Here is a 107,715-nt window from a genome sequence, read left to right as displayed (position 1 = left end):
CGGAAAATTTATATACGGTTAGAAATTTTCCGCTAACCGTATATAAATTTTTCGCCCTCCGCAAACAGTTTTCCACCCGTCCGTATTCCGCCCTCTTTTTCGCTTCTCCGTCATTCCGTTATACTTCGTAACAATCTCATTATCAGGACTGAATCGGTCTCTTTCAGAAGAATCACGGATGAAAGTCAAGCTGCAAGAAGTCCGCCTTCCGCCCGAGCCTCATCCGGCAGAATATACCGGCCCGGAGGCTCATCCAGACGGAGGGATTCTATGTCTCTCACGGCAAAACGGCTGAAAACACTATCGCGAAACGGGCACTTTCATGTGGTGAAAGTGCCCGTTTCGATATGTCGGGAAGCCCGTTTCGCAAAGGGAAGGAAACGCTGCCGGAAATCCCTTGGGGAATGACGACGGAAATTGCCTACGGTATGGAAAGTCCGCAAGAGACTTTGCCGCAAACGGCATTTCGGCCGCCCCGTCCTAAAAGTCTATGTTCTTTGCCCTGTTCGCAATAATCACGCCTCCGAGAATCAGCGCACAGCCGATGAAGGAGGTAAGGGTCATGTGGTCGTTGAGCACGATGATGCTGGCTATTACGGTGGCAATAGGACTCACATAGATATAGTTGGCCGTCTTCAGAGCACCCAGCTTGGCAACCACCCAGCTCCAAAGGGCGAAGCACAGGAAAGAGGCAATGACGCGAGGAAGACGAGATTCCCCCAGACTTCCGGCTTCAGGAAGTTCTCCACAGGGAACGACCACGGCTCGAAGAAATAGATGGGCAGGATGCTCAGCACGCCATAGAAGAACACCTTGCGCGTGATGAACAGCGAGCTGTACCTGTCGGCAGCTTTCTTGATGAGCAGGGAGTAGAAAGCCCAGCTCGTAGCCGAAGCCAAGGCAAGGAGGTCGCCAAGCGACTGCAGGTTCAGCTGGAAATGGTCCTTGAAGATGACAAAGCCCAACCCTACCAGTGCCATCACCGAACCGACTACAAGCATCCAGCTGCACTTTACGGTCTTATAAAGCATAAGGGCGATGATGACCGTGAGCAGCGGAGAGATGTTGGCTATAAAGCTCACGTCGTTCACGCTTGTGAACTTCACGGCATAGTTTTCCGTAACGAAATAGAGGGAACCGCCCAAGATGCCCAACAGGCACATCAGGATTTCGTCCTTGACGTTCTTACTGAAAATCTGCCTCGGGGAAATCGTCCAGATACAGATGTACGCCATCGCGAAACGAAGCAGGAACACATCCTGCGGATTAAGTCCGGCAGTAATAAGCACCCGCGTGTTGACAAAAGTAACGCCCCAGATAACGACTACCAGCAGGGCCATGGAATGGTAAAATAGATTACGCATAGAACTCTTTTGATTATTATATTTGTTTTGGCCCGCAAGTTACAAACTTTTTGCATTATAAACGAATTTTTATTCAAGAAAGTTCCGAAAAGCCTGCTATTTTGTTGCTAAAGGCTGAAATTGGTACTGCTATCCGCCTCTATTTCCCATCGGGCACGCCTGCCCGAAACAGGACGGGCTTTCGTCATATTTCCCCAAAATAAATGAAATTACGCATTTATTGTTTCATTCTCTTGCCCTTTCTGATTATAATTGAGTATCTTTGCACAACTTTGATTTATAAAACTAATTTGTAGTATGGTTAAAATCACTTTCCCAGACGGTTCTGTCCGCGAATACGAACAGGGCGTAACTGGTTTTCAAATCGCCGAGAGCATTTCACCAGCTCTCGCCCGCGACGTTGTATCTTGCGGTGTAAATGGTGAGACAATGGAGCTGAACCGCCCTATCAACGAGGACGCTACCATCGCTCTATACAAGTTTGAGGACGAGGAAGGCAAGCATACCTTCTGGCACACCTCCGCCCACCTCCTTGCCGAGGCTTTGCAGGAACTCTATCCCGGCATCCAGTTCGGATTCGGTCCGGCCGTGGAGAACGGCTTCTTCTACGACGTCATGCCTGCCGAGGGGCAGACCATCTCCGAGAACGATTTCCCGAAGATTGAGGAAAAGATGAAGGAACTGGCCAAGAAGAACGAAGCCGTGGTGCGCCGCGACGTCGCCAAGGCAGATGCCGTCAGGGAATTTACGGCAGACGGACAGGAATACAAGGTGGAGCACATAGTTCAAGACCTTGAAGACGGAACAATCTCTACATACACTCAGGGCGGCTTCACCGACCTCTGCCGCGGCCCCCACCTCGTCTCGACGGGTGCCATCAAGGCCGTAAAGATAACGAGCGTTGCCGGAGCTTTCTGGCGCGGCGACGCCAAGCGCGAGCAGATGACCCGCATCTACGGCATCACCTTCCCGAAAAAGAAGATGCTCGACGAGTATCTCGTCATGCTTGAGGAAGCTAAAAAGCGCGACCACCGCAAGATAGGAAAGGAGATGGAACTCTTCATGTTCTCCGACCGCGTCGGCAAGGGTCTGCCCATCTGGCTGCCAAAGGGAACGCAGCTCCGCCTGCGCCTGCAGGACCTGCTGCGCAAGCTGCTCCGTCCGTACAACTATCAGGAGGTCATCACACCGGGAATCGGCGGCAAGAACCTCTACGTTACCTCGGGCCACTACGCCCACTACGGCAAGGACGCCTTCCAGCCCATCCAGACCCCGGAAGAGGGCGAGGAGTATATGCTCAAGCCGATGAACTGTCCGCACCACTGCGAGATATTCGCCCACAAGCCGCGTTCTTACAAAGACCTGCCGCTGCGCATTGCAGAGTTTGGTACGGTGTTCCGCTACGAGAAGAGCGGCGAGCTGCACGGACTGACCCGCGTACGCACCTTCACGCAGGACGACGCCCATATCTTTGTCCGTCCCGAACAGGTAAAGGCAGAGTTTGAGGCCAATATCGACATCATCCTGAAGGTGTTCAAGACCTTCGGATTCGACAATTACGAGGCACAGATTTCGCTCCGCGACCCTGCCGACAAGGAGAAGTACATCGGTTCTGACGAAGTGTGGAACGAAAGCGAAACGGCCATCAAGGAGGCTTGCGAGGAAAAGGGACTCAAGGCCCGCATCGAACTGGGCGAGGCTGCTTTCTACGGTCCCAAGCTCGACTTCATGGTCAAGGATGCCATCGGCCGCCGCTGGCAGCTGGGTACGATTCAGGTAGACTACAACCTGCCCAACCGCTTCAAGCTCGAATATACTGCCGAGGACAACTCCAAGCAGACGCCGGTGATGGTTCACCGTGCACCATTCGGCTCACTGGAGCGTTTCACCGCCGTGCTCATTGAGCATACCGCAGGGCATTTCCCGTTGTGGCTGACTCCCGATCAGGTGGCCATCCTGCCTATCTCGGAGAAGTACAACGACTATGCCCGCAAGGTGAAGGCCTACCTCGACGCCCACGACGTCCGTTCGCTGATGGACGACCGCAACGAGAAGATTGGCCGCAAGATTCGCGACAACGAACTGAAGCGCATCCCCTACATGGTCATTGTAGGAGAGAAGGAGGCTGCCGAAGGCCTCGTCTCCATGCGCCAGCAGGGCGGCGGCGAGCAGGCAACCATGACTATGGAAGAGTTTGCACGGCGCATCAACGCCGAAGTGGCCGGACAGCTGAAGACGCTGGAGTAACATTCCACCCCTATTGTCCGAAAGGAAGAATAAACGGGGAGGCGACGGTCTCCGGCAATGAATATATCAATGAGCAAGCAGTAAGTTCCCTGACGGGGCCACGGCTTGCTCTTTTTAGTAACGACCGGAAGATGTTGTTTTTTCATATTGGATTCCTAACAAAGAAGCAGACAGAAATAAAATGGCAAACAGACTGAAAGGACTGGATAGCCTTAGGGTTATCCTGATGGTAATGATATTCTTGCATCATTTCCGTTTCTATGACAATGAAATCGCTACGCCCTTTGAGCCGTTAGGGTCATTTGCCGTCACGACGTTCTTCATGCTGAGCGGATTTTGCCTGTGCTTGGCGTATTCCGACAAGCTGCAGCAAGGCAGATTATCTTTCCGGGGGGTCTTTGCCCGTCAGACAAGAAAGATACTTCCCTATCATCTGACAACATTTGCGATTTGCCTGCTCTATACTTCGGCCTATACCTTTGAGAACGGCAAGGAAATATCCTCACAGGATGTGCTGACAAGTCTGCAAAACCTGTTCTTGCTACAGTCATGGAATCCCCATAAGGAAGTATATTACTCATTGAACAGCGTGTCATGGTTTCTTTCAGACATATTGTTTCTGTATCTGTGCTTCCCCGTTCTTTTGTATATTCTCCGAAAGAAAGCGGCAGGCCGGGCGGTGCTCATGGCCACAGTTGCAGCCTACTTGGCGGTTGCCTTCTCCACATCAGGGGCATGGCAGGAATATCTGCTTTATATCTGCCCGCCCTTCCGTCTGATTGATTTTTCCTTGGGAATCATGCTGTATATGGCGGTCAAGACGGCTCCTAAGGAGCGGCAGAAAGACTTCCTAAGGAACGGCAAGAGCGATTCCTTAGGAAGGACTGAAGCGATTCCTAAGGAACGACAGGAGGACTTCCTAAGGAACGGCAAGAGAGATTCCTTAGGAACGACCAAGACGCCTCCCGGAGAACGGCAAGAGCAACTCCTCGGGAATGGCCGAAGCGGCTCCCGAGACCTCTCCCGTCAGGGAAATAACCGTGCAGAAACATGGAAAAGAACCGCAGCTGTAGTGATAACGCTCGCTGCCGTTGCAGTTTCCTTATGGTTTTACTCCCTCCTCCCCATACCGCTGTCTTACGATGCCTTGTTTTGGATACCCTCTGCCATGACCATATATGTTCTTTCCTTAGTCAATGCAGGTGGAGGCGTGAGTCTGACGGGTAAGGTAACAGACGTGTTCTCAAAGTATCTTGCACCCCTGTCCATGTCCTTTTATATGATTCACCCGATGGCCTTGACCTTTATGGATTTGGCTTGTCAGCGGACAGGCATGTCTTTGGATTATGTCTTCAGAATCCCGTTGTACCTTTTCTGTACGCTGATTATGGCATGGGGACTATATCTGTGTATTACCCGTTTTGGCAAAATGAGCACTATCATAAAAAGGCTTGTAATTCATTCTTGACGGCCCTACCACCTTGCCTTTCACCATTTCAGCAGCCCTTATCAGCCGGGGCCATACACCCCACGAATAGAGTACAAACGTACCTCACTCGTGGGTATAAATGCACCCGACAAGCAGGGCTGTTTTCCCCCTGCGTTTCACTGAAAAAACAAGGTAATCAGTTAACTTTTCCAACAAGTCCGGCTGCTCCGTACACCCTCGCCGCTACCTTGGGAAAGACAAGCCGCATGCTGTCAGCCTGTCAGCAATTTTAACTTTTCACAGGCTCATTATCAGGCGATTGCGAAAAGCTGACAGCATGACAGAAAAAACAAAAAAAGCAAGAATGTCTTTACTACATGAAGACGAACAGAAAGGAATAATAGAGCTGTACGGACAATATATATAGCGGAAACAAGGAGGCGGAACGCTTCACGCCCACGGTCAGCAGCTCATAGGTATCTGCTATTCCCCTTACCCTGCCGCAGGACAATCCGTAAGAAAGCGAGCAGACTATCGCCGCAAAGGAGACTATGGGCACAATGCTCATGGAGAAGCTGCTCGGAAACAGGCCGCCGGTGATGCTGAGCAACATGGCATGGGGGACAAAGGCAAGCAGTCCTATCACGCAAGCCATGAGCAGCATCTCTGCCAATACAATGCGAAGTCCCATACGCTGACGATAATGAAGCGACCTGAAAGACTCCTTCCCCGTTATCAGCACGGAAAGCATCCTCAGCAGGCCACTTCCCACGAAAGCCCCGTATGCCGTTGACAACAGGACGACCCATACCAGAAGAGGCGTCTGAAGATTGTCCGTAAAGTACCCGAAGAACCACCTGATGCCCTCGTTGCCAAGCAACGACCTGACATTGGCATCGGGCATGGCGGCTCCTACAATCCACGAGGAAAGAATCAGCAAGACCTCAAGTCCGACAAGCAACAGGGCTATGACGCCTTTCTCAATCTTCATCGGCATACAGGTTGTCTATATCTATGATACGCAATTCAAGTGCACGGACAACAAGCCGGGTAGCATTGACTCCTGCTCCGCCCCGACCTTCGTGGAAGAGCTTCTGAACAAGCTCGTTCTGCCGCTTCTCCAGACTTTTCACTCCGAAGGGCATACCGCGCAGATTCGTTACCTGCTCCTTGGTATAGCCCAAGGCAAGATGGCGCAGGAAACGCTCGTCGTACTCGTCTATCTCATAGTTTATCATGGCCTCTTGGTGCATAAGCTGCGTATTCACACTCTTCTTGAAACGTTCGACTATCTTCTCCAAGATAGGCTGATTGAACACCAGACGCTTGCCGCTCATGACACTTGCCACATCGCCTCTCGTCAGAAGCTCGCCGCTCTTCAGGCATATACCGTCGGCTCCGGCATCGAGCACGTCTACCCACAGCTTCTCATTGAGAATTTCGCCCGTAAATATCAGAACTTTCACTTTGGGATAAAGCTCCTTGGTCTGCCTGCAAATCTCGACACCGACCGTCGTTGACCCTCCAAGGCCAAGGTCAAGCAGGACAAGGTCCGGCAACTGCTTCTTTATAAGCCGCCAATAGGCAACTTCGCTTTCAGCCGTCCCGATTATCTCGGCCTCGGTAATGTCGTTCTTGAAGATTCCTTCTGTCCCCTTCAGTTCAAGGGGAACATCCTCTACTATAATTACTTTGAAATTATCCATAATCTTTTCTGATTTATCCTTTTTTTGCCAATACTACATCTATATACATCTCTTGCCCCACGCAGACAGCCTCCATGCCGCAAGCCCTGCGGTTGGTAGACTCTCCGTTCTCCCGCGCAATCTGCCTGCACACCATATACGGGATGTTCGCAATACTGGGTGTGAAGAGGTCGGCTCCCCGGTCGCTTCCAAGCGTCGGCATGGAAACTCTGAACACCATATAATATTGCCCCTTCGGCCGGGCCGAGACATTCAGCCGGGACTGTCCGCTCTGCTTATACAATATTTCAAACAAGTAGCGAATCAAGGCTATGTCGCCCAACAGGCTTGCTTCCGGGACGCTGCAGTCTATACGGACAGAATTGGAAGCAAGCTCCGAGACAGCAAAGGCCTTACACTCCAACTTTATGGTATCCACCTGACGGGTGGCCTGCGCAGACAGGATGGCATAAAGGTCCTTATAATAGGAAGCCAGTTCATCTATATAGTCAAGCTGCCTGTCGCTCTCTTCTACCAACTGCCTGATTTTCGACGGATAATACATCGTCTCATGCTTCAGGGTAGACAAGCAGTTGTCCAATATATTATTGCTCACGTGAAGCTGCTCCATCTCAAACTTAGTTCGTTTCAGCTCGTCCTCGGCAAGTTCAAGATGGAGTCTTGTCTCCTGATTGTGCTCTATGGCAGCCTGCAACGTCATCTGAATCTGGTCGAGTATGCTTCGCAGCTTGTCGGGGAAACGGTCGCTCGCTATGAGCTGTATGCTGCGCTGTTTTTGCTCGGCAGGCATCGGGCTTAGGAGAATGTCATTGATACGCTGGATTCGCTCTAGACAGAAACGGAAGAAAACACGGTGCCTGTAAAAGACAAGATAGTATATGGGAAGGATTGAGAGCAGCAATAGGACAAGCAGAATAACAGCTACATTCTTGTTCGATTCCGACCGCTGCATCATACGGCAATATTCCCCCAAGGTATTGTCTGCCGAACTTTCCTTGAAAAGATGGGTATATACCTTGTTGTTATAGCGATATAGTTGCCACTGGTGGAGTGCGAGGGCAGCAACCGCCGACTCATTCCTCATGTCCAGAATGATGTTGTACTTAGTAGGAATACTGTCGTGAAGCCATACTATTTCTGCAGGCTGCGACGAATTATCGCTTATCCGCTGCATCAGATACTTGCCCTGAGGCCGTATCTTCTGATAATAGGCATTGAGGTAGTAACGGCAGGTATCGGCAAAGAGCAATGTCTTGGCATACGTCCCGTTAATATTGCTGAAGTATGCAGAGTCGGCATAGATGCTTGCCAAATCCAGCAAAGGGTCGGCAACATGAGACACGGGCAGCCTGCGCTGAGTAGAATGACGAGAACCAAATGAGACTGCATCGGAACTGAGAACTCCCATAACAGACAGAATAAGGGCCAACAGCATCTTCACCGACGACTTGGGAAGCCGGAAGAAGAAAGTACTGCCTTGCTTTTCTATACTTCTCACCCCGATAGAGCAGACTGAGAAAAGAGAACTCAGCTTCTTGTATTTGTTGATAATACCCTGACAATTCATCAGCCAAATCCATGCGACTTCCTCTCCGGGTCGTCCTGTATCGTCTTATGGTCGAATATATGGGCAGCCTCGTCGGCAGACATTCCACGTCCGGTATCTGTTACGGAAACTTCCACATATTCAGCCGCGGTATTAGCCTCTATTGTAACTGTTCCCCCATCACTGGTAAACTTGCGCGCATTGTCAGCCAATGTATTGAGCATGAACAGCGTGAGCACACGGTCGGCCTTCACACGGGCATCACTCGGAACAACATTCAATTGGATACCTTTCAGCAGGAAACCGGTCTTACTCTTGGCCACCATATCGAAAAGCGGCTGGAGAGGGAAACTTTCAATCCGAAGTACGAGTTCCCCCTGCTGCAGCTTAATCCAATGAGTTAGAACATCATTATAATCTGTTATCTTGTCTGATAATTCCGATATGTACTCATAGCGTTCTTGACGCACTTCCTGACTTTCTCCTCCTGCCCTCAGTCGTGCTATCTCGTGGAGCATACGGTCTATCAGCGGCGTGATGATGTTAACAAGAAATATCTTGGCACGGCGTTCCAAATTACGTTTCTTATTGACCTGTATCTCAAGCAGGCTGATATGATAAGCCTCCTGTATCTCCTCATAACGCTCGTCAAGGGACTGCTGATAAGAGTCGTTTTGTCTCTGCCACTCTACGAGTGGTTCAAGAAGTGGCTGAAGAGAGCTGTTATGGTCGTTCTTCCTACGCTTATAATGCAAATAAACAAGCAATGAAATCAAAAGGACTATCAGGGTAACCACTGCCGCAATCATGATATTCAGCTGCCCGGCAGACAAATTCAGTTGTTCTGCGCGCGATTCCAGATAACGGTCCTGACGCGTCTGCTCCTGCAAATCCAAATAGATGTTACGGTTAAAGTCGCTGCTGGGCTTATCGTTTATAGCCGCATAAACCACGCTTAACTGCTCACGGATTGAGGCTACAAGATCGGGAGCTTGTCCGATGGCCTTGTCTCTGTTGAGCGCATTCTGCAAACAGACGATGGCAGACGGATAATCCTTTATCTGCCAATAGCAGGAAGCAAGGGTTCGATAAGAACTTGCAGTCTGATAAACATCCCCAAACTCTGAGACCAAATCAAGCGAACGCTGTGCCAAATTGCCTGCGAGAAGACTATCGGGCATATCATCAACATTCAAGAACTTAATAGCCTGCACATTGTCCTTCACAAGTTTTTTCCGAAAGTTGGGATTTTGGAGATGCTCACTAAGTGCCTGCAAAGAGTTGGCTTCCCAAAAAGTGAAACTTCCCTGCTTTGCCATAAAATAGCAACGTACAAGATAATCGAACTCCTGCTGATTGACTTCAGACTGCTGCTTGCCTGTAATAACCCCACCTGCCCCAACATTGTAAAGCAGATTCAGATATTGTGCCGTGTCCTGATCAAGGTCTACATCTGTCTCTATCGTCTCCAGCGACTTCACAAACTGATGCTCAAGACCGACATAGTAATAATAAGCAGAAGTAACGATATGAAACTCAGATACAGCATAAGTCATCCGCCTGCGCTGATGTTCGGACAAGAGTCGCTCCTCCTCCCTGATACGCTTCATCCGACGGGCAGCACGTTCATGATAATCATAAAATTCCTTATTCTTCGACTTCCTTTGGCAGACTCTCATCCGCTGTATATCAGCAATGAGCAATTCCACCTGATTATCCGTCATGGCATCTATTGAATCCAACCGGGAAAACGCCCTCGCATACTGCATCTTGACAATATTGACAAAAGCCAAGTTGTTTACAGCTTCAGCCCTGCCAGCATCGTAATCCTTAGATACCTGAAAAGCCCTCTTGGCCCACGCCTCCGCCAAATTAAGATTACGGTAATGATAAGCATAGGCACGCTCATTCAGCATGTCTACACGCCGGCCGTCTGTCTGTGAGCACGATGTAAGAAACAGGCCCACAAGCAAAGAGACAAAAAGACTGGTCAGGCAAAGTATTTTCCTAGTTTCTATCACAACCACACATTACGTTGTTGGTGTCGCAAAAGTACGAAAAAAAAATTAAAGGGAAAGTAAAATCAAGACTTTTTGAAGAAAAAGGAATAAAAAGCAAGAGGCTTAGAAACAGTTCTCAACTATTATTAGTACTTTTGCAGGTAAAAAGGAAGAATTACTAAAACGTATGGCTGACAAGATTAGGATTAAGGATATAGCAGAACGTGCAGGTGTGAGTGTCGGAACAGTAGACCGTGTCCTCCACAAGCGTCCGAACGTTTCAAAAGACGCCCTCGAAAAGGTAGAAAGAGTACTCAGGGAAATGAACTACCAACCCAACGTATATGCCAGTGCTCTGGCATATAACCGAAGTTACACCTTCTTCTGCCTCATCCCCAAACATGCCAGTGAGGCTTACTGGGAAGAGATAGAATTGGGAGTAATGAAAGCCGTTGAGCAGCGGCGCGACTTCCATGTCAATGCAGAAATCATGTACTACAGCAGGCTACATTCCGAATCTTTCGTCGACACATATACCGAGTGTCTCAGCAAGAATCCCGACGGCGTGATACTCGTCCCTTCAACCTTAGAGCTTACACGCGACTTTACTGACAAGCTGCATGCTCGCAGAATTCCATTTATCCTGCTTGATTCCTACATGCCCGAACTCAACCCGCTATCCTTTTATGGTCAAGACTCTTTTCAGAGTGGCCGCTTTTCCGCAAGGATGCTGATGCTCATAGCCCGCGACGAGAAGGCCATCATGCTGATGAAGCAGACCAAGGACGGGAAGGTACCAAGCAAACAGCAGGAGAACCGTGAGGTGGGATTCCGGCATTACATGAAAGATAATTTCCCCAATGTGGAGATTCTGGAAGTCAATCTTCCGCTTGACGAAGAACGAAAAAGATATGACGGCATATTGGAACGGTTCTTTTCTTCGCACCCGGAAATACATCATTGTGTGGCGTTAAACTCCAAGGCGCATATTGTCGGCTCTTTCCTGTTAAAGACCAACCGGAGAAACATACAGATAATGGGCTACGACGTAGTACACAAAAACGCAGACTGTCTCCGGGAGGGAAGCATATCCTTCCTGATAGCACAGCATGCCTACCAACAGGGATACTACAGCGTAGACACACTCTTCAGGGCTATAGTCCTTAAAAAGGAAGTACGCCCCGTCAATTACATGCCCATAGAGCTGTTGACACGCGAAAATATAGACTTCTATCATCGCTCCATGATATAGCAGAAGAAGACAACGGCCACCTGCCTGCCCAAACAAAACGACACTATAACGGGAACCATGCAAGTGAAGTCCCACTGGCCGGCACACCAATCCGCTTCAATTCATTTACAAATTCAAACCCATGGATATTGTTCAACGCAACTTTTTCAATCTTCTCCGCACTGGTGCCTTCGACGAAAAGTCGGTCGTAGAACCCATGTCATCCTTCAAATGGAACAGGCTCTACCAAATGGTAGAAGCCCAAGGAGTTGCAGATATATTCGCAAGAGGTGTCCGTCTACACGAAGGAGAATCTGGAATGAATCTTCCGAATGACTTAAAAGAAATCATAAAAAGGCGATACGAGACACAAGACCTGCAGCCATCAACTTCCGAAAGCAGCGACTTCAGTCTCAGCAACCATTTGATGAATCGCCGGCTACAGAAAATCGTCTATGCAGAACGGCACAGCATTGACACGTCCGTAGAGACCATAAGACTTCTGAGGATTATCGTTGAGAATATAGGCATCATGCTCAATAAGGGAATGAGCCTTGGAGGAATTATTAACTTAGGGCAATACCTCCGCACAAAGGGCGACAAGGTAGACTTCGTGAAGTTTGAGCAATGGCTGAAAACACTACAGCTGAGAAGAATGGCACAGCTGCAGGGCAGCATACTCATTGCCGTCTTCGGATTTGAACAGGAAGAGCTGCCTTTCGTAGAAGTCCAAGAGCCACATGCCCATAAGCTGACGCTCAACTGCGTGTCCGACCTTGCAAAGGATACGGCAGAGGAATGGCACTTCAGACAGACCTCTACAGGATTTGTGCGCAACAACGGGGCAGTTCTCCGGCGAAACCTCCGCCGGAGCATACGCTACATTGCATACTCCCCAATAGAAACTACCAGCAACTTTGCCAACAACTTTATCAGAAGTCTCTCCGAAATTGAGGAATAGGATACATACAGAAGGCATGTCTAATTCCTAAGCCTCAAGCCCTTATCAGGCTTCATCCTACCACAACACGCATGTAAAACAAGGATGGCATACCGGCATACCTGAAAAACACAACCGCCATCCCATTATATGACAAGGAAAAAGCAGGACAATTTTGAATGAATGTAAATTTATCCCAACCACTAATTAAGAGCCGTTAAGCCAAAGAAAGGAACTGTTAAATTCGGATAAAGAAAAATGGCTAAATGGCAGATTAACAATTTTTGCGCATACATTTGCATCGGTTTTTCACAAAAGCCCAACCATACGGCACGTCCATCAGGGGAAATGTGATAAGCTCCGAAGTTATGACTAAAAATAAACAGAATAAAAAAGAAACGTTATGAAAAAACTATCAAAGTATCTGCTCGGTGCATCGTGCGTTCTGGCACTCGCCTTCTCTACAGGAGCATTTATCAAGGTATATGCCGCAAACGTACCGGCAGTAGTACCGGGTCAGCCCGTTGACCTGACTTACGCGGCAGAGAAAGCTCTGCCCGCGGTAGTACACATCAAATACGTACAGAACTCCAAGACGCGTACCGTAGAGGTACAGAGCGACCCGTTTGAAGATTTCTTCGGTCCATTCGGATTCTTCGGTAATCCCAATGGCGGCTCGCGTCAGCAGAAAATACAGACCCCGAAGAGGGAAGCAACGGGAAGCGGTGTCATCATCTCGCCCGACGGATACATCGTTACCAACAACCACGTCATAGACGGTGCCGACGAGCTGACGGTTACGCTCAACGATAACCGCGAGTTTTCCGCACGCATCGTAGGTTCTGACAAGAACACCGACTTGGCACTTATCAAGGTAGACGGCAAGAATCTCCCTACCCTGCCCATCGGAGACTCCGACAAGCTGAAAGTAGGAGAATGGGTGATTGCCGTAGGAAACCCCTACAACCTCAGTTCGACGGTTACGGCAGGTATTGTCAGTGCCAAATCGCGCGGAATCGGTGCCAACGGCATAGAGAGTTTCATACAGACCGATGCAGCCATCAATCCCGGTAATTCTGGCGGTGCACTTGTCAATGCACAGGGCGAATTGATAGCGTCAACGCCATGCTTTATTCCCAAACCGGCTCCTATAGCGGCTACGGCTTCGCCATACCGACAGCCATCATGAACAAGGTAGTCGACGATATCAAGAAGTATGGCAGCGTACAACGTGTCATGCTGGGTGTAACCGGAGGCGATGTGCTCACCTACATCGACAATCAGAAAGAACAGGGCAAGGAACCAGACCTCGGTACCAACGAGGGTGTCTACATCTCAAAGGTAGCCGAAGACGGCAACGGTGCAGAGCTGGGGCTCGAAGCCAACGACGTTATCACCAAGGTTGACGGCAAGCCCATCAAGAAGATGTCCGAACTTCAGCAGGCTCTCAACGGCAAGCGACCGGGCGACCGAGTATCCATCACTTTCCTGCGCAAGAAAAAGGAGTACACGAAGAGTATCATACTCAAGAATGAGCAGGGAACGACCAAGCCGATAGAGCAGGCAGACATTGATGTGCTTGGAGGGCAGTTCCGCCCGGTAACGGAGGCAATGAAGAAGCAGCTGAACATCACCTATGGTCTGGAAGTGCTGAAAGTGAACAATGGAGCTTTCAAGGAAGCAGGCATTAACCGTGGCTTCATCATTCAGAGAGTGAACGATCACAACATCAACTCCATAGACGACCTGCAGAAAATAGTCAAGGCTGCCTCCACCAGCAAGGCTCCTGTCCTCTATATACAGGGCATTTATCCTACAGGGAAGAAAGCCTACTTTGCCGTTCCGCTGTCAGAGTAAGACGAAACAACATAAAACAGAACTTGCAAAAGGGAAGACACAACAACGGTGTCTTCCCTTTTTCATTGTATTTTCGTGCAAGCAATCATACCGGAGAAACCGATAGGCAAACACAGCAGAAAGGGACAAAAGGTCAACTCCAAGAAACCATCAGCGAAAGTGCCCCTTTCGCATGGTGAAAGTGCCGTTTTCATCCTGTCAAAACGGCACTTTCGTTAAATCATTCAGGCAGCCTGCCATTACCTGTCATTCCGTGCCATCAACCGGGCACGGCATGCAAGCCTCATCACGTCCGGCTTATTGCCAAAACAAACATACGTCGCCACTATGGCACAGAATTTGTATTAGTCTCTTCAAAGAATCAATCATATTTTATATCAACGAATATGCAAAAAGGTAATATTGGGGTTACGACCGAGAACATCTTCCCCGTCATCAAAAAGTTCTTGTATTCCGACCATGAGATTTTCCTCCGCGAAATGATTTCAAATGCCGTCGATGCTACACAGAAACTGAAGACTCTGGCCATCACGGGCGACTTCAAGGGCGAGCAGGGCGACCTGACCGTACACGTAAGTCTTGACGAAAAGGCAGGTACACTGACCATCAGCGACAGGGGAATCGGCATGACGGCCGAAGAAATAGACAAATACATCAATCAGATTGCCTTCTCCGGCGTTACAGACTTCATGGAGAAGTACAAAGACAAAGCCGAGGCCATCATCGGACACTTCGGACTTGGCTTCTACTCTGCCTTTATGGTAGCCAAGAAGGTAGACATCATCACCAAAAGCTACAAGGAGGGTGCACAGGCAGTCAAGTGGTCGTGCGACGGCAGTCCCGAGTTCACGCTCGAAGAAGTGGAGAAGGCCGACCGCGGAAGCGACATTGTTCTCCATATCGACGATGACTGCAAGGAGTTCCTCGACAAATCGAAGATTCAGGGACTGCTCAACAAGTATTGCAAGTTTATGGCCGTCCCGGTAGCTTTCGGCAAGAAGACCGAATGGAAGGACGGTAAAAATGTGGAGACTGACGAGGACAACATCATCAACAGCGTTGAGCCTTTGTGGGCAAAAGCTCCCTCAAGTCTCAAGGACGAAGACTACAAGTCGTTCTACCGCACCCTCTTCCCCATGAACGACGAACCACTCTTCTGGATTCACCTCAACGTGGACTATCCGTTCAATCTGACGGGTATCCTCTACTTCCCACGCGTGAAGAACAATATAGAACTGCAGCGTAACAAGATTCAGCTCTACTGCAATCAGGTCTTTGTTACCGATCAGGTAGAAGGCATCGTGCCCGAGTTCCTCACCCTGCTCCATGGTGTCATCGACTCGCCCGACATTCCGCTGAACGTCAGCCGAAGCTATCTCCAGAGCGATGCCAACGTAAAGAAGATTTCTTCCTACATCACCAAGAAGGTAGCCGACAGACTACAAAGCATCTTCAAGGAGAACCGAAAGGACTATGAGGAGAAATGGGACAACCTGAAGCTCTTCGTCAACTACGGCATGTTGTCGGAAAACGACTTCTACGACCGCGCCAAAGACTTCTCCCTCTTCAAGGACGTAGACGGAAAGCACTTCACCTTCGAGGAGTACAAGACCCTCATCAAGGACAACCAGACCGACAAGGATGGTTCGCTCATCTATCTCTACGCCACTGAAAAGGAGGAGCAGTTCACCTATATAGAATCTGCCAAGGCCAAGGCTACAGCGTCATTCTCGCAGACGGACAACTCGACCTGCCGGCTATCTCCATGCTGGAGCAGAAATTCGAGAAGAGCCGATTCGTGCGCGTCGATTCAGACGTCATAGACCGCATCATCGCCAAGGAGGATGCCCCGAAGACGGAATTGGGGACCGACCAAAAAGATATTCTGACGGAGACTTTCCATTCGCAGATGCCTAAGATAGAGAAAGCCGAATTCATGGTAGACGTCCAGCCGCTAGGAGAAATGAACCAGCCTGTCGTCATTACCCAGAACGAGTATATGCGCCGCATGAAGGAGATGAGCAAGTTCCAGCAGGGCATGGGCTTCTATGCCCAGATGCCCGACTCGTTCAGTCTGGTGCTCAACAGCGACCATCCGCTTATCAAGCACATACTCGAAGACGGAACAGCCAAGACCGAAGAGGCACTGAAACCTATTCTCAGCGAACTGAAAGGGCAGCAGGCCCGCCTTGCAGCCCTCCAGCAGAGCCAGTCGAAGAAAAAGGCAGAAGAGATTACGCAGGAAGAGAAAGACGACCTCCGACAAGCCGAAGAGGCCATCGGCAAGCAACGCGAGAGCAAGAACGAGGTCATTGCCAACTACGCGAAGGACAACAGCACCATCCATCAGCTGATAGACTTGGCTCTCCTCCAGAACGGCATGCTGAAAGGAGCATCGCTCGACCAATTTATCAAGCGTTCGGTCAGTCTGATAAAGTAAGGGACTGAAAGAGATTTTGATGAAAATATTGTCTGTAGGGACTTGCACAACCATGCGTCCCTACAGATTTTCTTTTATGGAAAGGGGGAAATATCAGAAGGAAAGGACGAAGACCTTCAATGGGAAAGACAGAAAAATGGAATGAGCAGGACGGAAACACGGAACGTCCGCTGCACCCATGCCTTGCCGGAATTTATTTCAATTCAAATATCTCGCTGGGAGTCTTGCGCTTCAGGACTTCCAGTCCGAAGTCTTTTCCTGCGACGATGCCGCTGTCGCGCAAAATGGATTCTATCGTCTTACGGGCCAGTTCGGGATGATTGTTCTCGTCGCTCAGGTGGCAGAGCCATACATGCCGAAGGCCGGGGGTGGCGTTCTCAGCCAATGCCCTGGCGCACTCCTCGTTGCTGAGATGCCCCATCGGGCCACTGATGCGCTGTTTCAGATATTTCGGATAAGGGCCGGACTTCAGTTTCTCCGGCTCATGATTTGCCTCAATGACAAGATAGTTGGCCTTGGATATATAGCTCCGGATGCCGTCCGTGATATGTCCGCAGTCGGTTACCAGCACAAAACTTACATCATTATGCCCTATCAGATAGCCGACACAGTCGGAACTATCGTGCGGAACCTCAAAGGGCGTAACGGCAAACTCGCCGACCTGCACCGTAACATCCTTTTCGACGAAACGTACCAGCGGCTGCTCTATCTTCCGGCGGACACACCAATTGTGCCCTATACCCTGATGTACCTTCTGCGTGGCATAAACCGGCACCTGACGGGCACCGCTAAGAGAGCCGACGGACTTCACGTGGTCGGCATGGTCGTGCGTGATGAGCACGTTATGTATCATAGACAATTGCAGTCCGTAGTTATGGAAATGCTTATTTAATAACCGTACCCCGACACCGCAGTCTATCAGGAGGCTGTCGGTCTCGGTATAGAGAAGATAGCAATTTCCACTGCTACCGCTGCCAAAAGACAGGAATCTAAGCATGGAAAAACAAAATTTCACGCAAAAGTAGCAAAACAATTTCAAATAGCAAAAGGTTTGCCCCACTTTTCCGAATATTTTAGCCGGAAAGAACTACATTTCCATTCCGCATGCCTGCAAGGAGGGTGCTGCTGTCCGCACCCATCCGCTTCCATAAAACGGGAAGAGGCGTCAGAACGGCATGCCCACGGCAAAGTGGAACGTAAAGTCGCGCTTCAGGTCAGGATGCAGGACGGCATAGTGTTCCCTTGCGCTCTCGTAGGAAGGATTGACAGCCTTCATTCCGGCGTCGAAACGAAGTATGAAATAGTCGAAGTTCAGGCGTAGTCCCAGACCGTATGCAACTGCCAGCTGCCTCAGGAAGCTGCGGAAGGCAAACTGTCCCCCGGGCTGCTCGCTGTAGCTGCGCAGCGTCCAGATGTTGCCCGCATCGAGGAAGACCGCCCCGTCGAACTTCCAGAAGAGATGGGTGCGGTACTCTGCATTGAGATCGAGCTTCACGTCGCCCGTCTGATTGATGAAGTCTATGCGCCCATCCTTTCCCCTGAACTTCCCCGGACCAAGCTCGCGCACGCTCCATCCTCTCACGGAGTTGGCTCCCCCGGAGATATATCTCTTCTCGAACGGAAGCACGTTGCTGTTGCCATACGGCCACGCTATTCCCCAGTCGGTATGCAGCACGAGGGTGTTCCGTGCATCGAAGCGTATGAGACGTATAGTCGAAATCGAACTTCGCATACTGAGCATAGGCTATATTGAAAAGGACGTTGCGCCCCTGCGCGTTCTTGTTGAACTTGAATATGCCGTTCATTACGCCCAACAGGTTTCCGGCCGTCTCTATATGGGCACGCACGGCATGGTCGCCATTAGAGTAGGAGACGCCCAGCCCCATCCTCATGATGAACAAGTCCTCGTAGTTGTAGCGCAGGATGGCGTTGCGTGTCGATACATTGTCGAGATAGTCGTGCTTGAATGTCGCGCTGATCCAAGGCATGTAGACATAGCTCAGGTCCAAGACGTCGAGCGTATAGTTCGTATGCCGGGCAGGATTCGACCAATGATACTTCCACGCAGCCGAGAAGACGCGGCGGTGGAACTCCGGCCTGTTCTGCAAGTCCCAGCTGACGGACGCCTCCGAGACGGCACTGCTCCGGCGGCGGAAGGCATGGGAGACGAACGGATACACGAACCGCGGAAACTGCAGACGCGCCCTGACGCCGTACTCCTCGAAGTCGTGGTTCTCGTATCCCTCAAGCCCCGTAATGGCCTCGAAAGCCGCCCGAAGCTCCACGCTGAACAGCTCGCTGCCACGGAAGAGGTTGCGGTTCTGATACGACAGCACCGCGGCCGCACCGAGGTCGCCTGCCGTATTGGTGCCCTCGGGCTGAAAGGAGAAGGTGTTGGGCTTGTTGTGCGAGAGCTGTATCTCGGCGTCCAAGTAGCGGTTGGCAGAGCGGCGGTAGCCTATGGTCTTGCCGACGACGATGCTGTCGATGGTCTCCAGCTCCCTGAAGTTGATGTTCGTATAGCGCACCGCCCCCAGACGGGCAAAGTTGTTGTAGGTCTTTTGCAGGTCGGTGGCCGAGAACCACGTGCCCTCCCTCAGGGCGACATTGTCGCCGATGATGCTGCGGCGGAGGTGAAGCCCCGTGGAATCACCGGGACTTACCCTGACACTGTGGACGATGTAGCGCGGATGGGGCATCGGGGAGTCGCCGGCACCGGAGCGGTACTCCGACAGATGGAGCGTAACGCCGATATGGCTCGAGCCGCGCACCGAGTCGGCCGTATAGTAGATGAAGTCCTTGTTGAAGCGGTAGAATCCCGAATCGGCAAGTATCCGCGTTATCCGCCTCCGCTCCTGCTCGAGTGCCGAAACCGTGAACTGCAGCGGGCGCAGGGCCGCGCTGTCGCCGAAGTGCAGATGCCCCTTCAGGACGCGGGCCACGACGGAGTCCCGGATGTCGTACCCGAGGCTGTCTATAATAAAAGGTGTGCCGGGATGGAGACGGTAGACCACCCTGACCTTCCTGCCCCGCGCCTTGGCGTCGAAGTCCACCCGCGCCTTCATGTAGCCCATGTTCTGCATGGCAAGGCGCAGGTCCTCGCACGACTGCCGGGCCTGAAGCGTATCGTAGAGCACAGGTTCCTCGCCTATCTTCTTCAGCGTGCGGTTAATCCACTTCGTGCTGTCCCTGCCTGCCAGCGCATAGGTGCCGAGCGGAATCTTGAAGAACGAGAACCACCGCGAGTTGCCTTTCTGGCGGACATACTGCGAGAGCAGCGAGGCGTCCAGACCCTCGTCGTCGGAACGCACGTCGACCCTGTCGAGCAGGTAGCGGTGTTCGGGAATGAACTTATCGGGAGAGCAGGCCGCCAATACCGCCGACAGGACGGCAACGGCGAATATATGGCGGACGTAGAATAATCTTGCGCGAATCATCTGACAGACAAATATTTTGGACAAAGTTACTAAAAAGTTGGAAGTAAAGGGAGGAGTGTTAAGAGTTTTTTGTAAATTTGCGATATGATTTCCAAGAACAAAATTAAACTCATCCGCTCGCTCGAGACAAGGAAAGGCCGCGAGAAGACGGGGCTGTTCGTGGCAGAAGGCCCGAAGACCGTCCGCGACCTCAGAGAAGCCGGATTCCGGATGGAAGAGGCCTTCGACGACCCCGACGACGTGAGCCGCCTGTCCTTCCTGAAGCATCCGCAGGGACTGCTGGCAACCTTCCGCATACCACAGCGCGGACAAGACCCGGCAGCCGCCTTCCCGACAGCCGGGCTGTCCATTGCCTTGGACGGAGTGCAGGACCCCGGCAACCTCGGAACCATCATCAGGACAGCCGACTGGTTCGGCATCCGCCACATCTACTGCTCGCGGGAGACCGCCGACTGCTGGAGCCCCAAGGTAGTGCAGGCGACGATGGGAAGCATAGCCCGCGTCAGCATCGTCTACACCGACCTGCAAGACCTCGCCGCATCCCTGCCCGACAGATACCCCGTCTACGCGACACTGCTCGACGGCAGCAGCATCTACACTGAGGAGCTGACCCCGAACGCTGATACTCATGGGAAACGAAGGCAGCGGAATAAGCCCCCAACTCAGGAAGACCGCAAACCGCCGGCTGCTCATACCCAACTTCGCACAGGGCGGCAGCACCCCCGACTCGCTCAACGTTGCCGTAGCCACAGCCATCGTCTGCTCGGAGTTCAGGCGCAGGACGCCCCGGTAAGCCCCACCCCTGCCCCACCGTGGCAGACAACGTAAGAAAACAACAGAACAGCAAAACAAAACAGCATGGAGACAAATACATTCATAAAGCACAGAAGCCTGCCGGCCTGCATAGCCGCCGGCTACCGCCTATGGAGCACCCACCTCAGCGAAATACTCATCAGGACCAAATGGCACCTCCTCGCCACATCGTTCTTCGCCGCCTGCCTCGTAGCCGGCCTGACCGCCGCGCCCGGCACGGGCTACCGACCGCTGCTCTTCCTCGCCGCATGGGCCGCATCAGCCGTCAGCCTGCGCCGCTCCGTACTCTCCATGATTCCACCCGAAGCCCGCGGCCGCAACACCGTCGCGCTCCTCCTCCGCCACCCCGGAAGCCACCTCATCCTCGGCGCAGCTCCGCCACCATCACCCTGCTCGTCCTCGCCCTCGCAGCCCTTCCGCTGGCAATACTCATCTGGGCGTCATACGCCAACAGGGCAGACATAGCGGCAGGCCACCCCGGCGCACTCCACGAAGCTACCAGCCGCTGCTGTTCGTCACCGCATGGGCTACAGCCGCCCTCGCCTTCTTCATCCAGACATGGCAGACCTTCGCCTTCTGCTACCTCCGCGGCTCCCTCTCCGCCATGAAAAAGACAGACAAGTAGGACACCCTCCGCGCAGCCGCCCGGCACAGGGAGACAGAGCGGGGCATCCCCCCTCCCCCAGTCTTTCAGCTCATCCAAGCGACCCTACAACATTCTGACAGTCAGTATTTTATCAGACAATCCATCTTCCCTGAAAAAAGTAGGTACTTTTTGCCCGAAAAGTACGTACTTTTTTACCAAAAGGTACGTACCTTTTTGAGAATAGTACCTGCCTTCTCCCAAAAAAGCATATTCCGCCCACAGAAAAAGCACCGCCGGGCACACTGAAAAATCACGACAATATCAGAAAGACAACAGCTGAAAGCCAAACACACAAGGCAAACCTGTCCGCGACCAGCAAGAGCCGGCCGACCAAGAAACACCAAGCCGTGAGCAGTCAGTAAGAGCAGAAAAACCGTCCGCGAAGAGTGCCGGCGGCAAGACGTCCTGACCTATACACCATAACCGCAAGGCCGAAAAACGGCCGCAGCCCCCCCGCATCCATCGGCTTCAGGCAGGACGTTTTTAGAAAAAAAGAGAGAAACAATTCAAAAAAAATCTCCTGTCGCCCTTTTTTATGTATGAGAAACTTGATAATACAGAATCTTTTTCCTATCTTTGCAACTGACACTTGGGCGAAAGGCTCCGCGAAGAGTGCGGACGCCCTCGCACCAAGACTCGTAAACCACAACATAAAAAACAATTTATGAATTACTCACTAAGTAAACGGAAAATGACCCTCGGCCCGGCAAAGGGCGAGTTCAGGTTCGTCGCATCACCTGTATACCAGAAGCAGCGCATCAGCTTCGACCAGCTCTGCGAGCGCATGGCAGAAGACTCCACCGTCGGAGAGGCCGACATCGCAGCCGTCTTCTACAAGTTCCGCAAGGTGCTCAACAAGCTCTGCTCGCAAGGCTACATCGTCGACTGCGGACCGCTCGGCACCTTCCGCCCCTCCTTCGCCTCGAAGGCCGTCGAGAAGGAAGAGGACTTCAAGCCCTCCGAGAACATCTTCAAGACTCAGATACGCTTCACACCGACGGCAGACTTCCGCCAGCTGAAGAACGTAGAGTTCTTCCGCGTAGACCCGCAGAAGAAGGAAAAGAAGACGAAACCCTCCGGCGGCGGCGAGCAGCACCTCCCGTAACAGCCCGGACATGAAAGCAATCCTCATCCGCCCCACCCCGCGGATGGGGATTTTCCCGTTTCCCACCCGGCAGAAAGCCGCAACCGCCATCCCTCATAAAGCAACGAACATGAAAAGTCTACGCGAACTCACCCGCCCCAATATATGGGCACTCCCGCCCACACCCTGCCACGAACGCCCCTCCCATGAGGGCCACACCCTGCTCGACGCCAACGAAAGCCCCTACAACAAGCCCCTCAACCGATACCCCGACCCGCTGCAAAAAGAGCTGAAAGAACGCCTCGCCCCGGTAAAGGGCGTCGCCCCCGGACAGATATTCCTCGGCAACGGAACCGACGAGGCCATCGACCTCTGCTACCGCATCTTCTGCGAACCGAGAACCGACAACGTCGTCGCCATAGAGCCGACCTACACAAGATACAGGCACTTCGCCGCCGTCAACGACGTCGAATACCGTCCCGTACCCCTCGGCCAAGACTACCAGCTGGAGGCAGACAGGCTGCTCAGTGCCTGCGACGGGCATACGAAGCTCGTATGGCTCTGCTCGCCCAACAACCCCACGGGCAACCTGCTCCGCCGCGACGAAGTCCTGAAGATACTCGGCGGCTTCCACGGCATGGTAGTCATCGACGAGGCCTACGCCGACTTCTCGCGGCAGAAGACTTTCCGCGAAGAGCTGGGCAGCCACCCCAACCTCATCGTGCTCAACACCTTCTCCAACTCATGGGCATCGGCAGCCATCCGCCTCGGAATCACATTCGCGCACGAAGACGTCATCGGCCTCTTCAACAAGGCAAAATACACCCACAACATCAGCACCCTCACCCAGCAGAAAGCCATTGAAGCCATCGACAGCCGCTTCGACGTCGACGACTGGGTCAGGCTCATCCTCCTCGAACGCTCCAAGATGCTCGCCTCCTTCCGCCAGCTCCCCATCTGCGAGAAGGTATATCCCAGCGACGCCAACTTCTTCCTCGTCAGGATGACCGGCGCGCAGGCCGTCTGCGACTACCTTGCCGAAAGGGGAATCATCGTCGCCGACCTATCCGGCACGACGCTCTGCCAAGCTGCCTGCGCATAACCATCGGCACGAAAAGCGAGAACGTCGCCCTGCTCGGTGCGCTCCGCCAGTACAGATAGCCGCCGGCCGCCACCCCGGAAGACCGCAGGGAAACACCCGGAAAAATACATGCTTTGCCCGATTTTATTCGTTTTTTCGGCTTATTTACACTACCTTTGCAACAAATTAGCTAATTATGGGATTATTCGGATTATTTAATAGAAACAAGAAGGAAACCCTCGACAAGGGACTCGAAAAGACCAAACAGAGCGTATTCTCCAAGATTGCACGTGCAGTCGCCGGAAAGTCGAAGGTAGACGACGAGGTGCTCGACAACCTTGAGGAAATACTCATCACCTCAGACGTGGGCGTCGACACCACCGTGAAGATTATCCAGCGCATTGAAGAGCGCATTGCCCGCGACAAGTACGTATCCACCTCCGAGCTGAACAGCGTGCTGCGCGAGGAAATAGCAAGGCTCCTGACAGAGAATAACACCGCCGACAGCGAAGAATGGGAGCTGCCCGTCAGCCACAAGCCATACGTCATACTCGTAGTGGGCGTCAACGGAGTCGGCAAGACCACCACCATCGGCAAGCTCGCCTACCAGTTCAAGAAGGCCGGCAAGAAAGTCTATCTGGGAGCGGCCGACACCTTCCGCGCAGCAGCCGTAGAGCAGATACAGATATGGGGCAACCGGGTAGACGTACCCGTCATCAAGCAGGCCATGGGAGCCGACCCGGCCAGCGTAGCCTTCGATACCCTCCAGAGCGCAAAGGCCAACGGGGCAGACGTCGTGCTCATAGACACCGCCGGCCGGCTGCACAACAAGGTCGGGCTGATGAACGAACTCAGGAAAATAAAGGAAGTAATGAAAAAGGTGCTCCCCGAAGCCCCCGACGAGGTCCTGCTCGTACTCGACGGCAGCACAGGACAGAACGCCTTCGAGCAGGCAAAGCAGTTCGCATCCGTTACCCAGATAACCTCCCTTGCCATCACCAAGCTCGACGGTACGGCCAAAGGCGGCGTGGTAATAGGCATCAGCGACCAGCTGAAAGTACCCGTCAAGTACATCGGACTGGGAGAAGGAATGGAAGACCTGCAGCTTTTCAACACTGCTCAGTTTGTAGACAGCCTCTTCAGGCAAGACTAACCACACCCTCCGCACAACGCACACGTCAGGATAATTCAGATGATTAAAAACCAAATAGACATCATAACAATGGGATGTTCCAAGAATCTCGTCGATTCGGAACTCCTGATGAAACAATTCGAAGCCAACGGATATACCTGCAGGCACGATGCAAAGCGTCCGCAGGGAGAGATTGCCGTCATCAATACCTGCGGATTCATTGAAACGGCAAAGGAAGAGAGCATCAACACCATATTGGAGTTCGTCAACAGAAAGAACGAAGGACAGCTCAACAGGCTCTACGTCATGGGATGCCTCTCGCAGAGATACAAGGATGAACTGGAAAAGGAGATACCCGAAGTAGACAAATTCTACGGGAAGTTCAACTTCAAGCAACTGCTGACAGACTTGGGAAAGGCAGATGTCCCATCCTGCGACGGAAGAAGACACCTGACCACTCCACACCACTATGCCTATATAAAGATAGCCGAGGGCTGCGACCGCCATTGCGCCTATTGCGCCATTCCGCTCATTACGGGCAGGCACCGTTCCCGTCCGATGGAAGAGATTCTGCAAGAGGTGGAGGAACTGGTATCGCAGGGAGTAAAAGAGTTTCAGATTATAGAGCAGGAACTGACCTATTACGGCAAAGACCTTGACGGCCGACTGCATATATCCGAACTCATCTCAAGAATGGCGAAGATTACCGGCGTGAAGTGGATAAGGCTTCACTATGCCTATCCCAACCAGTTCCCACTGGATTTGCTGGACGTTATCCGAGACAACGACAATGTCTGCAAATACCTTGACATAGCCTTGCAGCACATATCTGACAATGTTCTCAGCCGGATGCGCAGGCACGTGACGAAAGAAGAAACCATTGCCCTGATAGAACGCATGCGCCGGCAGGTTCCCGGCATCCATATCCGCACAACCCTTCTCGTAGGATTTCCCGGCGAAACCGAAGAGGACTTTCAGGAACTGATGGACTTTGTACGCTGGGCAAGGTTTGAGCGGATGGGAGCCTTCGCCTACTCGCACGAAGAGGGAACATACAGCGCACTGCACTATGAAGACGACGTGCCCGAAGAAGTCAAGCAACGCAGGCTCGACGAGCTGATGGCATTGCAGCAAACCATATCCGAAGAGATTGAAGCCGAAAAGGTAGGCAAGACCTTGAAAGTCATCATAGACCGGAAAGAGGGCGACTATTACGTCGGGCGCACAGAGTTCTGCTCTCCCGAGGTAGACCCGGAGGTCTTAATCAGTGCCGAAGAGGGAAAGCTCCGTGTGGGCAACTTCTATAATCTAGAGATAACAGGTTCCGACGAGTTCGACTTGTATGGAAGCGTAAAAAGATAATACGTAAATGAACAATAAGGAATTTATTGCCGCCTTGGCTGCTAAAACCGGCTTTTCACAGGACGAGAGCCAGAAGATGGTACGTTCTACCATTGCCGCCATGGAGAAAAACTTCGAGGCAGGCGACCCTGTCTCCATCTCCGGATTTGGAACTTTCGAGATAAAGAAGCGGCTGGAGCGCATCATGACCAACCCTGCTACAGGACAGCGCATGCTCGTACCCCCCAAGTTGGTATTAAACTTCCGGCCCAATGCCTCCATCAAGGAGCAGCTGAAGAAAGGAGGAAGCGAATAATGGCAAAGACTTCCATACAAATACTGGCTGAGGCGATAGCCAAGAGGCATCAGCTCAAAGCAAAGGATGCACAGCTTTTTGCCGAAGCTGTCTTTGAAGTCATCAACGAGGGACTGAAGCGCGACAAGCTCGTCAAGGTAAAAGGACTGGGGACTTTCAAGGTTCTCACCGTAAAGCCGCGTGAGAGCGTCAATGTCAATACAGGGGCACGCGTACTTATCGAGGGGCACGACAAGGTCAGCTTCACTCCCGACGCTTCTATGAAAGAGCTGGTGAACAAGCCCTTCTCCCAGTTCGAGACGGTCATCATCAATGAAGGCGTAGAGCTGGACGACATAAAAGACAGCGATACACCCGAAGATACCGCCATTCACGAAACTGTAGAAGAGCAGCCAACGGAGACGGAGCTATTGACAAAAGAACCAGAACCAACCTTACCCCGGGAGGAAATATCTGGCAAAACTACTCCTCCAACGACAGAAACTGACGTCAAAGCCACCGAAGCAGAAAAGTCCGAAAAGCTCATAGCAGAAGGAAACGACAAGGCTATGGCTATAGCAGGAGAAACAGGAAAGGCCATTACAGCAGAGGAAAGCCAGCATCTTACCGCAAAAACAGAATCTTTTCCACTCACAACTATTCCAGCTACAGCGAAGGAGAACAAAGGAGAAAAACCAACAACCACAGAAACTATTCAAAACAAAGCAACAGACCGTCCCAACCAAGACACCATACAGGAAACAACAACGGAAGAAGAATCCAACAACAATACGGAAAGTATCTCCCGTAACCGCCGTGTCAGAAAATGGTCTCTTGCCCTGCTCGGTGGTGTTGCAATATGTGTATGTCTCTATTTTGCAGGCTACCACTACGGTGCCTATATTGCACACAAAGAAAAGGCATCAGCTTCTGCATATCAACAAAAGAAACAACCACAAGAGCCTCAAAGGCGACTCCTGACAAAACGAAGCCCGATACGACCGTACTGCCCAAGCCTAGCCCAACCCAACCCAAGGTCGCACCAACCGACGAATATGCGGAGATGAACAATAATCCCAAAATCCGTTATGGTGCATATAACATTATTGGAATAGACAAGATCGTCGTTCTTAAAAAAGGACAAACCATGGAGAGTTACAGCCGCAAGACACTTGGGCCGGACATGGTCGGTTACTTTCAGGTTCTCAATGGAACCTCTTCGCTCAAGGCAGGCGACTCCATGAAAGTTCCCAAGGTTGAGCTGCGCCCGCAATACAGAAAGTGAACAGGTGAACAAGTTTACAAGTAAACAAACGGATAAACAGACTACCGGCTTACGGGTGAGCAGGCAAGGCAAGTTAATTTGTCTAGCATCATTCTATTTGCAGTCTGACCTTTCCGTTATTCCCTTCAGCCTGAAAGTTTTGCATGGCTTAGGTAGATTTATTACCTCAGTTCGGGATAAGGAATCTACCTGTATTCTCCATTCTCACAATTAGATAGGTGTCTATCCTCTTCTTCCACTCTTATTATCGAAATTGTTTTCACTTTTGCAGGCTGTCAATAAAGATAGGATAGATTATGCAAAAGTCTTGATATTCTGTTTGACAATTATAAAATGAACTGTAATAAGGAAATCTTATGTGGTTAAGTGTTTTTAACACAGAACCCTCTCATGGGGGTAGCTCGCCCCCAATCCCCTCGGTGTTTTTCAGGTATTAGCTTCTATCCTTCACCTGTTTCCGAGGATGCAGGAGCCGACCTCAATGTGGAGACATAACCATCGACATAAGGTCTCTGCTGAGTGACAACGGCAAAAGCCTGCCGGACGAGTTTGTTTGCCACGGCAATGACAGCGAGCTTCCCTGACTTTCCGTTAGACCGCAGACGGTCGTAACAGGCCCTGCACTCGGCATTGCACCTTAGCGAGGAGAATGCCGCCACGTAGAGTTGGCTCCTGAGCGAGGAGTCTCCGTTTCGGTTGATGTGACCTTTGAAATTGACTGAGGTACCGGACTGCTGATAGCTTGGCGACAGACCCAGATAACGGGTGAGTTGCTTGGCATTGTCAAAGTAGGTGAACCCACCGGTAGCCATGATGAGTGCGGCAGCGAGGGTAACACCGATACCCTTGATGGAAGTAAGCAAATCCATCTGCTTCTTGTACTCGCTGTTGGCTAAGTCTGACAGATCCTCTTCGAGGTGTTTAACCTGCTTTTCAAGGAAAGCGATGGCCTGTTCGATGGACTTCCTACACTTGGAATCAAAGAACGGCAGCACCTCCATGGAACCCTTGAGGTTCTTCGTAGCAATGAGCTGCTTCTTGAGCTGACGGATGACGGTGCGTTTCTGCTTCAGGGTAAGGATGGCTTCACTGCGGAGCTTGTATGGCGCAGGATTCATCTTTTCCCCATAGAGGGCAATCAGACGGGCGTCAACCTCATCTGTCTTGACCGTTGAGAGCATGACACGGGCGAAGTTCTTCACCTTCAGAGGATTCTCCAGACTCGTGGTAATGCCTGCCTCGGAAAGCAGATAGACAAGCAGGGCACTATAGTTGCCCGTGCCCTCCATGACACAATGGTGCTTATCCTTGGAGACGGTCTGGATGAACTCGTGAATACCCTTAGTGGTGTTCTTAAAGGTTCTCGTCTTGCTGGCCTTCTCCGGTGAGTAAGCCACTACGAAAGTGTCCTTGCTGACGTCGATTCCAATGTAAGTCATAACTATAAAGAATTTAATGTATCATACAACATCTCAAACATCGTGGAGCCATCATTGCAAATACGGGGTCAAAGCCCATTGAACTGTTCGGTTTCGGATGTAAAGATATGGGGGCGGAACATTTCTTACTGTCTTATGACGAATGAAAAAGCGGCCTTGCTCCACACCTTGATGTTGTTAACGAGTGTAAAAGTAATTATTTAATTTAAATATACAATGAAAAAGTTCTAAGCACAAACTTAGAACTTTTGTACACCCTTAGGGACTCGAACCCTAGACCCACTGATTAAGAGTCAGTTGCTCTACCAACTGAGCTAAGGGTGCATATAAACGAAATAAGAACTCTCAAAGTACACCCTTAGGGACTCGAACCCTAGACCCACTGATTAAGAGTCAGTTGCTCTACCAACTGAGCTAAGGGTGCATATTTCGTTTTTGCGGTTGCAAAGGTAGGTATTTTTAATGGATTGACCAAATGTTTTCTTCTTTTTTTACGAAAAAAATAGCAGTACCATTAAGACCGTAGTGATGGTGTGCATATATTTCTTATAAGGCAACAACAGCTTCTCGCCTCCTTGCCTAACGGCTTTGCCTTCTTTCCCTCTTTGAGCATGGTCATAAAGAGCATGTTGGTGGAACGCTCTGTCAGGGTGAGAATGGCATGATTGTAGGATTCGACAACAAGACCCATCTGATAGAACTACATATCAATAAATAAAAGTGGGGAATAGGTCTGCTTTTACCAAACTTATTCCCCATACCTTCATAAAAAGGACTATAACTTATTCTAATTCTCTTCAACTGCCGCCTGCGCTGCTGCCAAACGTGCAATCGGCACACGGAAAGGAGAGCAACTGACATAATTAAGTCCTACGCGGTGGCAGAACTTGACTGAACTTGGCTCACCACCATGCTCGCCACAAATACCACACTTAAGGTTCTTGCGCGCCTGACGGCCCTTCTCAACAGCCATTTTAATAAGCTGACCAACTCCATTCTGGTCAAGAACTTGGAATGGGTCTACGTCAAGAATCTTCTTTTCCAAATAGCTGGGCAAGAAGCTGGCAATATCGTCGCGGCTATAGCCGAAGGTCATCTGCGTCAGATCGTTCGTACCGAAACTGAAGTATTCTGCCTTTTGAGCAATCATGTCAGCTGTCAGGGCTGCACGAGGAATCTCTATCATCGTACCAACCTTAAACGGAACCTCTACCCCTTCTTTCTCGAAGAGCTTCTTGGCCGTCTTGCGGATGATGCTTTCCTGAATATCCAACTCGTTGACAATACCTACCAATGGTACCATAATCTCCGGCATAGGATTGAATCCCTCCTTCTTCAGCTGAACGGCAGCACCAAGAATGGCTTTAGTCTGCATGGCGGTAATCTCAGGGAAGGTATTGCCAAGACGACAACCACGGAGACCCAGCATCGGGTTATGTTCGGAGAGGGAATTAACACGGTTCTGAATGAACTGAACACTCACTCCCATTTCGGCAGCCATTGTCTCCTGACCTTTCAAATCGTGCGGAACAAACTCGTGGAGAGGTGGATCAAGCAAACGAATATTCACAGGCATACCGTCCATACACTTCAGGATTCCATAAAAATCCTGCTTCTGATATGGGAGCAGCTTGTCAAGAGCTTTCTCGCGTCCTTCCACCGTGTCGGAGAGAATCATCTCGCGCATTGCCTTAATCTTCTCATTCTCAAAGAACATGTGCTCGGTACGGCAAAGGCCTATACCTACTGCACCGAAGGTACTGGCTACCTCTGCATCATGAGGAGTATCGGCATTAGTGCGGACAACAAGTTTTGTGTACTTCTTGCAAAGTTCCATCAGTTCAGCAAAGTCGCCAGTAACTTCAGCCGGCTTAGTCTTCACCTCACCGAAATAAACCTCACCCGTCGTACCATTCAATGAAAGATAATCGCCTTCGTGCAAGATTGTGCCGTCAATTTCAACCGTGCGGTTCTATAGTCAACATTGATGGCACCGGCACCGCTGACGCAGCACTTTCCCATACCACGAGCCACAACCGCCGCATGAGAGGTCATACCGCCACGTGCGGTCAGGATACCCTCTGCAGCCGACATGCCGGCAAGGTCCTCGGGCGAGGTCTCAATGCGGACCATAATAACGTGGTGGCCATCCTCGTGCCATTTGGCTGCATCGTCAGCAAAGAACACAATCTGCCCACAAGCTGCACCCGGAGATGCCGGAAGCCCACGTGTCAGCACACGAGCCTGCGCCAAAGCCTCCTTATCGAAGACAGGGTGAAGCAGCTCGTCGAGTTTATTCGACTCACAACGCAGGATAGCTGTCTTTTCGTCAATTTCTCCTTCATGGAGCAGGTCCATTGCTATCTTTACCATAGCCGTTCCTGTACGCTTACCGTTACGGGTCTGGAGGAACCAAAGCTTGCCTTCCTGAACGGTGAACTCCATATCCTGCATGTCATGGTAGTGCTTCTCCAGCTTATTCTGAAGCGCATTGAGCTGTGCATATATCTCAGGCATCGTTTCTTCCATAGAGGGGAACTTTGCCTTTCGGGTTTCCTCGTCAATTCCCTGCTGCTTTGCCCAACGTTGCGAACCTTCCTTGGTAATCTGCTGCGGGGTGCGGATACCTGCTACAACGTCTTCACCCTGCGCGTTGACAAGATACTCTCCATTGAAGCGGTTCTCACCATTGCCGGCATCGCGAGAGAAGCAGACGCCTGTTGCCGACGTATTGCCCATGTTTCCGAATACCATCGCCATAACAGACACGGCCGTACCCCATTCTTGCGGGATGCCTTCCATTTTACGATAAAGGATAGCACGCTCGTTCATCCAAGAATCGAACACTGCACAGATGGCACCCCAAAGCTGTTCCATCGGGTCGTTCGGGAAGTCTTTTCCTGTCTGCGCCTTTATAGCTTCCTTGAAGAGGACAACGAGTTTCTTCAGTTCTTCTACAGTCATTTCGTTGTCGAGCTTAATGCCGCGCTCGGCCTTAACCTTCTGAATAATGGCCTCAAATGGGTCAATATCTTCCTTATTAACAGGCTTCATGCCAAGTACCACATCACCATACATCTGTACGAAGCGGCGATAGCTGTCGTATGCAAAACGCTCATTTCCTGTTTTTGCTGCCAAGCCTACGACAACCGTATCATTAAGACCCAAGTTAAGGATTGTGTCCATCATACCCGGCATGGAGGCACGGGCACCTGAACGCACGCTGACCAACAGAGGGTTGGCCGGATCACCGAACTTAGAGTTCATCAGTCCTTCGATATGCTGAACACTCTTCTCTACTTCATTCTTCAGCAGGGCTACAACATTATCCTTGCCCTTCTCAAAAAATTCATTACATACATCAGTGGTAATAGTAAAACCGGGAGGAACCGGTACGCCGATAAGGTTCATTTCTGCGAGATTTGCGCCCTTACCGCCAAGCAAATTCTTCATGTCAGCCTTTCCTTCAGCCTTACCATTGCCGAAGGTATAAACTCTCTTTTCGTTCATTAGTTTGTTATTAAAATTGTTCTTTACTATTTCAGTTGTGCAAATATAGCAAAAATATCATACCGTAGCAAACTTTTATTGCCAAAATTGCAATGTCTACCTTAATAATTCAGTCTTGTTAGCGTGCACAAATAGATTTTAGAGCATGGCCTAAAAGGCGGAACGATTTTTTTTACTAACTTTGCCGCAAATTTAAGAACAAGATATGAGCAGAAAGAGAAAACCGTTACCCCTTCTGGAGAATGTAACGATAGAGGCTGTGGCCGCTGAAGGCAAGTGCGTCGCACACGTAGACGAAATGGTAGTATTCGTCCCATTTGTCGTGCCGGGAGACGTAGTCGACCTACAGGTGCGAAAGAAACGCCACAGCTATTGCGAAGCCACCGTTGAGCGATTTGTCAGCTATAGCCCGGTACGTGTCGCCCCAAAATGCAGACATTTCGGGATTTGTGGTGGATGCAAATGGCAAAATCTGCCCTACGAAGAGCAGCTCAAGGCAAAGCAGCAGCAGGTGTTCGACCAGCTCACACGCATTGGCAAAGTGGAACTTCCGGATTTCCGGCCTATCATGGGTTCGCAAAAAACGGAAGAATACCGCAACAAACTGGAATTCGGATGCGCCAACAAGCGTTGGTACACCAAGGACGAACTGGAAGCTCTCCCCAAAGATGCCGGACTGGCAGGCGGTGCCGTAGGATTCCACATAACAGGCTCATTCGACAAGATATATCCTATCGAAAAATGCTACCTGATGGACGACTTCTGCAATACCGTCCGCAACGCCATTCGCGACTATGCCCTCACGACGGGCATGAGCTTCTACGACATCCGCGAACAGCACGGCCTGCTGCGCGACATCATGATGCGGAACTCCAACACCGGCGAATGGATGGTACTCGTACAATTCCATTACGACGAAGAGGGCGACGAAGAACGTGCCTCAAGCTGATGCAGCATATTGCCGACAAGTTTCCCGAAATCACATCCCTGCTCTATGTAGACAACCAAAAGGGGAACGACACGTTTAACGACCTGACAATCACAGTATTCAGGGGTAACGACCACATCTTTGAGACGATGGAGAACCTGCGTTTCAAGGTAGGGCCTAAGAGCTTCTACCAGACCAACACAGACCAAGCCTACCACCTCTACTCCGCCGCCCGGGAACTGGCCGACCTCCACGGCGACGAACTCGTCTACGACCTCTATACTGGCACGGGCACAATAGCCAACTTTGTAGCCCACAAGGCGCGCAAGGTGATAGGCATAGAGTACGTTCCCGAGGCGATAGAGGATGCAAGAATCAACTCGGAAATCAATCATATCGAAAATACGCTCTTCTATGCCGGTGATATGAAAGACATTCTTACCGACAGCTTTGTCAGGGAACATGGCCGCCCCGACGTAATCATCACCGACCCACCGCGTGCAGGCATGCACTCCGACGTGGTCAATGTGATACTGAACGCACATCCACGGCGCATTGTCTATGTCAGCTGTAATCCTGCCACACAGGCACGCGATTTAGCACTGCTCGATTCCAGCTATCGGGTAAAGGCTGTACAGCCTGTGGACATGTTTCCCCATACGCCTCATGTAGAGAACATTGTGTTGCTGGAGGCAAGAGACTGACACGGGTATCCGGACGAAATCACCATCAAGGCAATTCCGTCTGTTGTTGTCTCCCTGCGGTTACAACCTAAAAAGTCAGTGGGCAGAATGACCTCCTGAAAGCGATTAGGAAAGTTTGTTCAGAACCATAGGCTGAGGCTATGGCCTATATTGCCAATACGGCTCTATTGCTTCCGCAAGACGAAAGTACCGTTTTGGCAACATGAAAGTGGCACTTTCGTCATGCGAAAGTGCCACTTTCATTATATTATCATAATACCCTGTAAGGCAAGTAGTTGCATACAGACCTACAGGCAATGGGAAACACGCCTGTTGCTTAGACCAGTCCGTCAAGCTGCTTCTTCAGTTCTTTCAGCTGGTCGCGTACCGACGTAAGCGTTTCCATCACTTTCTGGCTCTTCTCTGCCCCACTGCGATTCTCCTGCAACATCTTACGGGCAGCCGCAATCTTGAAGCCGCGAACCTTGACCAGATTGTAGATAACCTTTATTTGCTCTATATCCTTGTCGGTATACTGACGCACACGATTGCCCGTCGTCTTTGGGCGAAGATGGGGGAACTCGGTCTCCCAATATCTCAGCAGACTTTCAGAGACATTGAGTTCTTGGGCTACTTCTTTGATAGAATAGTATAGTTTACGCGTATTCTCGGACATAGTGGGTTCTTTTTAAATGAGACGAAGAAGTATAAAGTAATAAAAGAGAGCTTCCACATATTGCTTTTACGGTCAATATGGCACATGAAGAACATCTGTGCTGCTGCCTATTTAAGTCCAATAACATCCTCGCCCTGTGAAGTTGAGACTCTTTTTATTTGCAAAAATAGTGAAAAGTCATTATCTTTGCAACACTTTTGAGTGAATTTTAGAAAATTAAGAAATAACGAAATGATAACAGCAAACGAAATACGCGACTCGTACAAGAAGTTTTTCGAGTCGAAGGGACATGTCATTATGCCGTCCGCCCCGATGGTAATCAAGGACGACCCGACGCTGATGTTCACGAATGCCGGCATGAACCAGTGGAAAGATATTATCCTCGGCACCAAAGAGCCGGAACCACGCCGCCGCGCCGACTCGCAGAAGTGTCTCCGGGTAAGCGGCAAACACAACGACTTGGAAGAGGTGGGGCACGACACCTATCACCACACCATGTTCGAGATGCTCGGCAACTGGAGCTTCGGCGACTATTTCAAGGAGGAGGCTATCGACTATGCGTGGGAATATCTCGTAGACGTATTGAAGCTGAACCCGGCCGACCTCTATGTTACCGTATTCGAGGGCAGCCCCGAAGAGGGCATCGCACGCGACGACGAGGCTGCATCCTACTGGAGCAAGCACCTGCCGGCCGACCATATCATCAACGGTAACAAGCACGACAACTTTTGGGAGATGGGCGATACGGGGCCCTGCGGGCCTTGCTCCGAAATCCATGTAGACTCGCGCAGCGACGAAGAGAAGGCACTGGTACCGGGACGCGAACTTGTAAACAAGGACAATCCGCAGGTCATCGAAATCTGGAACATTGTATTCATGCAGTTCAACCGCAAGTCGGATGGTTCTCTGGAGCCGTTGGCAATGAACGTCATCGATACGGGCATGGGATTTGAACGGCTTGTACGCATGCTTCAGGGAAAACACTCCAACTACGATACCGATATTTTTCAGCCTGTCATCAGGGAGATTGAGAGTCTCAGCGGCCTGAAATACGGCTTCACCACGCTACAGGCGACAATGGCGACGGAAAGAGCGAACAGGAAAAGACAGACATTGCCATGCGCGTGGTTGCCGACCACCTGCGTGCCGTTACATTCTCCATTGCCGACGGGCAGCTGCCGGGCAACGCAAAGGCCGGCTATGTGATACGACGCATCCTGCGCCGTGCCGTCCGCTATGCCTATACGTTCCTCGGACAGAAAGAGGCTTTCATGTTCAAGCTCCTCAATGTGCTCGTTCATGAGATGGGCGAGGCCTATCCCGAAATCGCTGCGCAGCGCGAGCTGATAGGCCGTGTAATAAAGGAAGAGGAGGACTCTTTCCTCCGCACCCTCGAAAAGGCATATCCCTGCTCAACGCTGCCATGGACGAACTGAAGGCGCAGGGCAAGAAGCAGCTTGACGGCAGGGAGGCTTTCCGCCTTTTCGACACGTATGGCTTCCCCCTTGACCTGACCGAACTGATTTGCCGCGAAAACGGATATACCGTCGACGAGAAGCAATTCGACAACGAGATGGCCCTGCAAAAGGAGCGCGCGCGCAATGCGGCCGTTGTAGAGAACGGCGACTGGGTGGTGCTGAAAGAAGGCGAGCAGGAGTTTGTCGGCTACGACTATACCGAACACGAGTGCCACGTCCTGCGCTACAGAAAGGTAACACAGAAAAAGAACAGTTTCTTCGAGCTGGTTCTCGATTATACTCCCTTCTACGGCGAGATGGGAGGACAGGTAGGCGATCAGGGTGTATTGGTCAGCGAAGACGAGACCATCAGCGTCATCGACACCAAGCGCGAGAACAGCCAGAGCATCCACATCGTAAAGGAACTGCCGAAGAACGCTGAGGCGGAGTTCATGGCCTGCGTGGATACCGACAAGCGCGACGCCTCTGCTGCCAACCACACGGCAACCCACCTGCTCGACTATGCCTTGAAGCAGGTGCTGGGCGAGCATGCCGAGCAGAAGGGTCATACGTCAGTCCCGACACTCTGCGCTTCGACGTATCTCATTTCCAGAAGATTACCGACGAGGAACTGCGTCAGGTAGAACGTCTGGTAAACTCCATGATTCGCAAGGACTATCCCATCGGAGAGTACCGCGACACTCCGATAGAGGAAGCAAAGAAGATGGGGGCGGTGGCTCTCTTTGGCGAGAAATACGGCGACAAGGTACGTGTGGTCCGCTTCGGGCCGAGCTGTGAGTTCTGCGGAGGTATTCATGCCACGTCGACGGGCCGTATCGGATTCTTCAAGATTGTTTCCGAGAGCAGCGTTGCCGCCGGCATCCGCCGCATTGAGGCCATGACGGGCGAGACTTGCGAGAATGCTCTGTACCTTCTTGAGGACACCCTGCGCGACCTGAAGGCGATGTTCAACAATGCAAAGGACCTGAAGGCTGTCTTGGCAAAATATGTTGACGAGCACGACACGATGAGGAAGGAGCTGGAAAGTTTCCGCCAACAGGCTGTCGACCGCACTGCAAAGGAACTGGCAGAGCACGTAAAAGCGGTGAACGGCGTAAACGTAGTAAAGGCCGTACTCCCTGTCGACCCTGCATCTGCCAAGGACATTGTGTTCAAGGTTCGCGAGCTTGTTCCCGAGAAGCTCGTCTGCGTCCTTGGTTCCGTCCACGACAATCGTCCGCAGCTGTCCATCATGCTGAGCGACGACATGGTGAAAGACCACGAGCTCAATGCCGGCAAGATTATCCGCGAGGCGGCCAAGCTGATAAAAGGCGGCGGCGGCGGGCAGCCCCACTATGCGCAGGCAGGCGGCAAGGACACCGATGGCGTCAATGCTGCCGTTGAGAAGGTTTTAGAACTGGTAAATCTGTAAAACTATCCAGAATCCGTAAGAACCGAGATGCTTTCTATGAGACTTCTTGCTCACATTATTTTTAGGTCTTCATAGGAGCAAATGACCAAACAAAAAAAAGTTGGCGAACTTTTCCGAAAAAGTTCGCCAACTTTTTGGAAAAAGTTGGCGAACTTTTTGAAAAACACTCACAGGCAGGTTTTAGCTTGCTCCGTTTTCCTGATTTTCTTTCGTCTTATATCGTCTTCCTGATTATACGAAGACATTATTTATCATTGAAGAAATATTTAGCGTATGAGCCTGAAGGAATGGAATCCCGGGAGCTGATTCTTTTGGCATACAAATAAAATGCCTCGGAATAGTATCGCGGACGAACACTGTCCACGGGATAGTAATGCGGCAAGTAGCGGGCAAAGCTGCGCAAATCCCTGTCCAGCAGAAAGCCTGTCAGTTGATAATGGGCAGATTTCCTCGTTGCCTTTATCAGAACACTGTCAGGTTGCAGCAAGGAGTGTACGCGGCCGGGGCGCAAGACAGCCGAGCCTCCCGTCAAGGGATACTCGAACAGGCTGTCCTGAAGATGCCCCCTGCGCGCCAAAGCGTATATGGTGAGCATCGTCGTAACGGAATCCGTATGCGGCATCTGCCGTATCACAGCCAAGGCATCGGCATATTTATGGTCGTATATCAAAGTCTCAACCCTTGCCCTTTGATGAAAGTAACGATTACCGTTGCTGAACAGACCAACGAATGTAAACATCAGAAAAAGCGTGCCTAAGTTTATCCAGACCAGCTGCGAAAGGAATCCCAAAGACCTTAACTCGGGTTCGTAGGGCTGATAGCGTTTGGCGAAGACTATCAGCAAGCCGGACAGAATAAGCAATAGAGGGAAAAGCCAGACCCAAGACAAAAGCCTCATGTCCTGAATCACATCAGGACTAATGCTGGACAACGCTGTAAGAATCAATATGGAAGGAAGATACGTCAGGGCATGGCTTCTCTTCGACAGCTTTGCCAACGAGTTGACGCCCGTCTGTATGAGCTTCAGCACCATCGTTATAAGCACTGCGCCTGCAAGAGGCCTGTAGAAAGTCTGTCCGTTAGAGGCCAGATGCTGAGATATCCCCATGATGTCAGCTTGGTAGAAATACAAGTAACAAAACGAGAATATGCAGAATATGCCGGAACATAATGCTTTCATGAGCTTCTTTTCCATCGTCCCTCTATAAAATATAATGGAAAGTCCATCAGACGCATGCGCTCCGACGGCTTACCATTATATAACCTAACATTACTTCTTCTTTCGCAAAACAACCGCACTCCTTGCAGGTATGTAGAGCTTTAACCATCCCTTGTGCTGGCCGGAATATGCAGAATCGACATTCGTAAAGTGCTCTACGCTGTCATCGGCAAAGCCGTATCCTCCAAACTCCGGGGCATCCGTATTCAATACAACATTATACGAGCCTTCGGAAACGAGGAAGCCATAGTCTGAAAAAGACCGGGTCGGCGAGAAGTTGAAGACGAATATCAACCCGCCGCGGCTAAATGCCAGTATCTGGTCGCCATCGTTGTGCCAAATCTCCTGAACAGGCGTATCATTGAAATTATCCTCGCTCTTGATGATTTCAAGCATTTTCTTGTCGAAATCGCCCAAGTAATGGTAGCAAAGCTCATGGTTGTCTACCAGATTCCATTGCCTGCGCGCATACTTGTGGCTCCAGCCGTTACCCTCGCGTGGGAAATCAATCCATTCAGGATGCCCAAACTCATTGCCCATAAAATTGAGATAGCCGCCGTTCATGGCACCTGCCGTTGCCAGACGAATCATCTTGTGAAGGGCAATGCCTCTGTGCGCCATCTCGTTTTCATCCCCTTTCCTGAAATGCCAGTACATGTCCGCATCAATCAGACGGAAGATTATAGTCTTGTCGCCCACAAGGGCCTGATCGTGGGACTCGCAGTACGAAATGGTCTTTTCGTCGGCACGCCTGTTCCTAATCTCCCAGAAAATGGAAGAAGGCTTCCATGCCTCATCGGGCAACTCCTTGATTGTCTTTATCCAGAAGTCGGGAATGTTCATTGCCATACGATAGTCGAATCCGTAGCCGCCGTCGGAAAACTTGGCCGCCAACCCCGGCATGCCCGACACTTCCTCCGCTATGGTGATGGCATTCTCGTTTACCTCATGAATCAGACAGTTTGCCAGCGTCAGATAGCAGATGGCATTATCATCCTGATGCCCGTTGAAGTAATCACCATAGTTGCAGAACGACTCTCCCAATCCATGGCTATAATACAGCATGGAGGTAACTCCGTCGAAGCGGAAACCGTCAAAGCGATATTCGGACAGCCAGTACTTGCAATTGGACAGCAGGAAATGCACGACGTTGTCCTTACCATAGTCGAAGCAAAGAGAATCCCAAGCCGGATGCTCATGCCTGTCGCCCGGATAGAAATATTGATTTGGGTCTCCTGCAAGGTTTCCCAAGCCCTCTACTTCGTTCTTCACCGCATGCGAGTGGACAATATCCATGATGACGGCAATCCCGTTTCCGTGCGCCTCGTCAATGAGTTCCTTAAGCTCCTCAGGAGTCCCGAAACGTGAGCTGGCGGCAAAGAACGAACTGACGTGATAGCCGAAGCTGCCATAATACGGATGTTCCTGAATCGCCATAATCTGAATGGCGTTATATCCGTCGGCTACCACGCGTGGCAGGACATTGTCCTTGAACTCCCTGTATGTACCCACCTTCTCTGCATCCTGCCCCATGCCTATATGACATTCATAGATAAGCAGAGGCGATACCGAGGGCCTGAAAGCCTTGTGCTTCCATTCGTATGGCTTTTCAGGATTCCAGACCTGCGCGGAAATATTTTCGTATTCTCGTCCTGCACCACGCGCTGTGCCCAAGCAGGGATTCGTTCCCCTTCTCCTCCATTCCAGAACACGCGCATCTTGTAGAGGTCGCCATGTTTCATTTTTTGTTCAGAGAGTTCCAGTTCCCAGTTATCCGTTCCCTCTACGCGCTTACAGCGATATTGTTCGTTGACAGTCCATCCGTTAAAATCACCGACAAGATAGATGTCAGTGGCATTGGGTGCCCATTCCCTGAACACCCAGCCCGTCTCCGACTTATGGAGTCCATAGTAATCGTAGCCGCTTGCAAAGTCAGCAAGCGATTGCCTCCCGTTCTGGGTTAGCTGTTCCAATTTCCGCACTGCATATTCATGTCTGCCGCGGATGGCATCGCCGAATGGCTCAAGATACGGGTCGTTCCTTACAAGTCCCATCAGCTGTGGGGCAGATTCGTTATCCTTAGCACTGGAGACCGTTTGCTTCTTAGTGCTGGTCTTTCTTGTTACCATGGTGTATGTGTCTTTTTAAAATTCGTATTCGCTTAATTCGTATGCCTATTCCCATTTTCGTAGAAGCCGCGCGCAGTGATATTGCCATTACTGTCGCGCTCTATGAATTTTCCATCGCGCACATCGTTCTTGTAAGAACCCTCAAAACGTTTTCCGCTGGCGTCTTCTTCGACAGCATCTCCATTTCGCTTGCCGTTATGATAAGTTCCCTTGAAACGGCTGCCATCGCCAAAATGTATGATGACAAGTCCCTCTACCTTACCGTCGCGGAATTGTCCCTCAATTACATCCTTGTTCTTCTTCGTCAGCTTTCCCTGACCATTCTGCAGGTCGCGTTCCCAGTTTCCTACATATATATCGCCATTGTGCCACGTCATTGTACCGAATCCGGATTTCTGCCCTTTCAGGAAATGCCCCGTATACTTGTCGCCGTTCTTATAAGAGAAGATTCCCTGCCCTGTCCGTTCTCCGTCAAGGTATTCTCCTTCGTAGCAGTCTCCGTCCTTGAACTTATAGACACCTTTCCCGTTTTGCAGGTCGTTCTTCCAGTCGCCGTTGTATTCGTCGCCATCAGAATAAATGTAGATGCCCTTGCCCTCTTTGACATTGTTCACCCAGTCGCCGGTAAAGGAGGAGCCGTCGCCCCAGTCAAAGCGGCCGTGTCCATTCTTCTTGTCGCCTTTCCACATACCATCGTAGAAGGCTCCGTTTGAAAAGATATATTTTCCCAGCCCAACCCGCTGGTCATTCACCCAAGTACCGTCATAGATGTCGCCATTGTAGTAATACATCCTGCCATGTCCCTGCTGATAGTCCTTATACCACAGACCGTCGTATCTGTTACCGTTCTTGAATATATATATCCCTTGACCGTGTTGCTGGTCCTGAAACCATTGCCCCGTATATTTTTCGCCGTCAGCAAAGGTGTATGTTCCCGTTCCCTGCCGCTTTCCCTTTTCATACTCTCCTTCGTAGGTATCTCCATTCTTGTATATGGTCTTGCCTTTTCCGTATGGCTTGCCCCGGAAAAGCTCACCATAGTATTGCCCCCCGTCCTTGGTGATATACGAGCCTGTCTCAATCTTCTGGGCGTATGACAAAACTGGGAAAACAGACAATATGATTGCGATATATAGATTTCTCAAGATTCTTTTAATTAATAGTTATTGACTTCTACAAATGCAAAGATAACGTTTTCTTGGTTTATGCACAAATATCTAACTTTTTTTTAACAAACTATCAATAGCCTCTCTCCTACTCTATGGCCGGGCCGCTGTGAACAGTCGGACAAGAACAAACTTAAGAACTGAAGACGGCAGAGATGCTTTTGTGTTGCTGACATTTTCATTTTATGTCAAGAAAAACTCAAGGCTGGCAGATGGAAAGGGCGAGATGGTCTCATCAAAGTGCCGTTCCCATTGTGTGAAAACGGCACTTTGACACCGCGGTTCAGGCACTTTCGCACAATGATTATCCTAATATCAAATTACAAACTACAAAATATTTGATTATCAAATAATTACCACATTATATTCAACTATTTAATTAAGCTGATTAAATCCTCTACCCTGTTAATATTTTTCTTGTAACATTACGAAACCAACACGTGGGCGTGCGGGTGTTGGGTTAAAAAACTGCATCATCTATTCAAAGAGACTCCTTCTGACGCATACAAGCCGCAAAGCCGTCAGCAGACTAAATGACACAGCCAAGGCGACACTTGCAGCCTGCAACTATTTTTGTGTCAGTATTTGCCACAAACACGTATAGCCGTTATCTCGAAGAAGACGCTTAGCATGGGCAAAACTATAAGGTCTGCCCGGAAAACAATTATTTTGCCGTTTGGCGGGATAATGTTTTTCAATATGCCTTTGTTTATTATCAATAAAAATCCTATCTTTGCAATCTAAATGTGTTTCGGCTGCACTGACGTTACGGCTTGCAGACACTCTTTCAAAAATAAAATAATAACATAATGTTAGAAGTAAAGATTAAAGACAGCGTGCTCAGGGAGGCTTCTAAGGAAATGGACACCTTCGTGCAGACATTCGTCAACGCAATAGAAGAGACCATCGGTGGTCAGCTGAACGCGGAAAACATGCAGCAGCTTAATACCGACCAAATAACGCTGCTGGCATGGCATTACCTGCACGACGAAATGATGGATGGAGGATACGTGCAGCTTATTCACAACGCTTTGGCGCATTTATCTTTAAGAATCCTTTTGCCGTCGCCGTGCGTAACTGGGGGCTTGAAACACTTTACACGCATATCCGACATGCCAAGAAGTACTATGAGAGATATCACGAATCCATAGAGCAAGACATGACGGATGAAGAGTTTATGGCCCTGTATGAACAGATGCCGGAGTTCGACCAATACGATGATGACTTTATTGTAAACGAAGAACAATGGACTAACATGATAGCGGCATACATAGATGACCATATAACCGACTTTGCAACGATAGAAGAATGAATAAGGAAGAACAAGAAATAAGACGCAAGTCTCCTGTACAAATACGAAACAAGAAGGCTTCGTTCGAGTATTACTTTATCGACACCTTTACTGCCGGAATCGTTCTGACGGGGACGGAAATCAAATCAATAAGGGCAGGGAAAGCATCTTTGGTAGACACTTTCTGCTTTATCAACAAAGGAGAGATGTGGCTTCAGGGAATGAACATATCACCCTATTTTTATGGTTCGTATGCCAACCACGAAGCCAAGCGGTTGAGAAAGCTGCTGCTCACACGAAGAGAAATTCATAAACTGGAGGAGGAGGCCAAGACACCGGCTATACAATTGTTCCCACATTGGTATTCATTGATGCCAACGGACGGGCCAAGGTAGACATTGCCCTTGCGCGAGGCAAGAAAGAATACGACAAGAGGCAGACGCTGAAAGAAAAGGAAGACCGTAGGGAAATGGATCGTGCCATCAAGCGGTATTAGGCAAACGCCTCATCTGAAAGTCGGGATAACAGGACTTACGGTTGGTGGGAAAAGACAACGGCTTCGCCCGGTGAGGCAACAGGGAAAGACCTACAGAATATTTCCCGGCAACAAGCCTATGGCTTATCGCCAGAATGTACACTAAATTAGCGTTAATTATTTTGCATTGTATTAATATTATAGTACTTTTGCAGAGGAAAAGACTGCCCAAAGCAGCAGACATACCTGTCGGTAGAGCCTTCACGGGCAATGCTTTTACAGATAAAACAGTAACGGATAAAGGATGAACTTGAAAAAGAGAAGATGGCATTGCCTATCGGGCAAGAGCCAACGGAAATGGATTTGAAGATTATGGCGATGGAAAAGAAAGGTAAAATCGTTCCGACGCGTAATCTTATAAAGACCCCAGAACAAATAGAAGGTATACGCCGCAGCGGCATTGTCAACACGGGCTGCCTTGACGCAGTTGCCGAGGCCATCCATGTGGGTATGAACACACAGGAAATAGACGACATCTGCATGGAATACTGCAAGAAACACAACGCCATTCCTGCCTGTCTTAACTATGAAGCTATCCCAAGAGCGTTTGCACAAGTATCAACGAGGTGGTTTGCCACGGAATACCCAAGGCGGAAGATGTTTTGCAGGAAGGCGACATTATCAATGTAGACATGACAGTAATAGTAGACGGCTATTACGCAGATGCCAGCAGAATGTTTATTATAGGAAAGACAACTCCCGAGAAAGAGCAGTTGGTACGTGTTGCCAAGGAGTGTCTGGAAATCGGAGCAGAGGCTGCCAAGCCCTATTCGTTCGTAGGAGACATAGGACATGCCGTCCAAAAGCATGCCGAGAAATTCGGATATGGCGTTGTCCGCGACCTGTGCGGACATGGCGTGGGGCTTGATTTCCATGAAGAGCCCGACGTTGTGCATTTCGGACACAGGGGGACGGGGATGCTGTTGGTGCCCGGCATGGTGTTCACCATTGAGCCTATGATAAACATGGGGACATGGAAAGTATTCTTGGATGCCGATGACCCATACGGATGGGAAGTCATTACAGGCGACGAAAAGCCGTCGGCACAATGGGAACATACTTTCGTCATGACCGAACATGGTGTAGAAATCCTCACGCATTAGGACATTTCTATATGGAGAATCAGGATATTTACATATTAGGCATAGAAAGCAGCTGCGACGACACCAGTGCAGCCGTACTGCGCAACGGGGTTATTCTCAGCAATGTTACGGCTTCGCAGGAAGTCCATAAGGCGTATGGCGGAGTAGTTCCAGAGCTTGCCTCACGCGCCCATCAGCAAAATGTAGTTCCCGTTGTAGACCAGGCCATTAAGCGGGCAGGAATAGCAAAGGAACAATTGTCTGCCATTGCCTTTACCCGGGGGCCGGGACTGATGGGCAGCCTATTGGTGGGAGTCAGTTTTGCAAAAGGTTTCGCACGGTCTTTGGGGATTCCCATGATAGACGTCAACCATCTTCAAGGACACGTAATGGCGCATTTCATAAAAGAAAGCGACGACGATGACTCCCAGCCTCCTTTCCCTTTCATCTGCCTGTTGGTGTCAGGTGGCAATTCGCAGATAGTCAAGGTAAATGCTTACAACGACATGGAAGTCCTCGGACAGACAATAGACGATGCAGCAGGAGAAGCCATTGACAAATGCTCCAAGGTGATGGGGTTAGGCTATCCCGGAGGCCCTGTTATAGACAGACTGGCACGTCAGGGCAATCCACACGCCTATAAGTTTGCCGAACCGAATGTACCCGGATATGATTATTCCTTTTCCGGCCTGAAAACCTCCTTTCTTTACAACATGCGCAAATGGACTCAGGATGAACCAGACTTCATTGACAGGCACAAGGAGGATATTGCCGCCAGTCTTGAATTTACGATAGTGGATATTCTTATGAAGAAACTCCGCAAGGCAGTCAAGAACACTGGCATAAAGCATGTTGCCGTTGCAGGTGGGGTTTCTGCCAATAATGGACTGCGCAATGCCTTTAAGGAACACGCTGCCAAGTATGGCTGGACTATCTATATTCCCAAATTCAGCTATACAACTGACAATGCCGCAATGATAGCCATCGTCGGTATGTTCAAGTATAAGGACCACAATTTCGCATCAATTGACATTCCTGCCTTTAGCAAAGTTACGTTCAAGTAAAAAATAACATACATAATGGAGTTTGAAAGTAAAATTATTTCTCGTCAGATAGGCAATATTCTATATGCCTCAGGGCTGACTATCGGCACGGCTGAAAGCTGCACAGGTGGACGCATCAGCGAGGCCATCATTGCAATTCCGGGGGCATCCGACTACTTTAAGGAGGAATCGTTGCCTATACAAGCGAAGTAAAAGAGCGTGTGCTGGGTGTACCGCACGATACAATCGAAGAATTTACAGTAGTGAGCGAAGAAGTGGCCAAGGCAATGGCCATGGGAACAATCAAAACCATGGGTGTTGATTTCGCCATTTCTGCCACAGGGGTAGCCGGACCCGGTGGCGGAACACCAGAGACCCCCGTTGGCACCATTTGGATAGGCTACGGGGACAAGGATGAGATACGTACCTTCAAGCTGACCGAAGACTTTGGCAGAGACATAAATCTTGCCATCGCCACCAATAAAGCAATGCGGTTGATGCTGGACTTCCTGAATGAAAAATTGCCAAAAGAGTAATTAATTCGTAAAAAACATTAATTTCCAAAATTCTCTCTCCGATAGCTTGGCCTATTATAAGTTTTTTTGTAATTTTGCATCCTGTTTGGAATAGGTATCAATTAACGAATCACAAAACGAAAGATAGAAATGTCTAAGATTTGTCAAATCACAGGAAAGAAGGCACAAATAGGTTGTAATGTGTCTCACTCAAAGCATCGCACTAAGCGCAGCTTTGACGTAAACCTTTTCAGCAAGAAGTTCTACTATGTAGAAGAAGGTTGCTGGATACAATTGAAGATTAGCGCAGCTGGTCTTCGCTTAATTAATAAGGTCGGACTTGATGCCGCTCTGAAGCAGGCCGTTTCTAAAGGTTATGTAGACTGGAAAGACATTAAAGTTATAGGAGACTAATATATCATGGCAAAGAAAGCTAAAGGAAACAGAGTTCAGGTCATCTTGGAATGTACCGAGATGAAGAATAGTGGTATGCCCGGCACGAGCCGCTACATTACCACCAAGAATCGCAAGAATACTCCTGAGCGTCTTGAGCTCATGAAGTATAATCCTATTCTGAAGAAGTTGACGCTTCATAAGGAGATTAAGTAAAACTGCACTTACAACATCAGTTGATTAGTAAAACAGATAAACTATGGCAAAGAAAGCGGTCGCTACCCTCCATGAAGGTTCTACGGATGGTCGCGCATATACAAAGGTTATCAAAATGGTAAAAAGCCCCAAGACTGGTGCTTATATCTTTGACGAACGAATGGTTCCAAATGAGGAAGTAAAGGATTTCTTTAAGAATTAATTCCTGATACAATAAATAAAGGAGACATGTCATATGATATGTCTCCTTTGTTTTGTATATGTATGAAAACTTACGGGATAACTCTCATCTCATTATTATCAGGCATAAAGAAGGATATATCATAAAAATATATGATGCTCAAAGCTAAAGCCTGCCGACGACGCCCCATTCCATGATTCAGGCCATTACCGGCTCAAGCTATGAAAATAGGATGCCGATACATTCGCTATTATCAATTCACTGAGCCTGCATTGTCTTATTTTCATCTTCAACAGCATGGCTCCAGCCGTGAGACAAGAACAGCGGGGGATTCTGCCCCAAACGGCTAAATGCTGTATTGCGTCGGGTCTTCCACCCCTGCCTGCCCGAACGCTTCCCTGCGCTCTACACATGTTCCACACTTTCCGCAATGGAGGGCATCTCCTTTGTAGCAACTCCACGTCTTGGAGTAATCTATTCCAAGAGCTGTACCCAGCCGGACGATGTCTGCCTTGGATATATTCGTATAGGGAGCCTCTATCCTTACGCCTATGAACGTACCTGCCCCGGCGGCGGCATCCATGGCACTGATGAATCCGGGACGGCAATCCGGGTAGATGGTATGGTCGCCCCCATGATTGGCTATATAGACACGGTGCAGTTCATGGCTTTCTGCAATTCCCACCGCAATGGCCAGCATGATGCCGTTGCGGAAGGGGACAACCGTCGACTTCATGTTCTCCTCCTCGTAATGTCCCTCAGGGATGGCATCAGAGCCATTGAGCAAGGAACTCTTGAAGTATTGGTGCATGAACGAAAGCGGGATAATGACATGAGGAATACCGAGCTTCCGGCAATGGTACCCGGCAAGGGGCAGTTCCTGTGTACCATGGTTCTGGCCGTAATCGAACGAGACGGCCAAGGCGATGGTGTCGGCCTTGTCGTAAAGCAGCGTGACGGAATCGAGGCCACCGCTGACTATAATTACTGAATCTTTCATTGCAAACGTATTTTCTGCAAAATTACAAAAAACATAGAATATCATTTCCCCAATCCGCTAAAAAGTCGTATTTTTGCAATAAGAAAACTATTAAATAATTAATTAAAGATGAAGATTAACGAATTCAACTTTGCCGGACAGAAGGCTATCGTCCGTGTAGACTTCAATGTGCCATTGGACGAAAATGGCCATGTTACCGATGACACCCGTATCCGTGGTGCGCTGCCTACTCTGAAGAAGGTGCTTGCAGACGGTGGCGCACTCATTATGATGAGCCACATGGGCAAGCCGAAAGGCAAGGTGAAGCCGGAACTCTCTCTCAGCCAAATAGTAAAGAACGTCAGCGACGCGCTCGGTGTTGAAGTAAAATTCGCAAAGGATGCCGGCAACGCCGAAGCAGAAGTTGCCGCTCTGAAGGCAGGGGAGGCATTATTGCTCGAGAACCTCCGCTACTATCCTGAAGAGGAAGGCAAGCCCGTAGGGGTTGAGAAAGGCACTCCAGAGTTCGACGCCGCCAAGGCCGAGATGAAGAGCCGTCAGAAAGACTTCGCCAAGAAGCTCGCCTCCTACGCTGATGTCTATGTAAACGACGCTTTCGGCACAGCCCACCGCAAGCACGCTTCGACCGCCGTCATCGCCGACAGCTTCGATGCCGGCCACAAGATGCTCGGCTTCCTGATGGAGAAAGAAGTTACAGCCATTGACAACGTACTGAAGAACGCACAGCATCCTTTCACGGCCATCATCGGCGGCTCGAAGGTCAGTTCCAAGCTCGGTGTCATCCAAAACCTGCTCGACAAGGTAGACAATCTTATCATCGGAGGCGGTATGGGCTACACTTTCATCAAGGCTCAAGGAGGCAAGATAGGCAAGTCGCTCCACGAAGACGACCTGATGCCGGAAGCCCTGAAGGTAATGGCAGCCGCCAAGGAAAAGGGCGTCAACCTGTCGCTCTCAGTTTCAACCGTCTGCGGCAAGGAATTTTCTAACGATACAGAACGCAGGGTCTTCCCCATCAATCAGATTCCCGACGAATGGGAAGGCATGGACTCTTCCGAAGAGAGCATTGAGAACTGGAAGAAGATTATCCTCGACTCTAAGACCATACTATGGAATGGGCCTGTAGGCGTATTCGAGCTGGAGAACTTTGCACACGGCACCGGCGAGATTGCCAAAACCGTGGCTCAGGCTACTCAGGAGAACGGTGCCTACTCTCTCATAGGCGGCGGCGACTCTGTTGCGGCCATCAACAAGTTCGGTCTTGCCGACAAGGTATCTTACGTGTCTACGGGCGGTGGCGCGATGCTCGAAGCCATCGAGGGCAAGGTGCTGCCGGGTGTAGCAGCCATCGGGGAATAGGCGGTGCCGCCCGGCGGAAGGGCATCCCTCCTCGGAGGGGACTTCCGGAACAGGGCAGCAAATTGTTTACATTCATATAACATGAGTCTGGCATAATGCCTGACTCATGTTTTTTAGGGGGCATATTGGCCTAAACTGTTGCAACGTGGGTTACGTATAGGATTACCCTTGCGTATTTGTTTTAAGTATCGGACTGGCACGGAAACCGACCCTGCATGAAGACGAGTCTGATATAGCTTTTCTTAAAAAGCAACGGACTTTCTTGGAAAATCATAATTACATTTTAGTAAAATCATAATTATAGATTTCAGATTTATAATTATAGATTTTGTAAAACATATATACCTTTTCATAAAAAGCAACGAACTTTCTTGGAAAACCATAATTACATTTTAATGAAATCATAATTATAGCTTTTGCAAAACATATATACCTTTCCATAAAAAGCAACGGACTTTCTCGGAAGAACATAATTATATTTTAGTAAAATCATAATTATAGATTTCAAATTTATAATTATAGTTTCTATAAAACGTATATACCTTTTCATAAAAAGCAACGGACTTTCTTGGAAAACTATAATTACATTTTAGTGAAATTATAATTATAGATTTCAAATTTATAATTATAGTTTTTGTAAAACGTATATACCTTTTCATAAAAGGCAACGGACTTTCTAGGAAAACTATAATTATATTTTAGTGAAATTATAATTATAGATTTCAAATTTATAATTATAGTTTTTGTAAAACATATATACCTTTTCATAAAAAGCAACGGATTTTCTTGGAAGAATGTAATTACATTTTAGTGAAAACATAATTATAGATTTCAAATTTATAATTATAGTTTTTGTAAAATGTATATACCTTTTTATAAAAAGCAACGGACTTTCTATAGAAAACGTAATTATATTTTTCACAAAAACCTTGGTACTTTTCACAGGAAAGATGGTTATGTCTTCATAATAACAATAGCGTTTTTTCACGAAAGCATAATAGCCTGCACATCAAACTATCAAATATCTGTGGGAAACGGGATATTTCCGTTGTAGAACTTGGGCATCGGAACTGTCCTGCAAAAGCGCGTGAACCTGTCTTTTTAAGGGCGGTTTCCATCTGACCCTCAGGCTTCCAAAACCAATTTGGGCAACAAAACAAAACGGGATGAAAGCTGAATAGCTTCATCCCGTTCTTGTTTGTTGCCGAATCGCCTTAGTGCTCTGCAGCCGGCATCAGATACTTGTCGCCTGTCTGCTTTACTATTACGCGACGGGCAGACGGACTGTATCCCGAACGCTCTACGCGGGCACCCAGACCCGTTTCGGTACGGAGGAACTTGCCGTCCTTCTCCGGCTTCACCGTCATGTCGTTGAACTTCACAATGAGATAGGTCGCCAGCTGATGCCAGCGGGTCATCATCTCGTCGCCCAGACGGATGGAGTAGTCGTTCAGATACTTCACCGCAGCAGCTTGTCAGTAGCATAGAGGGCAAGGGCCTTCTCCTCCACAGCCTTCTGGTTGGAGAAATAGCTGTTCTCCAGCTCGTCGCGAACCGACTTCAGGGCCGGGAACAATTGCGAGTAACGGGGATAGACCATGTTGCTTACCCAGTTGCAAACCCAGAAGGCGTTTTTGTCTGAATAAGTTACGGCATCCGCACCCGGAGTGTTGAAGCACTCTGGCTGAACGGTGCTGCCACAATAAATAGGCAGATAGCTATCATGTTGGCGTCGTCGTTGCCGAACCAGATGATGCCGCCTACCTCGTCGGCCATCCATGAGCGGAGCTGGCAGATATAGGTGAAGCCGGTCTGCTGGGTAGAGATGGGCCGCTCGTTGAAATACTGCTTGCCGTCTACCTCATACTGCAATGGCGTCGGGCGGTAAGGCATGTCCCAGCCTCCCTGACCGGGGTCGTTGTCAAGGCTCAGCGGGGTGCCCTCGTAATGGTCGCGCATACATTCTGCCATCATAGCTACGTCGAGTTTCTTGTTCGGCTCAATCCAGAGCGGCATGTCCTCGGCATTGGCATCGCGCCCGAGTGCCCATGGCAGCCACGGGGTCATATCCTTGAAATGATTGAAATAGCTCCACACGCGGGCATCGCACCAGCGGCGTCCCGTGAAATCGGGCTTGGCATAGGCGTTCTTCCAGTTGAAGTCTTTGTCCTTTCCGGTGAACCATCCCTTGGAACGTGCAAAGCTGATACAATTCTTGGAAGCAATCACCTCCGTGCCGTATGCCGAGAACTGCCCGATACGGCTCTGATTGGCATGACCGGTAATCATCCCGTCAGGAATCCTTACCGCAACCCATACCACTTTCTGCTTCTTGTCGCCGCCGCATCCCTGCATCTCCATGAGCCAGACTTCGTTCTTGTCGGCAATGGTAAAGGTTTCGCCTCCCGAGTTGTAGCCATACGTTTCGGCAAGCGTCGTCATCACCTTGATGGCTTCGCGGGCCGTTTTGGCACGCTGAAGTCCAAGATACATCAGCGAACCATAGTCTATGATACCTGTAGCATCGACCATTTCGTCGCGTCCGCCGTATGTAGTCTCGCCGATGCTTACCTGATATTCATTGATATTTCCGATGACATTATAGGTAACCGGGGCCTCCGGGATAAAGCCATGACTGGCGTGTGTATCGTAATCGATAATTTCGCGGCGTGCAGACTTGTCATGCCGTCCGGCCGCATAATGGCAAAGCCCGGTAAACATGCCATAGTCGTCGGCATCGTAAGTTACAAGAATGGAACCGTCCTTCGTGCTCCCTTCGTGGCAATGAGATTGGTACAAGCCGAAGCCGCCATAAAGGCTGACGCCAGCATTGCTGTTAAAAAGAGTTTTTTCATTAAATATGCTTGGTTTAAGTTAATACTTCAATATTTTATCTGGGCTGTAAAGACACGCCGGTTATCCCTGTTATCCGTTGCAACGACACGGAGCATGCGAATGGCCTTGCGCGGAATAACGGGTGTCCTGCCTAAATCGCAGAAGACGATGTCCTTATTCTTTCCCTGCTCAAAGAGAACAAACTGGTTGTCTATATATGCTTCATACCCCTTGATGCCGCTCCCCTCATCTTTTATCCTGAGAAAGAGATGCCTCGGGTCAAGATTGATTTTCGAGATGACAGGGGCTTCGTTGTCGTAACAGGCATAGTATGTCTCGCAAAGCTCACGCATCTTTCCCGTCAGCCAGCCATTACTATATTCACCTCCGCAATAGCGCGCAGATCCCCCGTCATTCGGGGAAATCCTGCTGGCAACGTAGAACTTACCCGGATTCGCCACCTTTCCTATATTAATGCTCACCCTGCCATAGGCGAAAAGAGGAAACGAACGACGGCTAAAGCTGTATCCCACAGACTTAGCACCTCCTGTCAATATACGCTTTGGTTGCATCTGATAGTCATGCGGAAGCAGTTGCCCCGGAATATCAAGGCGCACTCCCTCCCACTCTATCTGATTATGACGGTTCCATCGCAATACCAGCGGGCCTTGCACGGGAGATACTTTTGGAATTGCCTCAGGCTCACCCCGGACTACAAACGACTTGACCGTCTGGTTTCCAAAGGCATCGCTCACCACATAGCGCAGGTGATAATCCCTCTTCTGATTGAAATTTACAATCCCCCTGTCCTTCCCCGTCTTCAGAATGGGAAGACTATTTCCCGGCTCAAGGAAAGACTTCAAGAACCAAAGACGCCCATTCAGATAATGATTGTAGTCTCCCCAAGAGTTTACCATTCGGTTACTTTCGACGGGAATACCATTGGCATCGCTGGAAAAGACGAGCTTGCCATCGCAATACAACCGGATGAAACGCACACCGTAGTTGTTGTAAACCGAATCCATGTGGTCGTAGGCACGCACCCCAAAGCCAACTTTTCCCCATGCCTGAAAATGTCCCTTGTCAAACGTAAAGATACGGGAATCAGGCGAATGTTGAAAGACTCCTTCTCCCGGCTGTGGATAAGTCTTGAAAGCATAGACAGCAGGCGGTGTCTTGTCCTTGACAAACGGATGCAGGAACATCAGCGGGTCCATCATCTTGTTGCTTCGCGTCTCATGAACCTCCAGATGAAGATGAGGCCCCTGAGATGCTCCCCTGTTTCCACTCAGTGCTATCAGCTGTCCTTTCACGACAGGAATCTCTCCCGGCCGGAAAGCTATATCGGCTGCAAACTGACGATGCCGATACTGCCAACGACGGATAGCCGCCTCTACCTGTGGCGCAAAACGGTTGATATGCACATAGTAGCTCGAATAACCATTAGGATGGGTAACTACAATAGCCTGCCCATACCCATATTTCTCAACGACTGCACGGGAGACATAGCCGTCTGCAATAGAATAAATGCCGAGATTGACTTCGCGGTCGGTCTTAACGTCTATCCCACCATGAAAATGATGGGGACGCGGTTCGCCAAAGTTCCCAGCCAACTGCACGGGAATATGCACGGGCGAACCGAACGACAATACTGACAACAAAAGTCCTAATACGAAGTACATGGCAAAAATTTAATCACAGGCCTTGAAGCTCATATCCAACCCCTTGACCGAATGGGTCAGAGCACCAACGCTGATAAAGTCTACCCCCTGTTCGGCATAGCTGCGAATGGTATCAATGGTAATTCCTCCGGAAGACTCCGTCTCGTACTTGCCCCCGACCATCTCTACAGCTTTCCTTGTATCGGGCACGGAGAAGTTGTCAAGCATGATACGGTTGACACCGCCACAGTCAAGCACCTGCTGCAGTTCATCGAAATTGCGCACCTCTATCTCTATTTTCAGGTTAAGCCCCTTCCGTTCAAGATAGTCGTGGCAACGATTGATGGCATTTGCTATTCCACCGGCAAAATCAACATGATTGTCTTTCAACAGAATCATATCGAAAAGACCGATGCGGTGATTCGTTCCTCCCCCTATCCTGACAGCCTGCTTCTCCAGCATACGCAGCCCGGGAGTTGTCTTGCGAGTGTCCAAAATGCGAGTATGCGTACCTTCCAAGAGCTTCACGTACTTTGCAGTCATCGTTGCTATACCACTCATTCTCTGCATAATATTCAACATCAGACGTTCTGTCTGGAGCAGAGACTGAATCTTTCCAGAAACAATGAAGGCTATATCGCCCGGCTTCACCTGTTCTCCATCCCCGATAAAGACCTCCATCTTCATGGCTGGATCAAAACGGGCAAATACCTTGCGTGCCAGTTCTACGCCCGCAAGGACTCCCTCTTCCTTAACGAGCAGACGGCTCTTACCCATAGCCGTTTCGGGAATACAACACAGGGTAGTATGGTCGCCATCACCGATGTCTTCTGCAAAGGCGAGGTCTATCAACCTTTCTTCTAATTGGTCTATTGAAAGCATAATGTTTACTGAATATTTATATTAATTGTATTCCTTCGTGAAAGGCAAGCTGCCTGCCCCTCACCATCCTTATCTCTATGGTACCGCCCAGCCACTCTGTCATAGCTTGCTCGGCAGTAAAGGGATAATAGCCGACAACTACTCCCCCTTCCAGTTCAACAATTCCCATTTCGATATTCCTATCGCTGGCAATTACACGGTGCGCTGCAACCTTTCTCATTGCAATGACTTTAAGGGAATATTCCGTTCTTTCATAGCCTGTACAGGCGTACGAAGCTGCTCACCTGAGGTTGGAGGCGGCATCTGAGGTGCAGGACTTGCAGGCGAACCGCCAATAGTCCGTATTGGACTAGTTGGCAAGTCCTTGCCGTTTTCCTCATTGTCTACAGACCGGACGTGCATCCTCACGAGATGGATGTTTGACACCGTCAAGAGCCTAAAGCTGGCTGACGTCCCCTGATTGCCCAAGAGCATGAAATAGCCACGTATGGACTTGATTGTCATGCTGTCGGTGTTCATGAACATCATCGTCTGATGGGAGTCAGAAGAAAAATGCTGGCTTATTGTGGCAATGCTGTCATTGGTGAATTTAACAGACATCACGACAATGGCATCGCGTATTCCCTGCTGTGTGATAAACTGGGAATCAAAGCCAAGCATCAATCTGTCGCCAGAATGATATGCCGTATCTGCCTGAATGGTAAACGACTCGCAGTTATTTGGAGCAAAGGGAGACATCACCAAGGCACGGGCACCATTCCAGACATCGGCCGTATCGCCCTTGGCCGTCATTCCCCCCAACTGACTGAGTTCGCTTTCAGAAGCTCCCTGCGCGCGCGCCTCGCTTTCCAAACGCTCGGCCAAATGTTCGTAAATGTCATGCAAGTACTCGGTATGCTGCATATAGTACTGAAGAGAAGCATCAAACTCTTGCTGGGAAACACCATGCTTCTTCAGAACCGACAGGCGGTATGCCTTCCGCACGACATCATCCGCAGCCTGCTGACTTCCCATGGCAACGGCAACATGATAGTCGTACAGAATATCCTCCATATCGCCCGGCTGTATATAATCCGAGGAAACCGTCGGCTTGCATCCTACGACTATCGTCACGAGCATGGCGAAAAGCAGAAACACACAGATTCTATCCCTTTGCATGGTCTTCCGCATTAACTTCATCCTGTCTCAAGGCAGCAGCATCTTCTAAGTTCAAATCCTTTCTATAGAAAAGAAAAAGGGCAAAGACTCCCACTGATATACAGGAATCGGCAAAATTGAACACTGGGGAAAAGAACACAAACGGCTCACCCGACCATATCGGGAACCAGTCGGGGAAAGTACCACGGACGAGGGGAAAATAGAACATGTCTACCACGCGTCCCATCAGAACAGGCGCATAACCCTCTCCCCATGAGACAAGATGCGCCGGACCTGCACCCATATAATAGGGCTGCGATGCCGTGAAAATCTGCCCATAGACAAGAGAATCGAAAATATTGCCTGCTGCTCCGGCACAAATCATGGAAAGGACGACAATAAAACCCATTTTCGCACCATCCCTGATTTTCTTCCCGATATACCAGATAAGCGCACAGACGGCAACGATGCGGAACAGACTCAGGAGCAACTTGCTGCCTATCTCCATTCCCCATGCCATCCCGTTATTCTCAATGAACTCAATCTGAAACCAATCGAAGACATGTATGGACTCTCCGAGGCTCATGTTGAGCTTGACGGCAACTTTAATTGCCTGATCAATCACTATCAGCAGGATAATAATCAAACAGGCAATCATACTTTTCTTTTTCCTATTCATCCATTTTTCAGATTTCTCCTCAATGCTTGCCGGCAAGCAGAGAAATGAAACATACTAAAGTAGTGGCTCTTCGGAAGCCTTAATGATTCTTGTTGGCCTCCTTCGAGGCAACACTCAGAGTGGCATGCGGCACTACGCGGAGACGTTCCTTCGGTATCAACTCACCCGTAATGCGGTCTATGCCATACGTCTTGTTGTCTATACGGACGAGTGCTGCCTGCAGTCCTTGAATGAACTTCTGCTGACGTTGCGCCATCTGCACCAGCTCCTCCTTGGTCTGATTAGAGCTTCCCTCCTCAAGGGCCTTGTAGGTTGGCGACGTATCGTCGATGTCGTTGGTATTCTTATTCATAAGTACCTTCATCGTCTCTTCATAGTCTGCCTTGGCTACCTTTAACTTCTCATTTATGATGCAGCGGAACTCTTCCAGCTCTTCATCATTGTAACGTTTTTTAGGTTCCATAAGGTAATGATAATTAGGTTTATAATTTTGTGAGTTACTATGCAGCACAATCTCTTCGCCCTAACAAAACCATGTGTCCGTAGACCCTTTTCGTACCCCACGAGTGGGGTATCTCAACAGGGCACTCGTGGGGTATCGACCTACCCCACGAGTGGGGTGCAGAGCACTTGATTATTGCCTGTCAGTGGACACACGAGCTATGCCTTTTGGATATTGATGTTCAGCTTAAATTCATCGAACTCTGTCTCCGTGCCGTTATTGTCTGCGACAAGGATGTCGTTGGCCAATACTTGTGTCTTAATCAGCTCGCCAAAAGAACTGATGGCAGCATCGGTCTCCCTGTTGGGTGCAACGGTAACGACAATGCGGTCCGTTATTTCCAGTCCGCTCTCTTTCCTGAGATTTTGTATTCGGTTGACAAGCTCCCGGGCCATGCCCTCCTGACGAAGACTATCGGTAAGCTCAACTTCCAAAGCCACGGTGAGATTACCCTCGTTGCTGACCAGCCATCCGGGAATATCTTCCGAAATAATCTCCACGTCCGCAGCATCAACCGTTATGGGCTGCCCTGCCACCTCGAAGGCAATCTTCCCGGAAGTCTCAAGCAATGCTATTTCCTCCTGAGAAAGACCGTTCATCTTGCAGCAACATCCTTCATCAGCTTGCCGTATTTCTTTCCCATTACACGGAAGTTACACTTTACTTTCTTAACCAAAACACCCTGACTTTCAACAAAGTTAAGTTCCTTTACATTCACTTCGTTACGAATCAGATCTGCCACGGCCTCAATGTGCCTACGCTGTTCTGCATCCACCGCTGGAATCATTATCTGTGCCAAAGGCTGGCGAACCTTGATATTGACCTTACGACGCAATGCAAGCACCATGGAAGTTATCTTCTGAGCCATGCCCATACGTTCTTCCAAATCAGGGTCAATGGCATTTGCAGCAGCTATTGGCCAACGGTCAAGATGCACACTCTCCAGTTGTCCGCCCAAGTCATGGTAGAGCCGGTCGGCATAGAACGGAGCAAACGGAGCAATGAGTTTGGCAACCGTCATCAGACAGGTATAGAGCGTATCGTATGCGCTCTTCTTGTCGGCACTCATCTCCTTTCCCCAGAAACGCTTGCGGTTCAGCCGTACATACCAGTTGCTTAAGTCGTCGTTGACAAAGGCGTCTATCATGCGTCCGGCACGCGTCGGGTCGTAGCCGTCCAGCTCCTTGGTAACGTTCTTTACAAGCGTGTTCAGCTTGGAGACTATCCAACGGTCTATCTCAGGAGCCTCGGAAGACAACTGACAGGCTTCCGGGTCATAGTTGTCCACATTCGCATAGAGTGCAAAGAAGCTGTACGTATTATATAATGTACCGAAGAACTTGCGACGACATTCGTCAACCTCCTCCGGGTCGAATTTCAGATTATCCCAAGGCTCGCTGTTCGTCATCATATAGAAGCGGACCGGGTCTGCTCCATACTGATGCAGCATATCGAAAGGATTAGTTACGTTGCCGACATGCTTGCTCATCTTGTTGCCCTTTGCGTCAAGTACCAGACCCGTCGAGATAACATTCTTGAAGGCAACGGAGTCGAACACCATCGTAGCAATGGCGTGAAGGGTAAAGAACCAACCACGGGTCTGGTCGACACCCTCATTGATAAAGTCTGCCGGATAGAAAGCCGGAGCGACGGGAGTGCCCGTATAAGCAGAGTGAATCAACTCGTCACGATACTCAGCCTCACTCTTTCCGGTGGCGGCCAAGGCCTCGCGGTTCATCTCGCCCTCAAACGGATAGTGCAGCTGCGCGTAAGGCATGGAGCCACTGTCAAACCAAACATCTATCAGGTCGGCTTCACGGTGCATCGGCTTACCCTCCTCGTTCACAAGCACTATATCATCAACATACGGACGATGAAGGTCTATCCTCTCATAATTCTCCCGACTATAGTCTCCGACAACAAAGCCACGCTCTTTCAGCGGATTGGCAGCCATTACGCCTGCCGCTACCGCTTTCTCTATTTCGTTGTAGAGTTCTTCTACCGAACCGATGCACTTCTCGTTGCGGTTCTCGTCCCGCCAAATGGGCAACGGGGTTCCCCAAAAGCGCGAGCGGCTTAAGTTCCAGTCATTCAGATTCTCCAGCCAGTTGCCAAAGCGGCCAGTACCAGTAGACTCGGGCTGCCAGCGTATGGTCTTGTTCAGTTCGACCATGCGCTGCTTTTTGGCAGTGTCCCTGATAAACCAACTGTCAAGTGGATAATAAAGTACAGGCTTGTCGGTACGCCAGCAATGTGGATAGTTATGAACGTGCTTCTGAATAAGGAAAGCCGACCCTTCCTGCTTCATTTCCATACAGATAGCGATATTCAGATCTTCCGACTTCTCCGATGCCTTTTTGTCCCACACACCGTCAGGATTATATTTCGGGTCGTAGGCATTCTTCACATAGTCACCTGCATGGCGTCCGTAGGCTGCCTCGTTTACACAATGCTTAACAAAATTGGCATCCAGTTCATCCGTCAGATAATACTTGCCCTGCAAGTCTACCATCGGGCGAGTCTCGCCCCTCTTGGAAATCAGATACAGGGCAGGGATGTTGGCATCCTTTGCCACCTTGGCATCGTCGGCACCAAACGTTGGTGCTATGTGCACGATGCCCGTACCATCCTCAGTCGTAACATAGTCGCCCAAAATGACACGGAAAGCCTCACTCTCCATTTCCACGAACGAATCGCGGCCGTCCTCGCTTTGAAAGACCTTCTCCGGATGGGCTGCGGCATAGTCGTTGACAAACCTCGGTGCTACGTCGCCCATCTTCTCAACGGGCCTTACCCAAGGCATCAGCTGACAATAGTGAAGTCCTTCCAACTCGGTTCCCTTCACCTTGCCGACGATACGGTAAGGTACGTACTTGTCGCCATGCTGATAGCCGGGCAAGTCTCCACCATCGGTAATCTCGCCTTCCGGCTTCAGATAGGCAGCAACCCTGCTCTCCGCCATGACAAGCGTCATTTTCTCCGCATTATACGGATTATAGGTTTCAACGACTACATAGTCTATCTTCGGTCCTACGCAAAGTGCCACATTGGAAGGCAGCGTCCAAGGGGTTGTAGTCCAAGCTACAAGAGCCGGCCTGCCCCATCCATTGGCCTTGACACCAGTCTCTGCCAAGAATGTCGTCCAGCTGTTTTCGGGAATAGCAAACTGCGCCGTAACGGTCGTATCCTTTACGTCGCGGTAGCAGCCCGGCTGATTCAGCTCATGGCTCGAAAGTCCCGTGCCTGCCGCCGGAGAATAAGGCTGAATGGTATAACCCTTATATAGGAGTCCTTTATTGTACAACTGCTTCAGCAACCACCAAAGCGTCTCTATATACTTGTTGTCGTATGTAATATAGGGATTGTCCATATCGACAAAGTAGCCCATTTCCTCGGTTACCTGCCTCCATTCTGCCGTGAACTTCATCACATTCTCACGGCAGCGGTGGTTGTACTCCTCCGTAGAGATATATTTATCCGACTGCTTGTTGTCTATATCTTTTTTGGTAATGCCCAGTTCTTTCTCTACTCCCAATTCCACAGGCAGTCCATGGGTATCCCAACCGGCCTTGCGGTGCACTTGGAATCCCTGCATGGTCTTATATCGGTTGAATGTATCCTTGATAGAACGTGCCAAAACGTGGTGAATACCCGGATGGCCATTTGCCGAAGGAGGGCCTTCAAAGAAGATAAACTCCGGTTCTCCCTCCCTTACATCAATGCTCTTGTGGAAAATATCGTTTTTCTCCCACTCAGACAGCACCTCTTTGCTGACTTCGACCAAATTAAGGCCACTATGTTCGGCGAATTTCTTTGCCATAATTCTATTTTTCTATGTCGTTTTTTCTACTATCGTGCAAAGATATAAATAAATAGCGAAAACACCAAACTTTTAGTATCTTCGCAATAACTTATCACAAAAAAGGGGAAATTACCGCCAAACAGAACCGCTTCACAACACGGACAAACTATTTCATGAAGCAAAAGAAACAATCTACAACACAACAGAAACATCCCGTAAAAGGCAACGAACGATGAAGACACCTATACTATTGATAATCAGAATTTTACAAGCGAGCATCCCATATTGCATCTTTCGTATTGCCAAAACGGCACTTTCACCATGCGAAAAAGCCACTATGAATACATGAAAGCAGCACTTTCGCTAAACGAGAACGACAGCTTCAGCCTACCACAGAAAACTAACCGGCAAAGCATCTCAAAAAAAAGGAAAAGCAAGAGTACTAAATTCTCAGCACCTATAATTCAGCAGAAAGCTGCCAACAAGGCTATTCCAACAAAACCAAAGCAGCTTTCAGGAAAAGACAAAGGGACATCGGAAAGCCTACACCAGTCGCTTTCCAGTTCCGTGTACACAAAAAACATTTATTTCAGTCGCTTTGTAATCTTTCCATCCGGGGTAACACGAACCTCCAGCACATAGCCAGTAGAAGCATCCGGCACACCTATGACCGCATTGAAATAAAAGGCCTTCCTGTCGGCATGGTCGAAGTAAAAACGCCGGAGAATTGCACGCTGCATCATATCACGTGCAACCAAAGCCTGAAACTCTTCTTTCTTGAAGTCATGCCGGAAGACAAGAGTCCCGTGATTGGTAATGGTCAAGGTGGCAACATTGTCAAGATACATGTTGTCAACCTCCATGCCGTTGTCGTTATAGGTAGACTTGACGACCCTGCCCGAAGTGGTACGGGTCGACACCATGCAATCGTAATATCCCAAATCAGTGAAAACGGTAGTGTCGGACTGTTCCGTCCGGAAAACATTCATGGCATAGACGTGATAGTCGAACGACTTCATCAGTACACGGCTATTGCTCTTCACAAGTTTCACCTCGTCGCCATTCTGATTGTCGAACATCAGCAGATGAGGTGCCTGCTTCAATATCTTGTAGCCATTGACGTTTTGCCCCTGTAAAAAAAGAGTGTCCCTGTAAATCCAAAACCTTGCCGGCATACTGGCGGAATCAGGATAAAAGATACTATCCCCCCTGACCAACATGGCAGCCCCACCATCGCCTTCAGAGACCCACAGGCCCTGCATCATCTCCTTTGCCTGCTTGTCCTCGTGAGCAATGGTTTCCTTTGTTTCTTTCAGTCCACACGACACTACCATCACAGAAAGAAACAACATCAAAAAAGGGAACTTCTTCATGTTCATCAGATTTAAGAGAGGGACTGCTTCAGGGCAGCCCCGTTATCAACGCCTTTCTATTCAAACACCTCGGCATCCTTCAGAGCTACAGCCTTGTTCAGGTCTTTCTCTGAAAGCAACACACGGCTTGCGTCTATCGGCCATTCCACGCCTACGGTCTCGTCGTCCCAACGGAGGCTTGCCTCGCTTTGGGGAGCATAAACATTATCTACCTTATATGTAAATACAGCCTCTTCTGACAATACAAGGAAGCCGTGTGCAAACCCGCGTGGGATAAAGAACTGACGCTTGTTTTCATCAGACAATTCCACCATGACGTATTTGCCAAATGTCGGAGACTTCTTGCGGAGGTCTACAGCCACGTCAAGCACTTTTCCCTTGATGACACGAACCAGCTTCGCCTGCGAGAACTCTCCCTTCTGATAATGAAGTCCGCGCAAGACGCCAAAACAGGACTTTGACTCATTGTCCTGAATAAATTCAACATGATGGCCGATATGCTCGTCAAAGTCAGCCTGCCGCCATGATTCAAAGAAATAGCCCCGCTCGTCATAAAAGACTTTTGGCTCCAAAATCCACACACCGTCAATCTCTGTCTTCTTGTATTCCATTTGTCTTAGAATTTAATATTATTCGCAAAGATAAGCATTTATTCTGAACTGGGATAAGGAATGTACTACTTTTTTACTGCACGTTCCTTTTTTTAGATTATGCCTTTGGAAATATCGAAGAAAAGTGGTAATTTTGCAAACGTGATAAAAATCGACCGGCATATAGAGATATTGTTGCTGAACAATGACTGTGTTATTGTTCCGGGGCTTGGGGGCTTTGTCGCCTACCATGTCAATGCGCGCTTTGCCGAGGAAGACAACCTGTATCTTCCTCCTTATCGCACTTTGGGCTTCAACCCTCTTCTGACCATGAACGACTCTCTGCTGGTACAGTCGTATATTGAAACCTACGACATCAGCTATCCCGAAGCCATCAACCAAATAGAGGATGAGGTAAAGGCTATCCGTCACCAACTCAGCGAGGTCGGCATGTTGGAACTGAACGACCTTGGAAAACTTGTCATCAACAAGGAGGGGAATCTGGAATTTGAACCATACGAAAGTGGGATTCTTACACCTGAATACTATGGTCTGAATAGCTTTGAGGCAGGTATTGAAACACAGGCTGAAGAAACTGGCTTCATGCCAACCGATACCACTTCATCTACTTCAGGCACCATGGGAGCACGCATCGTCAGCATTGAAAGAAACCAACTGGGCGACAAGAGGTTATCCATCAGCATAAAAGCCTTACGAGAAGGGATAGTAGCTGCCGTACTCTTGACGACGGTATTACTGATAGCTTTCTCCTCAAATCACAGAACCGGACTGCCCTCCCTGCCGGTAAAAAGTGGAATATTCTACAATCTCTTCGACTCCAGCGATACACCGAGCGTTGCATCACAGGCATTTATGGAGAAGCCTGTCAGGCAAAAAAACAATGCTCCATACTGGGCCATTGTATTGGCCAGCCACATTACCGAAGCCAATGCGCAGATATACCTCAAGCAATTGAACGAAAAAGGATTGTCTTCTGCGCATATACACAAGAGCCAAGGAGTGGTGAAAATGCTTTATGGCAAGTTCGCCACTTCCAAGGAAGCATACGACAGCCTTCGTACATTAAGGCAGCACGAGGACTTCAAGCAGTCGTGGGTAGCAGAAATAAACAAAAAATAGACAGCTAAACCTTGTTATAACATGAAGCGTGTAAGATGCCCTAAGTGCGACAACTTCATCACTTTCGACGAAACCAAATACCGTTCTGGCCAAAGACTCGTTTTTGAATGTCCAAACTGCAATAAGCAGTTCGGCATAAGGATGGGCGTGTCCAAACTAAGGAAAACGCAAAAAGAAGAAAACAAGGAATTAGCCCCTGTTGCCAAGGAGTCGCAATATGGCTATTTGCACGTCATTGAGAATGTATTCCACTATCAACAGGACATTCCCTTGCAATTGGGCGAGAATGTCATCGGCCGTTACATGAAAGGAAATCCCATCAATTGCCCCATTGAGACGGTCGATCCGAGCGTAGATATGACTCATTGTGTCATCAATGTTTCCCACGACAAACACGGCGGACTCAAATATGTGTTGCGCGACGGCCCTTCGTACACAGGCACTTTTGTAGACAATGAGATATTAAAAGACAACGAACGGAGAATCATTGACAAAGGAACGCTCTTTACGATGGGGGCAACAAGTGTCATTCTTCACACACCGAAGAAAGACTAACAACGTGCAAAAATTGATTAAATCCTCTTAAGAAGCAGGAATAATATTGTCCTGCTGACTTTTATCCTGTACTTTTGCCTATACAAATAACATGGTATGAGCAGTTGTCGGGGAAATCATATATCAGCTATTTTCGGTTGGAGGGGAAATTCTCCAAACACTTCCGAAACGCAATATGAATTCATCCTATGATTCAGTTTACCAAACACGACGTAGCAAGTATAAACACTCATACATGACACTTGTAATAAAGAAAAGCAAAGAACAGTAAAAAGATACACCCCATATAATAGAATAAAACAACAATTTACACGTTCTACTATTAAAACAACGGTTATTATGTTAATAGATTATAGCAAGGTCAATATATTTCAAGACGAAAAAAGAATTCTGAAAGACGTAGACTTTCAGGTGGAGGAAGGAGAATTTATCTATATTATAGGCAAAGTTGGGTCTGGGAAAAGCTCACTTTTGAAAACCATCTATTGCGAATTGGACATTGATGTAGAAGATGCTCAAAAAGCTGAAGTTTTGGGACACTCACTCTTACCTATTAAAAGAAGCCGTATTCCTGCACTCCGCAAACAGATGGGAATTATCTTTCAAGACTTCCAACTTCTTCATGACCGTACGGTATACAAGAACCTAAGATTCGTGCTCAAGGCTACAGGCTGGACCGACAGCAAAGACATTGACAAGCGAATAGACGAGGTTCTTGCTGAAGTGGGAATGTCCGAGAAAAAAGAAAAGATGCCCAGCGAATTATCAGGTGGAGAACAGCAGCGTATTGCCATAGCCCGTGCACTTCTTAATAAACCCAAGATTATCATTGCAGACGAGCCTACGGGCAACTTAGACCCCGAAACAGCTGCCAATATTGTGGGTATTCTCCAAACAGCAAGCAAAGACGGAGCAGCCGTCATCATGTCTACCCATAACATTCAGCTGTTAGATTTATTCCCCGGAAAGGTCTATTGCTGCAAGGACGGCATGTTTGGGCTGATAACCAAACAGGAAGGAAGCAAAGAATTTTCAGACGACAAAGAAACTCTGGAAGCCATTGCCGAGCCTTTGACATAAATCGTTCTACGGTATCGTATTCAATAAAAGAAGAAATATATATAAAGAAGCAACATGAAAGTAATGAAGTTTGGAGGAACCTCGGTAGGTACCCCGGAACGTATGAAGGGGGTTTCCGAGCTGATTACAAGGTCGGGCGAACCTACATTTGTAGTCCTCTCGGCTATGAGTGGTACCACCAACTCTCTAATAGAAATATCTAACTATCTCTATAAAAAGAACCCGGAGGGGCAAATGAAATCATCAACAATCTTGAGCGCAAGTATCTTACCTATATAGATGAACTATATTCTACGGACGAATACAAGGAGAAGACACATGAATTTCTCAACGGAGAGTTCAATTACCTACGCTCTTTCACTAAGGATCTCTTCACTTCCTTTGAGGAAAAGAACATCATAGCACAGGGAGAAATCATGTCTACCAACATGGTTGTAAACTATCTGCAAGAGCAGGGAGTCAATGCCATTCTGCTTTCTGCCCTTGATTTTATGCGTACAGACAAAAATGCAGAGCCTGATTCAAGCTATATTAAGCAAAAGCTGACAGCCATCATGAAAGAGAACGAAGGTCGGCAAATCTATATTACCCAAGCTTCATCTGCCGAAACGCCTATGGTGAAGTAGACAATCTCCAACGTGGAGGTTCTGACTATACAGCCTCTTTGATCGGGGCTGCAATGATTGCTGATGAGATACAGATATGGACAGACATTGACGGGATGCACAACAACGACCCACGAGTAGTGGATAAGACAGAGGCTGTGCGTCAACTTAACTTTGAGGAGGCTTCTGAATTGGCCTACTTCGGTGCAAAGATTCTTCACCCGACATGTGTTCAGCCCGCCAAATATGCAGGAATCCCTGTCCGTTTGAAAAACACAATGGAGCCGGATGCTGAAGGAACCATTATCAACAACGTCCTTGTCCGTGGTAAAATCAAGGCTGTCGCTGCCAAGGACAACATCACGGCCATCAAGGTAAAGTCAAGCCGAATGTTGGGTGCCTCAGGCTTCTTGCGCAAGGTCTTTGAAATCTTTGAAAGCTATCAGACTTCAATAGATATGGTAGCAACCAGTGAGGTGGGCGTCTCCATGACAATAGAAAACGGGGTACACCTTACAGAAATTGTAGACGAGCTGAAACAATATGGTACGGTTACCGTAGACAGCAACATGTGCATAGTCTGTGTAGTAGGCGACTTGGACTGGAACAATCTTGGATTTGAGACAATCGCGGCAGAGGCCATAAAGGATATTCCCGTAAGAATGATTAGCTATGGAGGCAGCAATTACAACATATCCTTCCTTATACGTGAGTCTGACAAGAAACGTGCCTTACAATCGCTGTCTGCTGTCCTCTTCAATTAATGCTAATTGGCAAATATAAGCGGTGCGTACAGCAACAAATATATACAGAAAGTGGAAAGTTTGATTGAGAGATAATTTTAACTCCTGACTGCAAAATCCTCAGCATCAGTATTTTGGAGTATTGATAGCACAGGAAATTAGCAACAAGTTTGTAGGGCGAAAAAGAGAAGCTGAAGCCCTGTGCTTTTGCTTAAGACCCAATTTAAGCACCTATAAAACAAAGTATCGAACTCATCCATATTAAACAAAAATAATGGACATTATAGATAATACCACTCTTATCATATCGGTAGTACTATTTTTGGTAGTACTATTTGCATCTTTTATGACTCCTTTTTTACGTAAACCAAAAATCTGCGCTTCTGCTGTAACTGATTCGTCAGACACCTCCAACACTGAATCAACAGACGAAATGCAAGGCAGCACCATCAATACAGATAAGAAAGAAGAGCCATTCGCCCACCTTACGCCTACTAATACGCCCTGCCCCCCCATTTCTATCATTTTCACACCCCATAATAACGCAGAAGAACTTGAGCGGAATCTGATAACCTACTTAAACCAAGACTATCCTGTTCCCTTTGAGATTATTGTTGTAGCCTCCAAGGAAGACACCCAAACTGAAGACATTTTGAAACGTTATAAGGACAGAAGAGGGTTATATACAACCTTTATTCCCGAATCGTCCCGATACATGAGCCGAAAGAAACTGGCAATAACCCTTGGCGTCAAGGCTGCCAAAAATGAATGGCTGATGATAGCAGACATTGCAAGTTTCCCCTCCTCCGACCAATGGCTAAAAGCAATGGGCAGGCATTGTAGCGAAAAAAGAAACCTTATTGTCGGATATACGCGCTATGATGATGAGACTCCCGACTTCCGACGTTTTGAACGGCTTCATACAGATTTTTATCTTATGCGAGAAGACCAACATGGGAAGCGTATCGGTGCAACTCAAACGCATTGATGTTTCGTAAGAGCGATTTCACGAAGCAAGAAGGGTTCAAGGGAAATCTAAAGTATCTAAGGGGCGAATATGACTTTATGGTCAACAAATATGCTTCTAAATCTTCCTTGGTCTTGGAAAATTCACAAGAAGGAACACTCACGGAAATAACACCAACAGACAAAGAATGGCGCAATAAAAAGCTATTCTATATGGAAAACAGGAAGCATTTGAACAGGTCATTCCGGCATCAGCTCCTTCCCGCCATAGACCAACTATCCACCTATTTGGCCTTATTTGCCATTATCGGTGCTGCAATCTATTCTGCCTTGACACACAACTGGATTATTGCAGGAACAGCCGGACTATCTTTTCTTTTGCTGCCTACTATGCGCACTATTATTGGAAGAAAGGCCATACACGCCTTTGGCGAAGACATAGCTGCATGGAAAATATTTCCATACGAGTTGAGAATCATCTGGCATCACCTCCACTTCCGATTGAAATATCTACAGGCAGACAAATACGATTTTATTTCCCATAAACTATAATGTATATCATTCATTATATCGACCACATATCGAGAGGCAATCTACTTTCAGATTACGTATGCCTTCTGGCAGACGGACAAAATCACCGTGCGGAAACAAAAATCATCACACGGAAAGATACCTTTCAGACAATACTTGGCCAGCGGAAGCCCGACATCGTTCACATCCATTCCTGTTGGGATTACAAGGCAAGCCAATTGGCAAACTATGCCCACAAGCAAAGAATAGCTGTCGTATTCTCCCCACATTGGAAACTTGGGAGAATGTACCGAACAACAGAACATTGCATATCAAATACGCTCCGCACAATGTGTTATCAGCACCGGATGACCAGTAATGCAGATGCCCTGTTAGTCAGCACGGAAAAAGAAAGAAACGAATTGCTCCTGTTAGGATGGAAAAAACGCATAGGAATATCAAAAAACTGTCTTCTCTGCAACAAAATTTCAGCGGAAGAAATGTCCCTAAGTATTCTGACTTTCTATCAAAAGGTAATAGACACCCGATACCGATTGGGCATAAGCAATCAAGAGATTGAAAACATCTGCAATCTTCTTTCCATCAGTCTGTCAGACGACACTCTGCCCATTTGCCTAAGCCGAGAGCAGATTTCAACCCTGCATCAACTGACTGACGCACAATGGCAAAAGATTCTACTCTATGCCGACGACGAGGACATACGTTCATTCATTGACGACGGAGCAAGAAAGATTGAATTGGAAATCCCCCGCATAGACTCAAAAGCAATCAGCCGCTTCTCTCCAATCCATCCTAAACAAAGCGGTGCATTGGAAAAGAAGGAATGGCTGGACAACAGCATATTTTCCAAGCAATGGCCGGAAGAGCATGAAGAGAAAAGCGATACCGTCCTGCACGAGATAACTACAATGCTGTCCAACTCAAGAAGTCTAATCAAAGAGGGCAAGTTTACGGTGCGGCATCTATGCGAGTTATATATGGCAATAAAGTACCAAGATTATGACGAAGACCAACTAAAAAATATTCTCAAGGAGGTACGCCTATATAGATTTTCCCGTAGAATCATCCAGATTCTTGCAGAACTCCTTCATCTCGAAGAAGGTTTCATGCCATTTCCCCCTCTGAGGGATACCGGCACACAAACCCTTACAAAATCCATCGTATAACAAAAAAATATCAACATAATTACTAACAAAAAACGGAACAGCTATGACAAACAAGCATTACGACTTGGCAAAGGACGAACGCTACCTACAGCTCCTTTCCCAGTCTTTCCCCAGTATTTCCGACGCCAGCACGGAAATCATCAACCTACAGGCTATTCTCCATCTCCCCAAGGGAACAGAGCACTTCCTTGCTGACATCCACGGAGAATACGAAGCTTTTCAGCATGTTCTTAAAAATGCTTCGGGAAGTATCAAGAGAAAAGTCAACGAATTATTTGGCGACCGACTACGTGCCAGCGAGAAGAGAGAACTATGCACTCTCATCTACTACCCAGAGCAAAAGCTGGACTTGGTCAAAGCCAGCGAAAAGGACATTAAGGACTGGTATCACATTACCATACACCGTCTGGTAGAGGTCTGCCGCGACGTTTCCAGCAAATACACACGCTCCAAGGTGAGAAAATCGCTGCCGGTAGACTACTCCTATATCGTACAGGAACTGCTCCACGAACATTCCGACGACAAGGACAAGACCGACTATGTCAGCACCATCATTTCCACCATCATCTCTACCGGACGGGCAGACGACTTCATCATTGCCATGTGCAAGGTCATCCAGCGCCTCGTGATTGACCATCTTCACATCTTGGGCGACGTCTACGACCGTGGCCCCGGAGCACATATCGTCATGGACACTCTCAAGAATTATCACACTTGGGACATTACATGGGGAAATCACGATATTCTATGGATGGGCGCATGTGCAGGAAACGATGCCTGCATCTGCAACGTAATACGAATCGCCCTGAGATACTCCAACATGGAAACACTCGAAGACGGTTATGGCATCAACCTCATTCCGCTGGCCACATTCGCCATGGATGCGTACAGCGAAGACCCCTGCACAGAGTTCCTCCCAAAAACCACAAAGGAAGATGCCCTTGACGATAAAAACCGACTGCTGATAGCACGCATGCACAAGGCCATCAGCATCATACAGTTCAAGGTCGAAGCCCAGATGATTAACCGTCATCCCCTATGGCACATGGAAAGCCGCAACCTATACAAGGCTATAGACTACAAGAAGGGAACCATCAAGATAGACGGGAAAACATACGAGATGACCTCATGCAACTTCCCCACCGTAGACCCAAAGCACCCGGAGCAACTCACTGACGACGAACAGATACTCATGGATAAGCTGCATCATTCCTTTACCGTCAGCGAGAAACTACACAAGCATATCCAGCTTCTGCTCAGCCACGGGTGCATGTACAAGATTGTCAACAACAACCTTCTTTATCATGCCTCCATCCCTCTCAAAGCCGACGGCAGCATGAAAGAAGTAGAAATCTATCCGGGCGTACACTATAAGGGAAAGGAACTTCTGCACAATGTCGGAATGATGATTCGCACCGCCTTCCAAGTACAGGGTGAAGGCGAGACCGACATGGACAGAAATTATGCCATAGACTACTTCCTCTACCTATGGTGCGGCCCCGACAGCCCATTGTTCGACAAGCACAAGATGGCCACCTTCGAACGTTACTTCCTGAAAGAGAAGGAAACCCACAAGGAGGCAAAAGGAACCTATTTCACCCTCCGCGACAATGAGGAAATAGCCGACATGATAATGGATGAATTTGGTGTGAAAGGCCCCAACAGGCACATCATCAACGGACATGTACCCGTACACGTTGCCAAAGGTGAGAACCCCATCAAGGCCAACGGCAAACTAATGGTCATCGACGGAGGATTTTCACAGGCCTACCACAAGGAGACAGGCATTGCAGGCTATACCCTCGTCTACCACTCCCGTGGATTCCAGCTCGTGCAGCACGAGCCGTTCGCTTCGACAGAGGATGCCATCAACCGCGGAACCGACATCGTCAGTACAACCCAGATTGTAGAGATGAACCAGCGCAGGCTGCGTGTTGCCGATACCGACAAGGGGACAGAGCTGAAGCTACAGATTGAAGCCTTGGAGGAACTTCTCTATGCCTACCGTCACGGCTTCCTCACCGAACAGGAGAAGAAGAACCCACCGAAGAAATAGACTGCACGGATATACTTCCAACAAAAAGAACATACACGAAACAAACATTCCAAGGAATCACCAAAATGACAGGAGCAGGCAGACGTCTGCTCCTGTCATTTTAAGGTAAAAGCAGGTAAATATAAAGGCGTCAGGACAAATTTGAAGAACCAGAAAGAAATTCCGTAAATCCTGCCCATGATTAATTGACAAAACAAACAAAGAGAAACATCCGCGAAAACCATCCACCACAGGGCAGAAATCCTCCTGATAGCACGTAAGCCTGCACCAACTATCAAACGCAAGGACAGCTAATAAGCTGGCTGAATCCGACCTTTGTTCAAAACAGAATTTTCGCCCTCATTTTCCGGCCAAGGCGTAACCACAAAGTCAAAGTGCCGCTTTCGCATGGTCAAAATACCATTCTGACCATGCGAAAGCGGCACTTTCTATATGTCGTCTGTTTTCCGCCAATAATCTATGCCACAGACCTCCTTTGGAGAACAATATTAAGAATAAACCTTAATTTTGCGTTTTTTTTTCCCCAAGCGTTTCCCGTATCAATATTATTTTGTAATTTTACACCTTGGTAGAAGTGGCAAAACGGCTTAGAACGAAAAGAAATGCCCTCCTTGGCCATTTTGTACCAAAATGTCGGTCTTAGGAACGACCATAGCGAAAGAAGATAAAACCAATAAATAATAATGGACGATAATCAGACAATTGATCAGGACAGAATCCTTAAGATAAACATTGAGGAAGAGATGAAAAGCTCCTACATCGACTATTCCATGTCGGTGATTGTAGCCCGTGCCCTTCCCGATGTCCGTGATGGCTTCAAGCCCGTACACCGCCGAATACTCTTCGGTATGCGCGGTATCGGAAACTTCAGCAACCAACCTTACAAGAAGTGCGCCCGCGTCGTGGGCGAAGTACTGGGCAAGTACCACCCGCACGGAGACTCCTCCGTGTACGGGGCACTCGTGCGTATGGGGCAGGAATGGAACATGCGATATAAGCTCATAGATGGCCAGGGTAACTTCGGCTCTGTCGACGGCGACTCTCCGGCTGCCATGCGTTACACCGAGTGTCGCCTTTCGAAGATGGGCGAGCACATCATGGACGACATAGATAAGGATACGGTTGATATGACCAATAACTTCGACGATACTCTGCGCGAGCCTTCGGTCATGCCTACCAAGATTCCCAACCTCCTTGTAAACGGTGGAAACGGTATTGCCGTGGGCATGGCAACCAACATGCCTACCACAATCTTGGCGAGGTGATTGACGGCTGCTGCGCCTATATCGACAATCCGGAGATTTCAACCGACGACCTGATGGTACACATTCCGGCCCCCGACTTCCCTACCGGTGCCTATATTTATGGCTTGCAGGGCGTGAAGGACGCCTACGAGACAGGAAGGGGGCGTGTCGTTATGCGCGCCAAGGCCGAGATAGAGAGCGGAGACCAACACGACAAGATTGTCGTTACCGAGATTCCATACGGCGTAAACAAGCAACAGCTCATAGAATATATTGCCGACCTCGTGAAGGAAGGAAAACTTGACGGCATCTCCAATGTCAACGACGAGACTGGCCGACAGGGTATGCGCATCGTTGTCGACGTGAAACGCGATGCCAATGCAAATGTCATTCTGAACAAGCTCTTCAAGATGACAGCATTGCAGAGTTCCTTCTCCGTCAACTGCATTGCCCTCGTCAACGGACGTCCACGCCTGCTGTGCCTCCGCGAGTGCATAAAATACTTCGTAGAACACCGTCACGACGTAACCATTCGCCGTACACGCTTCGATCTGAAGAAGGCAGAGGAGCGCGCACACATCCTCCAAGGATTGATTATAGCCTGCGACAACATTGACGAGGTCGTTCATATCATCCGTGCCAGCAAGACCCCTGCAGAGGCACAGACCAACCTTGAAAAGCGTTTCGACTTGGACGAGCTTCAGTCGAAAGCCATTGTCGACATGCGCCTGTCGCAGCTGACAGGACTACGCATAGACCCAGTTGCACCAAGAGTACGACGAGCTGATGCAGCTGATAAAGGATTTGCAGGAAGTTCTTGACAACCCCGAACGCTGCAAGGAGGTAATGAAACAGGAATTGCTCGAAGTTAAGGAGAAATACGGAGACGAACGCCGCACAGAGATTATTCCTGCCGAACATGAGTTCAATGCCGAAGATTTCTACCCCAACGACCCTGTCGTCATCACCATCAGCCATCTCGGCTACATCAAGCGCACACCGCTGGCAGACTTCAAGGAACAGGCACGCGGAGGAGTTGGTTCGAAGGGAGCACGCACACGCGACAAGGACTTCACCGAATTCATCTATCCGGCTACCATGCATCAGACGATGCTCTTCTTCACACGTAAGGGCCGTTGCTACTGGATGAAGTGTTATGATATCCCCGAGGGCGACAAAAGCTCAAAGGGACGGGCCATCCAAAATATGCTGGCACTTGATGCAGACGACAGCGTAAATGCTTTCCTCCGCATCCGTGGCTTGGACGATGACGAGTTCCTTGACAGCCACTACGTTGTCTTCGTAACAAAGCAGGGATTAGTCAAGAAGACTTCGCTCCGCGCCTACTCCCGCCCGCGAACCAATGGGGTCATAGCCATTAACATCAACGAGGGAGACGAAGTGGTAGACGTAAGACTGACCAATGGCAGAAACGAACTGATAATCGCAGACCGAAACGGACGCGCTTGCCGATTCAGCGAAGATGCCATCCGCACCATGGGGCGCGTCTCCACAGGTGTAAGGGGCATGAGGCTCGATGAGGACGGACAGGACGAAGTCATAGGCATGATTGCTGTCAACGACCCGAAGAATGAGACCGTGATGGTAGTTTCGGAAGAAGGCTACGGAAAACGCTCTCTCGTAGAAGACTACCGTCTGACCAACCGCGGAGGAAAGGGCGTAAAGACGCTCAGCATCACCGAGAAGACAGGAAAGTTGGTTGCAATAAAGAATGTTACCGACGAGAACGACCTGATGATTATCAACAAGAGCGGTATCGTTATCCGCATGGCTGTTTCCGAATGTCGCGTCATGGGACGTGCCACTCAGGCGTCCGGCTGATAAACCTTGCCAAGAAAAACGACGTCATCGCTTCCGTATGCAAGGTGATGAGTGCCGAACTGGAAGAACAGGTTGAGGAAGAGAGCCGTGCCCAGTGGGCAAAGACCTCCGAGAGCATCAAGAATGACATGGCAAGCGAAGCTGACCCAGCAGCAGATGCAGAACCGAAAACCAACGACGACGATAACAAGCCGGAGGTAAACTTTGAATAGACTTTATTCCCATAGCCGATAAGCCTCCCCAGACGTAGCCCTATACAGGAAACAGAAACGTAACGGAGAGACAGAAACGGCCGGCAACGGGAACAGTCTGACACAAAATAAAGTTCATAAACCTTTTATAAAGATAACTAAAATGAAAAAGTTAATGTTCGCAGCTATGATGCTACTAAGTACGTCAGCTGCATTTGCAGGCGACAGTGAGCCTTTGAAGGCAATCCTGAAAGCACAAACCTATGAAGAGGCTGCCAACCTTCTCCAGTCAAGTCTTTCCCAGCTCGCCAACAATGCTGAGAAAGCCAAGGCATACGACAAGCTCTACGAGCTTGCCATGAAGAAGGTAAATGCCGAACAGGCAATTCAAATTGAGAACGAAACCAACAAGCAGATGGGCAAGGAAGGCAATAAGTCTTTCGACGAGGATGGTCTTTATAAGGCTGTTGGTCAGGCTTTCGATGCCGGTACGGAAGTTGTCAAGTATGACAATATGCCTAATGAAAAAGGAAAGGTGAAGCCTCGCTACACTGCCGTGGTCGACCAACTCTATAATCTCCGCGGCCAGCTCATAAATGGTGGTGTCTATTATCAGGGTGCCAAGGACGACGCCAATGCCTACAAGTATCTGGCACGCTATGTAGACACGGCAGACGAGCCTATATTTGCCAAGTATGACAAGTCGCAGGATCAGAACCTGAACGAGATTGCCTACTTTGCAACCTACTATGCTTACCAGAACAAGGACTTCTCCAAGGCAGAAAAGTACGTGGCATACGCCATGCAGAATCCTGACCGTGCAAAGGATGCACAACAGCTTCAGCTTGCCATCCTCGGTGCACAGCTGAAGACACGTCAGGATTCCCTCGGCTACGCACAGAAACTGGAGGGTATCTATGCAGAAGACTCTTCCAACGATGCCATCCTTACCACTCTGACTTCTACCTACAGTGCGTTGGGCATGCAGGACAAAGCAGAGAAACTAATCAATGAGCAGCTCGCCAAGAACCCTAACAGCTATGGTGCACTCGTAATGAAGGGGCAGTTTGAAAGCCAGAAGAAAAACTATGACGCAGCAGCAGATGCTCTGACCAAAGCCCTCGCACTTGCCAAGGACGATGAGTCGCGTATTGCCATTAACGGTTCTATAGGCCAGTGTTGGTTCTACAAGGCACAGGAGCGTGTTGCTGCTGTAAAGGGCGTACTCTCGCAGGCAGCCCGTGCACAGTTCAACGACGTCTACAACAAGGCTATCAGTTATCTTGAGGCAGCCAAGAAACTTGACGCTCTCAAAGAGCACAAGAATGTATGGGCCTATCCTCTCTATGGCTGTTACTACTTTGTAAAGGGCGCACAGGCTCCTGAGACGCAGGCAGCAGCTGTAGACGCTGGCGTTCAGTAATCATAACATTTCCCCCTTTTGGCAAGAAGGCAAAGATGCCACAGCCTTGCCGAAAGGGGATTTTTATTGTATCGCAAAAAAAGAATGTCCATGAGGAAATTGTTGCTGACCATACTGGCTGTTATTATACCACTGATAGTTTTCGGACAGGATTTCCCCAAACTGGCAGAAGAGACCAACCGTAAGGCCGAGGCTTCTTTCAATAGTGTACATAGACACTCGGATAGGGATTCAGTTACCATCTGTCGCGCTGTGATGGAGGGGGTAAGGCTGTCGCTGAAATGCGATGAATACGACAGGATGCCTAATCGAAAAGGAAAGATAGCAAGAAGATTTTACGCAGAGAATCTTTCCAGAGTAACGGAACTATATCCGATGCTTATTGATGCCGGAATTTTTCTGGCAAAGAAAGAATATACAAAAGACGAGGGACTGGAGGCACTGAAGATGTATTTATCACTCCGCAACGACTCTATCCTGAACAATATAGCCGACGAATCGGGGATTGCCGCCTACTATCTGGCATACTATTATCTCAAGGCACATAACCTGAAAACAGCCGACGAGTATGCCGACCTCGCTATGAAATATGACGAAACAGCCTTAGAAGCTGCCGAGATAAAGGCTCAGTGCATGCACGCGCAGATGATAACAGCTGAGGATTCGCTCAAGTACCTTGCCGTTTTGAAACGTCTGTACGCTACCAATCCAACCAGTGAGAAATATTTCTCGTGGATAATGAAATTCTACCAACGGCAGACAGAACGTTTCAATTTGGAAGATTTCGTAGACGGACAATTGGAACAAAACCCACATTCCCCAGTTCCATGGATTCTGAAGGGTGAAATAGCCATGCACGCCAAACGTTGGGAGGAAGCCGTAGAAGCCTACAAACAGGCAGACGAACTGGATCCGAGTAGTATTCCTGTTGCCTACAATATCGGAGTATGTCTGAACATGAGGGCTTTAGAGGTAAGGGATGAGGTTCTGAAAAAGAAAGCCAAAGGGGAATTTGTCTCCAATGATGAATATCTGGGAATTATTGCAGAAGCCAGAAACTATCTTGAACGCGTCAGAGCCAAGGATCCACGCAGAAACAGGGTAGACTGGATTGGTCCGCTATATATGGATTATGTAATGCTTGACGATAAGATAAAAGCCAACGAACTTGAACCTCTCGTGAATAGATATAAATAGAACAAGTTGAAAAAGATAATATTTCTCATAATACTCTTATTTCTGCCAATTGCCGGAATAGCCCAAAAGAAGCAGATACAGGCAGCACGTGAACAGCTTAAGGCTGGCAAGGAACTGGAGAAAGCTGAAAAAAGCATGCGCGACTTGCTGTACGACTCCATCCATAGGCGGAATCCTAAAATCTGGACACTGCTCTGCGAGATTCTTACCAGACAATATGAACAAGGCAACGAAAAATTATACCTCAAACAAAAATATGACACGACGGCTTTCTTCTCCGTTACACGCCGATTATTCAAAACGATGGAGAGCTACGATTCCATAGAATCTGTCCCCGACAGAACAGGAAAAGTAACAAACAAAATGCGTTCACGCCATTCAGAGTATCTTCATTCCATCCGTCCCAACCTCTTCAATGGAGGTGTTTTCTTTATACACCGTAAGGACTATCAGCAGGCTTTCGACTTCTTCAACGATTATATTGCCTGTTCCAAACTGCCTCTTTTTTTTGATTATAACTATCAAGAAACAGATGTACTAATGCCTCATGCTGCCTATTGGGCGATGTATTGCGGCTACAAGCTAAAGTCCCCGGAACTTATTGTCAGACATCTCAGCTTAGCTGAACGAGATACTTCCATGCTAAATTTTGTAAGACAATATGAGGCAGAAGCCTTCCTGCTGCAAGGAGATACGGCTAAGTATGTAAATGCCTTGAAAATGGGATTCAATGAATATCCTAACTTTGCATATTTTTTTCCAAGGCTTGTAGAATACTATGCACATGCAAATGAACTTGATTCGGCACTGGAAGTTGCAGACAGAGCCTTGGATGCCGACTCTACCAGTATTCTCTTTAGGCTGACAAAAAGCACGGTCTTACTGAATATGGGTAGATATGAAGAAAGCATAGCCCTTTGCAACCAGCTAATTGATAAGGACGAGGACTTTGCCGATGGATACTACAACATCGGACTGGCTTATTTCAATCAGGCTATTAAGTTGGATAAAGAAAGACAAACACGTTCTAAACACACAAAGATAGAGGAATTATACGCCAAATCGCTCCCTTATATGGAAAGATACAGGAAACTGGCTCCCAATGAAAAGGACAAATGGGTACCTATATTATATACCATCTATTTGAATTTGAATATGGGAAAAGAGTTTGATGAGATAGATCGATTTAGAAATGGAAACAAATAAAATATTAGAAAAGCTGAATATTGAGCTGAATCCCATGCAGGAAGCCACTGCTAACGCCATCCTGCATACTAACAAAGATATTGTAATATTGTCGCCTACAGGATCTGGCAAGACCTTGGCCTACCTTCTTCCTTTGGTTGAACGAATAGATCCAAAGGCGGATGAGGTACAGGTCATTGTTCTTGTTCCGGGGCGAGAATTGGCCATGCAGTCAGCAACGGTTCTGAAAGGAATTGGAAGCGGGCTCAGGACTATGGCCCTATATGGCGGTCGTCCAGCCATGGACGAACACCGCATACTCCGAGACGTTAAGCCACAGGTTGTATTTGCAACTCCGGGGAGACTCAATGACCATTTGGACAAGGAGAATCTAACAAGTGAGACTGTCAAATGGATTGTTATAGACGAATTTGACAAGTGTCTTGAAATGGGTTTCCAAAATGAAATGAACCAAATTCTGAATAAGCTGCCAAACATAGAACGACACATCCTCTTGTCTGCTACAGAAACTGAGGCTATTCCGTCTTTCGTTAATATGGGAAGAACGGAAAAAATAGATTTTCGTATAGACGATGAGCAAATTTCAGAACGGGTACATATATATAAGGTGGAAAGTCCCGAAAAAGACAAATTAGGCAGTCTCCGCAATTTACTGCTATCCTTAGGAAAAGGAAGCTCTGTCGTATTTTTGAATTATCGCGACTCCGTGGAAAGGACTGCTGCTTTCTTGAAAGAATGTGGTTTTTCTATCTCATGTTTCCATGGCGGACTGGAACAAGACGCCCGAGAAACAGCCCTTTACCGATTCTCTAATAGATCGGCAAACATTCTTGTCAGTACCAATTTAGGGGCACGAGGACTGGACATACCGGATATTGATAATATTATACATTACCATCTACCTGAAAGCGAAGATGAATATATACACCGTGTGGGAAGAACAGCTCGATGGGACAAGTTGGGAAGAGCTTTCTTTCTGCTAAACTCGGAAGAGAGAATCCCACAATATGTAAAGGAAACGGTTGACACATATACCATTCCAGAAACACTTCCTCCTCCTGCTCCGGCCCGTATGGCAACACTATATATCGGAAAAGGAAAGAAAGATAAAATATCCAAAGGAGACATTGTAGGATTCTTATGCAAAAAGGGAGGCTTGACAGCCTCGGAGTTGGGAAAAATCGATATTCGGGACAGATACTCCTATGCAGCAGTGATAAAAACAAAAATTTTCAAGGTTTTAGAACTAACGAAAGGAGAGAAAATAAAGGGCATCCGCACCTTGGTGGAAGAAGTACGCTAAGTAAACTTTCAATTTGAAAGAACCCGTTTCCATGTGTGCGAACACGTGTTAATCTGAAAGATGGTAACGGCATCTGATAAAAGATGCTTAAATATTTGGTCATGTCAAAATAAAACTGTAATTTCGCTACGTAAAAGGTTGAAAATGTGTTTTTAACGACCTGAACAATAAAAAATCAAGAATTATACATCAAATTAAATATAATATCAGATGAAGAAGTACAATTTTAATGCAGGCCCTTGCATCCTTCCGCGTGAAGTGATTGAGAACACTGCAAAGCAGATTTTGGATTTTAACGGTATTGGTCTTTCTTTGGCTGAAATCAGCCACAGATCAAAGGATTTCCAGCCTGTAATTGATGAGGCTGCCGACTTGATTAAGGAACTCCTTGATGTTCCTGAAGGCTATTCCGTACTCTTCTTGGGTGGTGGTGCTTCACTTGAATTCCACATGATTCCTATGAACTTCTTGGTTAAGAAAGCCGGTTATCTGAATACTGGTGTATGGGCAAAGAAGGCTATCAAGGAAGCTAAGATGTTTGGCGAAGTTGTTGAAGTTGCATCTTCTGCAGAAGCCAACTACACTTATATTCCGAAGGGATATGAAGTTCCTACCGACCTTGACTACCTGCATGTAACTACCAACAATACCATCTATGGTACTGAAATGCGTGAAGACCTTAACGTTCCTGTACGTCTTATCGGTGATATGTCTTCCGATTTCTTGAGCCGTCCAGTTGACGTTTCTAAGTACGATTGTATCTACGGTGGCGCACAGAAGAACCTTTCTATGGCAGGTGTAACTTTCGTTATCGTTAAGAACGATGCCTTGGGCAAGGTAGGTCATCCTATCCCAACCATGCTTGACTACCAGACACATGTAGACAAGGGCTCAATGTTCAATACTCCTCCTGTAGTTCCTATCTACACTGCATTGGAAAATCTCCGTTGGGTGAAGGCTCAGGGCGGTGTTGAGGCAATGGCAAAAATTGCTAAGCAGCGTGCTGACCTGTTGTATGGAGAAATTGACAGGAATAAATTGTTCCACGGTACTGTGAAGGAAGAGGCTGACCGCTCTTACATGAACATCTGCTTTGTTCTCAACGATGAGTATGCAGACCTTCAGCAGGAATTCTTTGACTTTGCTACTGAACGTGGCATGGTTGGTATCAAGGGACACCGCAGTGTTGGTGGTTTCCGTGCAAGCTGCTACAACGCACAGACAGTAGAAGGCGTTCAGGCACTTGTTGATACAATGAAGGAATTCGAAGCTAAGCATTAATAAATTGTAAAATCCAAGAGCCTATATGGCCACTATGCCATATAGGCTCAACTAATTCCATAAGAACTATGAAAGTATTAATAGCAACTGAAAAACCATTTGCTCCTGCTGCTGTAGAAGGTATCAAGAAAGAATTACTTGAGGCTGGACACGAAGTAGCACTCTTGGAAAAATATACCGACAACGCACAATTGCTTGACGCTGTCAAGGATGCCGATGCTATGATTGTACGCTCCGACAAAGTTACTCCTGCCGTATTAGATGCAGCAAAGCAGCTCAAGGTTGTAGTTCGTGCAGGTGCAGGCTACGACTCAATTGACACAGCATACGCAAAAGAAAAGAACGTTGTTGTAGAAAACACACCGGGACAGAACTCTAACGCTGTAGCCGAGTTAGTTTTCGGTATGTTGGTTTCTGCTGTTCGTAACTTCTATAACGGCAAGGCTGGTACAGAGCTAATGGGAAAGAAGCTCGGTATTTTGGCATTTGGCAACGTTGGTCGTAATGTAGCACGTATTGCCAAGGGATTTGGCATGGATGTTTACGCATACGATGCTTTCTGCCCAGCAGACGTTATTGAAGCTGCCGGTGTACATGCAGTAAAAACACAGGACGAACTTTTCCAAGTAAGCGACATTGTTTCCCTGCACATTCCTGCAACTCCAGAAACAATAAAGAGCATTGACTACCGTACTGTAAATCAGATGCCAAAGAAGGGTATTCTCGTAAATACAGCGCGTAAAGAAGTCATCAATGAAGAAGAATTGCTGAAGTTGATGGGCGAACGCGAGGATTTGAAATTCGTTACAGACATCAAGCCTGATGCTGACGAAGAATTTAGCAAGTTCGAAGGCCGCTATTTCTCTACTCCGAAGAAGATGGGTGCACAGACAGCAGAGGCCAACACCAATGCAGGTATCGCAGCAGCCAAGCAGATTAATTCTTTCTTCGCAACAGGCGATACGAAATTCCAAGTAAATAAGTAAGATTTGATAATTCTGTCTATAAACTGGCGTGAGATGGGAATAACAAAATCCATCTCACCCGGTTATATAAATTCCAACCTTGTACCTACCTGAATAAATTTTGATAAACTTATTCCTAATCTAAGTAAAACACTGAACCAAAAACAATTCCTATGGCAAAGATTAAACCTTTTAAGGGCATACGCCCACCCAAGAACTTTGTAGAAGAAGTTGAAAGTCGCCCCTATGATGTATTGAACTCAGAAGAGCACGCGAAGAAGCAGGCAACAACGAAAAGAGCCTCTACCATATTATTAAGCCAGAAATAAACTTCGAGGAAGGTACCAGTGAGTACGACCCACGCGTTTACGAAAGTGCAGCAGAGCATTTCCAGATGTTCCAAGACAAAGGCTGGTTGGTACAGGACAAAGAAGAAAACTACTACATCTATGCACAGACGATGAATGGCAAGACCCAATACGGATTGGTCGTAGGTGCATACGTAAATGACTATATGACGGGCGTGATTAAGAAGCACGAGCTGACACGCCGCGACAAAGAAGAAGACCGAATGAAGCATGTGCGCGTCTGCAATGCGAATATTGAGCCTGTATTCTTTGCTTATCCTGACAACAAGCTGCTTGATGAACTCATCAACCGATATGCAGCAACAACCCCTGAATATGACTTCATCGCTCCGATTGACGGCTTCCGCCATCAGTTTTGGGTTATTTCCGACAAAAAAGACATTCAGGCTATCACAGAGGAATTCGACAAGATGCCAGCCCTATATATTGCCGATGGACATCACCGTTCAGCAGCTGCCGCCCTCATTGGTGCAGAGAAAGCTCAAAACAATCCTAATCACAAGGGCGACGAAGAGTATAACTACTTCATGGCAGTCTGCTTCCAAGCTAGCCAGCTGACCATTCTTGACTACAACCGTGTTGTAAAAGATTTGAATGGCATGGAGGCTGCTGATTTCTTGAAAGCACTGGAAAAGAACTTCACCGTACAGCTTAAGGGAAAAGAAGAATATCATCCACAGCACCTGCATGAGTTCTCCCTCTACTTAGATGGAGCATGGTATAGCCTTGTTGCCAAAGAAGGAACATATAATGATGCAGACCCCATTGGCGTATTGGATGTAGATATATCCAGCCGTCTGATTCTTGACGAACTTATGAACATCACCGACCTTCGCTCTGACAAGCGCATTGACTTCGTTGGTGGACTTCGTGGATTGGGCGAGCTGAAGCGTCGCGTAGACAGCGGTGAAATGCGCTGGGCATTAGCTCTCTATCCTGTTTCCATGCAGCAGATTATGGACATTGCAGACAGCGGTAAGATTATGCCGCCTAAGGCAACATGGTTTGAACCAAAACTACGTTCAGGACTTGTTATCCACAAGTTGGACTAACCAAGATTGAATGACAGATAAATATACGACAATAAAAGAGAATTGCATAGGCGAGGGACTTTACACCGAGAAACGGAGTAAGTTCCTCGCTTTTGCGCATCATGTTGATTCGGTAGAACAGGCAATGGAGATTATACAATCCTATCGGAAAAAATACTATGATGCGCGCCATTGCTGCTATGCCTACAAGATTGGTCCCGAGGGCGAAGAGTTCCGAGCCAATGACGATGGAGAGCCATCCTCTACGGCTGGGAAGCCTATTTTAGGACAGATAACAAGTAATGGACTAACTAATATACTAATTTGTGTAGTCCGCTATTATGGTGGAGTTAATTTAGGTACAGGAGGACTTATCGTAGCTTACCGTACTGCCGCCGCCGAAGCTTTAGAGCACAGCGAGACGGAAGAAAGATATGTAGAGAACATCATAACCTACTCTTTTACTTATCCCATGATGAACGATGTAATGCGAATACTCAAGGAGATGAATCCGCGCATTATCAGCCAACAATTTGATAATACTTGTGAATTAACCTTATCCATCCGTAAAAGCATGGCAGAAGAACTCCGCACCCGCCTGAAAAAATTATCCTTTGAATAGTTTGGCATTATCAATATTATTCAGTACTTTTGCACTCACAATAAGGAAGTATGGCAGAGTGACCGAATGCGCTGGACTCGAAATCCGGTATACGCCTTACCGCGTATCGGGGGTTTGAATCCCTCTACTTCCGCCAGTATCAAAGGATATGCCGTTAGCATATCCTTTTCTTATCCCTACGGAGAAAAAGCTACTGCCTTTTATCACAACAGAATTAAAACAAGGAGCATTGTAGATTATGCCACCGCCATACCTATTTCCGGAGCGGGGGACAAGTTTTAAAAGTGTATCCTACATGATAATACCAAAAAGGGTGAAAACATCAGACATGCTGCTATCCGAGAGTGAAGTCTTGGACAACAGCAGCTTTTAGTATTACCTACTCAGAATTCTTGAAAATCCTTACTCCTTTATATGTTCATAAGTTTCAGTCATTTCTAACAACAACAATTCTCGTAAGGTCAAACAGATTGCACGAATAGCTTTTTACGACATTCCAATCAACTTCTTCTACATATTCCTGATAGGAGAATTGAGACTGAAAACCTATCTTTGTAGCAAACGGACTGACAATTTTCTCAAATATCGCCCAAAGTGATTTGACACCAGAAAAGTGATTGGCAATGATTATCAGCCCATCTTTCTTGCATACTCTACGCACTTCCCTAATAAGTTTGTCTGGATTTGGAGTTACAGAATAAGTATAAGGAAGGGTTACACAAGAAAACTTTTTATCTTCAAAGGGCAAATCCTCCCCGTTTACCTGCATCAAAGAAACGTTTTCTTTTCGGTCGTCGCCTATCTTTTCCTTTGCCTTTTCAAGCATTTCCTTGGATATATCCACACCAGTTACCATCATTTCCTTAGGATACATAGGCAGCATTAGGCCCGTACCTACGCCTACCTCCAACACATCCATTGTATCAATGTTTTTCATCTCTTTTATGATGGCTTTGCGTCCTTGCTGAAAAATCCGGCCGAACAAAAGGTCATACAATGGTGCATAACGCTTGTAACACTTCATTACCTTCTTCTCGTTTGTGTAGTTTTTCTCAGTTTTCATTATTGAGTTATTATTCCCGTCTTGGGAATAAAAGTTATTTGTAATATAAATTTGTTTGGTTATAGCGCACTTCACATTCAATTCAGTGACGATTATATTGAAATATATCGATTCGAATGTCATAATGCTGTACCTGAAGCCATAGAATCTATTATTTCATAGATAGAAAAGTAATGAATATATTAGAAATAGCTAATCTTAATATTATTATTCATTATCATCGATTCCATCTCAAATCCAATCGTTTTTATATCTGTTTTAATGGTGGTTATCTTCTTTGCCAAATATTAACTGAATAAAAAAGGCATTGTTTGTAGCTGACAACCGGACTAATGGTATTGCTACCAATGAGCCTGATGATAAAGCATAGTGATGAACAGTGCAACTATTGCTGCTGACATGTTCCTGAGCTGATGTTGTTGCTTCATTGTATTTGTTATTTCATGTTTTTATATCTCCCTGCTGTTTTTCCTGTAGGGACGTAAAATCCCATTTTGGATTATGCCCACACAGGATAGGAATGTCTGTATGATTTGGCATGGGACAACAGACTTAAACATTTGCCAAAACGTACGCCAAACAATTCATATCCCATGCTCTGAATGGAATTGATAGGCATATTGTACGGTGTTTCGCTGCCGTTTTCATGCTGCAATTTGCTGTTTTTAAGTATTACGGGGGAGGTAGTGGTTTGAACATCCATCCCTATCTTCGCTTGCAAATATACTCCTTTTTCTTGATAATGGCAAGAAATAGAGGGAAAAGTTCTCTCTCGGCTTGTTTTTTACACAAGGGTGCAAGGCAACTATCAAGTTCATAACTAATTGACTACTTTAGTCAAAATGTCCTTTAGTGTCTGACAAAGCTATTTTCCTTCGGCACTCTATTGTATTTCTATTACTTGCTTACTATGTCTTGTCCTCCAATTCACCCAACTCAGCTTGTTGGGGTATGATGTTGTCAGATAAATTTACTCACATTCCCCTATTATTCCCAGTTCTGAAAGTTCAGTATATATTCAACTATATAAAAGTTGAAAATCTTCCTGCTTAGTAGAGTTTTGAGTTTAACGGGGTTATTCTGTCGAAGAGACTGGAGAAGAAAGCGATAGATTTCACGCTGTCTTTATATCATAAAACGGAAAAAAGAAAAGCATGATTGTACAGATGTTTCAGATTGTCAGAGACTACATGCTTTACCAATATAATCAAAGTACCATTTTCACTACATGAAAGTGCCGTTTTGAAAGAGCGAAAACGATACTTTGGTATAGCCATAGCATTACCTCTATCGTTGATTATGGCCAATATGCCAGAAATGTAATTGTCTGCAAAGCAAATTATTCACGCCTATTACCTTTGCGCCGTCCATTATTTCTTATACAGCTTATATCAACAAAAAAATCCGAAGTAGAACTTCGGATTTCTGCGGTGCGTACGAGACTCGAACTCGTGACCTCCTGCGTGACAGGCAGGCATTCTAACCAACTGAACTAACGCACCAATGGTGAAAACGGATGAACTATGCGGTGCGTACGAGACTCGAACTCGTGACCTCCTGCGTGACAGGCAGGCATTCTAACCAACTGAACTAACGCACCTTTTTGCTTTAGAAAAAAAGTCGCTCTTCCGTTTTGCGAGTGCAAAGATAGTAATAAAAAATAAACCTGCCAAGGAGTTACTGAAGTTTTTTACAAAAAATGTTGCAGCAAGATAGCATCACGATAGCCATTTCCAAAACGCAACCAATCTGTAAGAACAGCTTTCTCATTAAAGCCAAGGGATTTAAGACAATTAAGAGAAATCCTATTGCCAATATCAACATAGGCATATATCTGATGCAAATGCAATATGTCATTTCCGTATCTTAACATCTGACTGATAGTCGCCCGTCCATATCCCCTACCCCGGAATTCCTTGAGAATAGCTATCCCCAATTCTGCCCTCTGATTCTTTGGGTCGAAATTAATCAGGTCAACGATGCCTACAACCCTGCCTGCCTGTGTTTCAACCATCATTCTTACCTGTCCGTCACGGTATATATCATTTGTAGCATTGGCAATATAATCCCTCAGTACATACCTGCTATATGGGACATTTGTTCCTCCAATGTTCCAAAGCTCCATGTCGTTTTCCAAAGAATATAGTAAATCCAAATCCTCTGGCTCCATGGCACGAAGACGTATTTCACAATTTGCATTTTGAATATCCATCATTTTAGAACCTCTTCTCCCGTAATGATACATTTAGATTGGCGATTGTATATTCCGATATATACATTATCCATTGGAGAATCTGAAAATATATCAAGAATGTCTGCATAGCGGTATGCCCCATCATCATAAACAACATACACCTGCCGTCCTGCATTATCACTTTCTCCCATAAACTCCAAGTGTCCTTTCGGAAAACGGACGCGGTTCGCAGTAATGAATTGTGCAGATAACCCCAACCTGTCTGCTATTGACTTGAAATTAGCCTGCATATCCCTTTCACCTATAAATATAAACTTCGGATTGTATTTCCGACCGGGCCGGAACAAGCCCAATGATTTTAGGATTCTGCTGTACAACATCCCAACCAGCGAAGTAAATGCCTTGCAGTAAATTGCTATCTTTATAGGTATGCTCAAAAGGAAGCTCATGCTTCCATAATGCTTGCGGAAAAAAATCAACATAGCATCATAGAAGACATGTACGTACCGGAAACTTGACTTCTGCGTGCTCTCGCCCTTATAGTGAAGAATCTTTGCAGGATAGTACCAATTGGCATAGCCACTTTTGAGGATGCGAAAGCTCAAGTCAATGTCTTCTCCATACATGAAAAAATCTTCATCCAACAATCCTGCCTTGTTCAATGCCGAACGACGAAGAAGACAAAAAGCTCCACTGACGACATCAATCCGAACAGGCTTGTCCCATGGAATGTCGCCCATATAGTATGCGCCCATCCGTGGATGCTTGGGAAACCGGCTGCACAAGCCTATCATTTTATAAAATGAAACCATCGGCGTTGGAAGACCTCTTCTGCTTTCTTTTGCCTTCCTGCCATCAGAGTTGAGCATCTGTACCCCCAGACTTCCCGCATCCGGATGCAAATCCATAAAGCCCAACACATCGGAAAGAACGTTTTCACCTATCCAAGTGTCCGGATTCAGCAACAGAACATATTCTCCTTCAGACCTGCGGATTGCCAAGTTGTTAGCGCGTGCAAATCCCAAATTGTGCATGGATGCTATATAATGAACCTTGGGGAATCTTTTTTTGAGATACCCCAAAGACCCATCCTTAGAATGATTGTCAACCACGTAAACCTCAGCTTCAATGCCCGACAATGCCCTTTCCAAGCTATACAGGCATTGCCCTAAATAGAATTTGACATTATAATTGACAATTATGACACTTAACTTCATTGTATTGTGTTTTCGCTATAAAAAAGTGAGCACACCTTCTATTCGCCCCCCTGTCTGCAGAAGAGCTGAAACTCCCGTGAACATCTGCCTTCGGTAGGATAAACAAAGATACTTGCAAGAAAAAGAATCAAGCCAAATAAAAGAATCCACTTAAAGAGCCAAACATATAATAAAACAACGTGTTCAGCAGCATGGGTACACATAGCATGGACATTCTCACAACCGACCATGTCAGAAACCGCTTTCGCATGCAGTCTTCTCCTTCTCCGTCATTGGCTGCCTGTATTTTCCTAATCCTAAACAGATAAAGCGCAAGGGGCATCAATGCCAAGGTGGCAAGCTGCATGATGACTTGTACCATCATTAACAATGTATTATACTCTTCGCCAAACCATTCCCCGGAAGGCAGCACACCGCTCTCAAACAACGCAGCCAAACATATAATCAGCAGGATGGTTACATAATACTCGGACAATAAAATCTTTCTAACTTCGCGCATATTAATATCTTCTACGTATCCAAGGCCGTTCGGTTAAGTATACTCCTACCCAACGTAACCTCATCGGTATACTCCAACTCGTCTCCCACAGAGATTCCACGGGCAATGACCGAAACCTTCACGTCAAAATCCTTTATTCTCTTGGAAATATAGAAATTTGTCGTATCGCCCTCCATAGTGCTTGACAATGCAAGGATGACCTCCCGGACGCCGCCTTCCCTTACCCGCTCTACCAAAGAATCGATTTCCAAATCATTGGGCCCCACTCCGTCCATGGGCGAGATGACCCCACCCAAAACATGATACTTGCCAAAAAACTGCTGGGTATTCTCTATTGCCATGACATCCTGAATGTTCTCAACGACACAGAGAAGACCAGAGTCCCGGCGAGTGTCCCTGCAAATAGGACAAATCTCAGTATCCGAAATGTTGTGGCAGACCGTGCAATGCTTAATCTCGTGCCGCGCCTTACGCACGGCATCGGCAAACTCGTCCACGGCCTCAGGTGTTTGCCGCAGCAGATGGAGCATCAGGCGCAGGGCCGTTTTGCGCCCGACTCCGGGCAATTCGGAGAACTCATCTACAGCCCGTTCTAACAACAATGATGGATATTGCTGCATTTATATGTTGCCGAAAGGATTAATCGTCGAACAGATAGATACCCAAGCCTACCTTAAAGCCAATGGTAGAATAGTCGGAATTTTTGAATGAATGATCATAGTAGACGGCAGGCTCTATCGTCACGGAACGGTTGATGAAGAACGCATAGCCGACTTCCGCACCCGGCATCACATCGTTATAGCTGTGATTGGCGTGCAAGAATTTGCAGTTTGCCCCCAGATAGAGTCCGTTCTGCGTAATATAGTAACGGGCACCAGCTCCCAACGCTATATGGTCTGCCACAGCCTCCGACCCATTGTGCTCTGCGCTTACCGTTGCCAGAAGCATTACGTCGTCCCAAGCCAAATAGCCGGCTTTGGCCTCTACCCCCAAGTTGAACCCGTCCTGTCCATTATAATGAAGGTCAAACCCTGTTACAGATGCCCCCAAATATCCTTTTCCCTCTTGGAATTGTGCGCTTACGCCCAATGTCAGCAAAAATGCTGTCGCCAGAAGCAATAATCTTTTCTTCATAATGACTTTATTTGTGTTATAATTATTTAGACTAAAATACAATGTCAATACCATGTTCCTGCAGGCTTTACCCTTTCAGATACTGCACCCGGCCGCAGGGACGGACGACAATGTCCGGCCGCCTCCACGCCTTGCCGGGCAAGGGGCTGACGAGAGACCGAATGAAATCTTTTTTGTTCATCATATAAATCTATCACAAAGGTAGATGAATTATTTGAATTACAGAAATATTTGATTATCTTTGTAAACTAAAAAATAAAAACAAGATGCCCCTTTATGGGCATTTGATTTGCCATCACTTATGAAAAAAGTAGTTTTACTCTCCCTCTTATGCTGCTTTCCCTTTCTTCTCCGACCGCAGGAAAAGCAGGCCAAGGCCTTTGTAAACTTCAACCTTCAGGCTGCCCCCAAGCGCGAGACCAGAGCTGTCTGGCTTACGACATTCTCCAATCTGGACTGGCCGAGAACACGGGCGACATCCCAACAGACGATGATACGGCAAAAGCAGGAGCTGACGGAACTGCTCGACAAGTTCGCCAAGGCCAACATCAACACCGTACTTCTACAGGTCAGGGTGCGAGCAGCCGTAATCTACCCCTCCGCCATCGAGCCGTGGGACAAATGTCTCACGGGAAAGGAGGACGGCTCGCCCGGCTACGACCCCCTGCGCTTTGCCATAGACGAGTGCCACAGGCGCGGCATGGAGCTGCACGCATGGATTGCGGCCATGCCGGCAGGCGAATGGAAGTCGCTCGGATGCCGCAGGCTCGCAGCCCGGGGATACAAGATAAGACGCTTCTCCACGGGAGCATACATGAGTCCCGACGACAGCCGGACGGCAGGCTACCTTGCAGACATCTGCGCGGAGATTGCAGAAAAGTACGACGTGGACGGCATCAACCTCGACTATATAAGGTATCCCGACGGATGGCCGCGCCCAAGCGGCAGGAACGGCGATACGCCGGACAACAGGCGGAGGAACATAACCCGGATAGTACAGGCCATTCACGACCGCGTAAAGCCGATGAAGCCTTGGCTGAAAATATCGTGCTCGCCCATCGGGAAACACTCCGACCTCAGCAGATATTCCTCGAAAAACTACAATGCGCGCGACAGGGTCTTTCAGGATGCTCAGGCGTGGCTGCGAACGGGACTGATGGACCAGCTCTACCCCATGCAGTACTTCCGCGGCGACAATTACTTCCCGTTCTGTGCCGACTGGATGGAGAACAGCCACGGGGGAGACGTCATATCGGGACTGGGAACCTACTTCCTCTCGCCCACCGAGGGCAACTGGACGATGGCCGACCTCACAAGGCAAATGAGCGTAAGCCGGAGCCTCGGCATGGGGCACGCACACTTCCGGGCCAAGTTCCTCGCCGCCAACCTGCAGGGAGTCTACGACCACGAGCGACTCTTCAACACATCGGCCGCCCTGCCCCCTGCCATGAGCCGGAGCAGCACGATGCAGCCCCTTCCGCCCACCCCGCTATTCACGGACAACCGGCTCTCAGCCTTCCACGAGAGAAACATCGTAGAATTTCGCTGGCAAGGCAACTCCCCCTACTACAACATATACATGAGCGACCGGTTTCCCGTCGACGTTACAGACCCGCGCAACCTCGTCGCCCAACGGCTCGGCAGGAAAGCCTTCTATATAAGAATGGAACCGGAAAAGCGGAACAGACGCTACTTTGCCATCACCGCCATGGACAGATTCGGCAACGAAAGCAGGCCGCTGCAGGAAACCAACGCACCATCATAGCCACGGCGGCTTCATGGCAAACGACGGACGGACGCTGCAGCTGCCGGGCGACGCGGAAAAGACAGACGCCGGCTACTACATCGCCGAAAGCCTTCAGGGCCAACGCCTCCGCATGCTTCCCACCGCCGGCGGCCTCAGCCTGAACATCGCCTGCCTGCCCGACGGCGTCTACATGCTGCGAGTACACCTGCGCAAGCAGAAAAAGCCCCACCGAATAGGCCGCTTCATCATCAGAAGACGATAAAACAACAATATCCATAACAACAAAATCCAAACATCATGATAGAACCAAAATACGAAGACCTCCCCATAAGATGGGCCGTCTGCTTCCTCGACCAGTGCAGCCGCAAGGACGAATGTCTGCGCTACAAAGCCGCCCGGACGCTGCCCGACGGCGAATACATGGCCTACAGCGTAGTCCCGGCCGTGCTCAGGCAGAAGAAATGTCCCTGCTTCCACCCGATAGAGATAGTGCGCACGGCAGTAGGATTCGAAAACATCTTCCGCAACGTGAAGGCACGCCACGCCTCTTCCATCCGCTCCGACATCGCCAGCTTCCTGCACGGCAACGGAACATACTACCGCTACCTGCACGGCAAACGCAGGCTCATGCCCGAGCAGCAGAAATGGATTCGCCAGCTTTTCAAGGACTATGGCTACACTGACGACATAGAGTTCGACGGCTATCAGGATTGCCTTCGATTCTACGACACCTGACCTTCCTAAAATTACCACCCGATGGTAATCCAATTACCACACGATGGTAATCCGATTACCACACGATGGTAAACCGATTACCACCCAGTGGTAAAAAACACAGCCCGTTTACCCAGTTATGGATTGCGTGGAAGAGAGGCAAGTACATCATATTATATATTAAGACAACCCTAATCATAAACACATAAAACATTCCGCTCCCACAGGGAGATACGGAGACTCTTTTCATGAACAAATACACCGCACACATAGCACGCACGCTCTCGCTGCCGGAGAAGAGCGTCGACGCGACGCTGACGCTGCTCGACGAGGGCTGCACCATCCCCTTCATAGCACGCTACCGCAAGGAGCGCACGGGAAACCTCGACGAGGTTCAGATAACGCGCATCAGCGAGATGAACGACCGCCTGAAAGAACTCGGCCGGCGCAAGGAAACCATCCTCAAAACCATCCGCGCGCAGGAAAGGCTCACGCCCGAGCTTGAAAAAAAGATTGAGAGTTGCTGGAATCTCACCGAACTCGAAGACATCTATCTGCCCTTCAAGCCAAGACGCCGGACAAGGGCGCAGACAGCCCTCGGGCACGGACTCGGGCCGCTCGCCACACTCCTGCTCCTGCAAAGGGAACAGGCACCTGAACGTGCCGCAGCCCGGTTCGTCAAAGGCGACATTCCCAATGCTGAAGCCGCCCTGCAAGGTGCCAAGGACATCATAGCCGAGCAGGTGTCGGAAGACCAACAGGCACGCAACACCGTCCGGGCGGCCTACCGCCGCGCAGCCGTCATCGCCTCGAAAGTCGTCAAGAAGAAGGAAGACACGGACGAGGCGCAGAAGTTCTCCGACTACTTTGACTTCTCCGAACCGCTCCGCCGGTGCACCTCCCACCGCATGCTCGCCATGCGCCGCGGCGAGGCGGCAGGCATCCTGCGCATAAGCATCTCCGTTGACGGCGAGGAGTGCACGGAGCGGCTCTGCCGTCAGTTCGTCCGCGGACGCGGAGCCTGCCAGACACTCGTGGCCGAGGCCGTGGCCGACAGCTTCAAGCGGCTCATCAACCCGAGCATAGAGAACGAATTCGCCACCCTCAGCAAGGAACGTGCCGACGACGAGGCCATCCGCGTGTTTGCAGAGAATCTACGCCAGCTCCTGCTCTCCGCCCCGCTCGGCCAGAAGCGCGTCCTCGCCCTCGACCCCGGCTTTGCCAACGGCTGCAAGACAGCCTGCCTCGACGGGCAGGGCAACCTCCTCCACCACGAGATTATCTATCCCCATCCGCCCAAGCGGCTCTATGCACAGGCCACCATAGCCACACTGCGCATGATAAAAGACTTCGGCATCGAGGCCATAGCCATTGGCAACGGCACGGCAAGCGGGAATCGGAAACATTCGTCCGTGAAGTCATCGAGCAGATAGATGAGCAATCACCAAGACCGCAGATATACGTTGTCAGCGAGGACGGTGCCTCCGTCTACTCCGCCTCCGCCGCGGCCCGTGAGGAGTTCCCCAGCGAGGACGTAACCACCCGTGGGGCCGTCTCCATCGGGCGCAGGCTCATGGACCCGCTTGCCGAACTGGTGAAGATAGACCCCAAGAGCATCGGCATCGGACAATATCAGCACGACGTAGACCAGCCGAAGCTCAGGCACTCGCTCGACCAGACCGTCGTGAGCTGCGTCAACCAAGTGGGCGTCAACCTCAACACGGCCTCCAAGCACCTCCTCACCTACGTCAGCGGTCTCGGGCCTGCCTTGGCGCAGAACATCGTAGACTATCGCCGGGAGCACGGAGCGTTCACCTCACGTGCGCAGCTCAAGAAAGTGCCCCGTCTCGGCAGCGTAGCTTATCAGCAGTGCGCGGGCTTCCTCCGCATCCCCGGGGCCGTGAATCCGCTTGACAACACGGCCGTCCATCCCGAGAGCTACCACATCGTGGAGCAGATGGCAAAAGACCAAGGCTGCACGGTAAAGGAACTGATACTCTCCCCCGACCTGCAAAAGGACATTCAGCTTCAAGACTATATTACCGCCGGGACAGGACTCCCGACTTTAACCGATATTATGAAGGAGCTGGAAAAGCCCGGCCGAGACCCGCGCGGAGAGATGGAAGTATTCGAGTTCGACAAGAGCGTCCACACCATCGACGACCTCGTTGAGGGAATGGAGCTACCCGGTATCGTTACCAACATCACCAACTTCGGCGCCTTCGTCGACATCGGCGTGCATCAAGACGGTCTCGTTCACATCTCCCAAATCGCCGACCGCTTCGTCAACGACCCTACACAGGTTGTCCGCCTTCATCAGCACGTCCGCGTCCGCGTGGTACAGGTTGACCAGCGACGTCACCGCATCGCATTGAGTATGAAACACGTCAAACAGTAAAAAATCAAAACGTATATGGACTGGAAGAAAAGATTAAAATTATACGCTATATGCCTGCTGTTCGTTGTTGGAGCCATATTCATGTTAAACTCTGACACGCCAGGAACGATGCGTCATCCTCTTTGGATGAGACACATCGCTTCTTACATCGGCATCTTCTTCTTCGGCAGTTGCGGCTTAATGGCAGCTTACTCAGACATTCGGCTCTGCCTACATCATCAGAAATTTATAGAGTTCTCCGAACAGGGTTTATCTATAAAAGCAGGAAAAGTGATTCCATGGTCTCAGATTAAAGGGTTTGCAATTGAGAATGTGAGCGGAGCCATCATAATCTTGATATTCACCAAAAATCCCAAGAAGGAAATAGCCAAAGAGACCTCATGGTTGAAGAGAAAAGTGATGCAGTTCAATTTAAAAACCACCGGCTCAATCTATTCGTTTTCCACCATGGCAATGAAGGGCAGCCCTGAAGATGTTCTCCTACAATGTGAACAGGAGTTAGCAAAGCGCAGACAAAAATGATATAATTCCATGACCGCTATAACTCATTAAACATTATGGCAAGCAATCCCGAACTCATCCAGTACATCGCCGACCAATGCAGTGGTGCAGGCGAAATCACTACCCGAAAGATGTTTGGCGACTACGCCATCTACTGCCGTGGAAAGATTTTCGGTCTCATCTGCGACGACCATCTCTACATAAAGCCTACCGAAGCAGGCCGCAGTCTCCTTCCCACCATTGACCTCCGTCCTCCCTACGAGGGTGCGAAGAACTACTTTTACATTCCCGACATCGACGACCACGAGTTCCTCTCCCGTCTGGTCAGCGAGACCTGCAAGGAGCTGCCCGAACCAAAGCCAAAGAAGAAAAAGAAAATGAAATAGCACATGAACGATAATCAGCTTCTTTATCTTTCCACCTTCCTATGCATTGCCTTCACCTTATATTATACGGTAAGGCATGGCAAACGCACGGGAACCGCTATGGCAGGCATCCTCGCGGGCTATTCCCTTCCACTCTACTACCTTTTCTTCTTTCGTTCAGGCGGTGGTTCATCGCTTGTGTGGTGGTTCTATCTGATAACCCTCAACAGTTTGTTCATCGCTGCTTCCATTGTAAGATTAGCAGTAAAAACAATCAGGAGGAAAAAACCTCGCCGTGCGCCTGAAACGGGAGAGTCCTTGCCGTGAGCTGCTGCGTATATCACACTATATACTGATTTCTCTGCTACTCTATATTCGAGAAAAGAACATCGTCAAAATCCTGCATATACTCCATCAGACGGTCTTTCTGGTCGCTCTTGCGCACCTTAATATCCATGTGAACTTCAAAAAGTTCACCATTGGAGGTGCGCCGTTCCCTCAGTTCGTAGGAATTGATTTCCATGCTGTCCTTTCTGATTTTATCGACAACTTGGCGCACGCTATCGCGCGACGGTGAGGAGAACGAAAGCTGAAGAAGCATCGTACCCAGTTTGGGAACAAACTTGCTGACAATCTCCAAACCGGCCAAAACCAATGCCGTAACGAGGCAGGCCGTCCAGTACATCCCTACTCCACATGCCATCCCGACTGCTGCCGTTACCCATAGTCCGGCAGCAGTAGTCAGACCACGCACCACATTCTTTTGGAACACGATAAGTCCAGCACCCAAGAAGCCAATACCCGATACAACCTGTGCTGCCACTCGCGACGTGTCTTTCACCCCGTCGCCAAATCCATACTGCGATATGATAGTGAAGAGGGCTGCCCCGAGAGCCACAAGAAAATGGGTACGGAATCCTGCATCCTTCGCACGAAACTCCCTCTCCAGCCCTATAATGCCGCCAAGAAGCAAGGCTACCACGAGCCGCAGGCTATTTTCGACAATAACATCCATAAACTATTCTGTTGTTTCTACGCCCAGACAGAACCCATAACAGCTTCCTGCCACAATTCCGTCCCAGCTTTACAGGGACAAATATACAATATTTTTGCACTTCGATTTGAAAAGTACATACTAAATAAAGACAGCCAGCCATTAAACGGCTGACTGTCAACTGACTATTATTTCTTCATCTAAAGAGAGCTATTTCTTCATTCCCTTGTACGCCTGATTCAAACCTTTAACAACCTCGTTTGTGATGTCGTATGCTCCATCGGCATAGAGAATATTATCACCGCTCTTTGCCAACACCATAGCGTACTTCTTATCCTTATTATACATCTTCAGATAATTGTGGACACTATCAGAAAGGGCTTTGTTGTATTTAGCAACCTCTGCCTGATACTCGTTTCCCAAACGCTGCTGAAGCGCGTCAGCATCCTGTGCCTGTTTCTGAATACTTGCCTGAATTTGCTGCGCCTGCGCCTGCGTATACTTGTTTGCCTGAACATTCTGCTGGAAATTGGCCGCTGCCTGCTGAATGGCCTGCTGCTTGCCTGCAAGGGTCTTCTGAATGTTCGTCTCCTTAGCCCTCATCAGCTTGGTAACCTCCTTCCAATAAGTGTACTGGCTCATAATGGAGTCAATCTCTACGTAGGCAATCTTCTGACTGCTCGCTGCCGGTGCAACATTTTCCGTCTTGCTTTCCGCCTTTGTGTCGTTAGACTTTGGCTGATTGTTGCAGGCTGTAAAAGTAAAGGCAACAGCTGCCATTGTCAATGTAACGATAATTCTCTTCATTTTCTATTTCCTATTTTATTTATTATACTACTATATTAATTAAGGTGTAACAGAACATTCTCCCTTACGCCATACTACGACGAAAGTATAGCCTAATAGGCTTTTCCTTTGTTCCGAGCCTCCTTGTCTTGGTCTATTACACAATGAATACCCTGCTCGCGAAGGTAAGCATTGTCGTGAATATGCTGCGACTTAAATGCTCCTCCCTTCTTGAAAATCACGCGTACGCTAAACAGTAGCACTGCAATAGCAATTATTAACACGCTATATAACAAAGTATCAACCATTTTCTATATCTTTGCAATTAATTATGTCCGCAAAGGTACTATAAATAGACAACATATCAAAACAAAATATTATTAAAATATGGAAAACGTAGAACTTAAACCTGCTCGCGTGTTCGAGCAATTTGCAAAAATCAATCAGATTCCCCGTCCTTCCAAGCATGAGGAAAAGATGATTGAGTATCTGAAAGAATTTGGCAAGTCCCACAACTTTGAAACCAAGGTTGACGAAACGGGCAATGTCATTATCAGCAAGCCTGCCACCAAGGGGTTGGAGCACCTCCCAACCGTTGCCCTTCAGAGCCACATGGACATGGTATGCGACAAACTGGTCGACATAGAATTTGACTTCCACAAGGATGCCATTCAGACCTATGTGGAAGGAGAATGGCTACAGGCAAAAGGCACAACCCTTGGAGCCGACGACGGCATCGGTGTAGCCATGGAGCTTGCCCTGCTCGACTCCGACAATATTGAGCACGGACCAATAGAGTGTGTTTTCACGCGCGACGAGGAGACCGGACTGACCGGCGCATTCGGCATGAAGCCCGGTTTCATGTCGGCCAAATACCTCATCAACCTTGACTCAGAGGATGAAGGACAAATCTTTGTAAGCTGTGCAGGTGGTATTACCACTACTGCCACTTTCAAATTCGACCGTGAAGCAGCCCCACAGGGCTACTTCTTCATGGAAGCAAGTCTCAAGGGCCTTATCGGCGGACACTCAGGCGACGATATCAATAAGAAGCGTGCCAACGCCATCAAGATACTTTCCCGTTTCCTCTATCTCGAGCAAGAGAAGATGGACCTCCGATTGGCACAGTGGAATTCCGGCAAGATGCACAACGCCATCCCGCGCGACGGCAAGGTTATTTTCGCCGTACCTGCCGACCGCAAGGAAGAGGTTAAGGCAGACTGGAACATCTTCACGGTAGGCGTTGAAGACGAATTCCACGTAACCGACCCCACTATGGTGTGGAATCTTGGCAGTACAGAAAGCCAGACGGTTATGCCCCAGCAGGTTTCCCGCAACTTGATTCTCTCCGTTCAGGCCATGGACAACGGGCCTCTTACCACCTGTCAGGACGAAGCTCTTGCCTACATGGTTGAGACATCAAGCAACGTAGCCAGCGTACAGAGTACAGAGAACGAGGTAGTCATCGTAGCATCGCAGCGTTCTAACGTCATGAGCAACCTCACCAACATGGCAAACACCGTAAAGGCCTGTTTCCAACTCGCCGGTGCAGAGGTTATTCAGAACGACGGCTATCCTGCATGGAAAATGAATCCGAACTCCGAACTGGTTAAGGTTGCCGTAGAACAATACAAGAAACTCTTCAATAAAGACCCGCAAGTACTCGGCATCCACGCAGGTCTGGAGTGTGGCCTCTTCTCCGAGAAATACCCGGAAATGGATATGGTCAGCTTCGGTCCTACACTTAGATACGTACATACTCCCGACGAACGCCTCCACATCCCGACCGTACAGATGGTATGGGATCATCTGCTGGCAGTCCTCAAGAACATTGAGTAAAGATTATTCCCTTATAACAAAAGGTCTCTGTAGCAACTACAGAGACCTTTTTGCTTATACCTCTCCCCAAGGGTATTCTCCCCGACATTTCCTTTCATGCAAGACGACTAAAATTCCCCTCAAACGAAAGTGGCACTTTGAGGAGACGAAACCGCCGTTTTCACCATGCGGAAGTACCACTTTCATTTTATCAGCACGCCACTTCCGGCTTAATGGAACAAAAAAGCAATCGCCTCATCCCCAAACGCCCATCAGAGAGCAGAAAGGAAGAAAGACGATCAACATCCTGCAAGACAGACCGGGACATTCCATATTCTTAAATATTCATCAGGAAAAAGCATTTCTGCATTAAGGCAGAGGAAACATCACTTTTTCTCCGTTTCATTTGCTCAACTCATTGATTTTGTGTAAATTTGTGCAGCTTAAATAATACCCCATACGTATGAGGCAATTGAAAATCACGAATTTGTACACCAATCGGGAGAGTGCTTCTCTCGAAAAGTACCTACACGAAATCGGGCACGAAGAACTCATCTCTTCAGACGAAGAAGTAGAACTGGCCCAACGCATCAAGTCGGGCGACCGAAAGGCCTTGGAGAAACTGACGAGGGCCAATCTCCGCTTCGTGGTGTCGGTGGCAAAGCAATATCAGAATCAGGGCCTGTCCCTTCCCGACCTTATCAATGAGGGAAACCTCGGACTCATAAAAGCCGCAGAAAAGTTTGACGAGACCCGCGGATTCAAGTTCATATCGTATGCCGTATGGTGGATTAGGCAAAGCATCCTTCAGGCCATTGCCGAACAAAGCAGGATGGTAAGGCTTCCGCTCAATCAGGTCGGCTCCGTCAATAAGATTAACAGGATGCTCAACAGGTTTGAGCAGGAAAACGAGCGTCGCCCCAACGTGGTGGAAATAGCCGAGGACATAGACCTGCCGGAGGAGAAAATACTCGATGCACTGAAGACAAACGGCCGGCATGTATCCGTTGACGCACCTTTCAACGACGGAGAAGAAGGCACCCTGCTCGATGTCCTGCCGGGCGACAACTCCCATTCGGCAGACAGGGAACTTGTCGCTGAAAGCCTCAGAAACGAGATAGACAGCGTGCTCGACATACTTCCCGACAGGAGCGCGATATAGTAAGGGCCTTCTTCGGAATCCATCAGCACGAAATGTCGCTGGACGAGATTGGCGAACGCTTTTGCCTCACACGCGAGAGAGTCAGGCAAATCAAGGAAAAAGCCATCAGGCGATTGCGCCAGCACACCAAGAGCCAGATACTCAAAGCGTATTTAGGACAATAAGAACAATAAAACAGCAAGCAAATCAAAAGAAAAATGAAGCTCGGAAAAATAATCTTTCTGGCAGCCCTGCTTTTAGGCCTGGCAGCAAACGCAGCAGCAAAGGATGGCCATAAGCCGGCCAAGGTATATATGTTTGGCTTTGCAGCCTCGTTCAACGACTCGACGGTCTACTTCACCTCCGTCCAGCCCGTAGACGCATACGTAGAAGACAACCGCACACACTTTCTCTACGAGCGCGACCAATACGCCTACCAGCTCCGCAGCTATCTGCAAACCCTGAACAGAGAACTGCGCCCGACCTGCGTGGTAGTCTATGCAGACAACGAGAAGAAGGCCATGAAGAAATACGTGAAGATGCAGGCAAGGTACACGGCAAGGACAAAGAACCACTTCCTCGTCAATGCCATCACCGACGACCAGTTCCGTTTCAAGCCAATAGCTCCCTATTCCGAATCGGACGGCATGTCCGGGGAAGTGACCGGGGATGCAGGGAAAAAGCCTGAAAAGAAAGCAGAGGCAAAAGCAGACAAGCCGGGTGCCGATGGAGATAAATAACTATCGGATTGCCGATTTCGATGTATGCGTCCGCTTTGCCGAGTCAGATAAGAACAGAGCACACATCATCCGTTCGTTCGAGCCTTTCCGGCAAGACTCGCCACAGGGCGAGCCGCTTTTCCGCCTGACGGTAGACGACATGCTGCAACCCGTAGCCAAGTCCCGGAGAAAGCGCATCAGGACGGTTGACACCGGCAACGGGGACACGGTGGTAGACCGAATTGACGACGGAGGATACCAGTACATCATAAAGGACATAAACGGTTCGGACTGCTGCCTGCTGATAACGAACAGAAACTTCTCCGAATGTCGCTGCGCGCTGAACGGGAACACCACCATGCGGACCTTCGGACTCAACAACGCCCTGATGCTCGTCTTCGCCTTTGCAGGAGCCAGATTCGGGGCGGTGCTCATCCATGCCTCCCTCGTCAGGAACAACCACCGCGGATACGCCTTCATAGCCAAGAGCGGAACGGGCAAGTCCACTCAGGCCGGCATGTGGCTCAGGCATATACCCGGCTCCGACCTGATGAACGACGACAACCCCGTCGTCAGAATCACCGGCGGCAAAGCATGGATATACGGCAGCCCGTGGAGCGGAAAGACTCCCTGCTACCGAAACGTCAAGGCACGCCTCGGTGCCATTACCAAGATAGACCGCGCCAAGGAGAACTCCGTAGAAAGGCTGCCGCCGATAGAGGCCTTCGCCTCGCTCCTGCCCTGCTGCTCAAGCATGAAATGGGATTCGGAAATCTACAACATGATATGCGATACGGTAACAAGGCTGGTGGAGACGACCGGCATATACACCCTCCACTGCCTTCCCGACGCAGAGGCGGCACGCGTCTGCCATCAAGCCATTGCAGGAGACCGGGCATGAAAAAACAGCTGACAGACATGCAGGAAATACAATTTCCCAATGCTGAACTGATTCCCGAAATAGTTAAGATGCTAAGCGAGGGGCACACCGTAACCCTGCGTCTACGGGGAGTTTCGATGCGCCCGTTTCTCGAAGACAACCGCGACAAGGCCCTTCTCTGCAAGCCGGCACACGTCAGGACCGGCGACCCCGTCCTTGCCGAGATTTCGCCCGGCCACTTCGTCCTCCACCGCATCACCGGCATATCGGGCGATGACGTAACCCTGCTGGGCGACGGAAACCTTACGGCAGAGCACTGCAAGACAGACAACATCGTGGGTGCCGTCATAGGCTTCTACCGCAAGGGAAGAACAAGGATGGACAAGACCGACGGCAGAAAGTGGAAAATCTACAGCCGTCTGTGGACAAGCCTCTACCCCGTCCGGAGATACCTGCTGGGCATATACCGCAGGCTATGGATTCCGCTGTTCGGGCCTGTTTAGCCAAAGTCCCGTCCAAGAGGGCGCAAAGTTTCCCGGACGGACAGGCGGACGATTTCCGAAAGACCTATAAACGACAGCCCCAAAAACTTTAAGGCTTTTGGGAATATAGTCAGGAGCCTCTTCTTCAAAGTACCCAAGGAACCCCAAGAAAGAAACTAAATATACAAAAATATGAAGACAAAGAAAGGATTCAACCTCCGCTCCGTATGCGGAGAAAGCATCATCGTTGCAGAGGGAGAGGAAAACATAGACTTCAGCAATATCATCTCCATGAACGAAAGCTCTGCCTACCTGTGGAAGAAAGTTCAGGGCATGGACAGCTTCAGCGTTGCAGACATGGCAAGACTGCTGCTGGAAGAATACGACACGGACGAAGCCACGGCCATGAGCGACTCGCTGACCTTGGCCGGGCAATGGGGAAAGGCAGGTATCATAGAAGGTGAAGACGTTCCCGACGGAGAAATCAAGAAAGCAGCCCCTGACAATGTCCCCAGTCCGGCACAGGAAAAGAAAGGCGAAAAGAAAGGAATCTTCAGGAAAATATTCGGATAGGCAGCAACACCGAAAATCATGAAGAGGCATCAGCCAGACAAGAACAGCCACCCTGCCGAAGTGCCCCCGAAAGTCATCACAGACTTTCGGGGGCACTTTGATAAGTAATCCGTGGAATATATTGCCGTCGCATGGCCTTAATACCTGCCTGACGCCAAGTATTCTTCAAGGAGAATTAGGACCGTCTACGGGAAGCTCACAAGCACTTATCAAAAAGTTCGCCAACTTTTTTAAAAAAGTTCGCCAACTTTTCTCAAAAAGCTCGCCAACTTTTTCTGCCTAATCATAGAAAGAACATTCCCACCTGAAAAACAACTGCACTGACCACCCACGCCAGCCCTGTGGTATAGCCTGCGGCAAAGAGTGCCCAACGCCAGCTGCCCGACTCGCCCTTGATGGCCGCAATCGTGGCGATGCAGGGGAAATAGATGAGTACGAAAAGCAGGAAGCAATAGGCCGTAAGCGTGGCTATCGGCCCGGCCTCCTCATAGCTGATGCCGTGAAGACGGGCCACGTCGGCCGTCATCTGCCTGTGAAGGCGGTCGTACTTTCCGTCTGCATTATTATATCCGCTGTCGTCGCCGAAAGAATCGTCATCGGAATACAGCACGCCCATCGTGGAGGCAACTATCTCCTTGGCCCCCACGCCGGCAATCAGGCCCACGTCGAGCTTCCAGTCGAAGCCTTGCGGACGGAAGACAGGCTCAATGGTCTTCCCTATCTGCCCGATATAGCTCTGCTCCTGACGCTGCTGCCGGCTGACATCCGGATCGTCGGGAAGAGGAAAGTAGCCCAGTGCCCACACGATGACGGATGCAACGAGGATGATTCCACCCATTTTCTTCAGATATTGCTTTCCCTTCTCCATGTGTGCCGCCCGATGGCCTTCCACGTCGGGAAACGGTAAGGCGGAAGCTCCATCACGAAAGGCGTATCCTCGCCCTTGGCCACGGTCATGGAGAAGATGCGGCTCAGGACGACTGCCATCGCGATGCCGACAAGATAGAGCGACAGCATCACGAGCGAGCGGTATTTCAGGGCAAAGAACGAGCCTGTAATCATAATGTAGATGGGCAGACGGGCCGAACAGCTCATCAGCGGAAGGATGAGCATCGTTATCAGTCGGCTCTTCCTGCTCTCGATGGTCCGCGTGGCCATCACGGCCGGAACGTTGCAGCCGAAACCCATGATAAGGGGAATGAACGACTTGCCGTGAAGTCCCATCTTGTGCATCAGCTTGTCCATGATGAAGGCGGCACGCGACATGTAGCCGCTGTCTTCCATATACGAGATGAAGAAATAGAGAATGAGAATCTGCGGCAGAAAGACTATGACCGAGCCGACGCCGCCTATCACTCCGTCGGCAAGCATGTCCCTGACAGGACCCTCGGGCAGCGTCGTGCTGACCGTTTCGCCAAGCCATGCCACGCCTGCCTCTATCCAGTCCATCGGGTATTGGCCGATGACGAAGGTGGCGGTGAACATTACAAGCAGGAGAAGGAAGAATATCGGGAAGCCTGCGTACTTGTTGGTCAGCACCCTGTCCGCCAGATGCGTAATCTGATAGGTGTCCTTTTTCTTTCCCGCCAGATAGCCGGCCTCTCGCAAGGCCCCGTTGATAAATCCGTACTTGGCGTCCATGATGGCCGTCTCGCTGTCGGTGCCGGTCTCCTCCTTCACGCGGGCCGCCGTCTCGTCGCGGTGGGCGAATATCTCACCGGCATCGGAGAGCGTGCCGATATACTGCTCCACGTCCTTGTCGTTTTCCAACAGCTTGATGGCAAGGTAGCGGGTAGAATAGCGTTGGCGCAGGTCCGGCTCGGCCTTCAGGTGCTCCTGCATCTCGGCAATACCGTTTTCAATCTCGTGTCCGTGGTTGATGTGTATGTGACGGTAGTTAGGGTTCTCGTCTTCCCTGCCTTCGTAAATATTGATTATCTGCCGGAAAAGTTCCTCTACTCCGCGTCCTGACGTGAACGCTGTCGGCACCATCGGCACTCCGAAGAGACCGGAGAGCTTCTCGCAGTCTACATGGTCGCCGCGCTTCTCGGTCTCGTCGAACATGTTGAGGGCGCAGACCATGCGCACGTGCATGTCGATGAGTTGTGTCGTCAGATAGAGGTTGCGTTCGAGGTTGGACGAGTCAATGACGTTGATGACTATGTCGGGCGTCTTCTCTACAAGCTGCCTGCGCACGTAGAGTTCCTCGGGGCTATAGGCAGACAGGCTGTAAGTGCCGGGAAGGTCGACCAAGTCGAACTCGTAGCCGCTAAACTCCGCACGCCCGTACTTGGCATCTACGGTAACGCCCGAGTAGTTGCCCACACGCTCGTGCGCCCCGGAGGCAAAGTTGAAAAGCGATGTCTTTCCGCAATTGGGATTGCCGACCAGTGCAACGCTGATGGTATGGCGGACGCGGCTGGCGGCATCGGTCAGCTCGGAGGGCGTAAGCGGCTGCTCATCGGGGTCAGAATTGTCCACCTCTATGGCCGGATTCACCTCCTGCTCTCTGCCGTGTCCCATCCGCCTCGCCTCTTCTTCGGAAAGCACTTCTATGAGTTCTGCCTCGCTGTGCCGCAGGCTGACCTCGTAGCCCATGATTCGGTATTTCACGGGGTCGCGCAGCGGTGCATTGAGCAGCACCTCCACCTGTTTTCCTGCAATGAATCCCATCTCAATGATGCGCTTGCGGAATCCTCCGTGGCCGGAAATCTTTATGATGATTCCGGTCTCACCGGTCTTTAGTTCTGATAGCTTCATAATGTTTGCCTTTCCTGTTAAGAGTCTGCCTTTGCCGTTCCATCACAATAATTTATCCAGCAGAAAGCAGCTGATACGCCAGAGCAACAGAAACATTCGCTGTGGTACTCTGCCCTTTGCAAAGGTACGAAGAAAAAGGCTAAGAAAATAAACGATGCTGCCATTCACGTATAAAATACCTACTATTGGGTATTGGCTATCCGAAAAGAACACGCAGGGCTTCTTCCACCTTGCGGACTGGATGCAACTCTATATTGTAGTTGTGGGTCAATCCCTGAAGATTGTACTTCGGTATGATAATATGGTGGAAGCCCAACTTCTCGGCTTCGGCTATGCGCTGCTCTATCCTGCTCACGGGACGTACCTCACCGCTCAGTCCCACCTCGCCGCACATACACCATCCGGACTCTATCGGTGTGTCTACGTTCGACGAAAGTACTGCGGCTATGACGCTCAGGTCCATGGCCATGTCCGTAACGCGCAGTCCTCCGGCAATGTTGAGGAATACGTCCTTCTGCATCAGCTTGAAGCCTACCCGCTTCTCCAACACGGCAAGAAGCATGTTCAGGCGACGCTGTTCAAAGCCCGTTGCAGAACGTTGCGGAGTGCCGTAGGCTGCCGAAGAG

General features: G+C 48.8%; 69 protein-coding genes, 5 tRNA genes and 24 pseudogenes (1 of these 98 cut by a window edge). 58 read left to right on the top strand and 40 right to left on the bottom strand.

The window, feature by feature from the left end:
• Positions 1 to 480: 480 nt before the first annotated feature.
• Positions 481 to 1,364, bottom strand: a pseudogene (locus JCM15908_RS12070) (DMT family transporter).
• A gap of 297 nt (positions 1,365 to 1,661) precedes the next feature.
• On the opposite strand from JCM15908_RS12070, the gene thrS reads away from it, so the two are divergent.
• Together thrS and JCM15908_RS03475 are read left to right on the top strand one after the other, a co-directional pair.
• Positions 1,662 to 3,611, top strand: a complete 1,950-nt coding sequence (thrS, locus tag JCM15908_RS03480; RefSeq protein ID WP_025002278.1) for a threonine--tRNA ligase — start codon at positions 1,662 to 1,664, stop codon at positions 3,609 to 3,611.
• A gap of 181 nt (positions 3,612 to 3,792) precedes the next feature.
• Positions 3,793 to 5,079 carry an acyltransferase family protein gene (locus JCM15908_RS03475; RefSeq protein WP_025002277.1) on the top strand — a complete coding sequence of 429 codons (1,287 nt, stop codon included), beginning with the start codon at positions 3,793 to 3,795 and terminating at the stop codon, positions 5,077 to 5,079.
• A 334-nt stretch (positions 5,080 to 5,413) separates the two neighbouring features.
• Here JCM15908_RS03475 and JCM15908_RS03470 read toward each other — a convergent pair whose 3' ends face one another.
• The 4 genes from JCM15908_RS03470 to JCM15908_RS15445 are packed head-to-tail and all read right to left on the bottom strand — an operon-like array spanning position 5,414 to position 10,313.
• A complete protein-coding gene (locus tag JCM15908_RS03470; protein WP_025002276.1) occupies positions 5,414 to 6,031 on the bottom strand; it encodes a hypothetical protein in 618 nt (205 codons plus the stop codon).
• Positions 6,021 to 6,746 (bottom strand): DUF5932 domain-containing protein, encoded by a 726-nt coding sequence (locus tag JCM15908_RS03465; protein WP_025002275.1) that lies wholly within the window; start codon positions 6,744 to 6,746, stop codon positions 6,021 to 6,023. Before JCM15908_RS03465 ends, JCM15908_RS03470 begins: the two co-directional genes overlap by 11 nt.
• Before the next feature lie 13 nt (positions 6,747 to 6,759).
• Complete coding sequence (locus tag JCM15908_RS15450; protein ID WP_306303702.1) at positions 6,760 to 8,313, bottom strand: DUF5113 domain-containing protein; 1,554 nt, start codon at positions 8,311 to 8,313, stop codon at positions 6,760 to 6,762.
• Complete coding sequence (locus JCM15908_RS15445; protein ID WP_306303701.1) at positions 8,313 to 10,313, bottom strand: DUF5112 domain-containing protein; 2,001 nt, start codon at positions 10,311 to 10,313, stop codon at positions 8,313 to 8,315. Before JCM15908_RS15445 ends, JCM15908_RS15450 begins: the two co-directional genes overlap by 1 nt.
• Positions 10,314 to 10,479: 166 nt before the next feature.
• On the opposite strand from JCM15908_RS15445, the gene JCM15908_RS03455 reads away from it, so the two are divergent.
• From JCM15908_RS03455 to htpG, 4 genes and pseudogenes are all read left to right on the top strand, one after another.
• Positions 10,480 to 11,544 (top strand): LacI family DNA-binding transcriptional regulator, encoded by a 1,065-nt coding sequence (locus JCM15908_RS03455; RefSeq protein ID WP_025002274.1) that lies wholly within the window; start codon positions 10,480 to 10,482, stop codon positions 11,542 to 11,544.
• A gap of 121 nt (positions 11,545 to 11,665) precedes the next feature.
• On the top strand, positions 11,666 to 12,484 hold the full coding sequence (locus JCM15908_RS03450; protein WP_025002273.1) for a hypothetical protein: 819 nt from the start codon (positions 11,666 to 11,668) through the stop codon (positions 12,482 to 12,484).
• 382 nt (positions 12,485 to 12,866) lie between these two features.
• A pseudogene (locus JCM15908_RS12060) lies at positions 12,867 to 14,320 on the top strand (trypsin-like peptidase domain-containing protein).
• 386 nt (positions 14,321 to 14,706) lie between these two features.
• Positions 14,707 to 16,760: pseudogene (gene htpG / locus JCM15908_RS12055) on the top strand (molecular chaperone HtpG).
• A 193-nt stretch (positions 16,761 to 16,953) separates the two neighbouring features.
• On the opposite strand, the gene JCM15908_RS03435 reads toward htpG, so the two are convergent.
• The gene (locus JCM15908_RS03435; protein WP_025002272.1) at positions 16,954 to 17,757 is read right to left on the bottom strand and encodes an MBL fold metallo-hydrolase; all 804 of its coding nucleotides are present in this window, start codon (positions 17,755 to 17,757) and stop codon (positions 16,954 to 16,956) included.
• A 168-nt stretch (positions 17,758 to 17,925) separates the two neighbouring features.
• Positions 17,926 to 20,197: pseudogene (gene tamL, locus JCM15908_RS12050) on the bottom strand (translocation and assembly module lipoprotein TamL).
• 84 nt (positions 20,198 to 20,281) lie between these two features.
• On the opposite strand from tamL, the pseudogene JCM15908_RS12045 reads away from it, so the two are divergent.
• The 9 genes and pseudogenes from JCM15908_RS12045 to JCM15908_RS15005 all read left to right on the top strand — a co-directional run.
• Positions 20,282 to 20,990 (top strand): annotated as a pseudogene (locus tag JCM15908_RS12045) (TrmH family RNA methyltransferase).
• A 65-nt stretch (positions 20,991 to 21,055) separates the two neighbouring features.
• Complete coding sequence (locus tag JCM15908_RS14535) at positions 21,056 to 21,475, top strand: hypothetical protein (protein ID WP_148295502.1); 420 nt, start codon at positions 21,056 to 21,058, stop codon at positions 21,473 to 21,475.
• An 845-nt stretch (positions 21,476 to 22,320) separates the two neighbouring features.
• The gene (locus tag JCM15908_RS03405; RefSeq protein WP_025002269.1) at positions 22,321 to 22,761 is read left to right on the top strand and encodes an HU family DNA-binding protein; all 441 of its coding nucleotides are present in this window, start codon (positions 22,321 to 22,323) and stop codon (positions 22,759 to 22,761) included.
• A gap of 109 nt (positions 22,762 to 22,870) precedes the next feature.
• Positions 22,871 to 23,901, top strand: a pseudogene (gene hisC, locus JCM15908_RS12040) (histidinol-phosphate transaminase).
• Positions 23,902 to 24,017: 116 nt separating this feature from the next.
• Positions 24,018 to 24,974, top strand: coding sequence for a signal recognition particle-docking protein FtsY (ftsY, locus tag JCM15908_RS03395; RefSeq protein WP_025002268.1), 957 nt, complete (start codon positions 24,018 to 24,020; stop codon positions 24,972 to 24,974).
• A 39-nt stretch (positions 24,975 to 25,013) separates the two neighbouring features.
• On the top strand, positions 25,014 to 26,315 hold the full coding sequence (gene rimO / locus JCM15908_RS03390) for a 30S ribosomal protein S12 methylthiotransferase RimO (protein WP_025002267.1): 1,302 nt from the start codon (positions 25,014 to 25,016) through the stop codon (positions 26,313 to 26,315).
• Between the two features lie 7 nt (positions 26,316 to 26,322).
• A complete protein-coding gene (locus JCM15908_RS03385) occupies positions 26,323 to 26,610 on the top strand; it encodes an HU family DNA-binding protein (protein WP_025002266.1) in 288 nt (95 codons plus the stop codon).
• Positions 26,610 to 27,656 carry an HU family DNA-binding protein gene (locus JCM15908_RS14020; protein WP_051530749.1) on the top strand — a complete coding sequence of 349 codons (1,047 nt, stop codon included), beginning with the start codon at positions 26,610 to 26,612 and terminating at the stop codon, positions 27,654 to 27,656. Before JCM15908_RS03385 ends, JCM15908_RS14020 begins: the two co-directional genes overlap by 1 nt.
• Positions 27,657 to 27,667: 11 nt before the next feature.
• Positions 27,668 to 27,874: pseudogene (locus JCM15908_RS15005) on the top strand (HU family DNA-binding protein); the annotation flags it as partial.
• A gap of 440 nt (positions 27,875 to 28,314) precedes the next feature.
• Here JCM15908_RS15005 and JCM15908_RS03375 read toward each other — a convergent pair.
• From JCM15908_RS03375 to ppdK, 4 genes and pseudogenes are all read right to left on the bottom strand, one after another.
• Positions 28,315 to 29,313 carry an IS110 family transposase gene (locus JCM15908_RS03375; protein WP_025002265.1) on the bottom strand — a complete coding sequence of 333 codons (999 nt, stop codon included), beginning with the start codon at positions 29,311 to 29,313 and terminating at the stop codon, positions 28,315 to 28,317.
• Positions 29,314 to 29,564: 251 nt separating this feature from the next.
• Positions 29,565 to 29,637 (bottom strand) — tRNA-Lys (locus tag JCM15908_RS03370).
• A 27-nt stretch (positions 29,638 to 29,664) separates the two neighbouring features.
• Positions 29,665 to 29,737, bottom strand: a tRNA-Lys gene (locus JCM15908_RS03365).
• Positions 29,738 to 30,100: 363 nt separating this feature from the next.
• Positions 30,101 to 32,823 (bottom strand): annotated as a pseudogene (ppdK, locus tag JCM15908_RS12025) (pyruvate, phosphate dikinase).
• A 205-nt stretch (positions 32,824 to 33,028) separates the two neighbouring features.
• Between ppdK and rlmD the strand changes: the two are divergent.
• A pseudogene (gene rlmD, locus JCM15908_RS12020) lies at positions 33,029 to 34,455 on the top strand (23S rRNA (uracil(1939)-C(5))-methyltransferase RlmD).
• Positions 34,456 to 34,771: 316 nt separating this feature from the next.
• On the opposite strand, the gene JCM15908_RS03350 reads toward rlmD, so the two are convergent.
• A complete protein-coding gene (locus JCM15908_RS03350; RefSeq protein WP_025002264.1) occupies positions 34,772 to 35,110 on the bottom strand; it encodes a MerR family transcriptional regulator in 339 nt (112 codons plus the stop codon).
• A 231-nt stretch (positions 35,111 to 35,341) separates the two neighbouring features.
• On the opposite strand from JCM15908_RS03350, the pseudogene alaS reads away from it, so the two are divergent.
• A pseudogene (alaS, locus tag JCM15908_RS12015) lies at positions 35,342 to 37,999 on the top strand (alanine--tRNA ligase).
• A gap of 244 nt (positions 38,000 to 38,243) precedes the next feature.
• Here the strand turns inward: alaS and JCM15908_RS03325 are convergent.
• The 3 genes and pseudogenes from JCM15908_RS03325 to JCM15908_RS03315 all read right to left on the bottom strand — a co-directional run bounded on the left by JCM15908_RS03325 (position 38,244) and on the right by JCM15908_RS03315 (position 42,492).
• Complete coding sequence (locus JCM15908_RS03325; RefSeq protein WP_025002259.1) at positions 38,244 to 39,194, bottom strand: DUF6057 family protein; 951 nt, start codon at positions 39,192 to 39,194, stop codon at positions 38,244 to 38,246.
• A gap of 75 nt (positions 39,195 to 39,269) precedes the next feature.
• A pseudogene (locus JCM15908_RS12010) lies at positions 39,270 to 41,347 on the bottom strand (alpha amylase C-terminal domain-containing protein).
• A 32-nt stretch (positions 41,348 to 41,379) separates the two neighbouring features.
• A complete protein-coding gene (locus JCM15908_RS03315) occupies positions 41,380 to 42,492 on the bottom strand; it encodes an MORN repeat-containing protein (RefSeq protein WP_025002258.1) in 1,113 nt (370 codons plus the stop codon).
• Positions 42,493 to 43,322: 830 nt separating this feature from the next.
• Between JCM15908_RS03315 and JCM15908_RS12005 the strand changes: the two are divergent.
• The 8 genes and pseudogenes from JCM15908_RS12005 (at position 43,323) to JCM15908_RS14315 (ending at position 47,790) form a co-directional block, all read left to right on the top strand.
• Positions 43,323 to 43,825, top strand: a pseudogene (locus JCM15908_RS12005) (DMP19 family protein).
• A pseudogene (gene smpB / locus JCM15908_RS12000) lies at positions 43,822 to 44,300 on the top strand (SsrA-binding protein SmpB). The pseudogenes JCM15908_RS12005 and smpB overlap by 4 nt, the downstream one beginning before the upstream one ends.
• Positions 44,301 to 44,583: 283 nt before the next feature.
• Positions 44,584 to 45,442 (top strand): annotated as a pseudogene (gene map / locus JCM15908_RS11995) (type I methionyl aminopeptidase).
• A gap of 11 nt (positions 45,443 to 45,453) precedes the next feature.
• Positions 45,454 to 46,485 carry a tRNA (adenosine(37)-N6)-threonylcarbamoyltransferase complex transferase subunit TsaD gene (gene tsaD, locus JCM15908_RS03290; RefSeq protein ID WP_025002257.1) on the top strand — a complete coding sequence of 344 codons (1,032 nt, stop codon included), beginning with the start codon at positions 45,454 to 45,456 and terminating at the stop codon, positions 46,483 to 46,485.
• A 15-nt stretch (positions 46,486 to 46,500) separates the two neighbouring features.
• A pseudogene (locus JCM15908_RS11990) lies at positions 46,501 to 47,000 on the top strand (CinA family protein).
• Positions 47,001 to 47,129: 129 nt separating this feature from the next.
• A complete protein-coding gene (gene rpmB / locus JCM15908_RS03280) occupies positions 47,130 to 47,393 on the top strand; it encodes a 50S ribosomal protein L28 (RefSeq protein WP_025002256.1) in 264 nt (87 codons plus the stop codon).
• 6 nt (positions 47,394 to 47,399) lie between these two features.
• Positions 47,400 to 47,588, top strand: a complete 189-nt coding sequence (gene rpmG / locus JCM15908_RS03275) for a 50S ribosomal protein L33 (protein ID WP_025002255.1) — start codon at positions 47,400 to 47,402, stop codon at positions 47,586 to 47,588.
• A 43-nt stretch (positions 47,589 to 47,631) separates the two neighbouring features.
• Complete coding sequence (locus JCM15908_RS14315) at positions 47,632 to 47,790, top strand: DUF4295 domain-containing protein (RefSeq protein WP_084607812.1); 159 nt, start codon at positions 47,632 to 47,634, stop codon at positions 47,788 to 47,790.
• 325 nt (positions 47,791 to 48,115) lie between these two features.
• Here the strand turns inward: JCM15908_RS14315 and queC are convergent, their stop codons facing one another.
• Positions 48,116 to 48,769: a 7-cyano-7-deazaguanine synthase QueC gene (gene queC / locus JCM15908_RS03265; protein WP_025002254.1), complete on the bottom strand. Its 654-nt coding sequence runs from the start codon at positions 48,767 to 48,769 to the stop codon at positions 48,116 to 48,118.
• A gap of 108 nt (positions 48,770 to 48,877) precedes the next feature.
• Here queC and JCM15908_RS03260 point away from each other — a divergent pair, with 108 nt between their 5' ends.
• Positions 48,878 to 50,128, top strand: a complete 1,251-nt coding sequence (locus JCM15908_RS03260) for a phosphoglycerate kinase (RefSeq protein ID WP_025002253.1) — start codon at positions 48,878 to 48,880, stop codon at positions 50,126 to 50,128.
• A gap of 1,214 nt (positions 50,129 to 51,342) precedes the next feature.
• Here JCM15908_RS03260 and JCM15908_RS11985 read toward each other — a convergent pair.
• The 10 genes and pseudogenes from JCM15908_RS11985 to rfbC all read right to left on the bottom strand — a co-directional run bounded on the left by JCM15908_RS11985 (position 51,343) and on the right by rfbC (position 63,610).
• A pseudogene (locus JCM15908_RS11985) lies at positions 51,343 to 52,983 on the bottom strand (dipeptidase).
• Between the two features lie 27 nt (positions 52,984 to 53,010).
• The gene (locus tag JCM15908_RS03240; RefSeq protein WP_025002251.1) at positions 53,011 to 54,645 is read right to left on the bottom strand and encodes a M23 family metallopeptidase; all 1,635 of its coding nucleotides are present in this window, start codon (positions 54,643 to 54,645) and stop codon (positions 53,011 to 53,013) included.
• Between the two features lie 9 nt (positions 54,646 to 54,654).
• Complete coding sequence (gene nadC / locus JCM15908_RS03235) at positions 54,655 to 55,506, bottom strand: carboxylating nicotinate-nucleotide diphosphorylase (protein ID WP_025002250.1); 852 nt, start codon at positions 55,504 to 55,506, stop codon at positions 54,655 to 54,657.
• Between the two features lie 16 nt (positions 55,507 to 55,522).
• The gene (locus tag JCM15908_RS03230) at positions 55,523 to 55,675 is read right to left on the bottom strand and encodes a hypothetical protein (RefSeq protein WP_234396362.1); all 153 of its coding nucleotides are present in this window, start codon (positions 55,673 to 55,675) and stop codon (positions 55,523 to 55,525) included.
• 47 nt (positions 55,676 to 55,722) lie between these two features.
• The gene (locus JCM15908_RS03225; RefSeq protein WP_036892697.1) at positions 55,723 to 56,664 is read right to left on the bottom strand and encodes a DUF4296 domain-containing protein; all 942 of its coding nucleotides are present in this window, start codon (positions 56,662 to 56,664) and stop codon (positions 55,723 to 55,725) included.
• Positions 56,651 to 57,322 carry a lipoprotein signal peptidase gene (locus tag JCM15908_RS03220; RefSeq protein WP_025002247.1) on the bottom strand — a complete coding sequence of 224 codons (672 nt, stop codon included), beginning with the start codon at positions 57,320 to 57,322 and terminating at the stop codon, positions 56,651 to 56,653. The genes JCM15908_RS03225 and JCM15908_RS03220 overlap by 14 nt, the downstream gene beginning before the upstream one ends.
• A 79-nt stretch (positions 57,323 to 57,401) precedes the next feature.
• Positions 57,402 to 57,785 (bottom strand): TraR/DksA family transcriptional regulator, encoded by a 384-nt coding sequence (locus JCM15908_RS03215; protein ID WP_025002246.1) that lies wholly within the window; start codon positions 57,783 to 57,785, stop codon positions 57,402 to 57,404.
• A 197-nt stretch (positions 57,786 to 57,982) separates the two neighbouring features.
• Positions 57,983 to 61,644, bottom strand: a pseudogene (gene ileS, locus JCM15908_RS11980) (isoleucine--tRNA ligase).
• Positions 61,645 to 62,210: 566 nt separating this feature from the next.
• Entirely contained in the window at positions 62,211 to 62,999 is a 789-nt protein-coding gene (locus tag JCM15908_RS03205; protein ID WP_025002245.1) for a DUF4738 domain-containing protein, read from the bottom strand.
• Positions 63,000 to 63,055: 56 nt separating this feature from the next.
• A complete protein-coding gene (rfbC, locus tag JCM15908_RS03200) occupies positions 63,056 to 63,610 on the bottom strand; it encodes a dTDP-4-dehydrorhamnose 3,5-epimerase (protein WP_025002244.1) in 555 nt (184 codons plus the stop codon).
• A 141-nt stretch (positions 63,611 to 63,751) separates the two neighbouring features.
• On the opposite strand from rfbC, the gene JCM15908_RS03195 reads away from it, so the two are divergent.
• The 19 genes and pseudogenes from JCM15908_RS03195 to JCM15908_RS03115 all read left to right on the top strand — a co-directional run bounded on the left by JCM15908_RS03195 (position 63,752) and on the right by JCM15908_RS03115 (position 85,240).
• A complete protein-coding gene (locus JCM15908_RS03195) occupies positions 63,752 to 64,729 on the top strand; it encodes an HU domain-containing protein (protein WP_234396361.1) in 978 nt (325 codons plus the stop codon).
• 21 nt (positions 64,730 to 64,750) lie between these two features.
• Positions 64,751 to 65,284, top strand: a complete 534-nt coding sequence (locus tag JCM15908_RS03190; protein ID WP_025002242.1) for an FHA domain-containing protein — start codon at positions 64,751 to 64,753, stop codon at positions 65,282 to 65,284.
• A gap of 339 nt (positions 65,285 to 65,623) precedes the next feature.
• The gene (locus JCM15908_RS03185) at positions 65,624 to 66,364 is read left to right on the top strand and encodes a cell division ATP-binding protein FtsE (RefSeq protein WP_025002241.1); all 741 of its coding nucleotides are present in this window, start codon (positions 65,624 to 65,626) and stop codon (positions 66,362 to 66,364) included.
• A 54-nt stretch (positions 66,365 to 66,418) separates the two neighbouring features.
• Positions 66,419 to 67,733, top strand: a pseudogene (locus JCM15908_RS11975) (aspartate kinase).
• 253 nt (positions 67,734 to 67,986) lie between these two features.
• Complete coding sequence (locus JCM15908_RS15440; protein WP_306303700.1) at positions 67,987 to 68,700, top strand: glycosyltransferase; 714 nt, start codon at positions 67,987 to 67,989, stop codon at positions 68,698 to 68,700.
• Positions 68,700 to 69,230 (top strand): hypothetical protein, encoded by a 531-nt coding sequence (locus JCM15908_RS15435; protein ID WP_306303699.1) that lies wholly within the window; start codon positions 68,700 to 68,702, stop codon positions 69,228 to 69,230. The genes JCM15908_RS15440 and JCM15908_RS15435 overlap by 1 nt, the downstream gene beginning before the upstream one ends.
• A pseudogene (locus JCM15908_RS15560) lies at positions 69,230 to 69,619 on the top strand (glycosyltransferase); the annotation flags it as partial. The gene JCM15908_RS15435 and the pseudogene JCM15908_RS15560, both read left to right, overlap by 1 nt.
• Positions 69,620 to 69,688: 69 nt before the next feature.
• Positions 69,689 to 70,375 carry a hypothetical protein gene (locus JCM15908_RS15000; RefSeq protein ID WP_234396360.1) on the top strand — a complete coding sequence of 229 codons (687 nt, stop codon included), beginning with the start codon at positions 69,689 to 69,691 and terminating at the stop codon, positions 70,373 to 70,375.
• A 43-nt stretch (positions 70,376 to 70,418) separates the two neighbouring features.
• The gene (locus JCM15908_RS03165; RefSeq protein ID WP_025002239.1) at positions 70,419 to 72,431 is read left to right on the top strand and encodes a fructose-bisphosphatase class III; all 2,013 of its coding nucleotides are present in this window, start codon (positions 70,419 to 70,421) and stop codon (positions 72,429 to 72,431) included.
• A 683-nt stretch (positions 72,432 to 73,114) separates the two neighbouring features.
• Positions 73,115 to 75,729: pseudogene (gene gyrA, locus JCM15908_RS11965) on the top strand (DNA gyrase subunit A).
• A 142-nt stretch (positions 75,730 to 75,871) separates the two neighbouring features.
• Positions 75,872 to 77,131 (top strand): tetratricopeptide repeat protein, encoded by a 1,260-nt coding sequence (locus JCM15908_RS03155; protein ID WP_025002238.1) that lies wholly within the window; start codon positions 75,872 to 75,874, stop codon positions 77,129 to 77,131.
• Positions 77,132 to 77,221: 90 nt separating this feature from the next.
• On the top strand, positions 77,222 to 78,328 hold the full coding sequence (locus JCM15908_RS03150) for a tetratricopeptide repeat protein (protein ID WP_025002237.1): 1,107 nt from the start codon (positions 77,222 to 77,224) through the stop codon (positions 78,326 to 78,328).
• Positions 78,329 to 78,334: 6 nt separating this feature from the next.
• On the top strand, positions 78,335 to 79,534 hold the full coding sequence (locus JCM15908_RS03145) for a tetratricopeptide repeat protein (protein ID WP_025002236.1): 1,200 nt from the start codon (positions 78,335 to 78,337) through the stop codon (positions 79,532 to 79,534).
• Positions 79,521 to 80,837, top strand: coding sequence for a DEAD/DEAH box helicase (locus JCM15908_RS03140; RefSeq protein ID WP_025002235.1), 1,317 nt, complete (start codon positions 79,521 to 79,523; stop codon positions 80,835 to 80,837). Before JCM15908_RS03145 ends, JCM15908_RS03140 begins: the two co-directional genes overlap by 14 nt.
• A 210-nt stretch (positions 80,838 to 81,047) precedes the next feature.
• Positions 81,048 to 82,118 (top strand): 3-phosphoserine/phosphohydroxythreonine transaminase, encoded by a 1,071-nt coding sequence (gene serC / locus JCM15908_RS03135; protein WP_025002234.1) that lies wholly within the window; start codon positions 81,048 to 81,050, stop codon positions 82,116 to 82,118.
• A gap of 68 nt (positions 82,119 to 82,186) precedes the next feature.
• Positions 82,187 to 83,104, top strand: a complete 918-nt coding sequence (locus JCM15908_RS03130) for an NAD(P)-dependent oxidoreductase (RefSeq protein ID WP_025002233.1) — start codon at positions 82,187 to 82,189, stop codon at positions 83,102 to 83,104.
• A 152-nt stretch (positions 83,105 to 83,256) separates the two neighbouring features.
• Positions 83,257 to 84,503 (top strand): annotated as a pseudogene (locus JCM15908_RS11960) (DUF1015 domain-containing protein).
• A 10-nt stretch (positions 84,504 to 84,513) separates the two neighbouring features.
• A complete protein-coding gene (locus tag JCM15908_RS03120; protein WP_025002232.1) occupies positions 84,514 to 85,104 on the top strand; it encodes an IMPACT family protein in 591 nt (196 codons plus the stop codon).
• A 44-nt stretch (positions 85,105 to 85,148) separates the two neighbouring features.
• Positions 85,149 to 85,240, top strand: a tRNA-Ser gene (locus JCM15908_RS03115).
• A gap of 291 nt (positions 85,241 to 85,531) precedes the next feature.
• Here the strand turns inward: JCM15908_RS03115 and JCM15908_RS03110 are convergent.
• The 8 genes from JCM15908_RS03110 to JCM15908_RS03075 all read right to left on the bottom strand — a co-directional run bounded on the left by JCM15908_RS03110 (position 85,532) and on the right by JCM15908_RS03075 (position 91,211).
• Positions 85,532 to 86,167, bottom strand: a complete 636-nt coding sequence (locus JCM15908_RS03110; protein WP_036892695.1) for a class I SAM-dependent methyltransferase — start codon at positions 86,165 to 86,167, stop codon at positions 85,532 to 85,534.
• A 1,428-nt stretch (positions 86,168 to 87,595) separates the two neighbouring features.
• Positions 87,596 to 87,669: transfer RNA gene (locus JCM15908_RS03105), tRNA-Asp, on the bottom strand.
• A gap of 24 nt (positions 87,670 to 87,693) precedes the next feature.
• Positions 87,694 to 87,767 (bottom strand) — tRNA-Asp (locus JCM15908_RS03100).
• A gap of 90 nt (positions 87,768 to 87,857) precedes the next feature.
• Positions 87,858 to 88,382: a GNAT family N-acetyltransferase gene (locus tag JCM15908_RS03095; protein WP_306303698.1), complete on the bottom strand. Its 525-nt coding sequence runs from the start codon at positions 88,380 to 88,382 to the stop codon at positions 87,858 to 87,860.
• Positions 88,379 to 89,578 (bottom strand): glycosyltransferase family 2 protein, encoded by a 1,200-nt coding sequence (locus JCM15908_RS03090; RefSeq protein ID WP_025002229.1) that lies wholly within the window; start codon positions 89,576 to 89,578, stop codon positions 88,379 to 88,381. Before JCM15908_RS03090 ends, JCM15908_RS03095 begins: the two co-directional genes overlap by 4 nt.
• 127 nt (positions 89,579 to 89,705) lie before the next feature.
• Complete coding sequence (locus JCM15908_RS11955) at positions 89,706 to 90,077, bottom strand: hypothetical protein (RefSeq protein ID WP_051530748.1); 372 nt, start codon at positions 90,075 to 90,077, stop codon at positions 89,706 to 89,708.
• An 11-nt stretch (positions 90,078 to 90,088) separates the two neighbouring features.
• Complete coding sequence (recR, locus tag JCM15908_RS03080; protein ID WP_025002228.1) at positions 90,089 to 90,697, bottom strand: recombination mediator RecR; 609 nt, start codon at positions 90,695 to 90,697, stop codon at positions 90,089 to 90,091.
• Between the two features lie 19 nt (positions 90,698 to 90,716).
• Complete coding sequence (locus JCM15908_RS03075; RefSeq protein ID WP_025002227.1) at positions 90,717 to 91,211, bottom strand: hypothetical protein; 495 nt, start codon at positions 91,209 to 91,211, stop codon at positions 90,717 to 90,719.
• Positions 91,212 to 91,512: 301 nt separating this feature from the next.
• Between JCM15908_RS03075 and JCM15908_RS11950 the strand changes: the two genes are divergently transcribed.
• From JCM15908_RS11950 to JCM15908_RS14530, 7 genes and pseudogenes are all read left to right on the top strand, one after another.
• Positions 91,513 to 92,976 (top strand): glycoside hydrolase family 10-like protein, encoded by a 1,464-nt coding sequence (locus tag JCM15908_RS11950; RefSeq protein ID WP_234396359.1) that lies wholly within the window; start codon positions 91,513 to 91,515, stop codon positions 92,974 to 92,976.
• Positions 92,906 to 93,220, top strand: a complete 315-nt coding sequence (locus JCM15908_RS14995) for a hypothetical protein (protein WP_234396365.1) — start codon at positions 92,906 to 92,908, stop codon at positions 93,218 to 93,220. Before JCM15908_RS11950 ends, JCM15908_RS14995 begins: the two co-directional genes overlap by 71 nt.
• Positions 93,221 to 93,255: 35 nt before the next feature.
• Positions 93,256 to 93,693, top strand: a complete 438-nt coding sequence (locus JCM15908_RS03065; RefSeq protein WP_234396358.1) for a DUF6078 family protein — start codon at positions 93,256 to 93,258, stop codon at positions 93,691 to 93,693.
• A gap of 227 nt (positions 93,694 to 93,920) precedes the next feature.
• Positions 93,921 to 96,070 (top strand): annotated as a pseudogene (locus JCM15908_RS11945) (Tex family protein).
• A 15-nt stretch (positions 96,071 to 96,085) separates the two neighbouring features.
• The gene (locus JCM15908_RS03055; protein WP_025002225.1) at positions 96,086 to 96,592 is read left to right on the top strand and encodes an STM3941 family protein; all 507 of its coding nucleotides are present in this window, start codon (positions 96,086 to 96,088) and stop codon (positions 96,590 to 96,592) included.
• 35 nt (positions 96,593 to 96,627) lie between these two features.
• Positions 96,628 to 96,957 (top strand): TfoX/Sxy family protein, encoded by a 330-nt coding sequence (locus JCM15908_RS03050; protein WP_025002224.1) that lies wholly within the window; start codon positions 96,628 to 96,630, stop codon positions 96,955 to 96,957.
• Positions 96,958 to 96,960: 3 nt separating this feature from the next.
• Positions 96,961 to 97,263, top strand: a complete 303-nt coding sequence (locus JCM15908_RS14530; protein WP_148295500.1) for a conjugal transfer protein — start codon at positions 96,961 to 96,963, stop codon at positions 97,261 to 97,263.
• A gap of 37 nt (positions 97,264 to 97,300) precedes the next feature.
• On the opposite strand, the gene JCM15908_RS03045 is transcribed toward JCM15908_RS14530, so the two are convergent.
• The 3 genes from JCM15908_RS03045 to JCM15908_RS15355 form a co-directional block, all read right to left on the bottom strand.
• Entirely contained in the window at positions 97,301 to 97,951 is a 651-nt protein-coding gene (locus JCM15908_RS03045; protein WP_025002223.1) for an MgtC/SapB family protein, read from the bottom strand.
• A 189-nt stretch (positions 97,952 to 98,140) separates the two neighbouring features.
• Positions 98,141 to 98,737 carry an OmpH/Skp family outer membrane protein gene (locus tag JCM15908_RS03040; protein WP_025002222.1) on the bottom strand — a complete coding sequence of 199 codons (597 nt, stop codon included), beginning with the start codon at positions 98,735 to 98,737 and terminating at the stop codon, positions 98,141 to 98,143.
• A 92-nt stretch (positions 98,738 to 98,829) separates the two neighbouring features.
• Positions 98,830 to 99,024, bottom strand: a complete 195-nt coding sequence (locus JCM15908_RS15355) for a hypothetical protein (RefSeq protein ID WP_025002221.1) — start codon at positions 99,022 to 99,024, stop codon at positions 98,830 to 98,832.
• A 79-nt stretch (positions 99,025 to 99,103) separates the two neighbouring features.
• Between JCM15908_RS15355 and JCM15908_RS03030 the strand changes: the two genes are divergently transcribed.
• The 6 genes and pseudogenes from JCM15908_RS03030 to JCM15908_RS03005 all read left to right on the top strand — a co-directional run bounded on the left by JCM15908_RS03030 (position 99,104) and on the right by JCM15908_RS03005 (position 104,329).
• On the top strand, positions 99,104 to 100,555 hold the full coding sequence (locus JCM15908_RS03030; RefSeq protein WP_025002220.1) for an aminoacyl-histidine dipeptidase: 1,452 nt from the start codon (positions 99,104 to 99,106) through the stop codon (positions 100,553 to 100,555).
• A 442-nt stretch (positions 100,556 to 100,997) separates the two neighbouring features.
• Positions 100,998 to 101,860, top strand: a pseudogene (locus JCM15908_RS11940) (sigma-70 family RNA polymerase sigma factor).
• A 33-nt stretch (positions 101,861 to 101,893) separates the two neighbouring features.
• Positions 101,894 to 102,415 carry a hypothetical protein gene (locus tag JCM15908_RS03020; protein WP_025002219.1) on the top strand — a complete coding sequence of 174 codons (522 nt, stop codon included), beginning with the start codon at positions 101,894 to 101,896 and terminating at the stop codon, positions 102,413 to 102,415.
• Positions 102,402 to 103,295 carry a hypothetical protein gene (locus tag JCM15908_RS03015; protein ID WP_025002218.1) on the top strand — a complete coding sequence of 298 codons (894 nt, stop codon included), beginning with the start codon at positions 102,402 to 102,404 and terminating at the stop codon, positions 103,293 to 103,295. Before JCM15908_RS03020 ends, JCM15908_RS03015 begins: the two co-directional genes overlap by 14 nt.
• On the top strand, positions 103,292 to 103,777 hold the full coding sequence (locus tag JCM15908_RS03010; RefSeq protein WP_025002217.1) for a S24/S26 family peptidase: 486 nt from the start codon (positions 103,292 to 103,294) through the stop codon (positions 103,775 to 103,777). The genes JCM15908_RS03015 and JCM15908_RS03010 overlap by 4 nt, the downstream gene beginning before the upstream one ends.
• Positions 103,778 to 103,948: 171 nt before the next feature.
• A complete protein-coding gene (locus tag JCM15908_RS03005) occupies positions 103,949 to 104,329 on the top strand; it encodes a PqqD family protein (protein ID WP_025002216.1) in 381 nt (126 codons plus the stop codon).
• A gap of 283 nt (positions 104,330 to 104,612) precedes the next feature.
• Here JCM15908_RS03005 and JCM15908_RS15555 read toward each other — a convergent pair whose 3' ends face one another.
• The 3 genes and pseudogenes from JCM15908_RS15555 to radA form a co-directional block, all read right to left on the bottom strand.
• Positions 104,613 to 105,197, bottom strand: coding sequence for a nucleoside recognition domain-containing protein (locus tag JCM15908_RS15555; protein WP_373277404.1), 585 nt, complete (start codon positions 105,195 to 105,197; stop codon positions 104,613 to 104,615).
• Positions 105,173 to 107,089: a ferrous iron transport protein B gene (gene feoB / locus JCM15908_RS11935; RefSeq protein ID WP_373277403.1), complete on the bottom strand. Its 1,917-nt coding sequence runs from the start codon at positions 107,087 to 107,089 to the stop codon at positions 105,173 to 105,175. The genes JCM15908_RS15555 and feoB overlap by 25 nt, the downstream gene beginning before the upstream one ends.
• A gap of 196 nt (positions 107,090 to 107,285) precedes the next feature.
• Positions 107,286 to 107,715, bottom strand: a pseudogene (gene radA, locus JCM15908_RS11930) (DNA repair protein RadA); it runs 967 nt beyond the window's last position.

It is taken from the genome of Prevotella dentasini JCM 15908 (assembly GCF_000614065.1).
GTDB lineage: Bacteria > Bacteroidota > Bacteroidia > Bacteroidales > Bacteroidaceae > Prevotella > Prevotella dentasini.
This window is presented reverse-complemented; position numbering and strand designations above follow the sequence as displayed.

Excerpts from the sequence above, each read along its gene's own strand:
- JCM15908_RS14535 (WP_148295502.1), top strand. The coding sequence starts at position 21,056 with ATGGAGACAAATACATTCATAAAGCACAGAAGCCTGCCGGCCTGCATA.
- JCM15908_RS03075 (WP_025002227.1), bottom strand. The coding sequence starts at position 91,211 with ATGAAGAAAAGATTATTGCTTCTGGCGACAGCATTTTTGCTGACATTG.
- JCM15908_RS03465 (WP_025002275.1), bottom strand. The coding sequence starts at position 6,746 with ATGGATAATTTCAAAGTAATTATAGTAGAGGATGTTCCCCTTGAACTG.
- JCM15908_RS03190 (WP_025002242.1), top strand. The coding sequence starts at position 64,751 with ATGAAGCGTGTAAGATGCCCTAAGTGCGACAACTTCATCACTTTCGAC.
- serC (WP_025002234.1), top strand. The coding sequence starts at position 81,048 with ATGAAGAAGTACAATTTTAATGCAGGCCCTTGCATCCTTCCGCGTGAA.
- JCM15908_RS15440 (WP_306303700.1), top strand. The coding sequence starts at position 67,987 with ATGGACATTATAGATAATACCACTCTTATCATATCGGTAGTACTATTT.
- JCM15908_RS15555 (WP_373277404.1), bottom strand. The coding sequence starts at position 105,197 with ATGGAGAAGGGAAAGCAATATCTGAAGAAAATGGGTGGAATCATCCTC.
- tsaD (WP_025002257.1), top strand. The coding sequence starts at position 45,454 with ATGGAGAATCAGGATATTTACATATTAGGCATAGAAAGCAGCTGCGAC.
- JCM15908_RS03350 (WP_025002264.1), bottom strand. The coding sequence starts at position 35,110 with ATGTCCGAGAATACGCGTAAACTATACTATTCTATCAAAGAAGTAGCC.
- ftsY (WP_025002268.1), top strand. The coding sequence starts at position 24,018 with ATGGGATTATTCGGATTATTTAATAGAAACAAGAAGGAAACCCTCGAC.
- thrS (WP_025002278.1), top strand. The coding sequence starts at position 1,662 with ATGGTTAAAATCACTTTCCCAGACGGTTCTGTCCGCGAATACGAACAG.
- JCM15908_RS11950 (WP_234396359.1), top strand. The coding sequence starts at position 91,513 with ATGAAAAAAGTAGTTTTACTCTCCCTCTTATGCTGCTTTCCCTTTCTT.
- JCM15908_RS03450 (WP_025002273.1), top strand. The coding sequence starts at position 11,666 with ATGGATATTGTTCAACGCAACTTTTTCAATCTTCTCCGCACTGGTGCC.
- JCM15908_RS03045 (WP_025002223.1), bottom strand. The coding sequence starts at position 97,951 with ATGGATGTTATTGTCGAAAATAGCCTGCGGCTCGTGGTAGCCTTGCTT.
- JCM15908_RS03050 (WP_025002224.1), top strand. The coding sequence starts at position 96,628 with ATGGCAAGCAATCCCGAACTCATCCAGTACATCGCCGACCAATGCAGT.
- JCM15908_RS03130 (WP_025002233.1), top strand. The coding sequence starts at position 82,187 with ATGAAAGTATTAATAGCAACTGAAAAACCATTTGCTCCTGCTGCTGTA.
- JCM15908_RS15355 (WP_025002221.1), bottom strand. The coding sequence starts at position 99,024 with ATGGTTGATACTTTGTTATATAGCGTGTTAATAATTGCTATTGCAGTG.
- JCM15908_RS03405 (WP_025002269.1), top strand. The coding sequence starts at position 22,321 with ATGAATTACTCACTAAGTAAACGGAAAATGACCCTCGGCCCGGCAAAG.
- JCM15908_RS14020 (WP_051530749.1), top strand. The coding sequence starts at position 26,610 with ATGGCAAAGACTTCCATACAAATACTGGCTGAGGCGATAGCCAAGAGG.
- JCM15908_RS03155 (WP_025002238.1), top strand. The coding sequence starts at position 75,872 with ATGAAAAAGTTAATGTTCGCAGCTATGATGCTACTAAGTACGTCAGCT.
- JCM15908_RS03205 (WP_025002245.1), bottom strand. The coding sequence starts at position 62,999 with ATGAAGAAGTTCCCTTTTTTGATGTTGTTTCTTTCTGTGATGGTAGTG.
- JCM15908_RS14315 (WP_084607812.1), top strand. The coding sequence starts at position 47,632 with ATGGCAAAGAAAGCGGTCGCTACCCTCCATGAAGGTTCTACGGATGGT.
- JCM15908_RS03020 (WP_025002219.1), top strand. The coding sequence starts at position 101,894 with ATGAAGCTCGGAAAAATAATCTTTCTGGCAGCCCTGCTTTTAGGCCTG.
- JCM15908_RS03225 (WP_036892697.1), bottom strand. The coding sequence starts at position 56,664 with ATGCAAAGGGATAGAATCTGTGTGTTTCTGCTTTTCGCCATGCTCGTG.
- JCM15908_RS03090 (WP_025002229.1), bottom strand. The coding sequence starts at position 89,578 with ATGAAGTTAAGTGTCATAATTGTCAATTATAATGTCAAATTCTATTTA.
- JCM15908_RS03065 (WP_234396358.1), top strand. The coding sequence starts at position 93,256 with ATGATAGAACCAAAATACGAAGACCTCCCCATAAGATGGGCCGTCTGC.
- JCM15908_RS03165 (WP_025002239.1), top strand. The coding sequence starts at position 70,419 with ATGACAAACAAGCATTACGACTTGGCAAAGGACGAACGCTACCTACAG.
- JCM15908_RS03015 (WP_025002218.1), top strand. The coding sequence starts at position 102,402 with ATGGAGATAAATAACTATCGGATTGCCGATTTCGATGTATGCGTCCGC.
- JCM15908_RS03120 (WP_025002232.1), top strand. The coding sequence starts at position 84,514 with ATGACAGATAAATATACGACAATAAAAGAGAATTGCATAGGCGAGGGA.
- queC (WP_025002254.1), bottom strand. The coding sequence starts at position 48,769 with ATGAAAGATTCAGTAATTATAGTCAGCGGTGGCCTCGATTCCGTCACG.
- JCM15908_RS03220 (WP_025002247.1), bottom strand. The coding sequence starts at position 57,322 with ATGAATAGGAAAAAGAAAAGTATGATTGCCTGTTTGATTATTATCCTG.
- JCM15908_RS03455 (WP_025002274.1), top strand. The coding sequence starts at position 10,480 with ATGGCTGACAAGATTAGGATTAAGGATATAGCAGAACGTGCAGGTGTG.
- JCM15908_RS03325 (WP_025002259.1), bottom strand. The coding sequence starts at position 39,194 with ATGGAAAAGAAGCTCATGAAAGCATTATGTTCCGGCATATTCTGCATA.
- JCM15908_RS03140 (WP_025002235.1), top strand. The coding sequence starts at position 79,521 with ATGGAAACAAATAAAATATTAGAAAAGCTGAATATTGAGCTGAATCCC.
- JCM15908_RS03185 (WP_025002241.1), top strand. The coding sequence starts at position 65,624 with ATGTTAATAGATTATAGCAAGGTCAATATATTTCAAGACGAAAAAAGA.
- rimO (WP_025002267.1), top strand. The coding sequence starts at position 25,014 with ATGATTAAAAACCAAATAGACATCATAACAATGGGATGTTCCAAGAAT.
- recR (WP_025002228.1), bottom strand. The coding sequence starts at position 90,697 with ATGCAGCAATATCCATCATTGTTGTTAGAACGGGCTGTAGATGAGTTC.
- JCM15908_RS03055 (WP_025002225.1), top strand. The coding sequence starts at position 96,086 with ATGGACTGGAAGAAAAGATTAAAATTATACGCTATATGCCTGCTGTTC.
- JCM15908_RS03215 (WP_025002246.1), bottom strand. The coding sequence starts at position 57,785 with ATGGAACCTAAAAAACGTTACAATGATGAAGAGCTGGAAGAGTTCCGC.
- JCM15908_RS03005 (WP_025002216.1), top strand. The coding sequence starts at position 103,949 with ATGAAGACAAAGAAAGGATTCAACCTCCGCTCCGTATGCGGAGAAAGC.
- JCM15908_RS15435 (WP_306303699.1), top strand. The coding sequence starts at position 68,700 with ATGTTTCGTAAGAGCGATTTCACGAAGCAAGAAGGGTTCAAGGGAAAT.
- JCM15908_RS03240 (WP_025002251.1), bottom strand. The coding sequence starts at position 54,645 with ATGTACTTCGTATTAGGACTTTTGTTGTCAGTATTGTCGTTCGGTTCG.
- JCM15908_RS03260 (WP_025002253.1), top strand. The coding sequence starts at position 48,878 with ATGAAGATTAACGAATTCAACTTTGCCGGACAGAAGGCTATCGTCCGT.
- JCM15908_RS15000 (WP_234396360.1), top strand. The coding sequence starts at position 69,689 with ATGTCCCTAAGTATTCTGACTTTCTATCAAAAGGTAATAGACACCCGA.
- JCM15908_RS03150 (WP_025002237.1), top strand. The coding sequence starts at position 77,222 with ATGAGGAAATTGTTGCTGACCATACTGGCTGTTATTATACCACTGATA.
- JCM15908_RS03470 (WP_025002276.1), bottom strand. The coding sequence starts at position 6,031 with ATGAAGATTGAGAAAGGCGTCATAGCCCTGTTGCTTGTCGGACTTGAG.
- JCM15908_RS15450 (WP_306303702.1), bottom strand. The coding sequence starts at position 8,313 with ATGAATTGTCAGGGTATTATCAACAAATACAAGAAGCTGAGTTCTCTT.
- JCM15908_RS03030 (WP_025002220.1), top strand. The coding sequence starts at position 99,104 with ATGGAAAACGTAGAACTTAAACCTGCTCGCGTGTTCGAGCAATTTGCA.
- JCM15908_RS03375 (WP_025002265.1), bottom strand. The coding sequence starts at position 29,313 with ATGACTTACATTGGAATCGACGTCAGCAAGGACACTTTCGTAGTGGCT.
- JCM15908_RS03475 (WP_025002277.1), top strand. The coding sequence starts at position 3,793 with ATGGCAAACAGACTGAAAGGACTGGATAGCCTTAGGGTTATCCTGATG.
- JCM15908_RS03230 (WP_234396362.1), bottom strand. The coding sequence starts at position 55,675 with ATGGGAATTGTTGAACTGGAAGGGGGAGTAGTTGTCGGCTATTATCCC.
- JCM15908_RS11955 (WP_051530748.1), bottom strand. The coding sequence starts at position 90,077 with ATGCGCGAAGTTAGAAAGATTTTATTGTCCGAGTATTATGTAACCATC.
- JCM15908_RS03435 (WP_025002272.1), bottom strand. The coding sequence starts at position 17,757 with ATGCTTAGATTCCTGTCTTTTGGCAGCGGTAGCAGTGGAAATTGCTAT.
- JCM15908_RS03110 (WP_036892695.1), bottom strand. The coding sequence starts at position 86,167 with ATGAAAACTGAGAAAAACTACACAAACGAGAAGAAGGTAATGAAGTGT.
- feoB (WP_373277403.1), bottom strand. The coding sequence starts at position 107,089 with ATGAAGCTATCAGAACTAAAGACCGGTGAGACCGGAATCATCATAAAG.
- rpmB (WP_025002256.1), top strand. The coding sequence starts at position 47,130 with ATGTCTAAGATTTGTCAAATCACAGGAAAGAAGGCACAAATAGGTTGT.
- JCM15908_RS03095 (WP_306303698.1), bottom strand. The coding sequence starts at position 88,382 with ATGATGGATATTCAAAATGCAAATTGTGAAATACGTCTTCGTGCCATG.
- rpmG (WP_025002255.1), top strand. The coding sequence starts at position 47,400 with ATGGCAAAGAAAGCTAAAGGAAACAGAGTTCAGGTCATCTTGGAATGT.
- nadC (WP_025002250.1), bottom strand. The coding sequence starts at position 55,506 with ATGCTTTCAATAGACCAATTAGAAGAAAGGTTGATAGACCTCGCCTTT.
- JCM15908_RS03385 (WP_025002266.1), top strand. The coding sequence starts at position 26,323 with ATGAACAATAAGGAATTTATTGCCGCCTTGGCTGCTAAAACCGGCTTT.
- rfbC (WP_025002244.1), bottom strand. The coding sequence starts at position 63,610 with ATGGAATACAAGAAGACAGAGATTGACGGTGTGTGGATTTTGGAGCCA.
- JCM15908_RS03010 (WP_025002217.1), top strand. The coding sequence starts at position 103,292 with ATGAAAAAACAGCTGACAGACATGCAGGAAATACAATTTCCCAATGCT.
- JCM15908_RS14530 (WP_148295500.1), top strand. The coding sequence starts at position 96,961 with ATGAACGATAATCAGCTTCTTTATCTTTCCACCTTCCTATGCATTGCC.
- JCM15908_RS03040 (WP_025002222.1), bottom strand. The coding sequence starts at position 98,737 with ATGAAGAGAATTATCGTTACATTGACAATGGCAGCTGTTGCCTTTACT.